Here is a 113,016-nt window from a genome sequence, read left to right as displayed (position 1 = left end):
ACTTCCTGCGCGACCAGGCGATTCCCTTCGCCAATATCATCACGCCCAACCAGTTCGAGTTCGAGCTGCTCACTGGAGCAAAGCTGAGCAGCTTGCAGGAAGCGGTGAAAATTGCCCGGCAACTGCGGGGCCGCGGCCCGGACGTGGTGGTCGTCACCAGCCTGGCGACGCCGGATATTCCTGACGGCGAGTTGGGCACCCTGGCTGTGAACGGAGAGGGCGCCTGGCTGGTAACCACGCCGCACCTGGCGCGGCACCCACTGCCCAACGGCATGGGGGATGTGTTCTCGGCGACCTTGCTGGGGCGTCTGTTGGCCGGGCAGGCGTTGCCGCAAGCGCTGGCGCTGGCCACGGCAACGCTCTACGCGCTGGTCGAGCAGACCCCTGAAGGTTCGCGCGATCTGCCACTGGTGGCTGCGCAGGAGCAGATCGTGGCGCCTGCCGAGCGTTTCGTGGCACATCCGGTTCCCATGGCTTAGATCAGGGCTTGCGCTGCCGATCCCGGTCTCGGGTTTTGCCAGGCTGGCGCGTGGACACCCCTTAGCTGTGCTGGTGTGCTTCTCAGGGGCTTGGAATGGCCTGCATTTTCAATGTTTCTTTGAAACTCCTAGCGACTTTGCCCGCTTTTTTAGTGCAGGCGCATGCTGCAGACTAGCCAGCATTTTTTCGTTATCCCTCGATCAGGAGAGTGTTCATGAGCCCCGCTTCCTTTGCCCGTCAGCGTTACACCACCAAGGCGTACGATGCGAGTCGCCAGGTTGATCAGGCGATTATCGACGAGCTGTTGGAATTGCTGCGTCTGTCGCCGTCTTCGGTCAATTCGCAGCCCTGGCACTTCGTCGTGGCGAGCACCGCCGAAGGCAAGGCTCGCCTGGCCAAGGGCGCTCAGGCTGGCTTTGCCTACAACCAGCCGAAGATCCTCAATGCCTCGCATGTGATCCTCATCTGCGCCCGCCGCGATCTCGACGATGCTCACCTGGCCAATGTGCTGCAGCAGGAAGCTGACGATGGGCGCTTTCGCGATGACGCGGCGCGCACCACCCAGCACAACACTCGCAGCAGCTACGTCGAACTGCACCGCGGCTTAGGTGACATTCCGCACTGGGCGGAGAAACAGGCGTATCTGGCGTTGGGCACCTTGCTCCTGGGCGCTGCGGCCAAAGGCGTGGACGCCACGCCGATGGAAGGCATCGACCGCGAGGCGCTGGATGAGGAGCTTGGGCTGGCCGTTCAGGGGCTGAGCAGCATGGTGGCGGTGGCGCTGGGTTATCGCAGCGACAGCGATTTCAACGCCGCGCTGCCCAAATCCCGTTTGCCGGCCGAGCGGGTATTCACCCACCTCTGAGTGCTCTGCCTCTCTGTGCCGATGCGCAGAGGGGCCAGGTTGTCGTTCATTCCGGCAGCCTGGCGATCACCTTGATCTCGAAGTCGAAGCCGGACAGCCAGGTCACGCCAATGGCGGTCACCGTCGGGTAGGGTGCCTCGCCCCAATAATCGGCTGCCACTTCCCAGATGGTTTCGAATTTCGCGTGCGGATCGACCATGAAGATCGTGGTGTCGACCACGTCTTCGAAGCTGCAGCCAGCCTCGGCGAGGATCGCATTGAGGTTGGCGAAGGCCAGGCGCACCTGATCTTTCAGGTCGGGTTCGGGCGAACCATCCTTGCGACTGCCGACCTGGCCGGATACGAACAGAAAGCCATTGGAACGAAGCGCTGGCGAATAGCGGTGCCGTTCGTACAGGTCATGGCGCTCGGCCGGGAAAACCACATCTCGTTTGTTTGTCATCGTTGCCTCCGTCGAGGGCCAATGCGGCCCGCTGTTGTCGATGAGGCCACTCTAGAAGTGCGACCGAACTGGATAAACGAGCAACTCTGGTCATGACTGTTTGTAGAATCCAAACAATCAACGGCTAAGAGTGATGCGAGATGGACCGTTTCGACGCGATGCAGGCCTTCGCCCGGGTGGTGGAAACCGGCAGTTTCACCAAGGCGGCTGCGACCTTGCACATGAGCAAGACCAGCGTGACGCAACTGGTCCAGCAACTGGAGGCGCGCCTGCGCGTGCGTCTGCTCAACCGCACCACGCGCAAGGTCAACGTTACGGCCGATGGCGCCGCCTACTACGAGCGCGTGGTGCGTCTACTGGCCGATGTCGATGACGCGGAGACCAGCCTGTCCAGTGCTGCGCTGGCGCCGCGCGGCCGCTTGCGGGTGGATGTGCCCAGCCCCTTCGCGCGCATGCTGCTGATTCCGGCGCTGCCCGGCTTCTATGCGCGCTATCCAGAGATCCAGCTGACTCTGGGCGTCAGTGATCGCATCGTCGACATCATTGGCGAGAACGTCGATTGCGTGGTGCGTGGCGGCGCGATCACCGATCAATCGCTGGTGGCGCGCCATATTGGCGATCTGCAACTTGGTATCTACGCCACGCCGGGGTATCTGCAGCGTGCCGGAACGCCGGCACACCCACGCGAGCTGCAGGCAGCAGGCCACAGCACGGTGGGCTTTCTCTGGTCACGCATGGCATAGGGCCTTGCCCTATGCCATGCAGCGGGGAGAGGAGCGCATCGAAGCGCAGGGGCGTCCGGTGCTTGTCGTCGACGATGGCAACGCCTACCTGGCCGCAGGGCTGGCGGGGCTTGGCATGCTCTGGCTCCCGCACTACATGGCCAAGCCGCACCTGGCCGGCGGCGAGTTGGTGCGCCTGTTCGAGGATTGGTCGATGACGCCGATGCCGATGTACCTGGCTTTCCCGCCGAACCGCCATGTCAGCGCCAAGCTGCGGGTGTTCATCGATTGGGTGGTGGAGCTGATGGCCGAGCATGCGCCAGTGTTGGCGCGGCGCTGAGCTGTTTTCAGCCTGCAAGGTGTATCTGCAGAGCAGGGCGCCGCGCCCCATGGATCAATGCTGTCACGCCCGCGCACTCGGGCTTCTGAAGCGTTGGCAGGTTCTACTGATCTACCGCTCGCCTTCGCTTTATGAGAAATCGATTGACCAAAGAGAATGATCGTTCTACTTTATTGAGAACGATCATTCTCTTTGGTTTGAACCATGCTCGAAGACGCCTCTATCCAGCAGCGCTTGCTGCAAGCCACCGAACGCCTGATCTATGCCGGCGGCATCAACGCCACGGGTATGGACGCCATCGTCAAGGCGTCGGGGGTATCGCGCAAAAGCATTTATCGCCTGTATCCGACCAAGGAGGCGCTGGTCGTCGCCGCACTGCGTGAACGTGATGAGCGTTGGATGCAGTGGTTCATCGCGGGCACGTCGACAGGCTCGCCGAGCGAGCGATTGCTGGCGGTGTTTCCACTGCTGCGCAGTTGGTTTTCGGCGCCTGACTTCCACGGCTGCGCCTTTATCAATGCCGCCGGTGAGATCGGCGACCTTGAGAGTGAGATCCGCGCTGTTGCGCTGTTGCACAAGCAGCGTTTGCTGGCCTATGTCAACGAACTGACCACTGCTTGCGGCTTTGCCGAGCCCGAGGAAATGGCCAGACAGTTTCTCCTGCTCATCGATGGCGCTACCGCTGTCGCCATGGTCACCGGCCAGGCGGATGCCGCCGACAGTGCCGGCCGCGCCGCGCAACTGCTCCTGCACACCCTGTCGCCCAGCAATGGGCTCAATCCCCCGCAAGCCTGAGGTACCGTCATGTCATCAAATACTGAAGTTCGCCCGCCGCTGCCGCCGTTCACCCGCGAGAGTGCCATCGAGAAGGTCCGCCTGGCCGAGGATGGCTGGAACAGCCGGGATGCCGCCAAGGTCGCGCTGGCCTACAGCCTCGATACCCGTTGGCGTAACCGTGCCGAATTCATCAATGGCCGCGACCAGGCGCGTGCCTTCCTCGAGCGCAAATGGGCCAAGGAGCTCGACTACCGTCTGATCAAGGAACTCTGGGCATTCACCGAGAACCGTATCGCCGTGCGCTATGCCTACGAATGGCGCGACGATTCGGGTAACTGGTTTCGCTCCTATGGCAACGAGAACTGGGAGTTCGGCGCTGACGGGCTGATGGTCAATCGCTACGCCTGCATCAACGACCTGCCGATTCAGGAGTCCGAGCGCAAGTTCCGCTGGCCGCTGGGGCGCCGTCCTGACGATCATCCGGGCTTGTCCGATCTTGGGCTTTGATAGCGCGCCGGTGATTCGCCCTTGAGCTGGTCACCCCGGATCTGTCCATGGCCTGGAGCGGGGTGACCGACAATGACCCGGCCGAGCGCTGGCTGAGGAGCAAGATCGTCCAGTTCATGGGCGAGCCAGACGCCTGAGCAGCGCTCAGTCGCGATAGAAGACCTGGATCAGGTGATAGCCGAACTGGGTCTTCACCGGGCCGTGCACCTCGCGCAGTGGCTTCTTGAAGATCACCTGATCCACTGCACGCACCATCTGCCCAGGACGTACTTCACCGAGGTCGCCGCCCTTCTTGCCGGAGGGGCAGGTGGAGTGCTTGCGCGCCAGCACGTCGAAGGCCTCGCCAGCAGCGATGCGCTTCTTCAGCGCGGCAGCCTCCGCTTCGGTCTTGACCAGGATGTGGCGGGCCATTGCCTTTGCCATTGATGGGGTCCTCAAATCTGTCAGGGCGCTATTGTGCCAGCATTCGTTGCGCCAGCAGAATGGCGTCAATTTTGTCGGTCGTGTGCTGTCCGCGCTGCGGGCGAACTTGGCCTATGGTATTTCAATCGCGCTCACGGAAACGCCGCCATGGATCTCCACGCAATGCTGAAAGTCCTGTCCAGTCAGGATGGCTCCGATCTGTATCTGTCCACGGGGGCGCCACCCTGCGCCAAGTTCAACGGCGTGCTCAAGGCGTTGAGTCAGGAGCCGATGAAGGCGGGCGATGTGGCGGCCATTGCCGACGCGATCATGGACGGCGCCCAGCGTGAGGAGTTCGAACGCGAGCTGGAGATGAACCTGGCCATATCGCTGGCCGGTGTAGGGCGTTTTCGCATCAACATCTTCAAGCAGCGCAACGAGGTGTCCATCGTCGCGCGCAACATCAAGCTGGACATTCCCCGTTTCGAAGACCTCAAGCTGCCTGAAGTGCTGCTCAGTACGGTGATGGAAAAGCGCGGCCTGGTGCTGTTCGTCGGTGGCACCGGTTCGGGCAAGTCGACCTCGCTGGCGGCACTGATCGACTACCGCAACCGCAACAGTGGCGGCCATATCATCACCATCGAAGACCCGGTGGAGTACGTGCACCGGCACAAGAAGTCGATCATCAACCAGCGTGAGGTGGGCGTGGACACCCGCAGCTTCCATGCGGCGTTGAAGAACACCCTGCGTCAGGCACCGGACGTCATTCTGATCGGCGAGATCCGCGACCGCGAAACCATGGAGCACGCCCTGGCCTTCGCCGACACCGGGCACCTGGCGATTTCCACCCTGCACGCCAACAACGCCAACCAGGCGTTGGACCGTATCATCAACTTTTTCCCCGAAGATCGCCGCCCGCAATTGCTCAACGATCTGGGCAACAACCTCAAGGCGTTCGTTTCCCAGCGCCTGGTCAAGACCTTGGACGGCAAGCGCCGCGCGGCGGTGGAGGTGATGCTGGGTACGCCGACGGTGCGCGACCTGATCAAGCGCAACGAATTCTCCGAGCTCAAGGAAATCATGGAGAAATCCAAGAACCTTGGCATGCAGACCTTCGATCAGGCGTTGATCGACCTGGTGCACGAAGGCGCCATCGATGAAGAGGAGGCGGTGAAGAACGCCGATTCGGCGAACAACGTGCGCCTGAAGCTCAAGCTCCATCGCGACAACCCGGCCAATGCCCGGCCTGCTCCGGTTGCTGCAGCGCCGGTGGCAGCCCCCGTTGCGCCACCGAAAGCCGCCTCGGCAGGCGACTGGGGACTGGAGCTAAAGCTCGAGGATATCGAAGAGGAGCTGCCGCCAGAGGATCCGGGGCGGCAGGGAATCTAGACCCTATGGGTCGGGCTGCAGCGGCAGGTAAGCCTGACGCAACAGCAGGCTGACGCCGTCCTGTTCCAGTTCGCTGATGGCCTTGCGCAGTTGCTCGACCAGTTGCGCATCGCAATCCTTCGAGCAGGCGAGATACAGGCCGGTGCTGGCCAGGGTCGGGCTTCTGCGCAGGTTCTGTTCTCGATAGGGCGAGTTCTCCCAGATATACAGGGCCTCCGGTACGCCGGTGAACCAGGCATCGATGCGGCCAAGGATGAGCAGATGGGCCGGGTTTTCGCCCAGCTGGAGCTGCACGATCTGCTCGTCGTTGAAACCTGCGCGCTGCAGGATGCCAACCTGCGCCGTACCCATTCCGACACCGATCCGCTGGTAGCGCTGGCGCGCCTGCGCGAAGCTGGTGACTGGCTCATCGAGGCTGAAGAACGCGCGCTCCAGCTCCATGACCGAGGCAATCCAGGTGTACATCTGCTCGCGCTCGGGGGTGCGTGACAGAGGAATGATCAGCAGGTCCTTGCCCTTGGCGACCCGCATCTGAGAGCGAGACCATGGCTCGGCGACGATGTCGGTGAGCTTGCCGATCTTCGCCAGCGCGGTCAGTACCACGTCGCCCACCATGCCGTGGCCACCCTGGTAATGGTGCAGGGTCAGCGGGGGCGCGTCCGGCATGTACAGCTTGACCGGCTCGTTTGCTGATGCAGTTCCAGTGGCCAGCAAGGCAGCGAGCAGCCAGAAGGGGTTGGGCACGACGAACATCCTGTTGGTCTGGTCAAAGCAGTATAGGGCTGCTGTGGTGCGGCGATTTGCCAGGCAGTGCTCAGCTCATCGCTGTAACTCTGCCAGGTTGCGATACAGTTCCAGCGCCTGGGGATTGGCAAGGGCATCGGTGTTCTTCACCGGGCGGCCGTGGACGACGTTGCGCACCGCCAGTTCGACGATCTTGCCGCTGAGGGTGCGGGGGATATCTGCGACCTGGACGATCCGCGCCGGTACATGGCGCGGCGTGGTGTTGGCGCGAATCATCTGGCGAATTTCCTCGCGCAGGGCATCGTCCAGCGTCATGCCATCGCGCAGGCGGATGAACAGCACCACGCGCACATCGCCGTCCCATTCCTGGCCGATGGCGATGGACTCCAGTACCTGTGGCACCTTCTCCACCTGGCGGTAGATTTCCGCGGTGCCGATGCGCACGCCGCCAGGGTTGAGCACGGCATCGGAGCGGCCGTGGATGAGCAAACCGCTGTGCTCGGTTTCCTCGGCGTAGTCGCCGTGAGCCCAGACGCCGGGGAAGGTGGAGAAATAGGCAGCGTGGAATTTCTCGCCGCCTGCATCATTCCAGAAGCCCACCGGCATCGACGGAAAATGTCGGGTACAGACCAGCTCGCCTTTTTCTCCCGTCACTGCCTGGCCATTGTCGTTCCACACCTGCACGTCCATGCCCAGGCCCTTGCACTGCAGTTCGCCGCGCCAGACCGGCAGGGTCGGGTTACCGAGGGCAAAGCAGGAGACGATGTCGGTGCCGCCGGAGATCGACGACAGGCAAAGGTCGCGTTTCACCTCGCGGTAGACGTACTCGAAGCTCTCGTGGGCCAGCGGCGAGCCGGTGGAGAGAATGGCCTTGAGGCTGCTCAGCTTGTGGCTTTGTCGCGGTTTGACGCCGGCTTTCTCCAGGGCTGCGATGAACTTGGCGCTGGTGCCGAAGATGGAAATGTCCTCTGCGTCGATCAGGTCCATCAGTCGCGTCGGTTCGGGGTGAAAGGGCGAACCGTCGTAGAGCACCAGGGTGGCGCCCTGGGCCAGGCCCGAGACCAGCCAGTTCCACATCATCCAGCCGCAGGTGGTGTAGTAGAACAGGGTGTCGCTGGTGCCCAGATCGCTGTGCAGGCCATGCTCCTTGACGTGCTGCAGCAAGGTACCGCCCGCGCCGTGGACGATGCACTTGGGCACGCCGGTGGTGCCGCTGGAGTAGAGGATGTACAGCGGCTGGTCGAAGGCCGTCGGGGTGAACTGCGGCGCGCCGCCGGGCTGGTAAAAATCCTGCCAGAGGCTGACGGCGGCGGCGGTTTTGCAATCCGTCGTGTCGGTATCGACCTTGGCGTAAGGCACCAGCACCAGCTGTTGTAGAGAAGGCAGTTGCCCGAGGATTTCGTTGAGCTTGCCGCTCAGATCGATGTTCTTGCCGGCGTAGCGGTAGCCTGCGGCGGCGATCAGCACCTTGGGTTCGATCTGGCCGAAGCGGTCGATCACGCCCTGGGTGCCGAAATCCGGCGAGCAACTCGACCAAGTAGCGCCGAGGCTGGCAGTGGCAAGCATGCCCACCACGGTCTGCCAGGTATTGGGCATGAAGGCGGCGACGCGGTCGCCGAGGACTACGCCGGCCTCGCGCAGGGCTCGCTGCAGGCCGGCGACATGGGCCGCCAGTTGGGCATGGCTAAGCTGCTCGCGGCTGCCATCCTCGCCGATGGCCACCAGCGCCGGATGGCCGTCGCGGCGGCGCAGCAGGTGTTCGGCGAAGTTCAGCGTGGCACCGGGAAACCACTGCGCATCGAGCATCGTCGGGCCTTCGCGCAGCACGCATTCGGCAGGGCTGTTAAAGCGAATATCGAAGAAGTCGACGATGGCCTGCCAGAAGGCTGCGCGCTGCTCAACGCTCCAGGCGTGCAGGGCAGGGTAATCGGCCAGCTGCAAACCCTGGCGCTCGTTGACGAAGCGGCGGAAGGCATCCATCCGGCTGGCGCTGATGCGCTCGGGCGACGGCGTCCACAGCGGTTGCGACATGGCGAGTCCTCGTCGTACTCGATCTTATGCTTCAGCTTAGTGCGTTCGCGGCATTTGACCTTTAACTCAGGCGACCTTTGCTGCTGTCGCACCGACCTTTCACTTGGCCGGATGGGGTGTCTCTTGATGCGTAAAACGGTGGAACGATTAAGCCGCACATACTTGTAGGAGCGGATTCATCCGCGATTTTCGCGGCTAAAGCCGCTCCTACAGATGGCAGGTTGGCGCTCAGCGATTCGCCATCCGAGCCCGCGCCACTCGCGAGCCGTTAGCCTTGCCGAGCACCTCGCAGATGCGTTGGCCGGCCGCGATCAGCTTGTCCATGTCCACGCCAGTTTCGATGCCCAGGCCCTGCAGCAGGTACAGCACGTCCTCGCTGGCGACGTTGCCGGTGGCGCCCTTGGCATAGGGGCAGCCGCCGAGACCGGCGACCGAGCTGTCGAACACATGGATGCCTTCGAGCAGGCTGGCGTAGATATTGGCCAGCGCCTGGCCATAGGTGTCGTGGAAGTGCCCGGCTAGCCTCTCACGGGGGATGTCGCGGCCAACCTGCTCGAACAGCGCGCGGGTTTTGCCAGCGGTGCCGGTGCCGATGGTGTCGCCCAGCGACACCTCGTAGCAGCCCATGGCATATAGCTCGCGGGCGACACTGGCGACCTGCTCCGGCGCGATCTCGCCATCGTAGGGGCAGCCCAGCACGCAGGAGACGTAGCCGCGCACGCGAGCGTTCGCGGCCTTGGCCGTCTCCATCAGCGGCACGAAGCGTTGCAGGCTGTCGGCGATGGAGCAGTTGATGTTCTTTTGCGAGAAGGTTTCGCTGGCGGCGGCGAATACCGCCACTTCCTCTACCTTGGCTTCGAGTGCGGCCTCGAAGCCTTTCAGGTTGGGCGTCAGGGCGGCGTAGGTGATGCCAGGTTTGCGCTGGATGGCGGCGAACACCTCGGCAGAGCCGGCCATTTGTGGCACCCATTTGGGCGAGACGAAGCTGCCCACCTCGACATAGCTCAGCCCGGCTGCCGTCAGATCATCGACCAGACGCACCTTGTCGGCCACGCTGATCGGTTGCTTCTCGTTCTGCAGGCCATCGCGCGGGCCGACTTCCACCAGTCGTACGGAGTTGGGCAGGCTCATCGGTTGTCCTCGTTTCATCCTAGGGTGCGCCGTGCGCACCGTCTGCGGCAAGGCGTAGTAGGGCGAGTTGAATCGGTGGGCTGAAGCCCACCCTACGCGACTATTTATATCCGTGGCGTAGGGTGGACATCGCTTTTCATGTCCACCTTAGTCAAGGCGAATGCGGTGGATCGGTGAAGCGTGATCCACCCTACGGCTCTAGCTCGACCAGCACCGCACCTTCGCTGACCATTTCCCCTTCACGGCAATACAGCGCCTTGACCGTGCCGGCTTCGGGGGCGCGGATGCTGTGCTCCATCTTCATCGCCTCCAACACTACCAGCGCGGTGCCGGCCTCGACCGCCTGGCCAGGCTCGACCAGCACCCGGACGATGCTGCCGTTCATCGGGGCACTGAGGCCGCCTTGCTGGGTGTGGCTGGCTTCGGCGGCGGCGATGGGGTCGAAGCGGGTGATGGCGTGCAGTTCGCCGTGCCATTGCAGGTAGAGGGTTTCACCTTGGCGAATGGCGCGCAGGCGCTGGCGTGTATCGTCGATGTCCACAAGCAGTTCTTCGCCGTGCAAGCAGGCTGTGTTAGTCGCGCGCACCTTGCGGTTTTCACCTTGGCAGCTCAGATGCAATTCGATTTCTGCGGCACTGCCGGAGCGCCAGCCGCTGTGGGCGGCCCAGGGTGAATGCGGGTCGTCGTCGCGCTCTAGCGGCGTCTCGCTCTGCGCCCAGGCATCGGCCGCCAGTTGCCAGAAGGTTTCCGGCAACTCGCTGGGTGCAGGCAGCAACTGCTGCTGATGACGCGGGATAAAGCCGGTATCCAGCTGGCAGGCGGCGAAGGCCGGGTGGGCGAGGATGCGGCGCAGGAACGTCAGGTTGGTTTTCACGCCACCGACCAGGGTGTCGTCGAGCATCGCCAGCAGACGCAGGCGCGCCTGCTCGCGGTTCTCGCCCCAGGCGATCAGCTTGCCCAGCATCGGGTCGTAGAAGGGCGACACGCTGTCGCCCTCGGCCACGCCGCTGTCGATACGCCGGCCATCGCCGCTGACGGCCTCGCGGTACAGCGCCAGGGTGCCGGTGGAAGGGAGAAAATCGTGATCCGGGTCTTCGGCGTACAGCCGCACCTCGATGGCGTGGCCGTTGAGCGGCACCCGTTGTTGGGCGATCGGCAGCGCCTCGCCACGGGCGACGCGAATCTGCCAGGCCACCAGATCGAGCCCGGTGATGGCTTCGGTAACCGGGTGTTCGACTTGCAGGCGGGTATTCATCTCCATGAAGAAGAAGTCGCCGCGCTCGTCGAGCAGAAACTCCACGGTACCGGCACCGACATAGCCGATGGCCTGCGCGGCCTTGACCGCCGCTTCGCCCATGGCGCGGCGCAGCTCGGGGCTGAGGCCCGGCGCCGGTGCTTCTTCCACCACCTTCTGGTGGCGACGCTGGATCGAGCAGTCGCGCTCGTTGAGGTACAGGCAGTTACCGTGCTGGTCGGCGAATACCTGGATCTCCACGTGGCGCGGCTTGAGCACGTACTTTTCCACCAGCATGCGCGAGTCGCCGAAGGCCGACTGCGCTTCACGCTGCGCCGATTCCAGGGTCTCGGCGAGTTGCGCTTCGGATTCTGCGACCTTCATGCCCTTGCCACCGCCGCCCGCGGCGGCCTTGAGCAGCACCGGGTAGCCGATGCGCGCAGCGGCCTCGCGGAAGGTGTCGAGATCCTGCTTGTCACCGTGATAGCCCGGCACCAGCGGCACGCCGGCGGCTTCCATCAGCGACTTGGCCGCCGACTTGCTGCCCATGGCATCGATGGCCGAGGCCGGCGGGCCGAGAAAGATCAGTCCGGCCTGCTCGATGGCGCGGGCGAAACCGGCGTTCTCCGAGAGAAAACCGTAGCCCGGGTGGATGGCCTGCGCGCCGCTGGCCTTGGCGGCGGCGATGATCTTGTCGATCAGCAGGTAGCTTTCGCCAGGCTTGGCACCGCCGAGGTTTACCGCCACGTCTGCTTCACGCACATGCCGTGCATGGGCGTCGATGGCGCTGTGCACGGCGACAGTGCGAATGCCCATGGCCTTGGCCGTACGCATCACGCGGCAAGCGATTTCGCCGCGGTTGGCGACCAGCAGGGTATCGATCATGGTCATTGCTCCTGCCAGGACGGTTGGCGTTTTTCCAGGAATGCGCGCAGGCCTTCCTGGCCCTCGGCGCTGACGCGCAGGCGGGCGATGGCGTTCTCGGTGTAGCGGCGCAGGGCCGGGGTCAGCTCGCCGCTGCCGACTTCGCGCAGCAGATCCTTGCTGGCGCGCATGGCTTGCGGGCTGTTGTGCAGCAGGTTGGCGACCCAGGCTTCGACCTGAGCATCCAACTCGGCAAGCGGGAAGCACTCGGCAAGCAGGCCCAGTTCGCGGGCGCGCTTGCCATCGAAGCGCTCGGCGGTGAGCGCGTAGCGCTTGGCGGCGCGCTCGCCGATGGCCTGCACGACGAAGGGGCTGATCACCGCCGGGGCCAGGCCGATACGCACTTCCGACAGCGAGAACAGCGCGTCTTCGCTGCCGATGGCCATGTCGCAGCAACTGGCCAGGCCTACCGCGCCACCGAAGGCCGCGCCCTGGACGACGGCCAGGGTGGGGATCTTCAGACCGTGCAGGTTGTACATCAGCTCGGCCAGCTCGCGGGCGTCATTCAAATTGGCGTTGTAGTCGAGGGTGGCGGCGTGCTGCATCCAGGCCAGGTCGGCGCCAGCGGAAAAGTGCTTGCCACGGCCGCGCAGCAGGAGGAAACGCAGGCTCTTGTCTTCGCCCACAGCGTCGAGGGCGAGGATCAGCTCGCGGATCATCTCGGCATTGAAGGCGTTGTTCTTTTCCGGGCGGTTCAGCCACAGGGTGGCGAAGCCGCGCGGATCTTTCTCAAGCTGTACGGTGGTGAAGTCGGTCATGATTAATTCCGGAATCTGCTTTTTGCTCCCTCTCCCATTCATGGGAGAGGGCTGGGGAGAGGGCGCTTTGAGCGTTTAACCCTCTCCCCCGGCCCCTCTCCCGCAAGCGGGAGAGGGGAGTTGGTCATCACATACGGAACACCCCGAAACGGGTCGGCTCGATGGGGGCGTTGAGGCTGGCGGACAGGGCCAGGGCCAGCACCTCGCGGGTCTGCGCCGGGTCGATCACGCCGTCGTCCCACAGCCGAGCACTGGAATAGAAGGCGTGCGCTTGCTGCTCGTACTGCTCGACGATGGGCTGTTTGAGGCGTTGTTCCTCGTCGTCGCTGAACGGCTGGCCGGCGCGTGCGGCCTGTTCGCGCTTGACCTGCACCAGTACGCCGGCCGCCTGCTGCGCGCCCATCACGCCGATGCGCGCGTTGGGCCACATCCACAGAAAGCGCGGGTCGTAGGCGCGGCCGCACATGCCGTAGTTGCCGGCGCCGAAGCTGCCGCCGATGATCAGGGTGAACTTCGGCACCTGGGCGCAGGCCACGGCGGTGACCAGCTTGGCGCCGTGCTTGGCGATGCCGCCTTCCTCGTACTTCTTGCCCACCATGAAGCCGGTGATGTTCTGCAGGAACAGCAGTGGAATGCCGCGCTGGCAGGCCAGTTCGACGAAGTGCGCGCCTTTCTGCGCCGCTTCGGCAAAGAGGATGCCGTTGTTGGCCAGGATCGCCACCGGGTAGCCATTGATGCGGGCGAAACCGCAGACCAGGGTAGTGCCGAACAGCGCCTTGAATTCATCCAGTTGCGAGTCGTCGACGATCCGCGCGATCACCTCGCGTACATCGAAGGGCTGCTTGGCGTCAGCCGGGATCACCCCATACAGCTCCTCGGCGGCGTAGCGCGGAGCGATGGGCGCACGGCTGTCGAGCTGGCCGAGCTTGCGCCAGTTCAAATTGCTGATGCAGCGGCGAGCCAGGGCCAGGGCGTGTTCGTCGTCCTCGGCGTAGTGGTCGGCGACGCCGCTGGTCTTGCAGTGTACGTCGGCGCCGCCGAGTTCCTCGGCTGTCACCACTTCGCCGGTGGCGGCCTTCACCAGCGGCGGGCCGGCGAGGAAGATGGTCGCCTGCTCGCGCACCATGATGGTTTCGTCGCTCATGGCCGGCACGTAGGCGCCGCCGGCGGTGCAGGAGCCCATCACCACGGCGATCTGCGGAATGCCCATGGCGCTCATGTTGGCCTGGTTGAAGAAGATCCGGCCGAAGTGCTCGCGATCCGGGAACACCTCGTCCTGGCGCGGCAGGTTGGCGCCGCCGGAGTCCACCAGGTAGATGCACGGTAGGCGATTCTCGCGGGCGATGGCCTGGGCGCGCAGGTGCTTCTTCACCGTCAGCGGGTAGTAGGAGCCGCCTTTAACCGTGGCGTCGTTGGCCACGATCATGCATTCCACGCCTTCGACGCGGCCGATACCGGCGATCACCCCGGCGGCGGGCACGTCCTCGCCGTAGACCTCATGTGCGGCGAGCTGGCCGATCTCGAGGAAGGGCGAGCCGGCATCGAGCAAGCGGTTGATGCGCTCGCGCGGCAGCAATTTGCCGCGCGAGGTGTGGCGCTCCTGCGCCTTGGCGCCGCCGCCTTCATGGATGCGGGCGAGCAGGGCGCGCAGCTCGTCCACCTGAGCGAGCATGGCCGCCTGGTTGGCGGCGAACTCTGGCGAGCGGGTGTTGATCTGGGTGTGCAGGATGGCCATTTGGCACGCTCCGATTTTGATTTATCTCCCCTCTGCCCGCTTGCGGGAGAGGGGCCGGGGGAGAGGGCGGTGTAGGCGACCCAGAGCCCCTCTCCCTAACCCTCTCCCACACGTGGGAGAGGGGGATAGACCGTGCTTCACTTGGTCTCGTTGAACAGCTCGCGGCCGATCAGCATGCGGCGGATCTCGCTGGTGCCGGCGCCGATCTCGTAGAGCTTGGCGTCGCGCAGCAGGCGGCCGGCCGGGTATTCGTTGGTGTAGCCGTTGCCGCCCAGTAGCTGGATGGTGTCCAGGGCCATCTTGGTGGCCATCTCGGCGGTGTAGAGGATTACCGCAGCGGCATCCTTGCGTGATTCCTCGCCGCGATCACAGGCTTTGGCGACGTTGTACAGGTAGGACTTGGAGGCGTTCATGCCGGCGTACATGTCGGCCAGCTTGCCTTGCACCAACTGGAATTCGCCGATCGACTGCTTGAACTGCTGGCGCTCGTGCACGTAGGGCAGCACTACGTCCATGCAGGCGCTCATGATCCCGGTCGGGCCGCCGGAGAGCACGGTGCGCTCGTAGTCGAGGCCGCTCATCAGCACGCGCACGCCGCCACCCTCGACGCCTAAGATGTTCTCTTCCGGCACTTCGCAGTCTTCGAACAGCAGTTCGCAGGTGTTGGAGCCGCGCATGCCCAGCTTGTCCAGCTTCTGGTGGCGGGAGAAACCCTTGAAGTCGCGCTCGACGATAAAGGCGGTCATGCCGCGCGAGCCGGCGTTGATGTCGGTCTTGGCGTAGATCACGTAGGTGTGGGCGTCCGGGCCGTTGGTGATCCACATCTTGTTGCCGTTGAGCACGTAGCGGTCGCCGCGCTTTTCCGCACGCAGCTTCATCGACACCACGTCGGAGCCAGCGTTGGGCTCGCTCATGGCCAGAGCGCCGATATGCTCGCCGGAACACAGCTTGGGCAAATATTTCTGCTTCTGCGCCTCGCTGCCGTTCTTGTGGATCTGGTTGACGCAGAGGTTGGAGTGCGCACCGTAGGACAGGCCCACCGAGGCCGAGGCGCGGCTGATTTCCTCCATGGCCAGCACATGCGCCAGATAGCCCATGTCGGTGCCGCCGTACTCTTCCTTGACCGTTATGCCGAGCAGGCCCATGTCGCCGAACTTGCGCCACATGTCCATGGGGAACTCGTTGTCGCGGTCGATCTGCGCGGCGCGCGGCGCCAGCTCGTTCTGGGCGAACTGGTGCACCGCGTCGCGCAGCATGTCGAGGGTTTCGCCGAGGCCGAAGTTGAGGGTGGGGTAGCTCATGGGTCACCTGCGATTGTTCTTGTAGTGGGGCGATTAGGCGGTGGTTTCGGCGAGGGCTGCGAGGCAGCGTTCCTCGGCTGTATCCAGTTCCAGTTGCATCTGCTGGATGTCCAGCAACTGTTGTTCAAGTTGCTGGCGGCGTTCGGCGATCTTGGTGAGGAAGGTATTGAGCTGCTTGTGGTTGCCGCTGCTGGGGTCGTAGAGATCAATCAGCTCCTTGCATTCGGCCAGGGAGAAACCGATGCGCTTGCCGCGCAGAATGAGCTTCAGGGTCACCAGATCCTTGGGGTGATAGATGCGCTCCTGGCCACGGCGCTCGGGGGCGAGCATGCCTTGTTCCTCGTAGAAGCGGATGGCGCGAGGGGTCACGTCCAGTTCACGAGCCAGGTCGGAGATGCTGTAGGTGGTGGGCATGGCGATGTTCTTGTTGTTTACCTTTACGTAAACGTTAAGTTAGCTTTTTCAGGCTGTCAACGTCGCTGCCGCCGGCAGCGAGCAGCTCGGCTGGACAAGCGCTACGGCAAAGCCTCTAGAATGCCGCTCTTGTCGGCAGCCACGAACAAGGGAACTCATGGCAGGCGCGTCCGCTGAAAAAGGCACGATCTCCATACGACTGGTGCTTGAGGCGCTATGCGAGCTGCGCCAGCAAGGCGTCGACGACACCGCATTGCTGGTCGAGGCCGGTATCGACGGCGATCTGCTGGCGCAGCCCGAAGGGCGGGTGTCGTCCGAGGCCTATGCCCGGCTCTGGTTGGCCATCGCCCGGCAGATGGACGATGAATTCTTCGGCATGAACCAACGCCGCATGAAGGTGGGTAGTTTCGCCTTCATGGCTCGTGCTGCAGCGAAGGAGCTGACCCTGGGCGCGGCCTTGCAAGGCGCGCTGCGCTTTCTGCACCTGGTCTTTGATGATTTCAGTCCGAGGCTGGAGGTGCGCGATGGCCTGGCCGCCATCGTCATCGACGAGGCGCCTGGGCAGGCCTGCCGCGCCTTTGGCTATTTCACCCTGTGGCTGATCATCCATGGTCTGGGCTGTTGGCTGGCCGGGCGGCGTATCGATGTGCTGGGCATCCAGCTGCGCTGCCCGCAACCGGATTACATCGAGGACTACCAGGTGATGTTCACCCGCAACCTGCAGTTCGCGCGGGGACAGAGCCGCCTGCTGTTCAACGCCGACAGCCTGCAGACGCCGATCCGACGCAGCGCTGACGACCTCAAGCGCTTTCTCGCCGATGCGCCGGGCAATATTCTGGTGCGCTACCGCGACCCACAGAGCCTGAGCGCGCGGATCAAGAACCATCTGCGCAGCCTGGCGCCTGAGCAGTGGCCGGATGTGGAGGCCCTGGCCGCGCATTTCCACATGGCGCCCTCGACCCTGCGGCGCAAGCTCTCGCTGCAGGGGCAGCCTTACCAGGGGCTCAAGGATCAGGTGCGGCGTGACCTGGCCATTGCCTGCTTGGACAGCGATGACGGCAACGTTCGTGACCTGGCTTTCGAACTGGGCTTCGCCGACAGCAGCGCCTTCTACAAGGCATTCAAGAAATGGACAGGCTCGACGCCAGGCCAGTACCGCGCGTTGATGCACCCCGAGCGCCATTGACCGAGGCGGGGGCTGTCATTTCCGCTCAGGAAGGTTGAGACCTTTCGACATTGCCGCGCCGCCGGCCCGAGGTAACTATCGCGACATCCAATAAGAACAATCCGGGAGATCACCCCGATGCGCGATTACTTCACAGCCGCCCGCGAGTTCGATTTCGAGGCGACCGTTGCCGATACCCTGGCCGGCCGGCTGGATGCCCTCAATGCCTGTGTGGAGTGCTGTGACCGGCATGTCGGCGCCGGCCGCACGGCGCTGATCTGGGAGGGGCGCAATGGCGAGCGCGCCACCTGGACGTTCGAGCAGTTGCAGGCAGCCTCGGCGCGCTTCGCCAATCTGTTGGCCAGCCGGGGCATCGGCGCTGGTGATTGCGTGTCGGGCATCCTGCCGCGCACGCCGGAGCTGCTGATCACCATTCTCGGCACCTGGCGCGCCGGCGCCGTCTACCAGCCACTGTTCACCGCCTTCGGCCCCAAGGCCATCGAGCACCGGGTGCACACGGCCGGTTCCAAGCTGGTGGTCACCGATAGCCTCAATCGGGGCAAGCTCGACGAGGTGGAGCAGGCGCCGCCCACGCTGGTGGTCGGCGAAGATTTCTGGGCTGAGCTGGAGCGTCAGGCGGATCGCTTCGAGCCGGTGATGCGCCGCGCTGACGATCCCTTTCTGCTGATGTTCACCTCGGGCACCACCGGCCTGGCCAAGCCCTTGCAGGTGCCGCTCAAAGCCATCCTCGCCTTCGTCAGCTACATGCGCGAGGCGGTGGATCTGCGCCCGGAGGATCGCTTCTGGAACCTGGCCGACCCCGGCTGGGCCTATGGCCTGTACTACGCCGTCACCGGCCCGTTGGCGCTGGGGCATGCCACCACCTTCTACGAGGGCGCGTTCAGCGTCGAGAGCACCTGCCGGGTGATCCGCGAATACGGCATCACCAACCTGGCGGGCTCGCCTACGGCCTTCCGTCTGCTGCTGGCCGCGCGTGACGAGGTGGAGACGACGATCAAGGGGCGGCTGCGTGTGGTGAGCAGTGCCGGCGAGCCGCTGACACCAGAGGTGATCCGCTGGTTTGCCGAGGGCCTGGGCTGCACCATCCACGACCATTACGGGCAGACCGAGCTGGGCATGGTGCTGTGCAATCACCATGCGCTGCAGCATCCGGTGCGCCTGGGCGCGGCCGGTTTCGCCATGCCCGGCCATCGCGTGGTGGTGCTGGACGAGCAGCAGCGCGAACTGCCGTCTGGCCAGCCCGGCATCCTCGCGCTGGACATGGCGCGCTCGCCGCTGTTCTGGTTCCCCGGCTATCGCGGCATGGCGACCAAAGCCTTCGTCGGCGACTACTACCTCAGTGGCGATACGGTGGAGCTCAACGACGACGGCAGTATCAGCTTCGTCGGTCGTGCCGACGACGTGATCACCACCAGCGGCTACCGCGTCGGCCCTTTTGATGTGGAGAGCGCGCTGATCGAACATCCCGCGGTGATCGAGGCGGCGGTGATCGGCAAGCCCGACCCGGAGCGTACCGAGCGGGTCAAGGCCTTCGTCGTGCTGCACGCTGGCCACGCAGCCGACGAGGCCCTGGCCGAGGCCCTGCAGCAGTACGTGCGCAAGCGCCTGTCGGCGCATGCCTACCCGCGCGAGATCGAGTTCGTCGACGAGCTGCCCAAGACCCCGAGCGGCAAGATCCAGCGTTTTCTCCTGCGCAATCAGGAAATCGCCAAGGCCCAGGCGGCCTTCAGCCACTGATTCAAGGAATCTTCATCATGCAAATCGAACACAGCGTATTCCTGATCAGCGGCGGCGCCTCTGGTCTTGGGCTAGCCACGGCCCGTGAGCTGGTCGGGCAGGGTGGCCAGGTGCTGCTGCTGGATATCAACGAGCAGGCAGGCCTGCAGGCCCTCGCTGAACTGGGCGCCAGTGCCCGCTTCGTGCGCGCCGACATCACCCGCGAAGAGGATGGTCACGCCGCCGTGGCGCAAGCGTTGGCAGCATTCGGCGCCCTGCACGGGCTGGTCAACTGCGCCGGTATCGCGCCGGCCGAGAAGGTGCTGGGGCGCAACGGTGCCCATGCTCTGGACAGTTTCCGGCGCACCGTCGAGGTCAACCTGATCGGCAGTTTCAACCTGCTGCGTCTGGCGGCCGAGGCCATGGCGCAGAACACACCGAACGCAGGCGGCGAACGCGGGGTCATTATCAATACCGCCTCGGTGGCGGCGTTCGACGGGCAGATGGGGCAGGCCGCCTATGCTGCCTCCAAGGGCGGTGTCGCCGCGCTGACCCTGCCGGCGGCGCGAGATCTGGCGCGCTCCGGCATTCGGGTGATGTGCGTCGCGCCCGGTGTGTTCGAGACACCGATGATGGCCGGCATGCCGCAGGAGGTGCGCGATTCGCTGGCGGCCAACGTGCCGTTTCCGCCACGCCTGGGGCGACCCGATGAGTACGCGGCCCTGGTGCGGCATATCGTCGAGAACCCGATGCTCAATGGCGAGGTGATCCGCCTCGACGGCGCGCTGCGCATGGCGGCGAAATAGAACGTTTTAGCTTTTGTAGGAGCGGTTGGGCGGCATTCCGCTTTAGCCGCGAATCGCCTCGTCATGATCGCGGCTGAAGCCGCTCCTACGCTCATATACACCGGTGCACGCAGAGCAATCTTCCCGGATTGCATCCGGGCTACGAAATTGAAGGTGAAACTCATGAACCAGCAACTCGATCCCGTCGTTATCGTCAGCGCAGTGCGCACGCCCATGGGCGGCTTTCTTGGCGATCTGTCCGGCCTTACTGCGGCCGAGCTGGGCGCAGCGGCGATCCGTTCGACCCTGGAGCGTGCCGGGCTCGCGGCCGAGTCGGTAGACACGGTACTGATGGGCTGCGTGCTGCAGGCTGGCCAGGGCCAGGCACCGGCGCGCCAGGCGGCATTGGCTGCCGGGCTGAGTCAGGCGGTGCAGTGCACCACGCTGAACAAGATGTGTGGCTCGGGCATGCAGGCGCTGATGCTGGGCCATGACCAGTTGCTGGCCGGCAGCAGCGAGTTGCTGGTGGCCGGCGGTATGGAGAGCATGTCCAATGCGCCGTACCTCTTGGCTCGTGCCCGCAGCGGCTATCGCATGGGCCATGGCCAGGTGCTCGATCACATGTTCCTCGACGGTCTGGAAGACGCCTACGAGCGTGGCCGGTTGATGGGCACCTTCGCCGAGGATTGCGCGCAGCAGTATCGTTTCAGTCGCGAGGAGCAGGACGCCTATGCGCTGGAATCACTGCGGCGCGCCCAGCAGGCGATAACGGAAGGTCGGTTCGCCAGCGAGATCGTTGCCGTGGCGGCGCCACAGGGGCGTGAGCGGCGCCAGGTCGATACTGATGAACAGCCGCCCAAGGCGCGGCCGGACAAGATCCCCGGTCTGAAGCCGGCGTTTCGCGAGGGCGGCACGGTGACGGCGGCCAATGCCAGTTCGATCTCCGATGGCGCCGCCGCGTTGCTGCTCATGCGCCTGTCCGAGGCGCAGGAACGAGGCCTCGCGCCGCTGGCGCGAATCCTCGGCCATGCTGGGCATGCCCAGGCGCCGAATCTGTTCACCACGGCCCCGGTGGCGGCGATTCGGCGTCTGCTGGCGCGTATCGAGTGGCAGCAGGAGTCGGTCGATCTGTTCGAGATCAACGAGGCCTTCGCCGTGGTGCCGATGGTGGCCATGCGCGAGCTGGGCATCGACCACGGCAAACTCAACGTAAACGGTGGCGCCTGTGCCCTGGGCCATCCCATCGGCGCGTCCGGCGCGCGCATCCTGGTGACCCTGCTGGCGGCACTGCAGCAGCGCGGTCTCAAGCGTGGCGTGGCCTCCGTGTGCATCGGTGGCGGCGAGGCCACGGCCGTGGCCATCGAGTTGTATTGACGCAGCGCAAATGACGTGTGGGAGGGGCTTAAGCCGCGACAGTCGCCGCTGAAGCGCCTCCCACGGATTGATCGAACCGCATCACCGGAGCCAGCCATGCTGCCCACAGAAGAAGAAATCCTCATCCGTGACATGGCCCGCCAGTTCGCCCAGGAGCGGCTGAAACCCTTCGCCGCCGACTGGGATCGCGAGCATCGTTTCCCGGCCGAGGCGATCGCCGAGATGGGCCAGCTGGGCTTTATGGGCATGCTGGTGCCCGAGCAGTGGGGCGGCGCCGAGACCGGTCACCTGGCGTACGCCATGGCGTTGGAGGAGATCGCCGCTGGTGATGGCGCCTGTTCCACCATCATGAGCGTGCATAACTCGGTGGGCTGCATGCCGATCCTGAAGTACGGCAGCGAGGCGCAGAAACAGCACTTTCTCCGTCCGCTGGCCGAGGGCAGCATGCTTGGCGCCTTCGCCCTGACCGAGCCGCAGGCCGGCTCCGATGCCAGCGACTTGCGCACCCGAGCCCGGCGCGACGGCGACCACTATGTGCTCGATGGTGCCAAGCAGTTCATCACTTCCGGTAGCCATGCCGGCATGGTCATCGTCTTCGCCGTCAGCGACCCGCAGGCGGGCAAGAAGGGCATCAGCGCTTTTATCGTGCCCACCGATACCCCCGGATTCTCGGTGGTGCGCGTGGAGGACAAGCTCGGCCAGCATGCCTCCGACACCTGCCAGATCCAGCTCGACGGCGTGCGTATCCCGGCTGAGCTGCGTCTGGGCGAGGAGGGCGAGGGCTATCGCATCGCCCTGGCCAATCTGGAAGGTGGACGCATCGGTATCGCCGCGCAGTCTGTGGGTATGGCGCGGGCCGCGCTCGATGCGGCGCGTGATTACGCCCATGAGCGAGTGACGTTCGGCAAGCCGATCATCGAACACCAGGCGGTGGCCTTCCGCCTGGCCGATATGGCGACGCAGATCGCCGTGGCGCGGCAGATGGTGCATCACGCCGCCAGCCTGCGTGAAGCCGGCCAGCCGTGCCTGACCGAGGCCTCGATGGCCAAACTGTTCGCCTCGGAGATGGCCGAACGGGTGTGTTCTGCGGCGATCCAGACCCTGGGCGGCTACGGCTACCTCAAGGACTTTCCGGTCGAGCGCATCTACCGCGACGTGCGCGTATGCCAGATCTACGAAGGCACCAGCGACGTGCAGCGCATGGTGATTGCGCGCAGTCTGTAAGGGCGTGCAACCGTAGGGTGCAGCGTGCGCACCCGAGCTGGCACCATCATCGGAGGGGAGTCAGCCCTCTCCCCCAGCCCCTCTCCCACAAGTGGGAGAGGGGAGCTCGTTCGTTGTCAGCTTTAATCGAACTGGTACTGCACACCCGCGCCGACGTACCAGGCGCGCTCCGGGCCGGGTTCGTAATAGCGGCCGTTGCCATCGCCGACGATCACCGAGCCGATGTACTGGCGATCCAGCAAGTTGTCGATACGCAGCACCTGGTTGAAGGTCAGCGCGCCGGCCTTCTGTTCGAAGCGCGCCTGCCAGTTGAACAGCGCGTAGCTGGGCGCCGCCTTGGCGGTGTTGCTGTCCTCGACGTAGAGCTTGCTGCGATAGAGGCCTTCGACGCTGCTGCTGAACCATTCCAGCGGTTGCCAGGCCAGCTCACCATAGAGCGTGCGCGCGGGAATGCCCGGCAGGTGGTTGCCCGACTCGATCAGCCGGCCGTTGCTGGTGAAGTCCTGGCTGTAGACGGCATCGATCTGGGTGTAGGCGAGATTGGCGCGCAGGGTTTCGCTCAGTCGGCTTTCCAGGGCCAGCTCGACGCCGCGACGGCGGGTCTGGGCGGCATTCTGGAAGCGTGAGCGACCGCCACTGGCTGATTCGACCACCAGTTCGTCGTCGGTATCGATCTGAAACAGCGCCAGTTGCAGGCTGGTCGCCTCGCCCAGACGCGCCTTGAGGCCGACTTCCACCTGCTCGCTGGTGGCCGGTTTCAGATCGAAACCGAAGCTGCTGTCAGGCCCTGAATAGGACAGCTCGTTAAGCGTCGGCGTCTCCACGCCCTTGCCCCAGCTGGCGTAGACACTCAGGTCTGGCGACAAGGCGTAGCTGGCGCCCAGGGTTGGCGTCAGCTCGCGGTAGGTGACCGAGCCGCTGTCATCGCCATTACTCAGGAAGCGGTCGTCCACCTCGAATTCCACCTGATTGTGGCGCAGACCAGCCTGCAGGTCGAGCTTGCCCAGCTGCCAGGCAGCCTGGACATAGGGCGACAGGCTGGTGATCTCGTTACGCTCGTCGCGGCGCAGATTGCCTTTGACGCCCAGGGTGCTGCCGACGAAGTTCTCATAGCCCTGGCGATCATCGCGTGAATGGTCGTAATCCAGGCCGGTGGTGACGGTCAGCAGGCTGCTGCCGAGGTTGAACGACTGGATCCAGCGGTTGCCGATACCGTGAAAGCGACGTTCAAAATCGATCACGCCGCCGGACTGTGAGGCCGGTGTCTGTACGGCCACGGGAATCGATTGGTACTGGATCACCCGTCGTGTACCGCTGTAGACCGTGCTCTGCCAGGTGCCGGCGGCGAAGCTGCGCTCGTAGTTAAGGGCGAACTGGCGATGGTCGACGGTCTTGCGCGTGTTGAACAGCAGGGCGCTGGGGGCGGCGGCGCGGCGGTTGTTCTGTACCTGCGCCCAGGTCAGACCCTGCGGATCCCGGGTGTCATTCTGATCCAGTTCACTGGCGCTCAGGCTGAGCTTGCTCGCGTCATCCGGGTACAGGGTCAGCTTGGCGAAGGTCTTGTCGAGGATGGCGCCGCTGTGGTCGCGGTAGCCATCGGTCTCGAAGTGCGAGCGATTGATGATGAAGCCGGCCTTGTCGTTGCCGCCCTCGGCGGCGACGCGGGTACGGCTGGTGCCGTAGGCAGCCTGAGAGGTGTCGACGGAGACCTTGGGCGGGCCTTCGCCATCGCGTGAAAACAGCTGGATGACGCCGCCAGAGTTGCTGCCGTAGACGCTGGCGAAGGGGCCGCGTAGCACCTCTATGCGCTCCAGGGTATCGAGATCGAAGGTCGCCGCCTGGCCCTGACCGTCGGGGTTGGACAGCGGCACGCCGTCGGCCAATAGCTTGATGCCGCGAATGCCAAAGGCCGAGCGCGCGCCAAAGCCACGCGAGGAAATCTGCAGGTCCTGCGCATAGTTCTGGCGGTTCTGCGCCACCACCCCCGGCACGCTGCCAAGGGCTTCGGACAGGTTGACGCCTGGTTTGCCCAGCGTCGCCTGCTCGGCATCGATGCGGTTGACGGAGAAGGGCAACTGCCAGCCGCTGGCTTGGTAGCGGCTGCCGGTGACTACCAGCGGATCGGCCTGGTACGCGGGGGTTTCGGCCTGCGCAGCCAGCGGCAACAACAGCGTGGGCAGCCAGGCGCAGCGTTTCAGCCGGTGCATTGGCGAAATGTCTCCTTCTTTGCAGGTAGGCGATCTTGAGCGTGTCCGCCGGTTGCGGGCCAGCGCTGTGTGTTGCTGATCAGGGGAAATGCTCTACGAAATGTTGCCAGGGGAGGGTTGTCGAACGTTTTGGATAGCGCTAACATTCGGCTCAAACAATGAGCGGCACCACCTCGGATGGTGCCCATGGAGTTCCTATGCAACAGCAGCCTTCCGCATTGCCGGCCCGTACCACGCTCGTGGTCATGGGTGTCAGTGGCTCCGGCAAGAGCGAGATCAGCCAGGCGGTCGCCACCGCCCTCGGCTGGCGTCATATCGAAGCCGATCATTTCCATCCTTCCGAAAATGTAGAGCGCATGCGTGCGGGTATCGCGCTGAGCGACGAAGACCGTCGCCACTGGCTGGATGCGCTGTGCGAGCAGATGCTGGCGGCGCAGGCGGCCGGTGAATGCTTCGTGCTGGCCTGCTCGGCGCTCAAACGTGCCTATCGCGAGCGTCTGCGCCAGGCGATTCCGGGGCTGCAGTTCGTGCACCTGGACATCGCGCACGCCACCGCTGTAAAGCGCGTGGGTGCTCGGCCGGGACATTTCATGCCGATTTCGCTGGTCGACAGCCAGTTCTCTACCCTCGAAAGTCCGGCGGGCGAGCCGCATGTGTTGGTCGTCGATGCGCAGCAGCCGGTTGATGTCCTGCTGTCCGATATCCAGGCCTGGGTTCGTCGTGATGCCGTGGAGGCGGCCTCGAGCGACGCGCAGGATGCTCTCGATGGTGAGTTTGATAGCGCTAACCAAGAGGTGCAACTGGGCGCCGAGCCGATCTACGAAGGGCGTATCGCACGTGGTTTCGACCGCCTGACGGATGGCCTGATGGCGCTGCTGATGACCTTCATGGTGGTGGCGGTGTTCACCAATGTAGTGCTGCGCTATGCATTCGGCACGGGGTGGCCCGGCGCAGAAGAGTTGTCACGCCTGGCCTTCGTCTGGCTGATCTTCGTTGGAGTGGCCTCCGGCATGCGTCGGGGCGAGTTGATGACCTTTCGCATGATTCGCGACCGTTTTCCGCAGTTGGTGCAACGGCTGGTGGATTCGCTGAGCTGGATCCTGGTCGCCGGGGCCAGTCTGCTCTCGGCCTGGGGGGCCTGGAACCAGGTGCAGTTCGGTTGGGGCAACGTCAGTACCGTGGTCGGTTATCCGGTCGTACTGGCCATGCTGCCAGTGCTGGTGAGCATGCTGGTGCTGGCGATTCTCGCCGTGGTGCAACTGGTCAAGCTCTGGCGCCACGCACCGCAGAGCGGGCTGACCGAGGCGCACGTCGAATGATGTCGACCCCATTGCAACAAGACGGGCACTGCCCACCGAGGACCTGCCGATGACTGTCGCGGTATTTCTTTCGTCCCTGCTGGGGTTCATGGCATTCGGCATGCCCATTGCGTTCGCCTTGATCCTCACTGCAGCCGTGCTGATGTGGTATCTGGATTTCTGGGACGTACAGCTGCTGGCGCAGAACCTGCTCGCCGGCGCCGACAGCTTCCCGCTGCTGGCCGTGCCGTTCTTCATCCTGGCCGGCGAGCTGATGAACGCCGGCGGTATTTCCCGGCGCATCATCGCCATGGCCCAGGCCTACTTCGGCCACCTGCGCGGCGGCCTCGGCTACGTTGCCATCGCCGCTGCGGTGCTGCTGGCCAGCATGTCCGGTTCGGCTCTGGCCGACACCGCAGCATTGGCCACCTTGCTCCTGCCGATGATGCGCCAGCGCGGTTACCCGGTGCATTCATCGGCTGGCCTGGTGGCTGCCGGCGGCATCATCGCGCCGATCATTCCACCGTCGATGCCGTTCGTGATCTACGGCGTGGTCACCAACACCTCCATCAGCCAACTGTTCATGGCCGGCCTGGTGCCGGGGCTGATCATGGGCGCAGGCCTGATCATCGCCTGGACCCTGATCGCCCGTGGTTTCACCGAGCCAACGCCGCCCAAAGCCAGTGCTGCCGAGCGCCGCCGGGTGCTGGTCGACGGTGCGGCGGCGCTGATGTTGCCGGTGATCATCGTCGGCGGTCTGCGCTTTGGCATCTTCACGCCGACCGAGGCCGCCGTGGTCGCGGCGGTGTATGCGCTGGCCGTGTCCACCTTGCTCTACCGCGAGCTGAGCTGGAGCGACCTGATGGAAACCCTGACCCGCGCCAGCCGCACCACCGCATCGGTGATGTTCCTCTGCGCTGCCGCCACGGTATCGGCCTACATGATCACCCTGGCGCAGTTGCCGGACGAGATCGGCGCCATGCTTGGGCCATTGGCCGAACATCCGCGGCTTCTGGTGCTGGCGATCATGCTGCTGATGATTGCCGTGGGCATGGTGCTGGACCTGACCCCGACCATCCTGATTCTGGCGCCGGTGCTGGCGCCCATCGCGATCAAGGCTGGCGTCGATCCGGTGTACTTCGGCGTGATGTTCGTGCTGATCGGCTCCATCGGCCTGATCACCCCGCCGGTCGGCACCGTGCTCAACGTCGTTGGCGGTATCGGCAAGTTGCGCATGGAGGTGCTGGTGCGCGGCGTGATGCCGTTCTTCCTGATCTATCTGGCCATCGTCGTGTTGCTGGTGGCTTTCCCTGCCGTGGTTACCGTGCCACTGGCCTGGTTGCGCTGAGTTGACCTGCCGGCGTTGGCGCGTCGGCATCATTCACAACAATAAGAGGTAGTCCCGATGAAACGTCCGCTGCTCGCCATCCTCACCGCTGCCATGCTGTGCAGCCCGCTCGCCAGCTTCACTGTCCATGCCGACGAGGTGCGCTCGCGCATGATCCGCTTCGGCTATGGCCTCAACGAGAACAGCAACCAGGGCCGTGCGGCCAAGCTGTTCGCCGAGGAAGTGGCCAAGGCCTCCGCTGGCAAACTCAAGGTGCGCACCTTCGGCGCTGCCAGCCTGGGTTCCGATGATCAGATGCAGAGCGCACTGATCGGCGGGGCGCAGGAGATGATGGTCGGCTCCACTGCCACCCTGGTCGGCATCACCAAGGAAATGGCGGTGTGGGACACACCGTTCCTGTTCAGCAGTGCCGAGCAGGCCGACGCCGTGCTCGACGGTCCAGTCGGCCGCCAGGTCATGGACAAGCTCGAAGAGAAGGGCCTGGTCGGCCTGGTGTACTGGGAGAACGGCTTTCGCAACCTGACCAACAACAGCCGTCCGATCGACAAGCTGGAAGACTTCTCCGGCATCAAGCTGCGGGTCATGCCTAACCCGGTGTTCCTCGATACCTTCAAACTGATGGGCGCCAATGCGGTGCCACTGCCATTCTCCGAACTGTTCACCGCGCTGGAAACCAAGGCGGTCGACGGTCAGGAAAATCCGTTCAACACCATTCTGTCTTCGAAGTTCTACGAGGTGCAGAAGTACCTCACCGTGACCAACCACGTGTACAGCCCGTGGATCGTCACCGTGTCCAAACGCTGGTGGGACGGCCTGTCGCAGACCGAGCAGAACATCCTGCTGGAAGCGGCCAAGAAGGCGCGTGACTTCGAGCGCAAGGACACCCGCGAAGAGGCCGCTCGTGCGCTGGCCGAGCTGAAAGACAAGGGTATGCAGATCAACGAGGTGGAGCCGGCCCAGGTGCAGCGTATGCGTGAGAAGGCCACGCCAGCGATCCAGAAGGTCGTCGACACGGTCGGCCAGCAACTGTTCGATCAGGTTCAGGCCGAGGCTGAGAAGGCCGCTTTGTAAGGACTTGCCCAGGTTCAGGTGCGATTAGCGCGCAGCCGATCCTGGGCAGGTTCGCAGTTTCGCGGGGCACGCAGGTGGTAACGCTCCTTGCATGGTGGCGTTACCCCGGGCGGCGTGTCCCGCGCTTTATTCACCGGCAGGGCTGTTAGAATCGGCCGCTGGTAACCAATGGAGGCGCTATGACTCAACGCCGTCGCCGCTCTGCCGAACGCGTCACCCTGTCCGATGTGGCCAAGGCTGCAGGCTGTTCGCTGATGTCTGCCTCGCGTGCACTGTCGCAGCCGGGGCGAGTGTCCGATGCACTGCGCGAGCAGGTGATGCGCGCGGCCCAGGCGCTGGGCTATGTGCCTAACCCGGCCGCGCGGGCGTTGGCCAGTTCGCGTTCCAACCTGGTGGCAGTGGTGATTCCGTCATTGTCGAACTCGGTGTTCGTCGACACCGTCGAAGCCATCCAGCGCGTGCTGATGCCGGCCGGCTTCGAGATGATGATTGGCGTCAGCCACTACCGGGTCGAGGAAGACGAGCGTCTGCTGCGCTCCTACCTGGCGCACCAGCCCGCTGGTCTGCTGGTCACGGGCTTCGAGCGCAGCGATGCCGCGCGCGAAATCCTCGGTGCCAGCAGTTGCCCGCTGGTGACGCTGATGGAGCTGAGCGAGGAGCCGGAAGACTATTGCGTCGGCTTTTCGCAGATCGAGGCCGGTGCCGCCATGACCCGCGCCCTGGTGCAGCGCGGCTATCGCCATATCGCCTTCGCCGCGGCGCAGCTCGACCCGCGCACCTTGCAGCGCGCCGAGGGCTATCGCCAGGTGATGCATTACCTCAATCGCCATGATCCGGCGCTGGAGCTGCTGACGCCGCAGCTGTCGTCCATCGGCCTCGGCGCCGAGCTGCTCGATCGTCTGCTGGCGCAGCAGCCACAGATCGATGCGGTGTTCTTCAACAACGACGACCTGGCCATGGGCGCGCTGTTCCGTGCGCGGCAACTGGGGTTGGAGGTGCCAGGGCGCCTGGCCATCGCCGGCTTCAACGACCTGCCCGCTGCGGCCTGGATGCATCCGGCGCTGAGCACCGTGCGTACTACGCGGGGTCAGATAGGTGAGTTGGCGGCGAACATGCTGCTGGCGCTGATGCGCGGCGAAACCCCCGAGCAGCATTGCATCGACGTGGGCTTCGAACTGGTGATGCGCGACAGCACCTGAGGCTACTGCTTCTTGCTGGCGGCCGCCAATTGCTCGGCGGCGTCCAGGCGCAGGCGCTCACGTTCATCGAAGCGTTCGGCGGCCAGCGCGTCGATAGCCGCGCGCTTGTCACCCGTGCTGAGGCCTTCGCTGGCTTCTATTCGCGCTTTCGCCGCGAGATAGTCGTCCAGGCGTTTCTGCCAGTTCTGCCGCTGGCTATCGAGCGCCTCCAGGCGTGTGGTAGCTTCGGCGCCTACCAGTTGCTGACGCATCTGGCGGACCTGCGCCGCGCTGGCGCCTTCGGCCTGCAGGCGCGCCGTGTTCTGCCGCAGCTCCTGCTGCAGTTGCGGCAGTACCGCGTCCTGCAACTCCTCAGGCAGGGAGGCGCGCAGCCGGTCGACGGCCGCGCCTTTCTCTTGCGCGCTCATTCTGTCGTCGTGCTGGATGGCCAGGCGCTCCAGGGTGAAGCGGTTGTAGCCTTCCTCGCGGGCGAAGAAGGCCTGGTGCGTCTCGTTGTCGAACAGCCGTGCGCGCAAGGCTTGTACAGCGCTTTCGCGCTGGCGCATGGCATCGAGATTGCCCATCTGCGGCAGGTCGCGCTCCAGCAGCACCAGCTCACGCTTGTAGCTCAGGTATTGCTCCAGCAGTGCCTGCGCACGGGCCCGTGCCGGTTCCTGAAGCTGGCTGTCGATGTAGGTGCGCAGACGCGAAACGCTGGCGTCCAGGCTTTCTTCGCCGATGCTGGCGAGGAAGTAATCGAAGATCCGCCGGATATCCTCGCTGATGATCAGGTTACCGGCAGCATCCACGCGAAAGCTGCCGTCGACTTCGGTGCCGACGAAGGAGCCGGGCAGGGCGAGCTTGGCGGATTGCTTCTGCGCTTTACCTGCAGTCGCCGCCATGGCCTGGACAGTGGGCTCCGTCACTCGCTGTGCAGGCGTCGTAGCGACAGGCGTGCTGAGCGGGGTGGGGCGATGTCCGGGTTCCAGGTACAGCATCAACGCCAGACCAGCAGCGATCAGGATGGGCAGGGCGAACAGGGTTTTCTTCACGGCAGATTCCAGTAAGGCGTCGGATCGGGATTGCTCCCGACCCAAACCGGGCTCAGAGCCAACGCTTCGTAGGGTGCACGATGCGCACCCTACGAGAGGTTATGTGCTTACAGCCCGGCGTTCTTCAGGCGGTTGGCATGTTGCCGGTAGACGGTCACCGGATCGGTCTCGAACAGGCTGGTCAGGCCCAGGGTCTGGTTGACCTCGTCGAGGTGATTCATCCGGTAGTTGTCGCGAATCACCTGGCCCATGTGCGAGCTGCAGCGGCCGACCAGACCGTCGTTGGCTTCGTTGCCGAAGGTCAGCGAGGCGGCGCCCAGCAGCAGGTCGCTCGGGTCGAGCATGTTGGTCAGCGGGCTGGTGCCGCTCCAGGAGTAGTAACGCACGCCATTGACGCTGTAAGCGCCTTCACCGCAGGCGGTGGTGGGCAGGCCCTGCGGGAACTTGGTGTTGAAGCGCGCCGCGCCCTCGCTGTTGAGCGATTCCAGCGAACCCAGGGCGTTCTGTGGCGTGGTGCTGGAGCTGTCGGAGAGGAAGTTGATCAGCGTCCCGAGGCCGTTGACGATCCCTACCAGCAGTGGGGTGGCGACCGGGCCGGCCGGACCATCGCTGATGCCCTTGAGGAAGTCGGCAGCGGCCGAGCCCTTGTGCGGAGCGCCGACGCTGGTGACGGATGCGACCAGGTCCGGGCGCACGGCAGCGACATAGCGTGTAGTCGGGCCGCCATGGCTGTGGCCGACCAGGTTGACCTTGCCCTTGCCGCTGATGGCAACGATGTCCTCGACCTGCTGCAGCAATTGCTCGCCACGTGCTTCGGAGGTGTCCAGCTGGCTGACTTCGGTGACGTAGACACTGGCGCCATCGCGGCGCAAGGCGGCCGGGACGCCGTACCAGTAGTCGACGCCGAGGATGCTGTCGAAACCGAGCATGCCGTGGCCTAGGACGATGGGGTATTTGGTCTGGGTATAGCCGGATGAACCGAACCAGAAAGCCTGGGTCTGGCCGCTGGCGAGCAGGCCGGCGCCGAGGCAGAGGGCGAGCAGGGTCTTATTGTTCTTCATGGGCGCTCTCGATGGTTGTTGTTTTGAGGCAGTCAGCTGCTTCCAGCAACACGGATCACGCCCATCCCTTGGCATGTACGGCGCAAGAACGATGGCAGGAAACATGCCATCCTCTGGGAATCGCCAGGGAACCCTCTAAATCGGTACTTTTGCTGAACTTGGTGCGATTTGGCAGCAATATCGCTGGCTAAGTTCTGTTACGCGTCGACACGTCACATCATGCAAAAGACCGCAGATTGAGTGGCTGGATGCGTGCATCGAAGCCCGAGGGCGGAGCGTTTTGCTGCCTCGCGAGTGGCCAAGTGGGCGTCGGCCAATCGAAGGTTGGGTGCGCCTTGACAGTAAGCCGTCAGCTTCTCTAGGATGCTGCCTGCGCCGATTTAAACAGCTACTTGCGGGGCGCCACAGGGTGTTGTCATCAATGCCTGAAATTCCGCTAAAGCGCTGGTTCGGTGTCGCCTCTCACCGCTGCCCAGCGGGATTCTCGAGGCGGAGACTCGACCATGATCTGTCCCCAACCCCTTATTCGTCTGGCGCCCATCACCTCGGGCCTGCTGCTGCGCAATCCACGCGTGCTGCTTGGCGGAAGCCACCAACCCACCTTGCTGCGTTATCTCGAAGGCTGGCCCAAGCGCTGGGCCGGGTCGCGTGCGTTTCGCATCCAGTTCGTGCAGAACGGCGAGTCGTTGAACCGCTTCGCCCGCGACAGTTTCGACCTGGCGGTGATCCAGGCTCCCAGCGCCGGGGATCTGGCACAAACAGTCGGCGAGCTGGTGCGAGTGGCGCGCCAGGGTTTGATCACTCGGCGCTGAGAGCACAGACATGCAACTGCCGCCTTTCTCAGACCTGCCACAAGACGCTCATCTTTACATTAAAGAGTTCGACGTCCCTCTGGCGCAGATTTCGGGACTCGGTTGGGTGAATTACTTTGGCGGTCGCCCGCGAACGTTTGACCCAATTTGGCTCAAGCCGGGTAACCACTGGGCTGCCGAATCGCGAGAGGAGTGGATGGCGGTGGTGCGAAACTCGATGAGTTAGCGAACCTGCTGGGCGTCATAGGTAATCAATCTCGACGATGTAGCAGGTCTTCTCGCCACTGGGGCTGTGTACCCGAACCTCGGCATCCAGTTCCTTGCCGACCAGGGCGCGGGCCAGCGGTGAGTCGATGCTGATCAGGCCCAACTTCAGGTCCAGTTCGTCAGGGCCGACGATACGGTAGCGCGACTGCTCGCCGTCCTCGTCCTCGATGGTGACCCAGGCACCGAAGTACACCTTGTTCGGATCGGACGGTTTTTCGCTGACGACCTTGAGCTTTTCCAGGCGTTTGGTGAGAAAGCGCACGCGGCTGTCGATCTCGCGCAGCATCTTCTTGCCGTAGGTGTACTCGGCGTTTTCCGAGCGATCGCCCTGGGCTGCCGCCTCGCTGACCGATTGCGTCACCTGTGGCCGGCGCACGTGCCACAGCTCGTGCAGCTCGGCGCGCAGGCGCGCTTCGCCCTCGGGCGTGATCAATGGCGTACCGGCTGGGCGAGGGGGGCGATAGCGGCTCATGGTGTCTCGGGTCCTGAGAGGGGCGCCAAGTCTAGCAAACCCCTCTCAAGGTTCTCAGCCTTCGCGTAGCACGCTCAAGGGGCTGGCATTGAGTGCGCGGCGGGTGCCGAGTACGCCGGCCAGACCGATCAGCAGGGCACCGATCAGCGGCAGCAGGAGCAGCCAGGGGTGCGGTTGCCAGCTCATGTCGAAGGCATAACGGTAGAGCAGGAAACTCACCAGCTCACAACCGACGGCCGCGAGCAGACCGGCAGCCGCGCCGAGCAGACCGAACTCGGCGCGCCGGGCGCTGACCAGCAGCTTGCGTTCGGCGCCCAGCGCGCGCAGCAGCGCACCCTGACGAATGCGCTCGTCCAGCGTCGCCTGCAGCCCGGCGAGCAGCACGGTGACGCCGGCTGCGAGCACGAACAGCAGCACGTACTCGATGGCCAGGGTGACCTGGGCGAGGATGCTGCGCAGTTGTGCCAGCAGCGCATCGACCTGCAGCAGTGTCACGCTGGGGAAGGCGCGGCTGAGCGCGACCAGTTCCGAGTCGTGGCCCGGCGGCAGGTAGAAGCTGGTCAGGTAGGTGGCGGGAAGATCCTGCAGGGTCTGTGGCTCGAAGATCATGTAGAAATTGGGCTGGAAACTGTCCCAATCCACCTGGCGCAGGCTGCTGACCTGGGCTTCGCGCTCGATACCTCCGACGTTGAAGCGCAGGCGATCGCCGAGCTTCAGGTGCAGGCTTTCGGCCAACTCGGCCTCGACGGAAACCCCAGGCAAGCCGCTGGCGTGCTCGGCGCTCCACCAACTGCCGGCGATGATCTGGTTGTCAGGCGGCAACTGCTCGGCCCAGGTCAGGCTCAGGTCGCGCTGGATGGCGCGCTCGCCACGGCTTTCCTTGGTCACCAGTTGGCGCACCGGCTCGTCGTTGATCATGATCAGCCGGCCCGGTACCACCGGATACAGCGGCGCCGGATGTGGCGACAGTTCGGCCAGGCGCACGGCGAAGGCATCGCGCTCGGCCGGCAGCACGTTGAGGGCGAAATGGTTGGGGGCATCTTCCGGCAACTGGTCCTGCCAGGTGTCGAGCAATTCGCCGCGCAGCAGGGCGATCAGCGCCATGGCCAGCAGGATCAGGCCGAAGGCCAGGGACTGCCCCGCAGCAGCGAGCGGGTGCCGCAGCAGTTGGCCCAGTCCCAGACGCCAGGGCAGGGAAGCGCGTTGCAGCAGGCGGCGCAGGCTTTGCAGACCGAGCAGCAGCAAACCGCCGAGCAGCAGTGCAGCGAGCAGTCCGCCGCCCAGCAGTGCCAGCGTCAGTTTCAGATCCAGGCTCAGACGCCACATGATCAGGCCCAGCGCAACCAGCGCCGCGCCGTAGAACAGCCAGGAGCTCGCCGGTACCGGCAGCATGTCGCGGCGTAGCACGCGCAGCGGCGGTACCCGGCCCAGCGCGGCCAGTGGCGGCAGGGCGAAACCGGCCAGCGCCACCAGCCCAGTGGCCATGCCGGCCAACGCCGGCCACAGGCTGGCCGGTGGCAGGTCATCGGGGATCAGTCCGCGCAGCAGATAGAACAGCACATGCTGGCCTGCCCAGCCCAGCAGCGCGCCGATCACGCAGGCAATCAGCCCGAGTAGCGCCAGTTGCAGGCCGAACAGGACCAGCGCTTCGCGGCGTGACAGCCCCAGGCAACGCAGTAACGCACTGGCATCGAAGCGCCTTGCCGCGAAGCGTGCCGCCGACAGCGCCACCGCGACGCCAGCGAGCAGCACGGCTGCCAGGCTGGCCAGGTTCAGGTAGCGCTCGGCGCGGCCGAGTGCGCCGCCGACCTGGCGGTTGCCATCGCGGGCATCGTCCAGACGCTGATTGGGTTCCAGGCCGGCTTCGACGGCCTGGCGGTAAGCGGCGAGGGCATCAGCATCACCGCGCCAGAGCTCACGAAAGCGCACGCGGCTGCCCGGTTGAACCACCTCGGTGGCGGCGAGATCATCGAGATTCATCAGCACGCGCGGCGTCAGGCTGTAGAAGTCGCCAGCGGTGTCCGGGTCATAGGTCAGGACGCGGCTCAAGCGCAGGGTCTTGGACCCTATCTCCAGCTCATCGCCAATCTTAAGGTTCAGCGCCACCATCAGGCGCGCCTCGGCCCAGGCTTCTCCGGGGCGTGGCCCGGAGCCCACTTCCTCGGGCGCGTAGGGCTCGGCGGCGCTTCTCAGTTCGCCGCGCAACGGGTAGCGACTGCTGGTGGCCTTGACGCTGGCCAGCTGGATGCCGTTCCCGGCGGCCACGACGCTGGAAAATTCCACCGCCTGAGCGTGATCGAGGCCCAGTTTGAGCCCCGCGTCGATTTGTTCCTGACTGGCTGGCGTGCTGCCGCTCAGGCGCAGATCAGCCGCCAGAAACTCGCTGGCGCGCAGCAGCATGGCGTCGTTCAGCCGAGCGCTGAAATAGCCAATGGCGCTGCTGGCCGCCACCGCGACCAGCAGGGCGAAGAACAGCACTCGCAACTCGCCGGCGCGAGCATCGCGCAGCAGTTGGCGGGCGGCGAGCGAAAACAGGCGAGTGAAGGGCACGCGCTTCATCAGGGCTCCACGCGGTCGATCAGGTGTCCGCCTTCCAGGCGGATCAGGCGCTGGCAGCGATGCGCCAGGCGCTCGTCATGGGTGACCAGTACCAGAGTGGTGCCGCGTTCCTGGTTGAGCTGAAAGAGCAGGTCGCTGATGCGTTCACCGGTATGGCTGTCGAGATTGCCGGTGGGTTCGTCGGCGAACAGCACGTCAGGTTCGGCGGCGAAGGCTCGCGCGATGGCCACACGCTGTTGTTCGCCACCGGAGAGCTGGCGCGGATAGTGGGTCAGGCGCTGGCCCAAACCGACGCGTTCGAGCAGGGCGCGGGCACGCTGACGGGCATCGGCATGGCCTTCCAGCTCCAGCGGCAGCATGACGTTCTCCAGCGCGTTGAGGCTGTCGAGCAACTGGAATGACTGGAACACGAAGCCGACATGCTCGGCGCGCAGTCGTGCACGCTGGTCTTCATCGAGTTCGCTGAGATTCTTGCCAGCCAGCAGCACGGCGCCGCCGCTGGGCAGGTCGAGCCCGGCGAGCAGGCCGAGCAGGGTGGATTTGCCAGAGCCGGAACTGCCGACGATGGCCAGGCTGTCGCCTTTGTTCAGGTCCAGGTCGAGGTCATGGAGGATCGTCAGCTCGCCTTCCGTGCTGCTGACCACTTTGTTAAGGTTCCGCGCAGCGAGAATGCTCGAAGTCATGGAGATTCCAAATGCGTGCATGGTGGCTGAGTGGTGCCTTGGCCCTGATGTTCTGGGCTCAGGGAGCGGTTGCAGGCACCCTGCTTGTGGTCGGCGATAGTATCAGCGCGGCTTTTGGCCTGGATAGCCGCGTGGGATGGGTCGCTCTGCTGGAAAAACGCCTCGAGAAGGAGGGTTTCGAGCAGTCGGTGGTCAATGCGTCGATCAGCGGCGATACCAGTGCAGGCGGCGCCGCGCGGCTCTCTGCGCTGATCGCCGAGCACAAGCCGGAGCTGGTCATCATCGAGCTGGGGGGCAACGACGGTCTGCGTGGGCAGCCTCCCGCGCAATTGCAACAGAATCTTGCGTCGATGGTCGAGAAGTCACAACAGGCAGGGGCCAAGGTGCTCATTTTGGGGATGCGCCTGCCGCCCAATTATGGCGCTCGCTACACCAAGGCGTTTGCCCAGGTCTTCGCGGATGTGGCGGAGCAGAAGAAGGTGCCGCTGGTGCCGTTTTTCCTCGAGGGTGTCGGTGGCGTGCCAGGGATGATGCAGGCCGATGGCATTCATCCGACCGAGCCCGCTCAGGCCGTGTTGCTGGACAACGTCTGGCCGGCGTTGAAACCCATGCTCTGAGCGCGTGTTGCTGGCGGAAAACTGAGTAGGCAGAGGCTTTTCCGCCTCGAGCCTTTCGGCTAATGTGGCCGACCTGTCACGGAGCTCCAGATGCCGCGTCCCGCCTGGTCCCTATATGCCTATCAACTGATCGAACCGGATGAGCAGCTGGATCTGTTCGCCTGTCGTGAGGTGCGTGTGCACCTGGTGGCTCGCCAGTTGCGCCTGGGTGGGCACGCTGATCGAACGCTGTGCGGCGGCTTGTTGCCGGCGCAGCCGCGTTGGCGTGCGCTGGAAAAGGTCTGGCTGCGTGATCGTCGACTCTGTCCTGCCTGTCTGGCGACCTTCGAGGCGCAGCGCCAGGGCTTGTGCTCGAACTGGGCGGACGGCTGAGGTCTGCCAGGCTTTCTAGCGGCGGTGTACAATCGCCGCAATATCATTCAACTCTTCAAGGGACATCCCGGATGTTGTCGCGCTTTTCTGCGGTCAACCGCTGCCTGACTCTGGTCGCACTGTGCTCCAGTGCCGCAGTGCAGGCTCTCGAATTTCCGCTGCCGCCGCCAGGCGAGGACGTGGTAGGTCAGGTACAGGTGATCAAGGCCAAGTACGAGGACACCTTCGCCGACCTGGGAGCGGCAAATGACCTCGGTTATCTGGAAATGGTCGCGGCCAACCCGGGCGTGGATCCCTGGCTGCCGGGCGAGGGCACCGAGGTCATTCTGCCGACGCGCTACGTGCTGCCGCCTGGCCCGCGTGAAGGCATCGTGATCAACCTGGCGGAGTACCGCCTGTACTACTTCCCGAAAGGGCAGAATGTGGTTCACACCTTCCCGCTGGGGATCGGTCGTGAGGGCTGGGGGTCGCCATTGGGTGTCGGTCACGTCACTGTGAAGACACCGAACCCGGCCTGGTATCCGCCCAAGTCGATTCGTGAGGAACACGCAGCCGAGGGTGACTTCCTGCCCACCGTGGTTCCGCCAGGGCCGGACAACCCGCTGGGCCCGTACAAGCTGACGCTGTCGTTCCCGGGCTACCTGATCCATGGTTCGAACAAGAAGTTCGGCATTGGCATGCGCGTCAGCCATGGCTGCTTCCGCATGCTCAACCACAACGTGCTGGAGTTGGCTGGGTTGGTGCCGGTCGGTACGCCGGTGCGGATTCTCAACGAGCCGTACAAGTTCGGGGTGAGTGGTGGCAAGGTCTATCTCGAAGCACATGCTCCGCTGGATGACGAAGGTGACCCGTCTGTCGTCGACAAGCACACGGCGGTGATCAACGCGCTGCTCAAGCGTGACGAACTCAGCGGCCTGCGTCTCGATTGGGATATGGTTCGTGAGGTAGTGGCTGCCGAAGACGGCTTGCCGGTGCCTATCGCAGCGCAAACCGACAGCGTAGCGGTGAGCAGCGAAGGTACGTTCTGACCTGACCGGTTGCCAAGAGGCCCGTCTGCATTCGTGTCGGCGGGCTTTTTTATTGCCTGAAGATCAGTGGCCTTGGTAGCAGGCAATAAAAAAGCCGCACCAGTTGCCTGGGGCGGCTTTCGAAAAAACGAGTCGCAATTACTTGCGGCTGGCTTTTTCCAGCATGCGCAGAGCACGCTCGTTAGCTTCGTCAGCGGTCTGCTGAGCTTTCTGAGCGGCGGCCAGAGCTTCATCAGCCTTGCGATAGGCTTCGTCGGCACGGGCTTGGGCGCGAGCTGCTGCGTCTTCGGTAGCAGTCAGACGAGCTTCGGTTTCTTTGGACATGCTGCTGCAACCGGTAGCCAGAACTGCGGCCAGAGCCAGAGCAGAGAATTTCAGAACGTTGTTCATCGTGTTCCCCTTGAGGTGGAGTTTTCCATAAAGAGCAATTCCCCTAGTGTGGGAAATTGGCCGGCGTACATACTACCTATTACTTTTAGTAAGTAAACGGAGTCAGGGCAAGAGTTGCAGTTTTTTTTCTTCGGCCCAGACGCTGAAGGGTAGAGCGTATGGGGGTTGGCTAAAAAACAGTCAGTTACGTAATCGCTACAGTGTCGCGGTTGTACGAACTGTTATAACTGTCCTGATTTCTGAACTAAAACAATAAAGAGGGAACGCAGATGCTTGGCAATTTGGGACTCTTGTTCGGCTTGGCGCTACTTATTTTCATGGCGTTGCGTGGGGTGAACATATTCATCGCAGCATTGCTTTGTTCGATCCTGGTGGCGCTTACCAATGGCGTTGCCGTACCGAAGGCGCTGCTCGAGCACTTTCCGTTCGGCCCCCTTGGGGCATTCACCTTCGCTGGTAAGTTCTTCGTGCTGTTTCTCTGTGGCGCGATCTTCGGCAAGGTCATGGCCGCCAGCCAGGCTGCCAGCAGCATCGCTCAGGCCATCACCCTTGGGTTGGGCACGCAGCGCACGCTGTGGGTGGCGATGCTGGTTTGCGCGGTGCTGACCTATGGCGGGGTGGTGGTGTTCGTGGTGATCTTCACCATGTATCCACTGGGGATCACTCTGATGCGCGAGGCTAATCTGCCCAAGCGCCTGTTCTGCGCCGCGACTGCCCTGGGCGCAGGCACCTTCACCATGACGGCCTTGCCCGGTTCTCCTTCGATTCACAACGTGATCGCGGCCAGTGCGTTGGGCACCGACCTGTTCGCCGGCGCCTGGATTGGCCTGTTCGCATCGCTGGTGATGATCGTTTTGGGCATGGCTTATCTGCAGCGCGAATGGCGTCTGGCGCGCGAACGAGGCGAGGGCTTCGAGCCCAACGCGCAGGATGAGCGCATGCAGCAACTGGCCGGTGTCCCGGGTAGCGGGCCGCACTGGGGCTTGGCTCTGGTGCCGATTGTGGTGGTGTTGGGGATCATCCTGCTGCCGCGCCTGCTGGCGCTGTCGGGCATGGTTGTGTCGGGCGAAGGTTCCTTGGGTGGACTGCTGGCCTTCAGTCAGGCGCAACCGATTCTCTGGCCCAGCCTCGCCCTGGTGATCGCCACCGGCGTGGCGGTGCTGATGTTTCCGGCCTTGCGCCGCAACACCGTCGGCTTGCTCGGGCAGGGCGCCGACGATGCGATCATGCCGCTGCTCAACACCGCCGCGGTGATCGGTTTTGGTGGTGTCGTGATCCAGACGGCGGGTTTCGCTCAGTTCGCTCAGTGGGTTCTGGGTGTGAACCTGCCGCCGCTACTGTCGGTGTTCGCTTCGGTCAGTGTGGTATCGGGCATCGTCGGCTCCTCGTCTGGCGGCTTGCAGATCTTCATGCAGACGCTGGCGCCGCGTTATCTGGAGATGGGTGTCGATCCTGAGGTGCTGCATCGTATCGCCACCATCACGGCGGGCGGGCTGGATTCGCTGCCGCATTGTGGCGCGGTGATCGCGATGCTGATGATCATGGGCTTGACCCACAAGCAGGCATACAAGGACATCTTCGTCATCACGGTGTTGGTGCCGGTGATCGCGGCCTTGCTCTGCATTGCCCTGCTGAGCTTCTGATTGCGCGTGGCTGGGCGCTTCTGCGGCTGATAAGCTTGTCCAGTTGCCTGGATCGAAGTGCGGGGCGAATTTGTTCTTTCGTCAACGCGTCGGTATGGGGTAAAAATAGATGCGCCGCTAACGGTTTGCGGCTAGAGGAGTGAAGATGAGCGAGGTGTTGTCCATCCAGCATGACCAGACGAGTCACCAGTTCGTGACCACCGTCGATGGTGATCGTGCCTATCTGGCCTACATGGATCTGGGCAAGCAGACGCTGGATATCTATCGCACCTTCGTGCCCAATGCCCTGCGCGGTCGTGGCATTGCTGCAGCGCTTACCGAGCACGCGCTGCAATACGCCGAAGGCAGAGGCTATACGGTGATTCCTTCGTGCTCCTACGTCGAGCGCTACATGGAGCGTCGCGCGCGCCATCAGTGAGCAGGTCGCTCGCGACGGGGCAAAACGACCCCGCGAGTTGAACGCGGATGCGAAAACGCCGGGCAATGCCCGGCGTTTTCTTTTGCTGCAGTACCCTCAGCTGCGAGGGCGCTTGGGCAGTACATCCTTGAGCTTGGTATGCATGCTGCGCAGGCTCTTTTCGGTGGTATCCCAGTCGATGCAGGCATCGGTGATGGATACGCCGTACTTGAGGTCGCACAGGTTCTTCGGAATCGACTGGCTGCCCCAGCCCAGGTGGCTCTCGACCATCAGGCCGACGATGGAGTTGTTGCCTTCGAGAATCTGGTTGGCCACGTTCTCCAGCACCAGCGGCTGCAGGGCCGGATCCTTGTTGGAGTTGGCGTGGCTGCAATCGACCATGATGTTCGGGCGTATGCCGGCTTTTGTCAGTTCCTGCTCACAAATGGCCACACTCACAGAGTCGTAGTTGGGCTTGCCGTTACCGCCGCGCAGTACCACATGACCGTAGGCATTGCCCTTGGTGGTGACGATGGATACGCCGCCTTCCTGGTTGATGCCGAGGAAGCGGTGCGGGCTGGAAACCGACTGCAGGGCATTGATGGCGACGGTCAGGCCGCCATCGGTGCCGTTCTTGAAGCCGACGGCCGAGGACAGACCAGAGGCCATTTCACGGTGCGTCTGGGATTCGGTGGTGCGGGCGCCGATGGCCGACCAGCTGATCAGGTCCTGCAGGTATTGCGGGGAAATCGGGTCGAGCGCTTCGGTGGCAGTGGGCAGGCCCATTTCCGCCAGGTCACGCAGCAGTTTGCGACCGATGTGCAGGCCATCCTGGATCTTGAACGAGTCATCCAGATAGGGATCGTTGATCAGACCTTTCCAGCCGACGGTGGTACGCGGCTTCTCGAAGTACACACGCATGACCAGAAACAGGCTGTCGGACAGCTCGGCGGCCAGCACCTTGAGGCGCTCGGCATACTCGTGAGCGGCCTTGATGTCGTGGATGGAGCAGGGGCCGACGACCACGAACAGGCGGTGATCCTTGCCGTCGAGGATGTCGCGTACCACCTGGCGGCCCTGGACAACGGTCTCCAGTGCAGCTGCGGTCAGGGGGATTTCGCGTTTGAGCTGATCGGGGGTGATCAGGGTTTCGTTGGAAGCGACGTTGAGGTCGTCGATCGGTAAATCAGCCATCGTGCTATTCATCGGGTCAGGTCGTCAGGTCACGGGTGCCGGCCGCCAGCGATCCCCTATGGCGGTGCACAGCTAGTTGGCGCAGGGGGAGCCGAACCTTAGCGCGTACAGGGCTGCACGACAATGGGCGTTAAGCCCAATGAGCCTCATAGATTGGCCGTATGAGGCGGCGTTTTTCCCTGGCCGGGGAGTGACTGGCGCTGCTTTCAGGCGAGATAGGGAAATTGTGCAGCATGCTTGGCGATCCAGTCCTGAGCGCATTGCTCGATGGCCATTGGCTGTCCCGACTCGTGTTCGAGCTGTTGTCGATAATGCTGAATCTGGCAGATCTGCTCGACCATGCGTGCGCGAAACAGGGTGTCTTCATCGATGAAGGCGATGCCCACCAGATAATCGTCCTCCAGGCGCCGACACCAGGCCACCACGCCGGGATAGTGAGCCTGGTCGCCCAGCAGCGGAATGCGCAGCTCGACCGAGGTGCCACGGCGAAAACCGCGTGGCGAGTTGCATGCAACCCCGCCCAGGCTGATATTGTTCAGCCGTTGTCGGGGGATGGGGGCTTGTCTACGTAGCACCAGTTCCACCGGCATGTCGCTTGGATGACGCAGAAACTTACGCATGAACACCGACCTCGAATGCAGGCAAACTGATATCAGTGAGTGCAGTATAGCGACGCAACTGGAATTGACCGATCTGGATGCTGATCGCCGCCTGCTCGATCTTCCCGGAACATCGCTGCTGGTGTTCACTAGCACGGGTTGTGCCAGCTGCCGTTGGGCGCGCCAGGCACTGCCTGGCATGGCGCTTCCACTCGAGCGCTTGTGTTGGATCGATGCCGGGCACAACGCCGGATTGGTGACGCGCTACGAGGTCTTCCATCTTCCGGCGTTGTTTCTGGTCAAGGACGGTCATTTCTTTGGCGCGTTGCATACGCGCCTAACCCATTCCGATCTGGTTACTGCCATGGACGAAGCCATGCTTCGCCCGGCTGAGGAGCTTCCCTGATGTCTCAAACCTCCATGCTGCGTATCGGCATCATCGGCACCGGTGCCATTGGTGGTTTCTACGGCATGATGCTGGCGCGCGCCGGCCATGACGTGCACTTTCTGTTGCGCAGCGAATATGGCGCGGTGGTCGAGCGTGGCCTGCAATTGAACAGCGCTGTACATGGGGCAGTGAATCTGGCGCCGGTGCAGGCCTATCAGCAGGTCGACGATATGCCGCCGTGCGACTGGCTGCTGGTCGGGGCCAAGACCACGGCCAATGCCGAACTGGCGCCGCTGATCGACAAAGCTGCAGCGTCTGGCGCCAAGGTGGTCCTGCTGCAAAATGGCCTGGCAGTGGAGGACGAGTTGCGTCCATTGTTGCGCGACGACCTGCATTTGCTGGGCGGGCTCTGCTACATCTGCGTTCATCGCAGCGCTCCCGGGGTGATCGAGCACCAGGCGCTGGGCACGATCAATCTGGCCTACCACTCCGGGCCGCTGATCGACGACGAGGCGCGCCTGGCATTGGCCGAGGAGGGCGCCAGCCTGCTGCGCAGCACCGGCCTGGATTCGCTGGCGATGCGCAATCTGGCGCAGACGCGTTGGCAGAAGCTGGTGTGGAACATCCCCTATAACGGTCTGTCGGTGTTGCTCGACGCCGACACGCAGCGCCTGATGGGCAATCCCGACAGCCGTGCGTTGATCGCGGGCATGATGCAGGAGGTGGTCATGGCCGCTCAGGCGTTGGGTCACGGCATGCCGGACAACTACGCAGACAAGCTGCTGGCTGCCACGCAGCGCATGCCCGACTACCTGCCGAGCATGTATCACGATTTCGCTCAGGGCCGACCGGCGGAACTGCATGCCATCTATGAGGCGCCACTGGCCGCTGCGGACGCGGTCGGGTTCGATATGCCCAAGGTACGCGCCCTGCATCAGGCGCTTCGCTTCATTCAGGCTCGCAGGGAGGCCTAGGCATGGGTAAGGGGCTGGGGGACAAGTTGGTGCTGGCGATCTCTTCGCGGGCACTGTTCGATCTGAGCGAGAGTCACCAGATCTATGAAAGCGAAGGCGTGGAAGCCTATCGCCGCTATCAGATCGAGCACGAAGACGAAGTGTTGATGCCGGGCGACGCTTTCCCATTGGTGGAGAAGTTGCTGGGGCTCAACGAGCGTCTTAGCGAGCAGCGTGTGGAAGTGATCCTGGTGTCGCGCAACAGCGCCGATACCGGCTTGCGTGCCTTCAACTCGATCCAGCACTACGGCCTCGGTATCTCCCGCGCAGCCTTCGTCGGCGGGCGCAGTCCCGATCCTTACCTGGCGGCCTTCGGCTGCCACCTGTTTCTGTCTACCCATGCCGAGGACGTGCGCAATGCACTGAAGGCCGGTTTTGGCGCGGCCACGCTGCTTTCCGGTGGTGCGCGGCGAGCCAATAGCAACGAGCTGCGGATCGCCTTCGATGGCGATGCCGTGGTGTTTTCCGATGACTCCGAGCGGGTCTACCAGAGTGGCGGCCTCAACGCCTTTCAGGATCATGAGCGTGAAGCCGCTCGGCAAGCCTTGCCAGGCGGGCCTTTCAAACCATTTCTGGCGGCGTTGCACCGGCTGCAGCAGGAGTTTCCCGAAGCCGAGTGCCCGATTCGTACCGCGTTGGTCACTGCGCGTTCGGCACCAGCTCACGAACGGGTGATTCGCACCCTGCGTGAGTGGAACATCCGTCTGGACGAATCCTTCTTCCTCGGTGGCTTGGACAAGTCAGCGGTGCTCGAAGCCTTCGCCGCCGATGTGTTCTTCGATGACCAGACCGGGCACTGCGAAAAGGCCCGCCAGGTGGTGGCTACCGGTCATGTGCCACATGGTGTGAGCAACGAGCTGCTGCCGTGAGCCTGGACGACCGCATATAGCCATTCGTCCTAAATAACCTCGCGGACCTTGCTTTGTCTGATGCGCTGCTAAGCTCAATCATGGGCCTGCGCCAGCAGTCGAGGAGGCCGTGTGATCCGTTCGATTCTCTATGCTACCGATCTGGGGCTTTACGCCTCCTATGTGCTGCAGCACGCCCTCGCAATGAGTCGTAGCTTCAAGGCCGATCTCTACGTGGTGCACGCCGTGGAGCCTATGGGGCTGTTCGCCGAATCCGTCCTGCAGACCTATCTGGATGAGGAAATCCTGGGGGAGCTTCGCCGCAATGGGCTGAGTACGGTCATGGGCAGCATCGAGCAGCGCGTACTGGAGGGCTTTCGCGACGAGTTGGGTGATGGTCTGCAGGACCTGCAGCTGATACGTGCGGTGCGGGTGCTGCAGGGGGATCCACCCGCGGTGATTCTCGAGGAAGCGCAGAAACTTGGAGTGGATCTGCTGGTCGTAGGCAGTCATAGCCATGGTGCGGAGCTGGCTGTGCCGCTGGGACGAACGGCAGCGCGCATCGTGCAGCTGTCGGAGGTGCCGGTGTACCTGGTGCCGATGCTGCAGCATCGGGGGCATGGGGATTTGTAACGGAGGGCTAATAAAAAGTTCTAGTCTGTCAGATTAAACCAATAATATGGTTATATACGGCATTGGCGGTTGTTGGCCTGCCTTACTGCTCTGAGGGAAACATATGAAGCTTCAGCAATTGCGCTACATCTGGGAAGTTGCGCACCACGACCTCAACGTATCGGCTACCGCTCAGAGCCTGTACACCTCGCAACCAGGGATCAGCAAGCAGATTCGCTTGCTCGAGGATGAGCTGGGCGTGGAAGTCTTCGCTCGCAGTGGCAAGCACCTGACCCGCGTGACCCCGGCTGGAGAACGCATCATCACCACCGCCGGCGAGATTCTGCGCAAGGTCGAAAGCATCAAGCAGATCGCCCAGGAGTTCTCCAACGAGAAGAAGGGCACGCTATCCATCGCCACCACGCACACCCAGGCGCGCTACGCCTTGCCGCCGGTGATCAGTGCCTTCATCAAGCAATACCCGGACGTGGCCTTGCACATGCATCAGGGCACGCCGACCCAGATCGCCGAGATGGCGGCCGACGGCAGCGTGGATTTCGCCATCGCCACCGAAGGTCTTGAGCTGTTCAACGACCTGATCATGATGCCCTGCTACCGCTGGAACCGCTGCGTTGTCGTGCCGCAGGGCCATCCGTTGACCAAGCTGCCGAAACTGACCCTGGAGGCGCTGGCCGAATACCCCATCGTCACTTACGTATTCGGTTTCACCGGGCGCTCGAAGCTGGATGAGGCCTTCAGTCATCGCGGCCTGACGCCCAAGGTGGTGTTCACCGCGGCCGATGCCGACGTGATCAAGACCTATGTGCGCCTGAACCTGGGCGTTGGCATCGTGGCCAAGATGGCGGTTGACGCCAAGCTTGATCCTGATCTGGTGGTGCTCGACGCCGATGACCTGTTCGAGCCCAGCGTGACCCGGATCGGCTTCCGGCGTGGCACCTTCCTGCGCGGCTTCATGTGCGATTTCATCGAGCGTTTCGCGCCGCACCTGACCCGTGACATGTTGGCCAAGGCCGTGCAGTGCCACAACAAGTCCGAGCTGGAAGAACTGTTCAGCGGCGTCGAGCTGCCGATGCACTGAAAAACTGACCGAAACGAAAATGGCGCCCTTGGGCGCTATTTTCGTTTCGCACGGGAGCGATCAGTGGCTCAGGTGCAGACCGCACTCGCGATTGTCTTCGCCCTTGGTCGGGTCGAAGTAATCGAACTCGTTCGGCAGGTCATGGGCGACCAGGTACTGGTAGAGGTCCTTGGAGCTCCAGTGCAGCAGGGGCGCGACCTTGATCAGGCCGTCCGGGTTGATGCTGATCGGATCCATCTGCGCACGTACGGCAGTGTCGGTCGCGCGCAGGGCGGTGAACCAGACGCTGGGTGCGGTCTCGCGCAGGGCGCGGGCGAAGGGCTCGAGCTTCACCTCTTCGGTGAACGCCGCGTGACGCGGATCGTCCAGAGCGGGCACCGGACCGTCGATGGCTTCGCGATGGGCACGCGAGCGCTTGGGCAGGTAGGTGATGAGGTTGAGATTGAGCTTGCGCGCTACCTCATCGGCGAAGCGATAGGTGGCTTCGGTGTTGTAGCCGCTGTCCATCCAGACCACCGGGATGTCCGGCTTGACCTGGCTGACCATATGCAGGATCACCGCTTCGAACGGGCGGAAGTTGGTGGTGCAGATGGCCGGTTTGCCCAGCCCGATAGCCCACTGAACCAGCTTTTCAGGCTGGTTGCCGAATTCGGCGTTGAGCGCGTCCAGGTCGAGTTCCATGTTGAGGGCTCCAGATCAAGTGCGTGAGGGCGCGATGGTAGCAAAGGCCAGTTATACAGCTAAATAACTAAGGCTATTGTTGACCTGTCTTATGGTTATAAGCAGGTTGCATTGCGCCACTCAGGTTCAGCGGCTAGAGTGCCGGCTCCTTTTTGGCTCAACCGAGGAGTGGCCTGTGGAAATCGCGTGTCTCGACCTGGAAGGCGTACTGGTCCCGGAAATCTGGATCGCCTTTGCGGAAAAAACCGGCATCGAGTCGCTCAAGGCGACTACCCGCGACATCCCCGATTACGACGTGCTGATGCAGCAGCGCCTGCGTATTCTCGATGAGCACGGCCTGAAGTTGAAGGATATCCAGGACGTGATTGCCACACTGAAGCCCCTCGATGGCGCAGTGGAATTCGTCGATTGGCTGCGTGAGCGCTTCCAGGTGGTGATCCTCTCTGACACCTTCTACGAGTTCTCCCAGCCGCTGATGCGCCAGCTCGGCTTCCCGACCCTGCTGTGCCATCGCCTGATCACCGACGAGAATGATCGCGTGGTCAGCTACCAACTGCGTCAGAAAGACCCCAAGCGTCAGTCGGTAATCGCTTTCAAGAGTCTGTATTACCGCGTGATCGCCGCTGGCGACTCGTACAACGACACCACCATGCTCAGCGAGGCCCATGCCGGCATCCTGTTCCATGCACCGGACAACGTGATTCGCGAGTTTCCGCAGTTCCCGGCGGTGCACACTTATGAAGACCTCAAGCAAGAGTTCCTCAAGGCGTCGAATCGCAAGCTGAGCCTGTAACGCCGAACCATGAAAAACGCCGCGAATCGCGGCGTTTTTCGTTTGGAGCCCCTACTGGTCCGGTGCCGGCAAGCGCTCCAGCGTCTCCAGCAGCACCTTCACCTTGGTGATGGACTCCTGGTACTCGGCCTGCCAGTTGGAGTCGGCGACGATGCCGCCACCTCCCCAGCAACTGACCTTGCCGTCCTTGACCAGCAGACTGCGAATGGCGATGGAGCTGTCCATTTCGCCGCGCACGTCGAGATACAGCAGGGAGCCGCAGTACAGCCCGCGTCGGGTTGGCTCCAACTCATCGATGATCTGCATGGCGCGGATCTTCGGTGCGCCGGTGATGGAGCCACCTGGGAAGCTGCCAGCGATGAGGTCCAGCGCATCCTTGTCAGGCGCCAGCTCGGCGGTCACGCAGCTGACCAGATGATGCACGTTGGGATAGCTCTCCAGGGCGAACAGCTCCGGCACTTTCACCGAGCCGATTCGGCAGCTGCGACCGAGATCGTTGCGCAGTAGGTCGACGATCATCAGGTTTTCGGCGCGATCCTTGCGGCTCGCCAGTAGCTCTTGGGCCTGCGCCTGATCATCGTCGGCATCATGGCCACGGCGTCGCGTGCCTTTGATCGGGCGGGTTTCCACCTGGCCCTGGCTGACCTTGAGAAAACGCTCGGGCGAGAGGCTGAGAATGGCGTCGCCATTGCCCAGGTTCTGAAAACCGGAGAAGGGCGTAGGGCAGGCCTGGCGCAGTGCCAGATAGGCGGCCCAGGGGTCACCCTCGCAGGGCGCCTGAAAACGCTGGGCGAAGTTCACCTGATAACAATCGCCGGCAAGGATGTAGCCCTGGATGCGTTCGATGGCCTGGCGATAGCGGTGCTGATCGATATCGGCCTGGAATGGCTGAGTCAGGTAGAAGGAGGCGCCTTGATCCTCAGGTGCTGCTGCGAACAGCGTTTGCAGGCGCTGCCGCTCGGCCTCCGGCAGGGTCGGATGAAACATCAGGACGCTGCTGCCCAGCTGGTGATCGCTGATCAGTGCCCAGGCATAGAGGCCGAAGCGCGCATCCTGCAGATGCAGATCATCGATGCTCTGCTCGGGCAGCGCCTCGAGGCGACGACCGAAGTCATAAGACAGATAGCCGATCAAACCACCGACGAATGGCAATGGTTGTTGCGCCGGTGCATCGGCGTGGCCAAGGCTCTGCAATGCGCCTCGCAGGCGTTGCAGGAAGTCGTTGGCCGATTCGTCGCTCGCTGGCGCCAGTTCTGCCAATGGCCAGGCACTCATAAGGTCATAGCGTCCACGCTCGGCCCCCGGGTGTCCGGCGTCCAGCAGTACGGCGCCGGGTGCCTGGCGGATGCGCTGGAAGTGGTCGCTGGGATCTTTCCGGTAAGCAATCGGGTGCAGAGAGCAGCTTGGCATGCGTGGCATTCGGGAGTGTGGGAGGGGCGATTGTAGTCTGCCGCTAACATTCATCCTAGAGCTTGTGCCGGGTTTGCTACGGTGCGTTCAGCTGATTAGTATTGAGCCGTGCCAGGACGTTGAACTGTCGTACCAGAACAATAATTAACGAAGGGATCCAGGCCATGGATGAAGTTATAGGTCCAGCCGCTGGAAGCCTGCTGCGTTCGAAACTGTCGCCGCCCCAGGCATCTGCGGACTATTTGGCAAGACCCCAGGTCGAAGCCGCGTTATCGGCCCATCCCCACGCTCGTCTTGTGCTGTTTTGCGCACCTGCTGGCTTTGGCAAGACCACCGCGCTGGCGATGCTGGTGGAGCGTCGTCTTCAGGCCGGTAGTGCCGTTGCCTGGTTGTCGCTGGGGTCGGACGATGATGAGCCGGTACGTTTCTACCAGCAACTGATCGAAGCATTGGGCCGCGCATTGCCTGGCTTCGGTGACGACGCATCGGCCTACCTGCGCAACACCATGCGCGTGCCCGTCGAGGCGGTGATGGAAAGCCTGTTGGTAGACCTGTCGCTGCGCTGCGAACCGCTCCTGCTGGTGCTCGACGATCTGCATCTGATCCAGGATGGCGAGCTGCTCGCGGCGCTCAACCGACTGGTCAAGCTAGCGCCGCCGAATTTCACCTTGGCCATCGGCAGCCGTTCGCAACCGGCACTGAGCCTGGCCACATTGCGCGCCAAGGGGTTGCTGCTGGAGCTAGGAAGCGAGGAACTCAGGCTCAATGCCGAGGAAACGCGCGGTTATCTGGAGCGCAGCGGTCTGCAGCTCGATGCCGAGGAGTTTGGTGCGCTGTATAGCCACACCGAGGGTTGGATGGTCGGGGTGCACCTGGCCAGCCTGTGGCTGCGCAACCACCCGCAACCGACCGAGCGCATGGCGGAGCTGGGCGCCGACAAGAACGCCGTGGGTGACTACCTGCTGCGCTCGGTATTCGAGCAGTTACCGGCCGAGCGTCAGGAGCAACTGCTGGCACTCGGCGTGGCACAACAGCTCAGCGGTGATCTGGCCAGTACGCTGACCGGACGCCATGACGGCCAGCAGCTGCTGGAAGACCTGGAGGTCATGCAGCTGTTTCTCCTGCCCATGGATCGCGAACGCCAGTGGTATCGCTTCCATAACCTGTTCGCCGAATTTCTCCGTGCGCGCCTCAAGGAGCGCGATCCGGAGCGTTTCAAGCAGCTGCATTTCAATGCCAGCCTGTGGTTCACCAATCACCACATGCAGAACCTGGCCATCGAGCACGCCCGTCATGCCGAAGATGCCGAGATGCTCGCTGCGCTGCTCGACGGCTGCGGCCTGGAGCTGATCAACCGTGGCCAACTCAACCTTATCTACAAATGGCGCCAGCACGTGCCGGACGAGATCGCTGCGCGTTTTCCCGTGCTGGTGCTGGCCGATGTCTGGACCCGTGCGGCCGAGCTGGGGCTGAGCGAGGCCAATCGCATGCTCGATGAGCTGCTGGAGCGCTGGGGCGAGTCACGCACGAACGGGCCGCTGAGTGACAAGGTATTGGCGACGCTGGCGATCAAGGCGGTGATCGCCCTGCAGAAAGACGACCTGGATACCTGCGTCGTTCTGGCGCGGCGCATCGAGGCGCAACTGGGCCAGCACACGGCCTTCCTTGAGGTGGCGATTCTCACCGTCGGCGCTTTGGCCAGCGTCATGCTCGGCCATGGCGACCATGCGCGCAAGCTGCTGGCGCTGGCGCAGCAGCGCAACCATTTCCTCGAAGGTCGTTATCTGGACATGCAGCTGGCCAATGTGGAAATCCTGCTGTGTCTGGAACAGGGAAGAGTGAAGCAGGCACAGCTGTTGTTCGAACAGTTGCGCGCGCGCGTGATGCCCTGGTTCGGCGAAAAGTCCCGCGCGCTGGTTCTACCCACCATCAGCGAGGCGCTGATCGCCTATCAGCAAGGCCGCCTGGAAGGCCTGCAGGATCGGCTGCGCTGGGCTCTGGCGACGGTCGACGTGATCAACCCGATCGACCTCTATGCTCAGGCGATGCTCTGTCTGGCGCGTTTGCAGCGTCAGCAGGATGCTCCGAAGGAGGCCGTCGCGACCCTGGTGCTGATGCAGAATCTGGCAGCCCGTCACCACTCCTGGCGCTTCTACGTGCAGGCTGTGGGCGAGGAGATTGCCTGGACGCTTCAGGAACCGCTGGCCGATCGCAGCAAGCGCGCAGAACAGCGCCTGAAGTCGGTGGACTGGAACAAGCTGGCAGGTCATTACAAACAGCGCAGTTTCAACCCGGTGTCCTGGGTGCTGGGGCTGACCCGCATTCGCCTGCAGCAGGCGCGCGGGCATTACAGCGAAGCGCTGCATGAGATCACCCAGCTGCGCGGTCAGTTGCAGGAAGGCTGGCACGGGCTATATGGCCTGCGCCTGGATCTACTCGCGGCGTTGAGCTATCAGCGTCTGGGCTATCAGGAGCGCGCACAAAGCCTGCTGGTGCAGTGCCTGATCGGGGCCGAGCGAGAAGAGGTTCGCAGCCTGTTCATCGAGGAAGGCGAGGCGATCCGCCAGATGCTGCAGCAGCTGGAGTCCGCCGAGCGCCAGCCGGCATTGCAGGTATTCATTCGCAGCCTGTTGAGCGCCTGGCCCGGCCAGGAGTCACGGCAGGCGCTGGATGTGCTGGAGGAAGGGCTGACCGAGCGTGAGCGCGAAGTGGTCTGCCTGGCCGCCAAGGGCATGTCCAACGAAGAGATCGGCCAGCAGCTGTCGCTGGCCCTGGGGACCGTCAAATGGCACCTGCACAACATCTACGAAAAGCTCAAGGTGCGTAACCGCACCCAAGCCATCCGTCGTGCCCGCGAGCTGAGCCTACTCGAATCATGAACAGTCAGAATCCGACCTGCCAAGCTGCTGCTCCGCTGTTGCGTACCAAGCTGTATCCCGCCCACGCCGAGGGCGCTCCGCTGTTGGAGCGTTCGGCCTTGATCGAGCGTTTGCTGGAGGCGCGTGAGCAACGCCTGATGGTTCTCAGTGCGCCCGCCGGCTTCGGCAAGAGCACCGTCCTCAGCCAGTTGCGCAGTCGCTTGCAGGCGCAAGGTGCGCGCGTCGCCTGGTTGTCGTGCGATGAGAGCGACAGTGAACCGGCAAGGCTGCTGCAGTACCTGGTGGCGGCCGTCGCCGCCGTCTGCCCGGGGTTCGGGAGCAGTGCCACGGCGCTGCTTCAGGGCGAGATCAGCTGGCCCCTGGAGGCAGCGATAGATGCGTTTATCGATGACCTGAAAGGGCTGCCGCAAGACCTCTACCTGATGCTCGACGACTTCCACCGTATTCGCCATCCCACGCTTGGTCAGAGCTCGCGCTATCTGATCGAGCGCCTGCCCAAACAGGTACGACTGGTGGCCAGTACCCGTCATCAGCCACGCTTTCTCGATGAGTCGCCCGCGTTCGCTGGCTGGGCGTTCTGGCTCAAGGCCGAGGACCTGCGTCTGACCCGGGCGGAGACGGCCGCTTACTTGCGCGACATCAAGCGTCTGGCTCTGGATGACCATGAGCTCGATCTGCTGCATGCGCGTACCGAGGGCTGGATCACGGCCCTGCATCTGGCGGCGCTGGCCTTGCCGCGCCAGCACGATCGCGCCGCGTTTCTCGCCGGCTTGTCAGGCGCCGAACGCAATATCGCCGACTACCTGGCCGAGGATGTGGTGGCCAGCTTGCCGGAAGCGATGCAGCTGTTTCTCGACCAGACCTCGGTGCTCGATGAATTCAACGCCGGCCTGTGTGACGCCCTTACCGGTCATCAGGACGGTGGTGACATGCTGCATCGCCTGCAGGGTGAGCAGCTGTTCGTGATCCCACTGGACGAGCAGGGCGAATGGTTTCGCTATCACCATCTGTTCGCCGAGTTCCTGCAGGGACGCCTGGCCAAACGTGGCGACCCGGCGCACCTGTTGCACGCAGCGGCACGTTGGTGCGAAAGCCACGACCTCGCCGACAAGGCGATCAAGTACGCCTTGCGGGCCCGCGATTACGCGTTCGCCGCCGAACTGCTGGAGCGCCAGGGCGCGCGCCTGATCGCCGGCAATCGGGTGTACGGCATCCTCGCCATTCTCAAGGATATTCCGCCGGTGGAGATCACCGAGCAGCCGGTGTTCCAGATCTTCTATGCCTGGCAACTGGCGTTCGAGCAGAAGTTCGCCGAATCCGAGGCGTTGATCGAAGAGGTGAGCACGCGCCTGACGCAAGGGCGCGGCAAGGGTATGCACTTCGGGCTGATCGAGCTGCTGGCCGCTGCTCAGGTGCTCAAGGCGCTGGTCATGCTGTATCAGGACAAGCTCGAAGCCTGCCTCAAGGTCGCCAGTCAGTGGCTGGCGCTGGTGCCGCAGAACCAGCCGGTGTTCCGTGCCAGCCTGGCGTGCGTGCAAGCGGCGGCGTTTGCGCTGCTCGGCGAGTTCGGTGAGGCGGCCAAGGCGATTACCGTGGCGCGGGAGAACCTGCGCCAGTGCGAGAGCGAGTACCTGCACGTGATGGCCAGCCTGATCGAAGCCCTGATCTGCAAGGAATACGGCGAACTGGAGCGTGGCCGCTCCCTGGCCGAGGCTGCGCGGGCGAGGGTGGAGCAGGTTTTTGGTCGACGCAGCCGGGTTGGCGGTCCACTTGCGTTGGCCTATGCCGACCTGCTTTACGAGCAGGACCGGCACGGTGCAATCCTCGCCGAATTGCCGTTGGCGACCACCTGGCGTGATGTCGCCACCCCGGTCGAGTTGATCAGTCGCGGCAAGCTGGTGATGGCGCGGGCGCGCTTCTTCGCCGGAGCGGGCGAGCAGGGGCTGGAGGAGCTCGACGAGTGGCTGGCCGGTTTGCAGGGGCTGGGCTACGAGCGTGTATTCGCCATTGGCATGGGCTGCAAGGTGCAGTTCCTGCTGTGGCTGCGCAGGCCCAACGAGGCGCAGCGCATTTATCAGCAACTGGAGCGCCATATCGCCGCGCTGCCCATCGAGCGCTATGGCGATGCGCATACGGTACTGGCGCTGAGCCAGGCGCGCCTGGCATTGAGCGAACGACGGGTGGACAAGGCCCAGGCGTGCCTGGAGGCCTGCCTGGCGAAGCAGGGCGCCAAGCACCAGCGAGATCGGCGCCTGCGTCTGAGCCTGTTACTTTCTGTGGCGTATTGGCGCAAAGGTAACAGCGAAAAAGCCTTCGCCTTGTTGCGCTCGACGCTGGCGGAAGCCTGGCAATGCGGTTATCGCCGGCTGTTCCAGGACGACGCGCTATGGCTGTTGCCGCTCTGGGATGCCTGGCGCAGTGCCGACTCCAGGCGTGCCAACGCCTGGCAGGGGGTGGCGGAAATGCTCCGTGAACAGTGTCGCAGGCTGGCTATCGATCCTGAAAGTTTCGAGGAAAATCAGGATGTTAGCCATCGCGAGCGAGAAATATTGCGGCTCGTTGCGGCCGGGCTTTCCAATCGCGATATCGCCCAGGCAGTGCACCTGTCCGAAGCAACCATCAAATGGCATCTGCACAACCTGTTCTCCAAGCTTGGGGTACGTAGCCGCACTCAAGCGGTGCTCAAGGGCAAGAGTCTGGGGCTGTTGAGCGAGGCGTGACGGGGAGGGCGGTAAAAGAGCCGTGCTCCATCCCTTGGATGGGCTGGCAGTTGAATGGCGGGTTAGTAGCTTGTAGCCATCTCGAAGCGCAGCGCGTTTCGCGACTCCAAACCTGGCGTACCTAAGGAAGCCGCGACAGGTCTGGTGATCGGCATGAGCCGGTCAGGCTGCTCGTGACAGGACGTCACCGGCAGAGCCCGGGGACCCCCCATTTGAACTGTGGAGATAACAACAATGATGACCCTGAAGAAAATCGCTCTCGCCGCCGCCGTCATGGCAGTCCCGTTCATGGCCCAGGCCGACCTGAAGTCGCTGGATGACACTGCCCTGGCAGGCGTTACTGGTCAGGCCGGTATCAGCATCGCCGGTAACTTCGATGCCACCATCGGTTCGATCGTCTACACCGATACCGAAACCGGCGTCAGCGATGGCAGCAACAGCCTGAGCCTGAACACCGTCACCCTGTCTGGCTTCAACATCGACGAAGCCAATCCGCTGACCATCGACGTGGTCGACAACAAGCTGGAAATCGGCCTGCCGGGCATCAACGGCGGGGTAGCCGTGGATGCAGTGAAGATCGGCAACGGCACCATCGGTGGCGTCGCCATCAACGGCCTCGACATGGCCGGTTCCACCGTCAAGATCTGGGGTCATTGATCCTCGCTTGAGCTGATCCACAGGAGCTCTGCCGCTTTCGTGGCCGGGCTCCTGCCTCGTTGTACGCAGTAGCGGATTGACCAATGATCGAAATTCTCGTGGGCAGCCTGATAGGTTTGTACGGTTTTACCGAGGCTGTCGACATCAAACCGCAGCCCGCCGGCACCGTGAACATCACCCAGCCGCTGCTGCCCAATGGCCCGCTGCGCGAGTCGGTGGTGCTGGAGCCGATGAGCCAGTTGCAGTTTCGCAACGTGATTCGCCAGGCCTATGACTACAGCTGTGGCTCCGCGGCGCTGACAAGCCTTTTGGACTACTACCTCGGGCGCAACCTGCAGGAACGCCAGGTGATGGAAGGGCTGCTGCATTTCGGCGAGGCGGAAAAGATCGTCGAGCGCCGCGGTTTCTCCCTGCTCGACATGAAGCGTTTCGTCACTGCCCTGGGCTACAAGAGTGGTGGGTTTCGCGCCGCTTTCGACGACCTGGCGCAGCTCGAGCACCCGGCCATCGTGCCCATCGAGTACGCCGGCTTCAAACATTTCGTGGTGGTGCGTGACGTCTACAACGAGCACGTATTCGTTGCCGATCCGGCGCTGGGCAACATCAGTTTCACGCGCGTGCGCTTCGAGGAGATCTGGGATCAGAACGTACTGTTCGTGATCTTCCCCAGCGGCAACGAGCCGGCCAACGCCATGGCGCTGACCGACCGCGACCTGCGCATCATCGATGACCGCACCATCAGCATGCTGGCCTTTCGCGAATTTCCGCAGATGGCCAAGTTCACCACGAATCAGGCCGACCAACTGGGGTCGGGAGGCGACATCCAATACATTCGCCGCAAGTGATTCACCCGGCATAACAATAACGATCTGGGGATAGCGCCATGGGAGTTTCGGGGTATGCATGGCTGGTCATGCTGACGCTGGTTGCGGTGCAGCCGCTGATGGCCGACGACACCACGGTCGACGATGCTCGCGATGCGTTGACCAAGAAAGACGATGACGCCGACAGCGCCAAGGCGCTGGAAGAGGTGTTCCAGGCCGCCGAGAAGAGCTACACCCTGCTCAAGAAGGGTGAGCGCACCCTGACCTACGGCTTCGACTACTCGTTGTTGCGCGATACGCAGATCCAGACCGTGCGTACCGGGCAGAACGTCTTCAGCGTGATCGGCCAAAGCGAGGCGCAGCATACCTTCACCAACTCCTTCACCTTCGATTACGGGGTGTGGGACAACCTCACCTTCAGCATGCGCGTGCCGTTTCTGGCCAAGTACGACACCGAGCGTGACCTGAGCACGTACAGCCTGGGGGATATTTCCGCCAGTTTCCGCTGGCAGCCCTGGTCGTCGGTGCGTGGCCGTCCGGTCACCACGCTGTTCGCCACCCTGGGTCTGCCAACTGGCGACAGCCCTTACGACGTCAGTCTGGATGATGGCCTGGCCACCGGCAGCGGTTACTACAGTCTGGGAGTCGGGGCCAACCTGTCCTACGTGATCGACCCGGTGGTGCTGTTCGGCTCGCTTGGCTACACCTACAACCTGCCGATCCGCAATGCCGATCAGGTACGCGGCGGCCGTCTGCTGGAGAGGGTCGACCCGGGCTCGAGCCTGTCGCTGAGCATGGGCTTCGCCTACGCCCTGTCCTATGACGTGTCGCTGGCTACCTCATTGCAGATGGCGCACAACCTGGCGCCGAAGTTCACCTTCAGTGACGTCACGCTCGAGGGTAACGAACAGACCAGTGCGGTGATGAACTTCTCGCTGGGTCTGCGCACCTCACCGAACACCATCGTCAACGTCAACGCCGGTTTCGGCATGACCGAGGATTCGCCCGATGTCCTGCTCGGGATTTCCATGCCCCTGGATATCAAGGGCCTCAAGGCCGAATAAGCAGCGAGCGAACCAGACATGACTCATCTTGCCAAGCTGCAGGCGCTGCTGCTGGGGTTGGGCGCGGCCTGCGTTCTGCCTGCCCAGGCGCAACTGGCCACCAACCTGACCATCGGCAACCCCAAGGCCATGGCCATGGGCAACGCCGTGACTGCCGACGTCACCGGTATCGATGCCGTGCATTACAACCCGGCTGCGTTGAGCAAGCTCAAGGGGCGGCAGACCACGGTCAAGCTGCTCAGTGGTGTGATGGATATCCGCGCCAAGTTCGCGGCCAGGGAAGGGTATGGCTTCATGGGTTACGACGATGACCCGTTCAAGAACTCCAGCAGCCGCACGTTGACGCCGACCATGTATCTGCCAGGTGTTGGTGGCATGACCGAGCTGCCGGTGCTGGTGGCGCCACTGGCTGGCCTGTCGATCAACCCGCCGGGTTCGAAGTTCACCTTCGCCACTAACGTCTACGCGCCGATGGCGCTGGGTTATTCGCGCGATTCCGATGACGACCCAGGGCGGTTCCAGGGGCGCCAGGTCTCGTTGCAACGCATCACCTATTTCTCGCCGTCGCTGGCCTATCAGGTCAATGACGAGCTGTCGGTCGGACTGTCCATCGGCTTCTCCCACCAGGCCGTGGCGCTCAATCAGGACTTTCGTAACCCCGGCATGCTGACTGGCCTGACTCGCATCCTTAACGAGGCACTGTGCCTGCCTGGGCTGGATGAAATCCTGGGACCATTCATCAACGTCTGCGGTGGCAAGATCGGTCCGTTCGATTCCTTGGCCAACCTCGATCTGGATTTGCAGGAGAGTCTGTCGCCCTCCTACAACCTGGGCATACTTTGGGAGCCGACGGACTGGTTCTCATGGGGCGCGACCTACCAGAGCGAGTCGCGGATGAATCTCAAGGGAAAGTACCGTGTGGATTACAGCGAAGACTGGGCAGGGTTCTGGCAAGGCTTCCAGTCGGCCCTGGCTGGGCAGATTCTCAGCCCGCTGTTTCCCTATGGTGCGGAGGAGGAGAGTGGCAACGCCTCGCTGAAGCTGACCTATCCGGATGCCTTCAGCACCGGTATCAAGGTGCGCCCGTTCGACAAGTGGCAGTTCAATCTGGATCTGCGCTGGGTTGGTTACAGCGACTGGAACAACTTCGAGATCGAGTTCGATCGAGAGCTGGATCTGTTGCGTATCGCCAAGACCTTCGGTGGCGGTAATGCCACCGACCGCAGCATCATTCTCGACCGCGGCTATCGCGACACCTGGAGCTGGGGCGTTGGCGTACAGTACGACGTCAATGATCGTCTGGCGCTGCGCGCAGGCTACGAATATCGCCCTTCAGCCATCCCGAAGAACAAGGCAGACGTCCTGGCACCGGTGGGCGACGCCGATCTCTACGGCCTTGGCCTGGGCTATCGCTGGGACAAGGACACCACCATCGACGTCGGCTTCAACTACTTCGTCTCCAAACAGAGCATACCTGCCGGCAGCAGCTGCAACGTCAGCTGCGAAGGCTTGGACAATCTGGTCTACAACCCGTACGCCGGGCTCAATATCGAAACCACGGTCAAGGCCTATATCTTCGCCATGACCTACACCTCGAGGTTCTGAGACGATGCGCAGCCTGTTGTGGATGTTGATGGTCTTGCCGCTGATGCAGGCCAGCGCCAGCAGTCGCTACCTGACCTGGGTCGATGATCTCGGCAGGGTGCATAACACCTTCGTCGACGGCCGTTTCGCCGAGCAACAGCTAAAGGCTCAGCGGCGCGCCGAGCAGAGTGACCAGGCCCGGCTCGGCGATGGCGGTGCCTGGCCGGGCAGTGCGCCAAGTACCGGGGAGAGCAAGCGGCGTTATTTCACCTGGATCGACGGTAGTGGTCAGCTGCAGAACAGCTTTTACGCCGGTGCACAGGTTGCCGGCAGCTCGGGGCGTGATCAGGTGCTGGCCAGCGGTGAGCGGGCTGGTGACTACATCGACTCGGCTGTGCTCGAGGGGCGTGGCTTCCAGCGCGACAGCAACGACAGTCCCTATTACACCTGGGTCGATGAACAGGGGCGGATGCACAACGCGCCGGTGCCTGGCAGATCCGTCGAGGCTCAGCCACGCGCTGGCGTTTCAACGGTTCGTTACAGCGAGGGGCGACAGATCGAGTTCGAGCGCAGCAAACCATCCTTGCCGACGCTCGATGGCCAGCCCACCAGTGCCATGCAGGCCTTGCTCGAAGGTAGCCAGGCGCGTGGTGCAAGCCTGTATGGCGAGCTGTCGACTCGCTGTTGCGGGCAGATGCGTGACAGCGACTTCAGTCTGCTGTCAGCGCAAGAGCCGCGCTATGAGGAACTGGATCGTTTTTCGCCGAGCTTCGAATTCCCCATGGGGCGCAGCTATTACGCGGCGTTGAAGTTACCCGTCTCACGGCAGAGCTACGGCCTGCGCGTGCGCAGTTTCGCCAACCGTGAGGTGGTCTATCCATCGCTGCTGTTTCTTGACGAGGCCAAGCGTCCGACGCGGCTGGTCAGTGATGCGGTATATCAGCTGCATCCGGAAACCTGGTACCGCTACGCCTTCATCGAAGGCACGGTGCAGGTGCGTGCAGAGCAGGGCGAGCGCTATGTGCTGCTGATTACCACCGACGAAGACCGCAGCCTGCAAACGCTCGACAACAAGCCGTTCAAGCGACCCTTGCAGGCATTGGCGGTAGATGAGGCGGGCATGCAGCGGCATGCGCATGCGGATGAAGGGGCGTTCGAGCTGGCGATAGTGCGTTGAGTGAGCCGCAGGTCGCGCCAGGTCTGGGTGACCTGGCGCAACTGGTACTCAGACTTCCTTGCCGATGATATGGCCGAACAGTTCCTGAGAGAACCGCACGCGCTCTTCGGCGTCTTCCTGAATGCCCTTGGCCTTCAGCTCTTCCAGGCGTGCTTCCACCGCATGGGCGCGGTGGGTCAGGCCACAGTCGTTGGCGATCTGGATGTTCAGGCCGGGGCGCGCGTTGAGTTCGAGAATCAACGGGCCCTTGTCCTGGTCCAGAACCATGTCCACACCGATGTAACCCAGGCCGCACAGCTCGTAGCAGCCGGCGGCGAGCTTCATGAAACCATCCCAGTTCGGCAGTTGCACGCCGTCCACCGCGTTGGTGGTGTCCGGATGCTTGCTGATCTTGTTGTTCAGCCAGGTGCCGCGCAGGGTGACGCCAGTGGCCAGGTCCACGCCGACACCGATGGCACCCTGGTGCAGGTTGGCCTTGCCGTTGGACTGGCGGGTCGGCAGGCGCAGCATGGCCATCACCGGATAGCCCATCAGCACGATGATGCGGATGTCCGGCACGCCCTCGTAGCTGATGCTCTTGAAGATGGTGTCCGGGGTTACCCGGTACTCGATCAGCGCGCGGTCACGGTGACCGCCGAGCGAGTACAGGCCGGACAGGATGCTGGAAATCTGCTGCTCCAGCTCCTCATGACTGACGATCTTGCCGGATACCGTCTTGAAACGATCTTCGAAACGGTCGGCGATGACCATGATGCCATCACCACCGGCACCCTGGGCCGGCTTGATGACGAAATCGTTGCGCCCGGCGATGATCTCGTCGAGCTTCTCGATTCCCTTCTCGGTTTCGATGACGCCATACATCTCCGGCACGTCGATGCCGGCCTCGATGGCCCGCTCCTTGGTGATGATCTTGTCGTCGACGATGGGGTACAGGTGCCGTTTGTTGTACTTCAGCACGTAATCCGCATTGCGTCGGTTGATGCCCATGATGCCTTTGGCTTCAAGGGCCTTCCACGTCTTGATCAGGCCGAACATGGTGTTAGTCCTTGAGGAAGGCTTTGAAACGGAACAGTTCGGTCAGGCGGTAGCCACGGTAGCGACCCATCGCCAGCATGAAACCCACCAGGATCAGCAGGATCGCCGGGAAGGTGAACACGAAGTACACCAGCTCAGGCACGCTCATCAGCAGGTGCGCGACAGTCGCGGCGAACAGGGTACCGATGGCGACCTTGAAGGCGTGACCACCACCGCGCTCTTCCCAGGTGATCGACAGACGTTCGATGGTCATGGTCAGAATCACCATCGGGAACAGCGCCACGGACAGGCCGCGCTCCAGCCCCAGCTTGTGGCTGAACAGGCTGATAGTGGCGATCAGCACCACGACGAACGTGAGCACTACCGACAGGCGTGGCAGCATCTGCAGCTTCAGATGTTCCAGATAGGAGCGCAGCGATAGACCGAGCGCCGTGATCACGGTGAACAGGAAGATACCGAAGCCCAGTTGCGTCTCGCGGAAGGCGAGGGCGATCAGTACCGGAGTGAAGGTGCCCAGGGTCTGCAGGCCACCGAGGTTGCGCAGGATCAGGATCACCAGCACGCCGATTGGAATCATGACCATGATCATGAAGGTCTGCTGGGTCTGCAGCGGTAGGCCATACAGGGAATATTCGAGGAACGACGCATCGGTGTTTTCGTCGGTCAGCTTGGCCAGACGGATGGCGTTCATCTCGCTGTTGTTCAGGCTGAAGCTGATCTGCGCTTGTTTGCCGCCTTCGAGGCTGACCAGATCACCATCGCCAGTCCACCAGACCAGACGGTCGACAGGCAGGCCCTGTTCGCCGGATTCCGGGTTGAAGTACAACCACTTCTGGCCGTTGAAGCTGCGCAGCCACAGCTCGGGCGACTGGGCGACCTCGGCCTGCAGGCGAATGGTGTGCACGCGCTCCATCGGTACATGGGCGATGGACAGCAACAGCTCGACCACCTTGGCTTTGTTGGCGGTAGAGGCATCGCCACCGAGCAGCAGCTTGACGTTGTCGTCATTGGCGTTGCTGATGCGCTTGATGGTTTCGCTGATGAAGGTCTCGACATCCGCCGAGTGCTGGCGAATCGGCGCGAGCAAGGCCTCGGCAGCGATCTTCTCAGGGCCTTCGACCGGGATGCTGTCGCGGAAGATCGGGCCTTTGGCTGGCGTCTGCTCGCCGCTGTAACGCTTGGTCAGCACCAGGCGGTAGTACAGGGTCTGCTTGCCGCTGGCGCGACGGGCCGACCAGGTGACACGGCGGTTGCCGTCGACACGGTTGACGCTGACGCCGTAGTTGTTGGAGATGAAGCTCTCGTTGAGGCTCACGTAATCCTGGTTCAGCGGCGGTACGAACATCTGCAGCTTCACCGGCTCACGCGGGGTTGCCTGGAATTCGACCTTGGCATCGATGTTCCACAGATCGTCGGTCTCGTCCTCGGTCACCGGAATGCCGAGAATGAAGATTTGGTATGCCGTAATCAGAACGCCCAGGGTCACCAGCAGGGTGATCAGGACTTTCAGATGCAGGTTCAGAGAGCGCATGGGAATTACTCGCCAGGGGTTGCGTCATTGGTGCAGTTGGGTTTGCCAGCTGCATATTTAAGGCTTGGATCGACCATGGCTTCGAAGTGTTTGAGCGCTTCGGAGCCGATCAGAAGCGGGTATTGGAATGCGCTTCGGTCGGTCAAGTTCACTTCGATCGTGCGCAGGGTCTTTCCCATGCACAGTTCCAGGTCGATTACCGGGCGTGCTGTGTAGGTCTTTTCTTCCTCTGGATCGAAGTCACCTGCACGTCGCTTGATCTTGCTGATGCGCGCCAATGGGCGCTCGATGGTGCGTTCGTGGGCGTCGTCTATGGCCAGCACGAAACGCACCCAGGTTTCCCCGTCACGCTTGAAACGTTTGATATCGCGAGCGCTGAGAGACGCGGTCTTGGCGCCGGTGTCGAGCTTGGCAGCCACCTGAAGATCCAGCTCTTCGATATGGATGTATTCGTTCAGACCATAGATCGACTTGCCCATGGCCAGAGCCGGGCAGGACAAGGTCAGCAGACAGAGCAACAAGGAGAAGGGTTTCAGTCTCATGAGTCCTTGAGAGGTATTGCCAGGGGCGGTTGAGCGACAGCGTCTGGCGGCATCCTGCCATACAACTGCCTGCGGTGAATTCTAGCAGGCATGGCAAAAGGCAATGGCCGGGCGTGAATGCGCGGATTCTAACATGGGGATTTTCCGTGCTGACAGAAGCTTATGTAGCTTTCTGCAAGTAAGGTCGCGGATCGCTCGTCATGCCCTGTCAGGAATATTGTCGACAATACTTTGGTCTGCTTTGACTGAAATGGCCTTTAGGCGTAGTTTTGTAGCCATTGAATTTGAAGGTGTCGACAATGATGTTGCTAGAGTCTGAAGTCTCTACAGCGCCGCAGGTGGATTCGGAAACGCTCTCCGAGCATGTTTTCCGTTTGATACAGGCCGCCATCGTCAAGGGCGAGATCGCTCCGGGCAGCAAGATCTCCGAGCCTGAACTGGCGCGCACCTACGGTATCAGCCGTGGCCCGCTGCGCGAGGCGATCCATCGCCTGGAAGGGCAGAAGCTGCTGGTGCGTGTTCCTCATGTGGGCGCCCGGGTGGTGGCGCTCAGTCATGCCGAGCTGATCGAACTGTACGAGATCCGCGAGTCCCTCGAAGGCATGGCCTGTCGCCTGGCCGCCGAGCGTATGACCCAGCAGGAGATCGATGAACTGCGCCGTGTGCTGGAACTGCACGAGCAGGATGCCGCCTTCAAGGCCGGCGTCGGTTACTACCAGCAGGAGGGCGACTTCGACTTCCACTACCGGATCATCCAGGGCAGCGGCAACCGCACTCTGGCCAAGTTGCTGTGCGACGAGCTGTACCAGCTGGTGCGCATGTATCGCCTGCAGTTCTCGGCCACGCCTAACCGGCCGCACCAGGCCTTCGCCGAGCACCACCGCATTCTCGATGCCATTGCCGAACGTGACGGCGAACTGGCCGAACTGCTGATGCGCCGTCACATCGGCGCCTCCAAACGCAATATCGAGCGCCACTACAAGGAAGCGCTTGCCACTTCATCCAAGACCCGAGGTGATTCATGACCCAGCTTTCCGCCGGCCAGCGCTTTCGCAAGGCCCTCGCCGAAGAGCACCCGCTGCAGGTGATCGGCGCGATCAACGCCAACCATGCATTGCTGGCCAAGCGCGCCGGCTTTCGCGCTATCTACCTGTCCGGTGGTGGTGTGGCGGCTGGCTCCCTGGGTCTGCCGGATCTGGGCATCAACACCCTGGACGACGTGCTCACCGACGTGCGCCGCATTACCGATGTCTGCGATCTGCCGCTGCTGGTGGACATCGATACCGGCTTCGGCCCCTCGGCCTTCAATATCGAGCGCACCGTCAAGAACCTGATCAAGGCCGGCGCCGCCGCTGCACACATCGAGGATCAGGTCGGTGCCAAGCGTTGTGGCCACCGTCCGGGCAAGGAGATCGTCTCCTGCGCGGAAATGGTCGACCGCGTGCGCGCCGCCGCAGACGCCAAGACCGACCCCGATTTCTTTCTCATCGCCCGCACCGACGCCATCCAGGCCGAAGGCGTGGATGCCGCCATCGAGCGCTGCCAGGCCTACGTCGAGGCCGGTGCCGACGGCATCTTCGCCGAAGCCGCTTATGACCTGCCCACCTACCAGCGTTTCGTCGAGGCGCTAGAGGTGCCGGTGCTGGCCAATATCACCGAATTCGGTGCCACGCCGCTGTTCACCCGCGACGAGCTGGCCTCGGTTGGTGTCGCCATCCAGCTCTACCCACTGTCGGCCTTCCGTGCGGCGAACAAGGCGGCGGAAACTGTCTACACCTCGATCCGCGAGAACGGCCACCAGAAGGACGTGATCGAGTTGATGCAGACCCGTGTCGAGCTCTACGACCGCATTGGCTACCACGCCTTCGAGCAGAAGCTCGACGCGCTGTTCGCCGCCAGCAAGAAATAAGGCTGTAGCCCGGATGCAATCCGGGAATGGTTATCGTGGTGCCGGATCGCATCCGGACCGCGTACGCAGAACAAGAGATAAGGAGATGACCATGAGCTCGACTGAAACCACCCCTGGCTTCAAGCCGAAGAAATCCGTCGCCCTGAGCGGTACCACCGCCGGCAACACCGCACTGTGCACCGTTGGCCGCACCGGCAACGACCTGCATTACCGCGGCTATGACGTGCTCGATTTCGCCAACCGCTGCGAGTTCGAGGAAATCGCTCACCTGCTGGTACACGGCAAGCTGCCCAACGTCGCCGAACTGGCCGGCTACAAGGCCAAGCTCAAGGCCCTGCGCGGCCTGCCGGCCGGGGTCAAAGCGGCGCTGGAGCAACTGCCACCCTCGGCGCACCCGATGGACGTGATGCGTACCGCGGTATCCGTACTCGGCTGCCTGGCGCCGGAGAAGGACGACCACAACCATCCGGGCGCCCGCGACATCGCCGACAAGCTGATGGCCTCCCTCGGCTCGGCGCTGCTGTACTGGTATCACTACAGCCATAACGGCAAACGCATCGAGGTGGAGACCGACGACGATTCCATCGGCGGCCACTTCCTGCATCTGCTGCACGGTGAGAAGCCGCGCGAATCCTGGGTGCGTGCCATGCACACCTCGCTCAACCTGTATGCCGAGCACGAATTCAATGCTTCCACGTTCACCTCGCGGGTGATCGCCGGTACCGGCTCCGACCTGTTCTCCTGCATCGCCGGCGCCATCGGCGCGCTGCGCGGGCCGAAGCATGGCGGGGCCAACGAGGTGGCCTTCGAGGTGCAGAAGCGCTACGACACTCCCGATGAGGCCGAGGCTGACATCCGTGCCCGTGTCGAGAGGAAGGAAGTGGTGATCGGCTTCGGTCACCCGGTCTACACCGTCAGCGATCCGCGTAACAAGGTGATCAAGGAAGTGGCCCGCGAACTCTCCGTGGAGCAGGGCAACACCAAGATGTACGACATCGCCGAACGCCTGGAGAGCGTGATGTGGGAGATCAAGAAGATGTTCCCCAACCTCGACTGGTTCAGCGCCGTGAGCTACCACATGATGGGCGTGCCCACCGCCATGTTCACTCCGCTGTTCGTCATCGCCCGCACCGCCGGCTGGTCGGCGCATGTCATTGAACAGCGCATCGACGGCAAGATCATCCGCCCGAGCGCCAACTACACAGGCCCCGAAGACCTGAAGTTCGTGCCGCTCGAGGAGCGTAAATAACCATGACTGACACCGTGAATAGCCAATACCGCAAGCGCCTGCCTGGCACTGTGCTGGACTACTTCGACGCCCCCGAGGCGGTCGAGGCGATCCAGGTCGGCGCCTGGAACAGGCTGCCTTACACCTCGCGCGTACTCGCCGAGCAACTGGTGCGCCGTTGCGATCCACAAGACCTGACCGCCGCTCTGGAGCAACTGGTCTACCGCAAGCGCGATCTGGACTTTCCCTGGTACCCGGCGCGCGTGGTCTGCCACGACATTCTCGGCCAGACCGCATTGGTCGATCTGGCTGGTTTGCGCGACGCCATCGCCGAAAAGGGTGGTGACCCGGCCAAGGTCAACCCGGTGGTACCGACTCAGTTGATCGTCGACCACTCGCTGGCTGTGGAAGCACCGGGCTTCGACCCGGATGCCTTCGAGAAGAACCGCGCCATCGAGGATCGCCGCAACGAGGATCGCTTCCACTTCATCGACTGGACCAAGACCGCGTTCAAGAACGTCGACGTGATCCCGGCCGGCAACGGCATCATGCATCAGATCAACCTGGAGAAGATGAGCCCGGTGGTTCAGGCGCGCGGCGGCATCGCCTTCCCTGATACCTGCGTCGGCACCGACTCGCACACCCCGCACGTCGATGCCCTGGGCGTGATCGCCATCGGCGTCGGCGGCCTGGAAGCCGAGACCGTGATGCTTGGCCATCCGTCGATGATGCGCCTGCCGGATATCGTCGGCGTCGAGCTGACTGGCAAGCGCCAGCCGGGCATCACCGCCACCGACATCGTTCTGGCGCTGACCGAGTTCCTGCGCAAGGAGCGCGTGGTGGGTGCCTGGGTCGAGTTCTTCGGCGAGGGGGCGGACAGCCTGTCCATCGGCGACCGTGCCACCATCTCCAATATGTGCCCGGAATACGGCGCTACCGCCTCGATGTTCTATATCGACGGCCAGACTATCGACTACCTCAAGCTCACTGGCCGCGAGCCGGAGCAGGTGGCGCTGGTGGAAAACTACGCCAAGACCCTCGGTCTGTGGAGCGACGCGCTGACCAGCGCCGAGTACGAGCGCGTGCTGCGCTTCGACCTGGGTAGCGTGGTGCGCAACATGGCCGGCCCGAGCAACCCGCATCGCCGCCTGCCGACTTCGGCGCTGGCCGAGCGTGGCATCGCCGACGAAACCAAGCTGCAGGCCGGCAAGGGCGAAGAAGCCCAGGGCCTGATGCCCGATGGCGCGGTGATCATCGCCGCCATCACCAGTTGCACCAACACCTCCAACCCGCGCAACGTCATCGCCGCCGGCCTGGTGGCGAAGAAGGCCAACGCGCTGGGGCTGGTGCGCAAGCCCTGGGTCAAGACCTCCTTCGCACCGGGCTCCAAGGTTGCCAAGCTGTATCTGCAAGAAGCCGGTCTGCTGGCGGAACTGGAGAAGCTCGGCTTTGGCATCGTCGCCTACGCCTGCACCACCTGTAACGGCATGTCCGGCGCGCTGGAGCCTGCGATCCAGAAGGAGATCATCGACCGCGACCTGTACGCCACTGCGGTGCTCTCGGGTAACCGCAACTTCGACGGGCGCATCCATCCCTACGCCAAGCAGGCCTTCCTCGCTTCGCCGCCGCTGGTGGTGGCCTACGCCATCGCCGGCACCGTGCGCTTCGATATCGAGCAGGACGCGCTGGGTACAGATGCCAACGGCAATCCGGTCACCCTCAAGGATCTGTGGCCGAGCGACGAGGAAATCGACGCCATAGTCGCTGCCAGCGTGAAGCCGGAGCAGTTCCGCCAGATCTACATTCCGATGTTCGACCTGGGCAGCGTGCAGGAGGCGGAAAGTCCTCTGTACGACTGGCGGCCGATGTCCACCTACATTCGTCGTCCACCATACTGGGAGGGCGCGCTGGCCGGTGAGCGCACACTCAAGGGCATGCGCCCGCTGGCGATCCTGCCGGACAACATCACCACCGATCACCTGTCGCCGTCCAACGCCATCCTGGCGGACTCGGCTGCTGGTGAGTACCTGGCGAAAATGGGCCTGCCGGAGGAGGACTTCAACTCCTACGCCACCCACCGTGGCGATCACCTGACCGCGCAGCGCGCCACCTTCGCCAACCCGCAGCTGGTCAATGAAATGGCCGTGGTCGACGGGCAGGTGAAGAAGGGGTCGCTGGCTCGCGTCGAGCCGGAAGGGCAGGTGATGCGCATGTGGGAAGCCATTGAGACCTACATGAACCGCAAGCAGAACCTGATCATCGTCGCCGGTGCCGACTACGGCCAGGGCTCGTCCCGCGACTGGGCGGCCAAGGGCGTGCGTCTTGCGGGCGTCGAGGTGATAGTCGCCGAAGGCTTCGAGCGCATCCACCGCACCAATCTGGTGGGCATGGGCGTGCTGCCGGTGGAATTCAAGCCGGGCACCACACGCCTGACCCTGGGCCTGGATGGCACTGAAACCTATGACATCGAGGGTGATATCTCGCCGCGCTGCGACCTGACCCTGGTGATCAATCGCCGTAACGGCGAGACGGTCAAGGTGCCAGTGACCTGCCGCCTGGATACCGCTGCCGATGTCAGCGTGTACAACGCAGGTGGTGTGCTGCAGCGTTTCGCCAAGGACTTCCTCGAAGGCGCGGTGGCGTGACCTGACGTGACATGCCGGCCCGTCAATGGGCCGGCATAACTCCCAAAGGTGCACGTAGCCCGGATGCAATCCGGGGAGAACGGCGCCGTCATTCCCGGATTGCATCCGGGCTACTTTTTCAGGGCTGCGTGTATGTCCCATTTACCGCAAGTGAAAATCCCCGCCACCTATATGCGTGGCGGCACCAGTAAAGGCGTGTTCTTCCGTCTGCAGGATCTGCCCGAGCGCTGCCAGGTGCCGGGCGCGGCCCGCGACAAGCTGTTCATGCGCGTGATCGGCAGCCCCGATCCGTACGCTGCGCAGATCGACGGTATGGGCGGCGCCACCTCGAGCACCTCCAAGTGCGTGATCCTGTCGAAGAGCAGCCTGCCCGAGCACGATGCCGACTACCTCTACGGGCAGGTCTCCATCGACAAGGCCTTCGTCGACTGGAGTGGCAACTGCGGCAACCTGTCCACTGCCGCCGGTGCCTTCGCCATTCATGCTGGTCTGATCGACCCTACGCGGATTCCCGAGAACGGCACCTGCGTGGTACGTATCTGGCAGGCCAATATCCAGAAAACCATCATCGCCCACGTACCGGTCACGGGGGGGCAGGTGCAGGAAACCGGCGACTTCGAGCTGGATGGCGTGACCTTCCCGGCGGCGGAGATCGTGCTGGAGTTCCTCGATCCGTCCGATGACAGCGAGGAGGGCGGTTCGATGTTTCCCACCGGCAACCTGGTGGACGACCTCGAAGTGCCCGCTGGTGTTGTAGAAGGGGGCACCTTGAAGGCGACCATGATCTCTGCGGGTATTCCGACCATCTTCGTCAACGCCGAAGACATCGGCTACCAAGGCACTGAGTTGCGCGACGCTATCAACGGTGACCCGGCGCAACTGGCGCGCTTCGAGCAGATTCGCATTGCCGGTGCGCTGCGCATGGGTCTGATCAAGACGGCCGAGGAGGCTGCGACACGTCAGCACACCCCGAAGATCGCCTTCGTCAGTCCGCCCAAGGATTACCGCACTTCCAGCGGCAAGGAGGTCAAGGCCAGTGAGGTCGACCTGTTGGTGCGCGCGCTGTCCATGGGCAAGCTGCACCACGCCATGATGGGCACCTGCGCGGTGGCCATTGGCACGGCTGCGGCGATTCCGGGAACCCTGGTGAACTTGGCGGCTGGCGGAGGCGAGCGCGAGGCGGTGCGTTTCGGTCACCCGTCCGGCACCTTGCGGGTTGGTGCCCAGGCAAAAATGATCGACGGTCAGTGGACGGTGACCAAGGCGGTGATGAGTCGCAGCGCCCGGATCCTGATGGAGGGCTCGGTGCGGGTGCCGGGTGAAAGCTTCTGAGGATCTAAGCTAGAAAAGACTCGAAGTTTAGAGTCTTTTCTCTTTTATAACAGATAGTTACGAGGATTATTTAAGGCGTCTCTCAACACCTTTCTCCACCAGGATCTTGGCGGAAATCTCCTCCACCGAAAAATGTGTGGAGTTGATGAAGGCGATGTTTTCTCGGCGGAACAGGCCCTCGACTTCGCGCACCTCGAACTCGCATTGGGCGTAGCTGGCATAGCGGCTGTTGGGCTTGCGCTCGTGGCGGATGGCGGTGAGGCGATCCGGGTCGATGGTCAGGCCGAACAGCTTGTCGCGGTATTTCTTCAGCGACTCGGGTAGCTGCAGGCGCTCCATGTCGTCCTCGGTCAGCGGGTAGTTGGCCGCGCGGATGCCGTATTGCATGGCCATATAAAGGCAGGTGGGCGTTTTGCCGCAGCGCGACACGCCGACCAGAATCAGATCCGCCTTGTCGTAATAGTGCGTGCGCGCGCCATCGTCGTTGTCCAGGGCGAAGTTGACCGCTTCGATGCGCTCCATGTAGTTGGAGTTCTGGCCGATGGAGTGCGATTTGCCGACGGAGTAGGAGGAGTGCGAGCTCAGCTCTTGTTCCAGTGGCGAGAGGAAGGTGGAAAAGATGTCGATCATGAAACCATTTGCGGTGTCGAGGATCGCACGAATATCGCGATTGACGATGGTGTCGAAGATGATCGGGCGGATGCCGTCCCTTTCTGCGGCAGCATCGATTTGTTGTACCATGGCGCGCGCTTTATCGACGCTGTCGATATAAGGACGCGTGAGTTTCGTGAATTGAATATTCTCGAACTGCGCGAGCAAGCTCTGACCCAGAGTCTCGGCCGTGATGCCGGTGCCGTCGGAGATGAAGAAAGCGGTTCGTTTCATTTGCGCCAAAGGCCTTAAGCTGAGTTCGATTCTTGGCTATGATAGGCCGCGTTTTTCGCCGGCCCCACGGGGTTTCGGCATTGTTACTTATTCAAGGGTAAGGCGACAATCTGGCGGCAGCGTGTCTCCAGAACATCCAGCCCCCCAAGAATTTGTGTAAAGGCTTGCGAGCAAGAGGCATGCAAGGCGCATGGCTTTACGCAGATTCTGAGCTTTTCCAACATATTAGTGGAGAGATCACCTTGGTAGAGTACGTAGTTTCCCTCGATAAGCTCGGCAATCACGATGTTGAGCATGTGGGGGGCAAGAACGCATCCCTCGGCGAGATGATCAGTAATCTGGCTGGCGCCGGCGTCTCGGTTCCCGGCGGTTTCGCCACTACGGCTCAGGCTTACCGCGACTTCCTCGAGCAAAGCGGCCTGAACGCGCAGATTCACGCTGCCCTCGACGCCCTCGACGTCGACGACGTCAACGCCCTGGCCAAGACCGGCGCGCAGATTCGCCAGTGGGTGATGGACGCCGAGTTCCCCGCCGAGCTGGACAAACAGATCCGCGCAGCCTTCGCCACCATGAGTGCTGGCAACGACAACATGGCCGTGGCCGTGCGTTCCTCCGCCACCGCCGAAGACCTGCCGGACGCATCCTTCGCCGGCCAACAGGAAACCTTCCTCAACATCCGCGGTGTGGACAACGTGATCCGCGCTGCCAAGGAAGTATTCGCCTCGCTGTTCAACGACCGCGCCATTGCCTACCGCGTGCACCAGGGCTTCGACCACAAGCTGGTCGCTCTGTCTGCTGGCGTGCAGCGCATGGTGCGCTCGGAAACCGGTACCGCCGGCGTGATGTTCACCCTGGATACCGAGTCGGGCTTCCGTGACGTGGTGTTCATCACCGGCGCCTATGGCCTCGGTGAAACCGTGGTGCAAGGTGCGGTCAACCCCGACGAATTCTACGTGCACAAGCCAACCCTGGAAGCGGGCCGCCCGGCGATCCTGCGGCGCAACCTGGGCAGCAAGGCGATCAAGATGATCTACGGCGACGAGGCCAAGGCCGGTCGTTCGGTCAAGACCGTCGAAGTCGACCGCGCCGAGCGCGCACGCTTCTGCATCACCGACGCCGAGGTCAGCGAGCTGGCCAAGCAGGCGCTGATCATCGAGAAGCACTACGGCCGCCCGATGGACATCGAGTGGGCCAAGGACGGTGACGACGGCAAGCTGTACATCGTGCAGGCCCGCCCGGAAACCGTGAAGAGCCGTTCCAGCGCCACCGTGATGGAGCGCTACTTGCTGAAAGAGAAGGGCACCGTACTGGTCGAAGGTCGCGCCATCGGTCAGCGTATCGGCGCCGGCAAGGTCCGCGTGATCCATGATGTGTCCGAGATGGACAAAGTGCAGCCAGGCGACGTGCTGGTCTCCGACATGACCGACCCGGACTGGGAGCCGGTGATGAAGCGCGCCAGCGCCATCGTCACCAACCGTGGCGGCCGTACCTGCCACGCCGCGATCATCGCCCGTGAGCTGGGTATTCCGGCCGTGGTCGGCTGCGGCAACGCCACCAGCGTGCTGAAGGATGGCCAGGGCGTCACGGTATCCTGCGCCGAAGGCGACACCGGCTTCATCTTCGAAGGCGAGCTGGGCTTCGACATTCGCAAGAACTCGGTCGATGCCATGCCGGACCTGCCGTTCAAGATCATGATGAACGTCGGCAACCCGGACCGCGCCTTCGACTTCGCCCAGCTGCCGAACGAAGGTGTGGGCCTGGCCCGTCTGGAGTTCATCATCAACCGCATGATCGGTGTGCACCCGAAAGCGCTGCTGAACTTCGCCGGCCTGCCGCCGGAGATCAAGGACAGCGTCGAGAAGCGCATCGCCGGCTACGGCGACCCGGTCGACTTCTACGTCGAGAAACTGGTTGAAGGCATCAGCACCCTGGCCGCGGCCTTCTGGCCGAAGAAGGTCATCGTGCGTCTGTCGGACTTCAAGTCCAACGAATACGCCAACCTGATCGGCGGAAAGCTGTACGAGCCGGAAGAAGAGAACCCGATGCTGGGCTTCCGTGGTGCTTCGCGCTACATCAGCGAATCCTTCCGCGATTGCTTCGAGCTGGAATGCCGTGCGCTGAAGAAAGTGCGCAACGAGATGGGCCTGACCAACGTCGAGATCATGGTGCCCTTCGTGCGCACTCTGGGTGAGGCCTCGCAAGTGGTCGAGCTGCTGGCCAGCAATGGCCTGGCCCGTGGTCAGGATGGCCTGAAGGTCATCATGATGTGCGAGCTGCCGTCCAACGCCATCCTGGCCGAGGAATTCCTCGAATTCTTCGACGGTTTCTCCATTGGTTCCAACGACCTGACCCAGCTGACCCTGGGCCTGGACCGTGACTCCGGCATCGTCGCCCATCTGTTCGATGAGCGTAATCCGGCCGTGAAGAAGCTGCTGGCCAATGCCATTGCCGCCTGCAACAACGCCGGCAAGTACATCGGCATCTGCGGTCAGGGCCCGTCGGACCATCCGGATCTGGCCAAGTGGTTGATGGAGCAGGGTATCGAGAGTGTCTCGTTGAACCCGGACTCGGTACTCGACACCTGGTTCTTCCTGGCTGAAACTCAGCCTGCCTGAGGTCGATGACCGATCCGAAACAGGGCGGGTTGATCCCGCCCTTTTTGCTGGCCATCGCGTTTAGCCAGCCACCCCAAGCCGTCGCCAGCGATATGCACGTCGCTCCCGGCGGTTTTTTGTGCGTGTCGTTATTCTTTTGTGGCATCTCGCCAGTGCGGTCCCCCGATCCATGCAAAGCAGTAGTGAGCTTTTTCCCGTCTCCCTGATGAGTGCCGAGTTGCGCGGCGATCTCAGTGAGGACGTCTATCTCCTCAAGCCCAACAACAGCCCTGACTCGAGCGTCGAGCTGGCCCTGACCCGGCTCGGTCGCGCAGGTTCAGAAGGCGAACGTGGCGTGCCCGTGGTATTGCTGCATGGCAGTTTTTCCAATCGGCGCTTCTGGTACTCGCCCAAGGGCATTGGTCTGGGGGCTTACCTGGCGCGCGCCGGGTTCGATGTGTGGATCGCCGAGATGCGCGGCCACGGGCTGTCACCGCGCAACGAAAGCTATCGAAACAATAGCGTTGCGCAGTATGTGCGTTACGACCTGCCGGCGATCGGCGATTTCATCTTCGAGCAGACGGGCCAGGCTGCGCACTGGATCGGCCACTCGCTGGGTGGAGTGATTCTGGCGGCGGCGCTAGGCGGCGAATACCTCACGCAATCGCATGCGCGCTCGGCGGCGCTGTTTGGCAGCCAGGTCAGCCGCGTCTACTGGCCGTTGAAGCTGCCGCCGGTGGAGTGGGGCGGTCGCCTGTTGTTGCGCGCCTTTCCCTATCTGTCCGGGCGGCGTCTCAAGCGTGGCCCTGAAGACGAACCGATCGGGCTGGCGCTGGAGACCTTGCGCTGGCTCAGGTTATTCGGACGTTTCGCGGATGCTGAGCGCGACTGGTGGGCTGGTCTGACCCAGGTGCGTATGCCCATTCTCGCCGTGGGGGCGGCCGCCGATCACCAGGACCCTGTCTGGGCCTGTCGCAAGCTGCTGGAGCAGTGCAGTGCGGCGCCGGCCCAATTTCTCTTGCTGGGCAAGGACAACGGCTTCTCCAGTGACTTCGGCCATGTCGAAATGCTGGTGAGCAAGGAGGCGCAGCGCGAGGTGTGGCCACTGGCCGAGTACTGGTTGCAGCATCTGCAATTGCCTGTCGGTTTTGCCGAGAATGCCTCTGTGGCGGGAGCCTGAGGCTGTCACAAGCGTTCCTTCGCGGGGTGCTTACCGGTAACATGTGACGCATCGTGCTCAGGTAGTCATTTACCGATCTACTGGCCGCTTGCGGTTCATTGCCAGCGAGTCCTGCTGCTGAATTGTCCCGCGCCGGCCAGGTCCATTGAGGTGGCTGCTTGCTCATTCATCGTCGAAAGGAGTTCTGTCATGCACTACATCACCCCCGATCTGTGCGATGCCTACCCGGAGCTGGTTCAGGTTGTCGAGCCGATGTTCGCCAACTACGGTGGTCGCGATTCCTTTGGTGGTCAGATCGTCACCATCAAGTGCCATGAAGACAACTCGCTGGTGAAGGAGCAGGTCGATCTGCCAGGGCAGGGCAAGGTGCTGGTCGTGGATGGCGGCGGCTCGCTGCGGCGCGCACTGCTCGGCGACATGCTGGCGGAAAAGGCGGCCAAGAATGGCTGGGAAGGCATCGTGGTCTACGGCTGTATTCGTGACGTCGACGTCATCGCTCAGACCGACCTCGGCGTACAGGCTCTGGCCAGTCATCCGATGAAGACCGATAAGCGCGGTATCGGCGACCTGAATGTCCCCGTCACCTTCGGCGGCGTGACCTTCAAGCCGGGCGATTACCTGTACGCCGACAACAATGGTGTCATCGTCTCTCCACAAGCTCTGAACATGCCGGAATAAGCCGATGCAGGATCAGGATTCGGCGCTGCTGCATGCCTTCGTGCTCGATGGCCATGGTGGCGCACGCAGCATCAGCCGTGAACAATTGGACAGACTGCAGCTAGCCGAGCAGGAAAGCCTCTGGCTGCACTGGGACCGTGGACGGATGCAATCGCAGCACTGGTTGCGTGAGTACAGTGGCCTGGATGAGTTCAGCTGTGATCTGCTGCTGGAAGAGAACACCCGGCCGCGGCTGCTGCCGTTGCCCGACAACGAGTTGCTGATCTTCCTGCGTGGGGTCAACCGCAACCCGGGCGCCGAGCCAGAAGACATGGTGTCGGTGCGCATCTTCGCCGATGCCAAGCGCATCATCTCCCTGCGTCTGCGCCCGCTGCTGGCGACCGAGGTCCTGATCGCCGATCTGCGGGCCGGCAAGGGCCCCAAAACGTCCTCCGAGCTGCTGCTGGAGCTGGCGCGTCACCTGACCAGTCGAGTCGACGACCTGGTGACCGAGCTGAGCGAGCAACTCGACGACGAGGAAGATCGTCTTGACGAAGACGAGTGCTACCGTCCGGATCACGGCCTGATGCTGCAGGTGCGTCGACGCGCTGCCAGCCTGCGCCGATTCCTGGCGCCGCAACGTGATCTCTATGCGCAGCTGGCACGTAACAAGCAGCCATGGTTCGTCGAGGACGATGATGACTACTGGAACGAGCTCAACAACAGGCTGACGCGCTATCTCGAAGAGCTGGAGCTGATTCGCGAACGGGTCAGCCTGGTGCTCGAGGCCGAAAGCAGCCGGCTTGGCGAGCGCATGAATCGGATCATGTACAGGTTCACCGTGATTACCGGCCTGTTCCTGCCGCTGAGCTTCCTGACCGGGCTGCTGGGCATCAACGTCGGCGGCATTCCGGGGGCAGACAACCCCACTGGTTTCTTCGTCGCTTGCGGCCTCATGATGCTTCTGGCGGTGGGGCAACTGCTGCTTTTTCGCCGTTGGCGTTGGCTGTGATGTGTGACTCATCCGTCGGCTACTTCGTCTAGCCGTGACATCCCGTGAGGTGCGCATGCACGATCCATTCGAAGAGTCTCTACGCGATTTGCTCAAGTCCTCGCCGTCCACCCATGACGACGATGCTTGCCTGCACCGGGTTCTCAAGACCGCCAACCGCCAGGTCGGTGCTGGCGATCTGTTCAGCCTGATGGGGCACTGGGCCCAGGCGCTGATGATCGCCCTGAACAACGGTTCGGCGCATGTGGCGCCGGTTTCGCGCCGTAACCAATCCTCTGCTTCTGCTGACAAGGCTGACTGAAATGGAACTCGATCCCTGGACCCAAAGCCTGATCTCCGCGATGACTGCCCTGTGGACCAAGGTTGCCGGCTTCATCCCCAACCTGTTCGTCGCGCTGGTACTGGTGCTGCTCGGCTTCGTCGTCGCCAAGCTGCTCGACACCTTGCTGTCCAAGCTACTGGGCAAGGTCGGCCTGGATCGCCTGATGATGGGTACCGGTCTGACCAAGCTGCTGGCACGCGTTGGCATCCACGCCTCGGTCTCGACCCTGATCGGCAAAATCGTCTACTGGTTCGTGCTGCTGATCTTTCTGGTTTCCGCAGCTGAATCGCTGGGCCTGCAGCGCGTCTCCGCCACTCTCGACGTATTGGCCCTGTATCTGCCCAAGGTCTTCGGTGCCGCGCTGGTGTTGCTGGCCGGTGTGCTGCTGGCGCAGTTGGTCAGCAGTCTGGTGCGTGGCGCCGCCGAGGGCGTTGGTCTGGAATACGCCCACGGCCTGGGCCGGGTGGCGCAGGGCCTGGTGATCATCATCAGCATCTCGGTGGCAATCGGCCAGCTGGAGGTCAAGACCGATCTGCTCAACAACGTGATCGCCATCGTGCTGATCTCCGTTGGCCTGGCGGTCGCATTGGCGCTGGGTCTGGGTAGCCGCGACATCGCCAGTCAGATCCTCGCAGGCATCTACGTGCGCGAACTGTATGAAGTCGGGCAACAAGTGCAGGTTGGTGATGTCGAAGGGCAGATCGAAGAGATCGGCACAGTGAAAACCACCCTGTTGACCGATACTGGTGAGCTGGTATCGGTGGCAAATCGAGTGATGCTCGAGCAACGCGTGAACAGTCGCTGACGCCAATCTGTTATTTTATGCAGCTGCCCGACAGGTGTGACCTGCCGGGCACTTTTCGTCCTGACCGTCGGCCCGACTCGTTTTGAACAAAGCTCAAGCCCTGCCCACGCGCTACGACCCCCGCGAGCTCACCGATGAAGAGCTGGTGGCGCGCGCCCACGACGAGTTGTTTCACATCACTCGTGCGTATGAAGAGCTGATGCGTCGCTACCAGCGAACATTATTTAACGTTTGTGCGCGTTATTTAGGGAACGAAAGGGATGCTGATGATGTCTGTCAGGAGGTCATGCTCAAAGTTCTTTATGGCCTCAAGAACTTTGAGGGTAAGTCCAAGTTCAAAACCTGGCTATACAGCATCACCTACAACGAATGCATTACTCAATATCGAAAAGAGCGGCGTAAGCGTCGGTTGATCGACGCTTTAAGTTTGGATCCGCTCGAAGAAGCTTCCGACGACAAGACACCCAAAGTCGAGGAGCGCGGCGGTCTGGATCGCTGGTTGGTACACGTCAACCCGATCGACCGCGAGATTCTGGTGTTGCGTTTTGTCGCCGAACTCGAGTTTCAAGAGATTGCCGACATCATGCACATGGGCTTGAGCGCAACCAAAATGCGCTACAAGCGAGCATTGGATCGGTTGCGGGATAAATTTTCGGACACTTCCGAAACTTAGTTCAGCTTTCCGACCACTAAGGGAGTGGCGATACCTGATAAAATCGCCAGCAAGTTGCCGACTGAAGTTAACGGCGACTTATTAACCACCAAGATGGGGATTTAACGGATGAAAGTAAAAAACACCTTGGGCGTAGTCATTGGCTCTCTCGTCGCCGCAACCTCTTTCGGCGCGCTGGCGCAAGGCCAAGGCGCTGTCGAGGTGGAGGGCTTCGTCAATCGCTACTTCACCGACGTTCAGCGTGATTACGCGCACAACGAAGGCAATCTGTTCGGTGGCAGCATCGGCTACTACCTGACTGACGACGTCGAGCTGGCACTGTCCTACGGCGAATACCACGATCTGCGTGGCGAAGGTTCGCAAGGCAGCAAGAACATCAAGGGCAACCTGACCGACCTGAAGGCTATCTACCACTTCGGTCAGCCGGGTGTTGGTCTGCGTCCGTACGTTTCTGCTGGTTTCGGCCATCAGAGCATCGGCGACGCCAACAGCGGTGGTCGTAACCATTCCACCCTGGCCATCGCTGGCGCTGGCGCCAAGTACTACTTCACCGAAATGTTCTACGCCCGTGCTGGCGTCGACGCTCTGTACAACATCGACCAGGGCGACACCGAGTGGCAAGCCGGCGTGGGTGTTGGTCTGAACTTCGGTGGCGGCAGCAAGCCTGCTCCTGCTCCGGTCGTAGCGGCTGCACCCGAGCCGATGCCTGAGCCTGCTCCGGAGCCGGCAATGGAAGCTGTTCGCGTTGAGCTGGACGTCAAGTTCGACTTCGACAAAGACCGCGTGAAAGAAGAAAGCTACGGTGACATCAAGAACCTGGCTGACTTCATGAACCAGTACCCGCAGACCACCACCACTGTTGAAGGTCACACCGACTCCGTTGGTAGCGACGCTTACAACCAGAAACTGTCCGAGCGCCGTGCTAAAGCCGTGCGTGAAGTTCTGGTCAACCAGTATGGTGTTGACGGTAGCCGCGTGAACACTGCCGGTTACGGTGAGACCCGTCCGGTTGCTGACAACGCCACTGCCGATGGCCGTGCCATCAACCGTCGCGTTGAAGCAGAAGTAGAAGCTCAGGTTCAGCAGTAATCGATCTGGTGCTTTAAGAAAACCCGGCTCCGGCCGGGTTTTTCTTTGCCTGTAGAAAATCCGCCTCAGGCCTGCCGCGACAGCGGAAGGTCGGCCTGTAGACCTGTCGCGGCCACGGCACCTATCACCAGGATGGCAGGGCTCTTGAGGGCGAAGGCGACGGCGTCGGCTTGCATCCTTAGCAGGCTGCTACGGAACTCCCGCTGCTCAGGCAGAGAGGCGCTCTCGATCATCGCCACCGGCATGTCAGGCGCCATGCCGCCAGCTAGTAAGCCGGCCTGTATGTCTGCCAGCTTGGCCACTCCCATATAGATCACCAGCGTCGTGCCGCTTTGCGCCAGCGCCTGCCAGTTCAGCGTGCTGTCGTCCTGCGTATGCGCCGTGACCAGGGTTACGCCACGCGCCACGCCTCTGAGGGTCAGAGGAATGCCGCAGTTGGTGGCGCCGGCCAGACCTGCAGTGATGCCATTGACCATCTCCACTTCGATGCCGTGCGCGCCGAGCCAGTCGGCTTCTTCACTGCCGCGGCCGAAGATGCAGGGGTCGCCGCCTTTCAGCCTGACCACGCACTTGCCCTGGCGCGCATAGCGCAGCATCAGGCGATGAATGAAAGCCTGCGGCGTTGAGCGACAGCCGCCGCGCTTGCCTACCGAGACGATACGAGCGCCAGGACAGTGTTCCAATACGTCTGGGTTGACCAGGTCGTCGATCATCACGACGTCGGCCTGGCTTAGCGCCTTGACCGCCTTGAGGGTCAGCAGCTCGGGATCACCTGGGCCCGCGCCCACCAGCCAGACTTTTGCGTTCATATCGCGTTCCTCTAGGCGTTGACTGCAAGCGGGCGGATAGCCAGCAGGCGTTTGATTTCGGGGACACAGGAGCCACAACTGGTGCCACACTTGAGCTCCTGCTTGAGGCCGTCGAGATCCAGGCCGCGTGCAATGCCGGCGCACACCGCGCTTTCGCTGACGTTCAGGCAGTTGCACAGGGTCTTGCCGTGGCTGCTGGTGGCTGCATTGCCTGGCGGTGCTGAGACCGGGGCGAGCAGCCAGCGGCGCAAGTCGGCGTCGGCCTGGCCGTCCAGCCACAGGCTTCTGAGCCATTCGCTGGCGGCGGTTTCACCGGCCAGGCGAATGCTGACGATGCGGCCGTCCTCGATGCGCACGCGTTTGCCCACGGCACGGCGCGGATCGTCATAGGCCAGCACTGGCCCTTCATGCAGACGCAGCAGGCGGTCGATCTGCTCCAGCAGTTCTGGCTGCGGCGCCAAGGCGCTGGCGGCGCGGATCAGCAGAGCGGGGCGTTCGCGCCCGGTGGGGGTGAGGCTGGCGTAGGCGAAGTCCTCGAACAGCGGACGCAGGGCCTCGAAGCGGCTCTGCACCTCACCCTCGACCAGGGCGAACAGTTGCCAGGGCAGCGCGACCTTGTCCACCTCGACCCCGGCATGTTTGAGTTCCGGCTGCTTGGACAGCGGATCGAAGGCCGGCTGGGTCAGCACGTTGGTGCCCAGGCCCTTGAGGAAGCGGTCGCCCCAGTGCATGGGCAGCCAGGCCTGGCCGGGACGCACTGAGTCATCGGCCTGCACCGGCAGGATCAGGCTGCCGCGGCGGCTACGCAGCTTGATCAGGTCGCCGTCGTGCAGGCGACGGCGGCGCAACTCGTCCGGATGCAGGCCGAGCACGGCGGCCTCGACATGGCCGAACAGGCGCGCGGCGGTGCCGGTGCGGCTCATGCCGTGCCACTGGTCGCGCAGGCGGCCGGTATTGAGGGTGAGCGAATAGCGCGCCTCGCGCTTTTCCTTCGGTGCGCGGTACGGGTCGGCATGGAACTGCGCGCGTCCGCTTGGGGTGGGGAAGTGGCCGTCGCTGTAGAGTCGCTCGGTGCCTTGGCGGGCTCCGGACGGGAACGGCCATTGCTGGGGACCTTGGTCATCAAGCAGCGCGTAGCTCAGCCCCGACAGATCGAGGTCGCGCTGGGCGGTCAGGTGCTTGTATTGCTCGAACAGCGCTTCGGCGCTGGCGAAGTCGAACAGGCTGGGCAGGCCGGGGCGGAGCAGTTGTTCCAGGCGACGAGCGAAGTCGCAGGTGATCGACCAATCGGGCCGCGCATCGAAGGGCGCTGGCACGGCGCGGCGTACATGACTGACGCGGCGCTCGGAGTTGGTCACCGTGCCTTCCTTCTCTCCCCAACTGGCGGCAGGCAGCAGCAGGTCGGCGTAGCGGCAGGTCTCGGTGGTGAAGAAGGCTTCCTGCACCACGACGAAGGGGCAGGCGGCCAGGGCTTCGTGCACCTTGTTCTGGTTCGGCAGTGACTGCGCCGGGTTGGTGCAGGCGATCCACAGCGCCTTGATGCGTCCGTCGTGTACGGCATCGAACAGTTCGATGGCGGACAGGCCCGGCGTCTCTGGCAGGGCATCGACGCCCCAGTAGGCAGCGACTTCAGCGCGATGCTCGGCGTTGCTGGCCTCGCGATGGCCGGGTAGCAGATTGCTCAAGCTCCCAGTTTCGCGGCCGCCCATGGCATTGGGTTGGCCGGTCAGCGAGAAGGGACCGGCGCCAGGCTTGCCGATCTGCCCAGTGGCGAGGTGCAGGTTAATCAGCGCGCTGTTCTTCGCACTGCCGGAGCTGGACTGATTGAGCCCCATGCACCACAGCGAGAGGAAGGACGGCGCTTTGCCGATCAGTTCGGCGCAACACTGCAACGCGTCCAGGCTGATGCCACAGATATCGGCGGTGGCGGCCGGGCTATAGTCGCGCACCAGGTTCTTCAGCGCTTCGAAGCCCTCGGTGTGGGCGTCGATATAGTTGCGGTCGACCCAGCCTTCCCACAGCAGGATATGCAGGATGCCGTGGAACAGCGCGACATCGGTGCCAGGCAGGATCGCCAGGTGCAGGTCGGCCAGTTCGCAGGTGTCGGTGCGCCGCGGATCGACGACGATGATCTGCATCTGCGGACGGCGGGCCTTGGCTTCTTCCAGCCGGCGGAACAGCACCGGGTGGGCGTAAGCCATGTTGGAGCCGGCGATCAGCAGGCAGTCGCTCTGCTCGATGTCCTCATAGCTGCAAGGCGGGGCGTCGGCGCCGAGGCTGCGTTTGTAGCCGACCACGGCAGAGCTCATGCACAGGCGCGAGTTGGAGTCGATGTTATTGGTGCCGACCAGGGCTCGAGCCAGCTTGTTGAAGGCGTAGTAGTCCTCGGTCAGCAACTGGCCGGAGATGTAGAAGGCAACGCTGTCCGGGCCATGCTCGCGGATGGTCTGGGCGAACACCGCCGCAGCGTGGTCGAGGGCGCTGTCCCAGTCCGTGCGGGTGCGGGCCAGGCCCTTGCCCAGGCGCAGCTCGGGGTAAAGGGCGCGGGCGTCGAGGTCGCCGGTCAGGTGCAGGGTCGAACCCTTGCTGCACAGCTTGCCGAAGTTGGCCGGGTGGCTGGGATCGCCGGCGACGCCGAGGATCTGCTCGCCGTCGTGCTCGATCAGTACGCCGCAGCCCACGCCGCAGTAGCAGCAGGTGGAGACGGTGATTTGAGTGGGGCTGGCCATGGTTCGGGCTCCTACAGGCGTAGGGTGGACAACGCTGTGCTTGTCCACTCATGCGCGGGGTTACCGGTGGAAAACGCTTCGCGGTTTTCCACCCTACGGCTTACGCACATTTCTCGGCGGTATTCAGGGCCAGCAACACCCGGCCGCTCTCCACCTTGGCGTGGTGCCGGTGTGCGCAGCCTACGTCCGGTGCCACGGCCTCGCCGGACTCCAGCTCGATCTGCCAGTTATGCAGCGGGCAGGCCACGCGCTTGCCGTAGATCAAGCCCTGGGACAACGGACCGCCCTTGTGCGGGCAGCGGTCGTCGAGGGCGAAGACCTCGTCGGCCGCGGTTCGGAAGATGGCGATGTCGCCTTTGGGGCCGGTGACGATGCGCGAGCCGAGCACGTTGATTTCGTCCAGGGCGCAGATATCCAGCCAGTTCATACGGAGGCCTCCTCGAGTTGCGCAACCTTGATGGTGTCGAACTCTTTCTTCAGTTGCGGCGTTTCGATGCGCTCTTTCCAGGGGTCCTGCTCGAACGACAGGGCGTAGTGCAGGCGCGCGGCCAGTGACTTGCGATTGGTGTCGTCTTCCAGCACCGCCTTCTTGATGTGTTCCATGCCGACGCGCTGCATGTAATGCACGGTGCGCTCGAGGTAGAAGGCCTCCTCGCGGTACAACTGGAGGAAGGCCGCGTTGTATTCGCGCACCTCCTCGGCGGTCTTGACCTTGACGAAGAACTCAGCGACTTCGGTCTTGATTCCGCCGTTGCCGCCGATGTAGATCTCGAACCCTGAGTCCACGCCGATGATGCCGACGTCCTTGATGCCGGCCTCGGCGCAGTTGCGCGGGCAACCGGAGACCGCCAGTTTGACCTTGTGCGGCGACCACATATTGAACAGATCGTGTTCCAGGTCGATGCCCAGCTGGGTCGAGTTCTGCGTGCCGAAACGGCAGAACTCACTGCCGACGCAGGTCTTCACGGTGCGGATGGACTTGCCGTAGGCGTGGCCGGAGGGCATGTCCAGCTCCTTCCACACAGCCGGCAAATCATCCTTCTTGATGCCCAGCAGGTCGATACGCTGGCCACCAGTGACCTTGACCATGGGCACGTTGTACTTGTCGGCGACGTCGGCGATACGGCGCAGCTCGGCAGGGTTGGTCACGCCGCCCCACATGCGTGGCACCACCGAATAGGTACCATCCTTCTGGATATTGGCGTGGGCGCGCTCGTTGATCAGGCGCGACTGCGGATCGTCCTTGGCCTCGCCCGGCCAGGTGGAGATCAGGTAGTAATTCAGCGCCGGGCGGCAGGTGGCGCAGCCGTTGGGCGTGCTCCAGTTGAGGAACTCCATGGCCTGCGCCATGGATGTCAGGTGCTGCTCGCGGATCGCCTTGCGGATCTGCCCATGGTTGAGGTCGCTGCAGCCGCAGATGGCTTTCTCGCTCTTGGGCTTGACGTCGGCGGCGCCGCCGACGGTGCTGATCAGGATCTGCTCGACCAGACCGGCGCAGGAGCCGCAGGAGCTGGCAGCCTTGGTGTGCTTCTTGACCTCGTCGACGGAGAACAGACCGTTCTCCTGGATAGCCTTGACGATGGTGCCCTTGCACACGCCGTTACAGCCGCACACTTCCATGCTGTCGGGCATGTTGGCGGTCTTGTCGGCGCCCTGGTGGCCGACGTCGCCGATGGCGCCTTCGCCAAACATCAGGTGGTCGCGGATCTCGCTGACGTTGTGCAGCTCGCGGATCTGGCGGAAGTACCAGCCGCCGTCGGCGGTGTCGCCGTACAGGCACGCGCCGACCAGCACGTCGTCCTTGATTACCAGCTTCTTGTAGACGCCGCCGATGGGGTCGGAAAGGGTGATCGTCTCGGTGCCTTCACCGCCCATGAATTCGCCGGCGGAGAACAGGTCGATGCCGGTAACCTTGAGCTTGGTCGAGGTCACCGAGCCCTGGTAGCGGGCGAAGCCGAGCTGGGCGAGGTGGTTGGCGCAGACCTTGGCTTGCTCGAACAGCGGCGCCACCAGGCCGTAGGCGATGCCGCGGTGGCTGGCGCATTCACCGATGGCGTAAACCCGCGGGTCAAAGGTTTGCATGGTGTCGTTGACCAGAATGCCGCGGTTGCAGGCAAGCCCGGCGCTCTCGGCCAACTCGCTGTTGGGGCGGATACCGGCGGCCATCACCACCAGGTCGGCGGGAATCACCTCACCGTCCTTGAACTTCACCGCACAGACACGGCCCTCGCCGTTGTCCAGCAGCTCGGCGGTCTGCTTGGGCAGGAAGAATTTCAGGCCACGATCCTCCAGGGACTTCTGCAGCAGCTCGCCAGCGGTGCGGTCGAGCTGACGCTCCAGCAGCGAGCAGCCGATGTGCACCACGGTGACGTCCATGCCGCGCAGCTTGAGGCCGTTGGCGGCCTCCAGGCCGAGCAGGCCGCCGCCGATGACCACCGCGTGCTTATGAGTCTTGGCCGTTTCCATCATCATCTGGGTGTCGGCAATGTCGCGATAGCCGATCACGCCCTGCAGGTCCTTGCCCGGGATCGGCAGGATGAAAGGGTTGGAGCCGGTGGCGATGAGCAGGCGGTCGTATTCGGCCTCGCTACCATCGTCGGCAATTACCAGGCGCTTCTTGCGGTCGATCTTGACCACCTTGCGTCCTAGCAGCAGCTTGATGTGGTTTTCCGCGTACCAGTTCAGATCGTTGAGTACGATCTCTTCGAAGGTCTGTTCGCCGGCCAGCACGGGGGAGAGCAGGATACGGTTGTAGTTGGGGTGCGGCTCGGCGCCGAACACGGTGATGTCGTAGAGGTCGGGGGCGAGCTTGAGCAGTTCTTCGAGGGTGCGTACACCCGCCATGCCGTTGCCGATCATCACCAGCTTGAGTTTTTGCATGCCGGCTATCTCCTGAGTCAATAGTCACGGAAAGCTGGCCGCCAGAAATGGCAGGCCAGAAAAACAAAAAAGGCGTCCCGCTAGTCACCTAGCGAGGACGCCTTTGTCCAGGTCCCGTTCTATCGGGAAATGCAGCCTTCGTCGTTGAAGGTCGTGCTTATGTAGTTCGTGATCGTTGTGAATGCAGCCCTTGTGCCAACTCGATCAAGCCACTGATTTCCAGGCTTTCCAGCCATTTTGCTGCATCAGCCGAGTTCATCTGCGCACCTTTGCGATGCGCTGCGCGCTGCCTTGGTGCGTAATCGGCTATTTGAGCAGCAGAAATGCCAGCAACAGGTTGAGCAGCAGCGACATCAGCGCCACGGTGCGCCACACCAGTAATGGCTCGCGCTCCAGCAGTGGCCGTGGGTGATTGCTCAGCGACTGGCGCTCGCTGCCTTCCAAGGCCAGCAGCCACTGTTCGGCGGTCTCGAAGCGCTGCGCCGGATCAGCGGCAACTGCGCGCTTGAGCACCTCGTCGAGCCAGGCCGGCAGGTCCGGACGATAGCGGCTGGCCGGTGTCGGCTGGCCGAAGCGCGGGTGCTGGAAGGCCTCGACTTCGCCATGGGGATAGTGGCCGGTGAGCAGGTGATAGAGCGTTACGCCCGCGGCGTAGAGGTCCTGTTGCGCGCTGGGCGGGCTGCCAGCGAAGGCTTCCGGGGCGATATAGCTGGGGGTGCCGGGCAAGCTATGGGCCTCGTCGCGGGACAGGCCCGGGCAGTAGGCCAGGCCGAAGTCGAGCACGCGCAGTTCGCCGTCGTCGCCGAGTAACAGGTTTTCCGGCTTGATGTCGCGGTGGATGATATTGCGCCTGTGCAACAGGCCGAGCGCCTTGATCAGACGCGGCGCCAGGTCCTGCCAGTCGGCCAGGCTCAGCGGGCCATGCTGGCGCAGGCGCGCGGCGAGGGTCTGACCGGCATAAGCGCGCTGCACGTAATACAGGTGCTGGCGCTGCGGCAGGGCATGCAGCTCGGGGAAGTGGCGCCCGGCAACGCGACGCAGGAACCATTCCTCCTGCAGCAGCGCCGGGCCGGCCTGCTCCTCGCCAGTGCGACTGGTGGGCAGGGTCTTGAGCAGCCAGGGTTGGTGGTCGGCATCGTGCACCCGGTAGATCAGCGACTGGCGCGATTCGCCGAGCAACCGCTCGACCTGCCAGCCTTCGAACGCCTGACCATCACGCAGGCGCGGCGGCAACGGCCAGTGCTCGAGCTGGGCCAGGGTGTCGGCCAGTGCGGCTTCGGGGAGCTGCTCGACGTGCACCAGCAGGGCGCTGGCATTGTCCTGGCTGCCAGCGCGGTGGGCCTCGTATACCAGCGCTTGGCAGATCGCCTCGGCTGCATCGTCGCGTTGCAGCAGCTCACCGATGCGTTTGTCGCTGAGGCAGGCCCAGACGCCGTCGCTGACCAGCAGGAAACGGTCGCCGGCCTGCAGCTCGCCGTCGCGGTAGTCCACCACCAGGTGTTGATCCAGGCCCATGGCACGCTTGAGCACGTGCTGCATGCCCGGCTGTTCCCAGACATGGTCTTCGGTCAGGCGCTGCAGTTGATCATCGCGCCACAGGTAGGCGCGGCTGTCGCCGATATGCGCCAGGGTGTAGCGACGGCCGCGCAGCACCAGAGCAGTGAGGGTGGTCAGCAGTGGCTGGCCGCCGCCGTTGGCCTGCAGCCAGCGGTTATGTGCGATCAGCAGACGGTCCAGACTGTGCTGTACTGGCCAGGTTTCGGGCGTGGAGTAGTAGTCCAGTGCCAGTGCCTGCAGGGTCGCGCGGGCCGCCAGGCCGCCGTCAGCGCACTGGCTGACGCCATCAGCGAGGCCAAGCAGGTAGCCCTTGCTGGCCGCCAGTGCCGGTGCCGGGGTAACCACACGCAAGGCATCCTGATTCTCGCTGCGCGGGCCGGTGGCGCTGGTTTCGCCGATGCTCAGTCGCAGTGTCATGGGGCGGTTCCCGTAGAACGGTTATTAGGGGCAGGGTTCAGGCAAAGGCAGGGCCCCAGGCCCGTGACACGAGTGCGTCGTTGTCGACTGCACCCGCTTTACCTGACTAGTGCAATGCGGTCCCGCCTTTGCCGCAAACCTTCATTTTGAGCCTAGGGTGGATCACGCTTTAGCGATCCAGCGGTGCCATCAGGTGGATGAAAAAGCGTCATCCACCCTACGACACCGGGCAACTGGGTGGATCGTCGAGGCGCGACCCGCCCATTCGCTCATACCCGGGCAGCGGTCACCGCCGCGCTGCCCCAGGTGGTGCGCCAGCGCTGCTTGACGCCGTGCAGGCCGACCCAGGCCAGCAGACCGAGGCTGGCGAACAGCCACAGGCCCAGCTGGTAGTCGCCGGTGTGCTGCTTGATGGTGCCCAAGCCCGCGGCGAGGAAGAAACCGCCGATGCCGCCGGCCATGCCGATCAGCCCGGTCATTACGCCGATTTCTCTGCGAAAACGCTGCGGTACCAGCTGGAATACCGCGCCATTGCCGGCACCAAGGCCGAGCATGGCCGCGACGAAGAAGGCCAGGGCAGCGCTCGCGCTGGGCAGGTTGAAGCCAACCACCGCGATGCAAAGCGAGGCGATGGTGTACATCATCAGCAAGGTACGAATACCGCCGATGCGGTCGGCCAGGGCGCCGCCCAGCGGCCGCAGCAGGCTGCCGGCGAACACGCAGGCGGCTGTGTAGTAGCCGGCGGTTACCGGGCTCAGCCCGTACTGATCGCTGAAGTAGCCGGGCAGGGCGCTGGCCAGGCCGATGAAGCCGCCAAAGGTGACGCTGTAAAAGAACATGAACCACCAGCTGTCGCGGTCGCCGAGTGCCTTGAGGTAGTCGCCGAAGGCTTTGGCCTTGGGTCGCTCCGGCGCATTCCTGGCCGTCAGGGCGAAGATCACCAGGGTCGCCAGCAATGGGATAAGCGCCCAGCCAAACACGTTCTGCCAGCCGGACAGCGCCGCCAGGCCGGGAGCGAACAGCGCCGCCAGTACGGTGCCGGAGTTACCGGCGCCGGCAATGCCCATGGCCTTGCCCTGGTGCTGCGGCGGGTACCACTGCGAGGCCAGCGGCAGGGCGACGGCGAAGGCGGCACCGGCGAAACCGAGGAACAGGCCGAGCAGCAGCGCCTGTTCGTAGCTGCCGATGCCGATCTGCCAGGCGCAGAACAGCGCGGTGATCACCACCACCTGGCCGAGCAGGCCGGCAGTCTTCGGCGACAGACGGTCAGCGAGAAAGCCCATCAACAGGCGCAGAACGGCACCGGCGAGAATCGGTGTGGCCACCATCAGGCCCCGTTGCTGGGCGTTGAGGTCAAGGTCGGTGGCGATCTGTACCGCCAGTGGGCCGAGCAGGTACCAGACCATGAAACTCAGGTCGAAATAGAGGAAGGCGGCAAACAGGGTGGGGGCATGGCCGGCTTTCCAGAAACTTGTATTCATCGATCACCTCATCAGCGAGAAGGAGCCCGGCCAGGCGCGGCGAACCGTGGTCGTGGACACGGCGGCCGCGTCTGCCGGGAAGGCCTTGCACTTGTGGTGCAGAGCCCTGCGGCCAAAGCCACAGCAGGTTTGAGCGATTGCGCTGCAGGCTCGGATCGCGATGCCTGCACCGGCCCCGGTCACTGGGGCGAACACGAAAAAAAACGCCGCACCACCACAGCCCATTTAGGCGAGGTGAAGCGACGTCTTTGTCATGAGGGAGGTAGCCGCCGTTGGCTGCCTGATATAAGGGAAAAGCAAGAACTGGGCCAGTCGAGCAGAGGCCCTGGGATCAGGTGCTACCCAGGTTCGGCACACCTGGTACTGCCGTAAAACGAGGCGTTTACGCCGGTTATGCCCCGGAATGGGGCGAGCATTGCGCTCAGCTGCGCTGGGTGCTGAGAGTGGCCTGAGATTGGACGCTGGAGAGTTGAACAGCGCTGGTTGCATGAGTGGGGAGTGGCAGAGTCAGCAAGGTGAGTGCCAGCAGATTGCTCAGCAGCCCCGCCTGACGGGCGCGGCGGTAAGTGTCGGTCATCCTCGATCCCCCTTTTTTTCTGTTATGAACCTAGGCGTAGCAGACGAATGCCAATGTGTCACGGTATTGGCAGCAATAACTGTGCAAGTTTTTGCCAGACACCTGCTCTCCTGCAGCCCTTGAGCATTGGGATCGCTGAGTCAGTCGAGCCGATTGACCTTGGGGAACTTGGCGCTGAAGGACTCAGGCATCGGCACCACCTTCGACTGCAGGTAGTCGAAGAACACGAAGCCGGATTTGGCCATCGCCACCAGCGCGCCGTCAGCCGGGCGGGTGATACGGAAGGTGATGTCACCGCCGTACTTGTTGAAGTCCATTACACCCACTTCGAACAGCAACTGGTCGCGCGCATGGGCTTCGGCCCGGTAGGTGGTGGCCAGGTCAGTGACGATGATGCCAGTGCCTTTGCCATCGGTTTCGCGGATGCCGAACTCGAAGAGAAAACGGGCGCGCGCCTCGGAAATCATCGAGATCATCGAGTCGTTGCCCAGATGGTTGGCGCCATTGATGTCGGTGACACGCACGGTCAGGTGGGTGCTGTAGTAATACTGGTCTTCGGGAAAGTCGAGGGTCAGGCGTGCCATGATGCGGCCATTGTCCGTAAAAACCGCAATTGTAAGCCGCAGCCTGCCTCAGCGGTGCAAGCTGTTGAGGTGATAGAAGGTGACTCGGCCGCCTTCATTGTCCGGCCCGTAATTGTCCTGAATGTAGGCGCCTGCCTTGAAGTACAGGTGCTGAGTGCTCCAGGCGCTGCTCAACTGACGGTAATAGCTGCCGTCGTCGCCATCCGCGCTGGCCACACTGATGCCGATACGTCCACTGGGCGTCACCCGCAGGTCGTAACCGAAACGCTCGCCAAGCTGAACGTTTTCCGCCAGCAGGATGTTCTGCACCTCGCTGTCGCCTGGGTGTGCGCGCAGCAGCAGCTCTACGCGACCAACGCCGCGGCGGTAGTGGTATTGCAGCTTGATCAACGGGTCATTCTGGCTGCCCGGCACATCGGTGCTGTGGATCTGGCCGATCACCACCTTGTTACGACTGGGCACCTGGTCGACCTGCAACACTGCACTGAGGTAGCTGTCCGCACTCGGATGCAGCCAGTTGTCCAGGTTACCGTCGCGCTGGGTTTCGCGCAGCTCGCTGCGTGGGTAGCGGGCATCGGCTGTGGTCGAGCCGGTGACCGGCACCCAGAAGGTCACACTGCCGTCGGCATTGCGGCGAAAGTAACGGCTCTGATAGCCGTTGTTCAGGCGCTGAGTGGTGATGGTAGTGGGCGTCGGTTCAGTGGGAATCGACAGATTCCAGGTGGTGAGGTCGAGCACGGGCTTCTCTGCTTGTCGGTTGAATGCTCTAGTTCGTCCGTGTCCGAGGCCAGAGGTTCAACCGCCCCAGCCATCGAGCCAGAGCGGTTGCTTTAGATCAGGCAGCAGGACGCTGCTGACGTTGGTAGAGAAACTCCAGCACGGCGGCTCGGTAGGCGTGGTACTGGCTTTCGTGTGCCAGCGCCATACGCTCACGCGGGCGCTCCAGCTCGACTTTGAGAATATCGCCGATGGTAGCTGCCGGACCGTTGCTCATCATCACGATGCGGTCGGAGAGCAGCACCGCTTCGTCGACATCGTGGGTGATCATGATCACCGTGTTGCCCAGCTCCGCGTGGATCTCCATCAGTGAGTCCTGAAGGTGGGCGCGGGTCAGGGCATCAAGGGCGCCGAACGGCTCGTCCATCAGCAGTACCTTGGGTTGCATGGCCAGCGCGCGGGCGATGCCGATGCGCTGCTTCATGCCGCCGGAAATCTCGCCGGGGCGCTTGTCGCGGGCATGCGTCATCTGCACCAGAGCCAGGTTGTGGTCGATCCAGTCGCGCATCTCCTGACGTGACTTGCTGCCCTTGAATACCTGGCGCACGGCCAGCTCGACATTCTCATAGCAGCTCAGCCAGGGCAGCAGGCTGTGGTTCTGAAACACCACGGCGCGCTCCGGACCGGGCTCGGTGACCTCACGGCCATCGAGGATCACACCGCCGGCGGTGGCCTGATGAAGCCCCGCGACGATATTCAGCACTGTCGACTTGCCGCAGCCGGAATGGCCGATCAGTGAGACGAATTCGCCCTTGTCGATTTTCAGATTGACGTTCTGCAGCGCGCAGAACAGGCCCTTTTCGGTGGGAAAGTCGATGCCGACATTGGTCAGTTCGAGATGCGGATGGCTCATGACGGGGCTCCTGGATCAGCGCAATACAGCGTTCTTGTCCCAGCTGAACAGCCGCTGCAGGACAAGCATTAGACGGTCGAGGGCGAAGCCGATCAGGCCGATGACGATCACCGCCACCATGATCCGGCCAAGGGAGTTGGAGCTGCCGTTCTGGAACTCGTCCCAGATGAATTTGCCCAGACCCGGGTTCTGCGCCAGCATCTCCGCGGCGATCAGCACCATCCAGCCGGTGGCCAGGGACAGGCGCAGACCGGTGAAGATCATCGGCAGTGCGGCTGGCAGCACGATGCGCCGTACGTGGCTCAGTGGTGAAAGGCGCAGTACCTTGCTGACGTTATTGAGGTCCTTGTCGATGCCGGCCACGCCCACCGTGGTGTTGATCACCGTGGGCCACAGGCAGCACAGCGCCACGGTGAAGGCCGAGGTGAGGAAGGACTTGGCGAACAGCGGGTCGTCACTGACGTACAGAGCACTGACCAGCATGGTCACCAGCGGTAGCCAGGCCAGCGGTGAGACGGGCTTGAACACCTGTATCAGTGGGTTGAGCGCGCTGTACAGCGACTTGCTCAGGCCGCAGACGATACCCAGCGGAATGGCCAGCAATGACGCGATCACGAAGCCGGCCGCCACGGTATAGAGGCTGGTGAATATCTGCTGGATGAAGGTCGGCTTGCCGGTATAAGGGCGGATCTTCACCTCGGCGGCCGGGTTCTTGGCCAGCAGGGCGGCGTTACGCGTCTCCTGGCGCTCATAAAAGGCGGCGGCCTTGTCCTGCTCGCGCTGGTGGGCTGCCATCAGTCCGGCGAACTGCTCACTGACCTGCAGCGGCCCGGGGAATTGGCCGAGACTGGTCTGGATATGATTGGCCAGGCCCTGCCAGCACAGCAGGAATACGGCTATGCCGAGCGCCGGCAGAATCAGGCTGCTGGCCAGGCGTTTGATCAGGGCGCTGTGACGCGCCGTCTTGAGAGTCTGCTGGATCGGGGTGGCGACGTTGGGATTGCTCATCGTCCTGTCCTCTGGTCGGTTGTGGCGCCGCAGAGCGGCGCTGCCAAGCTGGCTTAGAGCGCGCTGTCGCCCTTCAGACCAATGCTGAACTGCTGCAGATAGGCGTTGGGCTGGTGGCCGTCGTAGACGACGCCGTCGATGGTGTCGGCGAGCGGCTCGCGGAAGCCGTCCTCATCGGCCGCAGGGAAGTCGTCCGGCGAGGCCAGGCCTTCGCTGATCAGCTCGGCGGCCGCCTCGCGGTAGATATCCGGCAGGAAAACGCGCTTGGCGGTTTGCAGATACCAGCTGTCCGGCTTGGCTTCGCTAATCTGCCCCCAGCGGCGCATCTGGGTCAGGTACCAGATGGCATCGGAGTAGTAGGGGTAGGTGGCGTGGTAGCGGAAGAACACGTTGAAATCCGGCACCTCGCGCTTGTCGCCTTTCTCGAACTCGAAGGTGCCGGTCATGGAATTGGCGATCACCTTGGCGTCGGCGCCGACGTATTCAGGGCGCGAGAGAATTTCCACGGCTTCGGCGCGGTTGGCGTTGTCGTTCTCGTCAAGCCATTTGCCGGCGCGGATCAGAGCCTTGACCAGCCGCTTATGGGTTTCCGGGTTGGCCTCGGCCCAGCTACGCGAGACGCCGAAAACCTTCTCCGACATATTCTTGCGTATCTCGTAGTCAGCCACGACGGGCACGCCGATCCCCTTGAACACGGCCGCCTGGTTCCACGGCTCGCCGACGCTGTAGCCACTGATGGTGCCGGCCTCCAGAGTGGCCGGCATTTGTGGCGGTGGGGTCACCGAGAGCAGCGCCTGGGCGTCGATCTGGCCGCTGATGTCACCTTTCTCGGGAGCATAGTAGCCGGGGTTGATGCCGCCGGCGGCGAGCCAGTAGCGCAGCTCGTAGTTGTGCGTCGACACCGGGAACACCATGCCCAGGTTGAACGGCTTGCCGGCGGCGGCGTATTGCTCGATCACCGGCTTGAGCGCGTCGGCCTTGATTGGGTGCAGGGGCTTGCCGTCTGCCATGGGTACGTGTGGCTTCATCGCCTTCCAGACGTCGTTGGAAACGGTGATGGCGTTGCCGTTGAGATCCATGGTGAAGGCAGTGACCACATCGGCCTTGGTGCCGAAGCCAATGGTGGCGCCCAGCGGCTGGCCGGAGAGCATGTGTGCGCCATCCAGCTCACCGTCGATCACGCGGTCTAGCAGCACTTTCCAGTTGGCCTGTGCCTCGAGGGTCACGTACAACCCTTCATCCTCGAAGAAACCCTTCTCATAGGCGATGGCCAGCGGCGCCATGTCGGTGAGCTTGATGAAGCCCAGTTTCAGTTCGGCCTTTTCCGGCTCGGCAGCGTGTAGCAGAGGTGCAGTCAGCAAACTGAGGGTCAAACCCAGCACAGAAAGGCGGCGATTGGGGGATAGGCGATGGCGCATGGCAATTCCTCGACTTGCAGAAACGAAAAAAGACGTCGCAGACAACCTGAAGCCGATGGCAACAAGGTGTCTTTGACGTCTTTGTCTGTGTGTCCGAATCACCGCCGTTGGCGATCAGGAGCGTTGTTGGGTTTCCCTTAGCAAGGCTTTTGCCAGATCGCTGGACCGCAGAGCTAATGCGTCGGCATCACCATATTTTTCAATGAGATACAGAAAGCCAGATGGCTCTTGAGAAGAGCCGCGTGCCTGTATGAACTGCCCAAATACTGTGCAGCAGCCATGCGGCTGGCCAATTTCGGAGCGTGCAGTGCTGCTCAGCTGCAGGAGTGCTGCTGCTTGAGTTCGACGAAGTCACGTAACCAGTGCAGTACCTCGACGGCTTCCCAACGGGTTGGGTCAAACAGGGCATAGGCGAGCCCTTGATAGCCAACCACGTCTAGCTGGCGATGGTAGCCAGCGCGTTGCAGCAGTGCCTCGATTTCGGCGAAGCAGGTATTGAAGTGCTGGCGATTAAAGGGCGTGCGGTTCTCCATGACGATTCCCTCGAGCAACAGCTCATCGACCATGTCGCGCACGCGCTCCAGCGGCATGCGGTTCACTCGGTGTTTCAGCTGCAGTACGTCCAGCATGATGGTGCTCCTGTTTGATCGGTGTTTTACCTGCGGAACAGGGTAATCGAAAAATACTGTACAAATAAACAGTATTGGGTGATAGTGACCTCACTCAGGCGACAACAACCCGTCCACCGCACCGATGTGGGCGCCTTGCAAGGGGGTATTGGCAATGCAACAGATGCTGATGACGATTGTGCTATTGGCCCTGCTCAGTGGCTGCGCGCAACCACAGGTCGAGCGACCACAGGCCAACGGCGCCTATCTGGTCATCGAGGGCGAGCAGGCCTGGGCCGTGCTGGTTTCAGATGGTCATCGAGTCGAGGAGGCGGGTGTCGTACTGGACGTGATTCGTCTGCCCAGCCACCACTCGAACATCGCAGCCAGTTACGTGATCGAGACGCCCAACTGCGGCAAGCTGCAGTGGCTGACCGAGCGACACGGCGCCGCTGAGGGAGAGACTACTCTGCTGCCGGCGTCCTTCAACGAGCAGCTGAGCAGACCTGGCTGTGTGCTGGCTCAAGGTCTGAGCCGCGCCTGGACGGCCCTCGACTATTCCGGCTGACTCACAGCGCGCGCTGTGCGCAGCGATACTCGACAGCAATCAAATGTCTTAAACAAAAAAGCGCCGCGACCTCAACGGAAGCGGCGCTTTTCGTTTGCGCGGTGTTGCGTGCTTACATCAGGTGCTGCTTGTCTAGCTCGATGGCGGCATCGAGGGTTTCCAGCAGCGCCTTGCGCACCTTCAGCTTGGTGTTCTTGTGCGCAGTCATATTGATCTTCTTCATCTGCTGCGCCACGGCTTGTGCGGTGCTCAGCAATTGTTCGGCCGGCACCACCTTGTCTAGGAAGCCGGCCTCCACAGCGCCTGCCGGGTCGAACATCTCGCCATTGATCACCGAGCGGTGGAATGCCGACTTGCGCAAGCGATCACGTGCCAGCTCGATGCCCACGTGATGCATGGTCATGCCGATCTGCACTTCATTCAGCCCGATATTGAAGGGACCTTCGACGCCGATGCGGTAATCGGACGACAGCAGAATGAACGCACCCTTGGCCACCGCATGGCCGGGGCAGGCAACGATGATCGGGTAGGGGTGAGCGAGCATACGGCGCGCCAGGGTGGAGCCGGCAGCGACCAGGTTGATCGCGTTCTGCGGGCCTGAGGTCATCACCTTCAGATCGTAGCCGCCAGAGAGGATGCCCGGTTGCCCAGTCACGATGACGATGGCTCGATCCTGCTCAGCGCGATCGAGCGCGGCATTGAATGCAGCGATCACATCGGGCGAGATGGCGTTTACCTTGCCATTGCTCAGGGTGAGTGTGGCGATGCCGTCTTCGAGTTGATAGCTGATCAGGTCGCTCATGGCAGTTTTCCTTGTTAGAGCCGCGGGGCCGAATGTGGGCAGAAGGTACTCAGCCGAACTGCTCTGGTAAAGCGCCGCGGCTGACTGGTGGGTCAGTGTTTTTGCCTATCGTGGCGATGTCGGATGGCAATTGGCCGAGCGCGAAGCCTGGCCTTTAAGGTGGGCGCGCACCAAAGGAGCAGCCTATGAATACCTTCAACTCCATTCTTTACATGCTGGCCGTGATCGGCCTGCTGCTGGCATCGGTGGTGCTCAGCGAAAGCCTCTACCTGCGCAGCCCGTCCGGGGTGCTGCTGATATTCGGTGTAGGCCTGTTCATGTCCCTGGGTTTCCTGCTATTTGGCCACATTCGCTTCGATGAGCAGCCCGCCGACAAGGACGACGAAAATCCACTACGCACTTAAGCGCATGAATCCTTTAAAAAAAATTTGCCTTCAGGAAAACATTCGACTACATTAGCGCACCTCGACGGGCTGCACAGCCAATCGAGATCCGGTGAAGTGTCCGAGCGGTTGAAGGAGCACGCCTGGAAAGTGTGTATACGGGAAACCGTATCAAGAGTTCGAATCTCTTCTTCACCGCCACTTTCGCAATACCTAAAGCCCTGAAAGCTAACAAGTTTTCGGGGCTTTTTGCTTTCTGGCTTTCGGCAGGTGTCGAAAAAGTGTCGAAGCCATCTTGAGTCATCCTCAAAGGGGTGAAATGCTCGCGAGATCATTAGCATAGGATCAACCGAAGCATGGACGCAGTCCGACTCAGCGAACTGAAAACACAAGCCGCCAGCATCGCCCAGCAAGAGTTCAACGAGAGCAGCTCGGCGGCGACGGAAGCGGTTCTTGCCGTTCTGGCATACGAAGAAACCCTTTATGCGAAGCATGGTCACCGCCAAAAGGCATCGTACACCTGGAAGATGATGCACAAGCATGGCCTGATAAATGCTGTCGAGCGGGTAGTGCAACGTGACGCTGAAACCTTGGGATATCAGGCGCTAAAAGGGATGGGGCTGGGAGATTTTGCCTTTGAGTCAGTGGTCGTGAGGCACCGAGAGGTGTTTACAGAAGCCGCGGTTATGCAGTCATTCCGGCGTCTGCGGGAGCTGAACGCAAGTATTCAGGGGATGCCGAATTTTTGGTGGGTTAACCACAAGCAAACACACGAAGACGAAGTTCGGGAAGGCTACATCTGGTCCCCAACAGCCAACAGAAACGGGGCGAAGAACCAGACCTATATCAATTTGACTCGGGTCCAGCCGGGCGACTACGTCATTTCTTATGCAGATGGCCTCATCCGAGCCATTGGAAGGGCAACCGAAGCCTACCGTGAAGAGAAAATCCCCAAAAATCACTGGGAAGCCGAGGGCTGGGATGCTGACGGCTGGATGGTTCCCATCGCATGGGTGAGACTGCCATCTCCGATCCGCCCCAAGTCTTACATCGCAGATATCGCGCCACACCTTCCAGCTAAGCATTCACCGTTACAGCCTAACGGGAATGGGAACCAGAGCTGTTACCTAGCCTCAGTATCAAAAGAGCTTGGAGCGTTGATTCTGAGTCTTGTAGAAGACAGTGCAACGCTTCAGCTTTCTCTCGTCAGTGTCACGGAGGCGGAGCGGAAGGAGGCAGAGCAGGTACGCGCTATTCAAGAGGCGGAGCTAACTGAAACCGAAAAGGAACAGCTTGGTAAGGCTCGTATAGGGCAGGGGCTTTTCCGGTGGCGTGTATTGCAGGTAGAGCCACGGTGCCGCATCACTGGCGTCCAAGATCCAGCTTTTCTAATTGCAAGCCATATTAAACCTTGGCGCGAGAGCGATAACGTAGAGCGGTTAGATGGTCGTAATGGACTAATGCTTGCGCCCCACGTAGACAAATTGTTCGACCGAGGCTGGATCTCATTTGAGAACAACGGCGAACTGATCGTTACGGAAGGTGCGAGCTCGATTCTGGAAGCCTGGAAGATTGATCCTGCGTTAAACGTAGGGGCGTTCTCCCGGGAGCAAAGCGTGTATCTAGAACACCATAGGAACTTCATTCTGAAGCGGAGCCGCATAGGGGATTGAGCGTCAAAGCATCCTGCAGGTGGTCCGGCGACAGGTGCGCATAACGCATGGTCATTGCCAGCGACGTATGCCCCAGGATCTTCTGCAGCGTCAGGATGTTCCCGCCCCGCATGACGAAGTGACTGGCGAACGTGTGCCGCAGTACGTGCGTGGCCTGGCCGGCAGGGAGCTTGATCGAGGTCTTCTCCAGCACTCGGCTGAAGGTCAGCATGCAGTTGGTGAACAGACCGTGCCGCTTGAAGTAGATCTGCAGGGACTTTGCCAGGGCCTTATCAATCGGAATCGACCGGGTTCGCTTCGACTTGGTGTTGGCAAAGGTCACCATGCCGTTTCGCACTCGTTCAGGTGTCAGCGCCTGGGCTTCTCCCCATCGGGCACCGGTACTCAGACAGACGCGAGCGATCAGGCCAATACCTGGGCTGGTGGTGCGGTTATCCAGGGCCTCGAGCAGTTCGGCTATCTGGCAAGTCGAGAGAAACGAAATAGGGCGCTCCTGCAGGCGTAGCGGGCGGACCTTGGCCAACGGGTTCGGATAGTCGATATCGCCCAGGCGGTGCAGCTCGTTGAACAGGGCTTTCAGGTAGCCGAGCCGGTTGTTGAGCGTCTTGCCTTGAATGCCAGCCTTGAGCAGCTCGCTGCGTGTTTCGCAGAAGGCGTTGCCGGTGAGCTTGACCGCGATGGGGTCGCCCAAGTCTTTCGCCAGGTTCTGCAGGGTGCGGAGGATGGCGGCGCCATCAGCCAGGGCATGGCCATGCAGTTCGTGATACCGGGTGCACAGCTCGGAGAGGCGGCGACGATCTTTCGGCTTGGGCGTCCAGGCTGGCGAGTCGATGCAATTGGCCCTGCAGGTCGCTTCAAAGCGCTGGGCTTCACCCTTGGTCTTGAACGTCTTGCGGAAGCGACGGCCCTTGATGGGTTCAACGTCGACTTTCCAACGACCATCGCTCAGTTGCTCAATTGCCATGATGTCGGCCCTGGCCAAGAGCGTGAACGTCAGCGTGTTTGTCTTGTTTGTGTATTTGGCAAACAAACATCAGACAGCACGCCCCCAACGCACATGCCGTTCTTCAAGGATGCCCTTGATGTGCTTGTACAACCCGTCTTCATCCATGCCTTTCGCGGCATAGTGGTCGCGGATCACCGGCCAGCACTCCCAATCCTTGAGCCGATAGAAAGCCTTTCTAGCGCCCACTCGCTCCCGTGCCAGCAGGCTGACGAAGTTTCCCAGGAATAGCTCGACGTTCTTTCCCGAGAAGCCCCGCGAGGTCTTGTATTGGCGCTTGTACTCGGTTTCGTCCACCAGGGAATCAACGGGCAGATCTACGCGCACGTCGTCACGGATCAGCGTCCAAATCGGTTCGAAGTAGCCAGGGCGAGCCAGCAACTTGAACTGGCGTAGTCCATAGCGCCACAGGCCGTCTAGGTGCGGTGCGAATGCTGCGTAGCTGTTGGTTTCGATGGTCTGGCCGCTCTGCAGGTCGAACGAGCCAGAGGCGAATTGCTGGATCACTGAGTGGTGATAACGCAGCTCGACGCGCCACACGTCTTGCTCGGGGTTGTAGTTGTCCGGGTCGGCTTCGTCGAAGCTGTCGCGACGCTTCCAGACGTTTTCCCAATAATCGAGCTTGTCGATGGAGCGGGCCTGTTCGGTCTTGTTGTAGATACCCAGCTGGACCCCACCAGCCGAGCCGAACAGGTAGGACTGGCCTTTGCCATAGGTGGCAGACTCCAACGTCCACTGGATTTCCTTGATGCCGGAAATATCACGGGCAGCGCGTGCGCGGCAGTGCATACGGGCGACCAGATCGGCGGGCGGTTGCCATCCCTGCAGGTCTAGCGCGAGGTGGACGGCGCATTGGTTGCGTTCAATGTTGGTCAGGACGTGGCTGGCGTAGTAGTCGAGACGTTCCTGCAGGCGCTCGGGGCAAAACTGGTCGATGGCATGGGGTGACACTTCGATTTTCAGGTGTGGGCCAATGTTCTCGATTTTGGCGTTGAAGTTCTTCACCAGCAGGATGATGCCCAGGTCAGCGTTCTGTAGCTTGTACTGGTAACCGGAATCCTTGCTGACGCGACCCGAGTGCCAGCGCTGGCCAGCGAAATCGACGATGGTCCCTGGCTTGTCGAAGAGGCTCATGATTTCCGGGCGGATCAGGCCACGGTACAGCTGGCGGACGGTATCGACGCTACAGGCAAGGATTCGGACGTTGGAAAGGTCAGTTATCCGAGCAGTCATGCTGTCGAAAAACAGCCTACCGGTCGGGGTCTTCTTGAACTCACGATCTACCCGGAGTTGGTCTTTAACTGCCATTTTCTAATGCTCCAAATAGTGCCGAATCGACACGTTTAACCTTGGTTTATCTGACGTGCTACAGGGACGTCACCGGCGCGCGCCCGCGCGGGTCCCGCCCGCAAGCGGGTGCCCTCCCGCGCGGGCGCCTAGCCGGGTGACGTCATGAATTTCACGCAAGCGCAAGCAAGCTCCCCACTCTGGCCTTGGCCAAGGTAGGGACATGCGATTGAAGGCGTTACGGCAGCAGTTGGAAGATGCCGATGACCAGCAGTGCTGCTGCGACGAAGAAGTAGATGGCCAGCCTGAAAGGTGGCCCGGAGTTCTCTCGACGTGAGTCGAGGATTTCCTGAGCTTGCAGGTGGACGTATGAAGGGGGTGTTCGGGGCTTGGCCGGTGAGGGCTTCGGCTGTTCAGGTTGTCGTGGCCGGACCTTGTCCCGAGCGCTGAAATTGTCCCACGAGGCCTTTTGACCTCTACGGCGCAACTCTTCGCGATACCACTCGCGGTCTTCCAGACCCATGGGGACCTCCTATCCATTACCTGGCACCTTGCCAGCTAAGCCTACCTTGGGTGCATCGCAGACGGAATACCCAACGTCGACGCCTTCGAAGCGCAGCGATATGACGCAATCTGAATGGTAGTAGAGCTGGTAGCCCGCCTGGGTAAGGTCCGCGAAGCTGACGGTGGTGATGGGCTGCCCGTTCTGGCTGACACGCATCAGGCCCTTGATCACTTCGTGCCCGTCCCGGTTGCCGTGCATGATGGCCGCGATGTGCAGGCCATAGCCTTGCCAGGGGTGGGAGCGCTTGCCCTTGGCGTGATCTTCCCGCGAGGCCTGGGCGGTCTGCTCAGGTGCAGGCCTTTCATCAGGCACCGGCTGTTCATCGGGGGCTTCGTGGTGCTGTTCCGGGGCCGGCTCTTTTGCTTTGGGGCGAAATGGGTGCTGGAGGTTGGGCACCATGAACACCAGGATCAGCAGGCAGAGAGCGGCACCTTTGAACGTCCAGTGCTTCCAGAGAGGTGTCACGTCGGAAGCGGCCAGCTCTTCGCCGCCACCTTTGGTGTGCGAGCGATACAACTTGAAGTACTTGGGGTCGTAGCGCCGGACGGTTTCGTTGACGACTTCGCCGCGAATGCCGTCCTGTACCTTGCGGATGTAGGCACTGTTGCTACCGAAAGCCGTGGCTTTGCGCACCCGGTAGATCAGTTGCATGTTGTCGACGATGGCTTTGGAAATCTTGCCGTAGCTCTGCGTGATCAGGAGCACGTCAGCCGATTCATGGCGGTGCTCGGCGAACCACTCTTCGACCTGCTGGCTGGTCTTGCCGCGCGGAAAGACCTTGTGGCATTCATCGATGACGTACAGCGGTCCGGTGCCTGTTTCAGGATGTCGCCAGTCGTCACCAAAATGGTCGACGCGGGAGAAGGCGCGGACGTTGCCCTGATCGTGGCGTAGCTCCAGGAGGTCGATGGAGCCCGGGCAGATCGCTTCGAAGTAATCGACGTTCAGCGGCAGGTTGGTGATGACCTTGCGGCCTTTGTTGAGCGCGGGCAGGACGTGGAAGACGCATGCTTCATAGGACTTGCCGCCGCCAGAGGGACCCATCAGGAGGTTCTGCATATCAGGACCCCCAGCGCACGAATGGAATGGTCTGCAGGGCGAAGCGGATTACCAGCGCTGCGACGATGATGGCGATGGCCTGGGGGATTTTGACCAGGCCGAGCATGTTGGCCGCCTCAGCCGGGATCATGGCGTAGTAGGTGCCGGGGTCGAAGGGTATGGCGATGGCGTTCAGAGCGCCGATAGCGATGCCCAACAACGCATCGAAGCCCCAGCAGCCGAGGTCGGTGATGATGTTCCACAGATCAGCAAAGACCTGCTTGAACACAGCCAGCAGCCACTTGGCGAAATTGGCGACCTTTTCCAGGATGGCGGAGAAGAAGCGAAAGATACCGGCCATGTCAGCCCCCGAAGATCAGTGCGCGCGAAGTGAACAAGGCGGTGACCATGAATATGATCCCGATGAACTCGAAGACGTAGCAGGCCACGTCGAAGCCGTGCTGGCCGAAGTTGATGTAGCCAAGGTCGAAACCGAGGCCATAGGCCGGGCAACTGCCGGAGAAGTTGGGCACGAATGACTGGAGAAAGCTGATGAAGGCGCTGGCGTCTATTTCGGCCTTGCGGCTCTGCCAAACTCCCTCTAGACCATCTGGGTATTTTTGTTCGTAGAAGGGTTCGACTTCGGGAAAGTCGGCGTCCTGGAAGTCACCTTGGAACTCTTCTTCGCTGGGCTCTTCGGTGGGTTCTTCGCCTTCAGGCTGGTTATCGGCCGTTTCGGTAACGGTGGTTTCACCGTCCGTTGTGACCTCGGTTCGCGTGGTGGTGCTGTAGTCATAGTAGTTGTCGCCGTAGGTGTAGCTGTAGCTGTTTTGCACGGTGGTCGTGTAGGTAGACGTGGTGCCGTCCGGCTTGGTGGTAGTCGTGGTGCTGCTGATCTTGGGGCCGAGCTGCAGTGCGGGCCCCATGAGCTGGCGACGCTCTACTAGACTGTCATAGCAACCATCGGGATTGTTGGCGCCGTTACAGGAGGCTTTGATCAGATCGCGGAGCCATTCGGTGTTCTGGACAGAGGTCAGAGCGTCCTTTAACAACTGATCATCAGCGGTGGTAAAGGGGGAAGTGGTCGAGGCTTGAGGATCGGCGTAGCAAGTGCCTGCAACTGGATTGATCCCATGTGGGCAGTTCATATAGATACGCCGAATAGCCTGAAAACCGCCGACGAAATTTGGCTGTAAGGCACAAGTAGCTGATGACGTAGTTACGTCATAGGCATTCCAGTTAGACGCAAAGCTTTTGCATGAAAGCTGTGGAGTAGTAAAAAGCTGATTGTCTTTACCTGGCCAAAAGTAACCGGTTGTGGTGATCACTGGCTCTTGAGTACGGACGGGCTCACCTGTCAACGGATCAAACGACGCCCCTGGTATCTGTTCGATTGCCCAAACAACCGCAGCCGTAGCCGCAACGGTTGCCGCAGTAGCTACCCCGCCACGAAGGGCGCCTATAGCTTTAGACGCGATTTTGTCCTTACCCACGACCACTGCAGGTGTGACTTTCACGCCCATCTTTTCCGCACCGTAGTAAGCGCCGGGGCCATAGGGCGTACTGATCGCGCCAGTTTGCGCGGTCTGGCCCGGCAGGATGGCTACACCTGTGCGGGGTGGCCCGGAGGTAAAGCGGTTGCCCGCTGAGTGTGAATCGGCATATTCGGCGCCGTAGAAAGCGGCAGAGCCTGCAGGTGTGCTGATGGCTCCGGTGGTGGCGGTCTGGCCGTTGATGATGTCGCGAGCGGACTGGCCGTGTTTGACCGTCTTGCGCGTAGCGGAATAGGCCTCGGTGCTGACGAGGATCAGGCCAGCGATCAGAAGCGTGATTTGAATCCAGCGATTGCGGCCCATGCGCCTAGCACTCCGGCATGGAAGACCAGGGCGTAAACGACTGTGGCCAGGTCTTCGGAGGTGAATACGAGCGGTTCCATAAAGTCGAAGGGAGCCTTGCGGCCCCCTCCCTCCGGCCCTTAGGCCTTTTTCACACCACGTTTGCCGAGGTCGATGCCTTTGAAGGCCATGGCGATGCCGATGATGGCAACGCCAGCAGTGCCGACCCAGGTGGCGACGGTGGAAAAATCAACAGCAGCGAAGATGGCTTCCATCTCGTGTTTCCTCTTTCAGAGTTTTCGGAGTGCGGAGAGCACCGCACCGACTTTCAGCCCCACCATGTAGAACCCCAGGGTCAAGGCGAACCCGGAGCCGTACACGGCGGCGACTGCTTCGGCTGTAACCATTGCTGATCACCTCCAAAGAACGGCCCAACTACTCCGCCAAGCTGGGGTCACGAATGACCTCAGCCATGGCGATGCAGTCGGGGCAGATCACGAGGTCGGGCGCCTTGTTCAGATCGGGCAGCAGGTCGGGCTGGGGGGCGGACTGGTTGTAGAGCTGGCCCATGGGCTGCCCACAGCAGTCGCACAGCACGCGATCAACGATCAGCACGGCGGCGCCCTCCCGTTAGGCCTTGGCCGCGTCCGGCTGGGTGCCGGTCGGCTTGGGCTGTTGTTGGGTGCCTTGCGGGGCAGCAGGCTTGCTGGCCTGAGCGGGCTTGGCGGACTCGACGTGCAGCAGGATGAACTTGCCCGCGTTCTTGGAGCCGCGTTCGATTTCGGCGGTTACGCGGACGTTTTCGAGTACGTCGAAGCCCTTGCAGGCCTCCCACACTTCGTCCAAAACGTCTTCGGCAACATTCATGGACATGAGCGAAACGCCGAGGTCTTTTTCACCATCGGGCTCGTCACCGAAGAACAGTTTGACCAGTTTTACGTTGTCGAATTGAACGCGCTCAGCGCTGATGAATGCCAGTTCCATAGTGGTGCGTGCCATGTTGTGTTTCCTCGCTTGGTTGCGCGGTATTGCGCGGGTTTGCCTTTCAGCAGGCCGAGCGGGTCCACGCGGGCAAACTTCTCGTTTTTGCCCGGGTGGTTTTCTCGACTTGCCGAGGTTTTCAGTTAGCGCCGCTGGTGCAGCGGGTTTGGTTCAACACCAAGGGCTTTGCCCTTGTCATCCCACTCTTGCCGCCGAGGGCTCGGGAGCGCGGGGCGGTGGAGCTGCCCCACACTCACGAGCGGAGGCTATTCAGGGTGGTGGGTGTTCAAGGGTGCGCTCCGCCCGTGCCTCCGTTTGGCCGAACGGTGGAGCGTGTTCGGACAAGCCGGGGGCGCGGCCCTTGACCGACATAGCAACGAGCGCGGCGGTCAGGCCTTTTAAGAAGCCGCGTGTTTCCGCCTGGGTGTTGGCTAGGCGCGGGTCTGCTGGGCGGGCGGTGCGGGCACCGTCCATGCGGCCAAACCAGTAGGCGATGCCGATGCAGTTAATGAGCAGCAGGCCGAGCATGACGATGGATGGAGTATCGAGAACGATCATGCAGTCACCCCTAGAACGGAAACTCGTCCGTTAGCACGGAGGTGGAGCTTTGAAAGGCAACGCTCCAGAACGCTGGCGGTCGGCGCGGTGGCTTGTGTTTCGCGCAGATGGAAGCCGGCTTCACTTGCCAACGTCCGGTCAATAAGTCCCTGGAGACGTGCACGGGGCGGCAATGGCTGCATGGTGTGGACGGGTAGGGCGCGGGTCGAGCCATCGCGCGTCGGGACCAGCACACAGAGCAGTCGCAGTTGTCGGCGTGCGGTTGGCGAACGTACTGGCTCAGGCCTTTCACTGATCGCCTCCAGCGCTTGGCGCTTTTCGAAGTCGGCGCCTTGCCCGAGGGCGAAGTCGTTGCAGCTGGTGCAGCCGCAGAAGTCGCCACCGCAGTCGCAGCGGTAGTCACCGAAGTGGCCGGATTCGCAGTACGGGCGAACCTGCAGGCAGTCCTGGCAGAGCATGAGGTTGTCTGGCTTGCTCATTGGCTTACCCCCGTAAACAGCACCACGCGGGTTTTGCCGAGCTTCACGCTCTCGACTGCGCCGGTTCTGATCCAATACGCGACCTGTTCGACGGGAACACCGGCCAGGGCGGCGAAGGCGGCTTGCGTATAGAAGGGAGGATTCATGCCGTCCACTCCTGTTCCAGCAGCCAAGTGCGGAGCAGGGCGCTATTGACCATGCGGCGTTTGCCTAGCTTTACGGTGGGGAGAACGCCTTTCATTGCCCAGGCACGCGCGGTGCCGTAGGTCAGGCCGTTACGGTCGGCCCAGGACTCGACGGTTTCCACGTCCTGTTGCGGGCCTATCAGCTTCGAAGGTTCCAGCTCTTCCAGTTCCATGCTCGTTCCGTCACTATTCGTGTCATTAAGTGGCTATTGTGTCGAGGCAATATTTACTCCGAGGCAAAGGTTACTCCCTGATGGCGAGGGAGTAAATAGTGCCTCGATTTAAATTATTTATATGGAAGATATAAAAGATAGGGCTGTTCTATTGATTCGTATGGCTGGGCCCAAAGCACTGAGCCTGCTAGGGGAAACGAATCACGAGCGCTGGAAAAACATAAGCAAGGGCGCCATCAGGATGGGTACCGACGAGATTGCTGTGCTGGTGAAGATGTACCCGCAGTACGCCTTGTGGCTGGCCAGTGGGAATATAGCTCCGGAAGTAGGTCAAACGAGCCCTGAGTACGACAAAGCAAATTCAAACTTGCCCGATCAAAGCGCGGGATAGCGATTACAGAAAAAGTGGCCAAGCGCTGGTTTAGGCGTGGTAAGTAGATAGGGATATAAGCAATGGCAAGATTTCTTAACACAAGCGCAACAAACTATTTTCTCGAAGAACTGATCAAGAATGCTAAGGAAAGGCTGGTTCTCATAAGTCCCTTCCTCAAGTTAAATGATCGAATAAAAGAACTTCTCATAGATAAAGATCGATTAAAGATCGATGTGCGCATTGTCTACGGCAAGAGTGAGCTTCAGCCGGAAGAAATACGATGGCTGAATGAGTTGGCTTATGTTCGAACTAGCTTCTGCAAAAACCTGCATGCAAAGTGCTATATGAATGAAGAACTGTGCATTATTAGTAGTCTGAATTTGTATGAATTTAGTCAGGTTAATAATAATGAAATGGGTGTGCTAATAGAGCGCGGCTCAGATGCTGAGTTATATAAGGACGCTTACGAGGAAGCGCAGAGGATAATCCGAATCAGCGAAGAGGTGCGGATCAGCCTTGAGCGAGTCAGCAATGACACTGAGAAGGATGAGGATGGCTCAGACGAAGAAAAGACAACCAAGCTAACCTCCTCGAAGCTAGGTCAGCGATACAAACTAAAGGCCGCAGAGTTTTTAGATAAAATGGTTGAGTTGGGCTATCTAGAGCTCAATAGTGGTAAGCACCAGCTGACAAAGAAAGGCGTGGATGTGGGCGGGGAGCTAAAGGTGAGTCCAAAATTCGGGGCTTATTTCCTATGGCCTGAGGATATTACGCTGTGAATGTATGTGTTCTGCTTTGCCGGAAGCAGGGCAGATAGCACTGAATGCGATCAGGCTAATTCAAATTTGCTCAATCAAAGCGCGGGATAGCGATTACGGCACGAGTTGCTAGAAGTTGGTTCGCTCGAAAGGCTTGATTTAAAGTTGTGCTGCCCTTAGTTGCAAGCTTTGTGAGTTAGGGTTTCGGAGGGAAGTAATTAGATGGCGGATGCTGAAGAGAATCTTAAGGATTATGAGGTTATTGCAAGCTTCTATGAAAATGTCGGGAAAATGTTAACGGCTATTTTTAAGACGCAGCAAAGCTTGTTGGGAGCTAGTGTCGCAGATTGTCTGCAGGAAATTCATAGCTTTGCGTCGGATTACCCTCCGCACGAACTGATAGACTCTCCAAATGCTCTGCAGGTTCTAGATGTTAGTGCATCTATGCTGTTGAAAGATTTGAATGCACTAAAAGACTCGAAGCTTAGGGGGGATACGATTGAATTAAGAGAGGTTTTGGTTAAGACGATACAGTATTCCTTGCGCCCTCTAATAAAAAGAAGAGTAGGTGATATTCCTTTAGCTGAAGCGGAACGAGCCAGGGAAAAGAGAGAAATCGAGCTTTTGACAATAAGAGCTCGTGAGCTTATTCGGCAAATGGCGAGTCAGGTTCTAGAGGTTGAAAGAATTAAGAATACTACTGCGGAGGTTATAAGCAGGACAGATGCGGATGTTAAGAGCCTAATCAGTAGGGTTGACGGAATTGAGTCGCTGGCAGATGAAAAGTTATTGAATATTGATAGTCTCTATGAGGACTCGCTGCGAAACGTTATTGATAAGGAAGAGCAGGTTAATCAGATGCTTGGGCATCTGTCGGGGCGTGCGATATCAGGCGACTTTGAAAATAATGCAGCAGATGAAAAGGGCATGGCGAACAATCTTCGTTATGCATCTGTTTTTTGCATGTTTTTAGTTGTTTCGATTGCGGGATATTCTTTTTTTGAAAGTACTAAAGAAGGCTTCGATTGGGGAAGTCAAATTAGTAGGTTTCTGTTAATGCTCTTAATTACCGTTCCTGCTGCTTATCTTGCTCGAGAGTCAGAAAGACACCGTAGGCAGCACTATAATTATCTCCAGAAATCGCTTGATTTGAAAACTATAACGCCATTCCTTGCTTCTCTTCCTGAAGAAGAACAGCATCGAATTAAGGCGCAAATAGCAGGTAAGCTTTTTGTTTCTACTGAAATAACTGCAAGTCCGCTGGAAACCTTTCCAATTAATACGCAGGAGCTAATTCTTGAGCTGCTAAAGAAAATTGAGTTGACGAGCGCAAAGGCAGCCAAGTAGCAAGTGATTTATAAAGGGCAAGGAAGCAATATGAAAACCGACTGGGACGACGCACCAGACTACCTACGCAGCAAGAAAAAGCCCGGTCTTTGGCGAATGGTGGCCATCCTGGGCGTGGGTTCCGCGATTACCTGGGGCGTGATCGCGCTGTTTGCCAAGCCAATCGTAATCAATGTGGATCAGCTCAAGCAGGCGATCCACGTAGACGGCAAACCCTTGTTTAGCCAGCAACCGGCGCCACAGCCCTACAGCGAGCCGGAACCACTGCCAAGTCTTTCAGAGGCTTTTGAGCCAGGTACTGTGCAGCAGAATTACCAAGCATTGGCACAGCCTCAGCCTTATGCCTCTATGGAGTGGACAGAGGAAGAAAAGGCGAGGGCGGTTGCCAGTGCGCAGAATGTCTTCAATGACAGTAACTACACACCCAAGCAGCCGGCCAGCACCTACACACCGCCCGCAACCCATCGCATAGCCCAAGCACCCCAGCAGACGCAGCAGCGACAGACCAATCGCGTACAACGAGAGCGAGACGGCCACTGGATCGATAAGTGGAGCGGTGGTGCTCGGTATTACGCGGAGTGGGTGATTGTGAATAACTACATTGATGGCGCTAGCGTATGCGCAAATCACCGTCGCGGATCAATCGACTACCGCGAATGCCGTAAGGGTGCTAAACAGTTCTTCAAAGATGAATGCAAAGGCTGGAGCGACCGCTACAGGCGCGACCGTAAAGACTGGAACGACCGCATGAAGCAGCGCTATTGCTCAGCGGCTAGCAACTTTAATCCGATGGGCTGAAATGCCCCTGCTTTACGAGGTCGCATCTGGATTTGATCAGGGTTGCTATCTAGGGCAGTGCTCCAGAAGCTCTTCAATTAGAATATGTACTTCAGTTGTAGGGTTGTCCTCACCAGTTTGAGATGCGTCATCAAGGGCACGCTTTGCATTTTCAATTGCATAAGGCTGCCTTTCCTTTAGAGCTGAGTAAAGGCCGGTAATTCCTTTTTGGTAATCTCTTATATGTATCTTAAGGTCTTTTGCTACCATGTTGGCTACAGAGCTTCTGCCTTGCTGTGTGTAAGAGGCTCTGTGGTATTTAAAGTGTAACACCAGCCAATATTCAAAGCATGGTATGGACCTAATCTGTGCTATGGGGACTCCATTTTTTGAATGCTTCAGTATTTCAGCGCAGGCGCGATGATAGCTTTCATGGTTGTCTCTATCAAAAACACAAAAAACTTTCTCTATTTCCGTGCCTTCAGATTTTAACTTATTAAATAAGCTAACTGCGTGATCTACGACGGATATTGGGGCAGAATGACATTCCCCGCATACCCTAATGGTTATGCTGGAGATACGCTCTACATTGCGCAGTTCATTAAAATAATAAGGCTCGGTTTTTTCGCCTTCACAAACAATCAGATAAAGTGGTGCGGGCTTCCTTGTGGCGGCCTTCCTGTGCAGGCTTTCTTTGTTAGTTCCCCTGCGCTTATGGAAAAGATTATCTGATCCCATCGAAGTGAATGTCCTGAATAAATGGGATTGCGCCAAATCTGCCGGAAAGATAGCCCTTTTCGATAGCCTCGCCATCTCTTACGCTATAATCTGATAGCGGATAAAGAGATGATGCCTGGCTCTTATCCTTGCTGATGAACCATACTTGGTCTCTACGCAGTAGTGAACGCTGGCTGAGTATAGTTGTATCGTGAGTTGTAAAGATGATTTGAGCCTTTGAGCCTGATTTATGAAGAATATCAACTAAGTGGTGCACGATGAGTGGGTGCAAGCTGCTATCTAATTCGTCAACAAAAAGAACTAGATCATTACTAATTACATCAAGCCAAGGGCCGGCAAAAGAGAATAGGCCTTGAGTCCCTTGAGATTCCTCATGAAAGTCAAAGTGAACCGGCTGGCCTTTGTCATCCTTCCTAATAAACTGGATGTCGTGAAACTCTTTATCTTTAAAACTCTTTGAAAATTCTTCCTTGAAGGCATCAGGCATATCGTCAGGGAAAGGAATGTCAGACAGTTTCTTGGTGATGACGTTGATTTCAGTTAAGTGAATGTCGGAGCTTCTGATGAAATCGATTACCTGTTTCTTGACTTCAGGTCTTTTGCATTCGCTTGCAGTGTATTGATGAGAAAGGGTGTCGGGCTTTAACGAAAATAGTCGCTGCTGAAACCAATCAAAGACGGGTTGAAGTTGCTCGCTGTTGTACTGAACAGCAACGGAAAGATATGAGGCATTCTTTCTGGTTTGCTTTTGCCAGTCGGATCGTAGTCTGCCGCCTTCAAATTTGTTAGAGAACTTATAGAAATATTCCTCAGATTGAGAGTCCCAAACGCGATGAAACCACTTCTGAGCTTTCCCAGAAGGATATGCAAATAACCACTCTTCAGTGACCATTTCAGGGTTTACACAAAGCCCATATTCGTACCTGATTTCGTTCTCGATAAAAGAAATCTCAAAGGAGGTATCTTTATTTCTGGAGTCCGCGCAAAGCTTGAATGGGGTTACTTTGATTTTCTCATTACTATTTGATTTTTGTGCGGATTCGGATACGAAATAAGATAGAAATTTAATTGCGTCAATTACGGTGCTTTTGCCAGATGCATTTGGCCCGTAAATTACAATCGATTTCAGGAGTCGAGGAAAGTCATGGATTCCAGTGTCAAAAGTATTTGTTTCTTCCTTGTCTTTAAAATACCTAGAAGCAACCATGCTTAGTTCGCAGGGCTCTTTAATGGATTTGTAATTTTCGACTCTAAAATTTACTAACATTTCATCTCCTGATGGTTTTTTGCGATTTTTCTGCAAAAAACACGGCGAAAAGAGATTAGACAGCATTTTTAGTTAGCGCGCAATCTCGTCTAGCACTGTTTTTGCAGTGACGCAAGGCTTTGAGGAGGTGCAGTGTCGAAAATGTGTCGAAATCATAGTGACGAATAGCGACGAATCGAACAGGCGAGGGGAGCACAAAGCCCGTATTGAGCGGGTTTGGCACGGACTGAAACGCTACCTAAACGGGTTCGAATCTCTTCTTCACCGCCACTTTCGCAATACCTAAAGCCCCGATAGCTGAAAAGCTTTCGGGGCTTTTTGCTTTTCAGCTATCGGCAGGTGTCGAAAGCCCGGTTTACTCGTAGTGCGACCAGAGACGAAGCACTTTGACGGTCTGTTCATCCTGCAGCACCTGTAGTGGCAAAGCCGGATTTACTATGCCGACTAGCTGTGTAAACCCAGTACGTTGTTCAGTGGAAGCGGTGCTCTGCTGATCGGGGGCAGGTATCCGAGGCTGGCGTGCAGTCGGTGCCAGTTGTAGTGATGCAGCCAGGGCAGCAGGTGCGCTGCTCGCTGCTGTGAAGTGTCGTAGCTGCGGGCATAGGCCCATT

Annotated in this window: 107 protein-coding genes, 1 tRNA gene and 2 pseudogenes (1 of these 110 only partly in view); 55 read left to right on the top strand and 55 right to left on the bottom strand. The window is 61.6% G+C overall.

Annotated elements, in window-relative coordinates:
• Both pdxY and nfsB read left to right on the top strand, forming a co-directional pair.
• Positions 1-479, top strand: the 3' portion of a protein-coding gene (gene pdxY / locus ACN8M7_RS21275; RefSeq protein WP_490262091.1) for a pyridoxal kinase PdxY. It extends 400 nt beyond the left edge of the window; only the last 479 of its 879 coding nucleotides appear in the window; the start codon falls outside the window, past its left edge; it ends in the stop codon at positions 477-479.
• Positions 480-694: 215 nt separating this feature from the next.
• The gene (gene nfsB, locus ACN8M7_RS21270) at positions 695-1,345 is read left to right on the top strand and encodes an oxygen-insensitive NAD(P)H nitroreductase (protein WP_490262090.1); all 651 of its coding nucleotides are present in this window, start codon (positions 695-697) and stop codon (positions 1,343-1,345) included.
• Between the two features lie 46 nt (positions 1,346-1,391).
• Here nfsB and ACN8M7_RS21265 read toward each other — a convergent pair whose 3' ends face one another.
• Positions 1,392-1,787: a RidA family protein gene (locus tag ACN8M7_RS21265; protein WP_490262089.1), complete on the bottom strand. Its 396-nt coding sequence runs from the start codon at positions 1,785-1,787 to the stop codon at positions 1,392-1,394.
• A 140-nt stretch (positions 1,788-1,927) separates the two neighbouring features.
• On the opposite strand from ACN8M7_RS21265, the pseudogene ACN8M7_RS21260 reads away from it, so the two are divergent.
• From ACN8M7_RS21260 to ACN8M7_RS21245, 4 genes and pseudogenes are all read left to right on the top strand, one after another.
• Positions 1,928-2,849 (top strand): annotated as a pseudogene (locus tag ACN8M7_RS21260) (LysR family transcriptional regulator).
• A 204-nt stretch (positions 2,850-3,053) separates the two neighbouring features.
• Entirely contained in the window at positions 3,054-3,644 is a 591-nt protein-coding gene (locus ACN8M7_RS21255; RefSeq protein WP_490262088.1) for a TetR/AcrR family transcriptional regulator, read from the top strand.
• A gap of 9 nt (positions 3,645-3,653) precedes the next feature.
• Entirely contained in the window at positions 3,654-4,133 is a 480-nt protein-coding gene (locus ACN8M7_RS21250) for a nuclear transport factor 2 family protein (RefSeq protein ID WP_490262087.1), read from the top strand.
• 38 nt (positions 4,134-4,171) lie between these two features.
• Positions 4,172-4,270, top strand: a pseudogene (locus ACN8M7_RS21245) (LysR family transcriptional regulator); the annotation flags it as partial.
• 7 nt (positions 4,271-4,277) lie between these two features.
• Here the strand turns inward: ACN8M7_RS21245 and ACN8M7_RS21240 are convergent.
• Complete coding sequence (locus ACN8M7_RS21240) at positions 4,278-4,556, bottom strand: peptidylprolyl isomerase (RefSeq protein ID WP_013715799.1); 279 nt, start codon at positions 4,554-4,556, stop codon at positions 4,278-4,280.
• Positions 4,557-4,703: 147 nt separating this feature from the next.
• On the opposite strand from ACN8M7_RS21240, the gene ACN8M7_RS21235 reads away from it, so the two are divergent.
• The gene (locus tag ACN8M7_RS21235) at positions 4,704-5,924 is read left to right on the top strand and encodes a PilT/PilU family type 4a pilus ATPase (RefSeq protein ID WP_490262086.1); all 1,221 of its coding nucleotides are present in this window, start codon (positions 4,704-4,706) and stop codon (positions 5,922-5,924) included.
• A gap of 3 nt (positions 5,925-5,927) precedes the next feature.
• On the opposite strand, the gene ACN8M7_RS21230 is transcribed toward ACN8M7_RS21235, so the two are convergent.
• The 8 genes from ACN8M7_RS21230 to ACN8M7_RS21195 form a co-directional block, all read right to left on the bottom strand.
• On the bottom strand, positions 5,928-6,677 hold the full coding sequence (locus ACN8M7_RS21230; RefSeq protein ID WP_490262085.1) for a substrate-binding periplasmic protein: 750 nt from the start codon (positions 6,675-6,677) through the stop codon (positions 5,928-5,930).
• A 66-nt stretch (positions 6,678-6,743) separates the two neighbouring features.
• On the bottom strand, positions 6,744-8,699 hold the full coding sequence (locus ACN8M7_RS21225; RefSeq protein ID WP_490262084.1) for an acetoacetate--CoA ligase: 1,956 nt from the start codon (positions 8,697-8,699) through the stop codon (positions 6,744-6,746).
• A gap of 228 nt (positions 8,700-8,927) precedes the next feature.
• Positions 8,928-9,830: a hydroxymethylglutaryl-CoA lyase gene (locus ACN8M7_RS21220; RefSeq protein ID WP_490262083.1), complete on the bottom strand. Its 903-nt coding sequence runs from the start codon at positions 9,828-9,830 to the stop codon at positions 8,928-8,930.
• A gap of 190 nt (positions 9,831-10,020) precedes the next feature.
• Complete coding sequence (locus tag ACN8M7_RS21215; protein ID WP_490262082.1) at positions 10,021-11,949, bottom strand: acetyl/propionyl/methylcrotonyl-CoA carboxylase subunit alpha; 1,929 nt, start codon at positions 11,947-11,949, stop codon at positions 10,021-10,023.
• Between the two features lie 2 nt (positions 11,950-11,951).
• Positions 11,952-12,746 carry a gamma-carboxygeranoyl-CoA hydratase gene (locus tag ACN8M7_RS21210; RefSeq protein WP_013715793.1) on the bottom strand — a complete coding sequence of 265 codons (795 nt, stop codon included), beginning with the start codon at positions 12,744-12,746 and terminating at the stop codon, positions 11,952-11,954.
• A gap of 127 nt (positions 12,747-12,873) precedes the next feature.
• Entirely contained in the window at positions 12,874-14,481 is a 1,608-nt protein-coding gene (locus ACN8M7_RS21205; protein ID WP_490262081.1) for a carboxyl transferase domain-containing protein, read from the bottom strand.
• Positions 14,482-14,618: 137 nt separating this feature from the next.
• Positions 14,619-15,782 (bottom strand): isovaleryl-CoA dehydrogenase, encoded by a 1,164-nt coding sequence (locus ACN8M7_RS21200; protein ID WP_489084796.1) that lies wholly within the window; start codon positions 15,780-15,782, stop codon positions 14,619-14,621.
• Positions 15,783-15,815: 33 nt separating this feature from the next.
• On the bottom strand, positions 15,816-16,196 hold the full coding sequence (locus tag ACN8M7_RS21195) for a MerR family transcriptional regulator (RefSeq protein ID WP_489084795.1): 381 nt from the start codon (positions 16,194-16,196) through the stop codon (positions 15,816-15,818).
• A gap of 157 nt (positions 16,197-16,353) precedes the next feature.
• Between ACN8M7_RS21195 and ACN8M7_RS21190 the strand changes: the two genes are divergently transcribed.
• The 5 genes from ACN8M7_RS21190 to ACN8M7_RS21170 all read left to right on the top strand — a co-directional run bounded on the left by ACN8M7_RS21190 (position 16,354) and on the right by ACN8M7_RS21170 (position 22,481).
• A complete protein-coding gene (locus tag ACN8M7_RS21190) occupies positions 16,354-17,382 on the top strand; it encodes an AraC family transcriptional regulator (protein ID WP_490262080.1) in 1,029 nt (342 codons plus the stop codon).
• Positions 17,383-17,499: 117 nt separating this feature from the next.
• Entirely contained in the window at positions 17,500-19,119 is a 1,620-nt protein-coding gene (locus tag ACN8M7_RS21185; protein ID WP_490262079.1) for an acyl-CoA synthetase, read from the top strand.
• A 17-nt stretch (positions 19,120-19,136) separates the two neighbouring features.
• On the top strand, positions 19,137-19,904 hold the full coding sequence (locus tag ACN8M7_RS21180) for a 3-hydroxyacyl-CoA dehydrogenase (protein WP_490262078.1): 768 nt from the start codon (positions 19,137-19,139) through the stop codon (positions 19,902-19,904).
• 162 nt (positions 19,905-20,066) lie between these two features.
• A complete protein-coding gene (locus ACN8M7_RS21175; RefSeq protein ID WP_061237985.1) occupies positions 20,067-21,257 on the top strand; it encodes an acetyl-CoA C-acyltransferase in 1,191 nt (396 codons plus the stop codon).
• A gap of 96 nt (positions 21,258-21,353) precedes the next feature.
• Complete coding sequence (locus tag ACN8M7_RS21170) at positions 21,354-22,481, top strand: acyl-CoA dehydrogenase family protein (RefSeq protein WP_061237986.1); 1,128 nt, start codon at positions 21,354-21,356, stop codon at positions 22,479-22,481.
• Between the two features lie 122 nt (positions 22,482-22,603).
• Here ACN8M7_RS21170 and ACN8M7_RS21165 read toward each other — a convergent pair whose 3' ends face one another.
• Entirely contained in the window at positions 22,604-24,688 is a 2,085-nt protein-coding gene (locus ACN8M7_RS21165) for a TonB-dependent receptor family protein (RefSeq protein WP_490262077.1), read from the bottom strand.
• Positions 24,689-24,885: 197 nt separating this feature from the next.
• Here ACN8M7_RS21165 and ACN8M7_RS21160 point away from each other — a divergent pair, with 197 nt between their 5' ends.
• The 4 genes from ACN8M7_RS21160 (at position 24,886) to gntR (ending at position 29,604) form a co-directional block, all read left to right on the top strand.
• Positions 24,886-26,007, top strand: coding sequence for a gluconokinase, GntK/IdnK-type (locus tag ACN8M7_RS21160; RefSeq protein ID WP_490262076.1), 1,122 nt, complete (start codon positions 24,886-24,888; stop codon positions 26,005-26,007).
• Positions 26,008-26,056: 49 nt separating this feature from the next.
• On the top strand, positions 26,057-27,334 hold the full coding sequence (locus ACN8M7_RS21155) for a TRAP transporter large permease (protein ID WP_490262075.1): 1,278 nt from the start codon (positions 26,057-26,059) through the stop codon (positions 27,332-27,334).
• 57 nt (positions 27,335-27,391) lie between these two features.
• On the top strand, positions 27,392-28,405 hold the full coding sequence (locus ACN8M7_RS21150; protein ID WP_490262074.1) for a TRAP transporter substrate-binding protein: 1,014 nt from the start codon (positions 27,392-27,394) through the stop codon (positions 28,403-28,405).
• A gap of 179 nt (positions 28,406-28,584) precedes the next feature.
• Positions 28,585-29,604, top strand: a complete 1,020-nt coding sequence (gene gntR / locus ACN8M7_RS21145; protein WP_061237991.1) for an HTH-type transcriptional regulator GntR — start codon at positions 28,585-28,587, stop codon at positions 29,602-29,604.
• Positions 29,605-29,606: 2 nt separating this feature from the next.
• Here gntR and ACN8M7_RS21140 read toward each other — a convergent pair whose 3' ends face one another.
• The gene (locus ACN8M7_RS21140) at positions 29,607-30,635 is read right to left on the bottom strand and encodes a lipase secretion chaperone (protein WP_490262073.1); all 1,029 of its coding nucleotides are present in this window, start codon (positions 30,633-30,635) and stop codon (positions 29,607-29,609) included.
• 107 nt (positions 30,636-30,742) lie between these two features.
• Positions 30,743-31,696 (bottom strand): triacylglycerol lipase, encoded by a 954-nt coding sequence (locus ACN8M7_RS21135; protein ID WP_490262072.1) that lies wholly within the window; start codon positions 31,694-31,696, stop codon positions 30,743-30,745.
• A 503-nt stretch (positions 31,697-32,199) separates the two neighbouring features.
• Here ACN8M7_RS21135 and ACN8M7_RS21130 point away from each other — a divergent pair.
• Complete coding sequence (locus ACN8M7_RS21130; protein ID WP_490262071.1) at positions 32,200-32,508, top strand: class I SAM-dependent methyltransferase; 309 nt, start codon at positions 32,200-32,202, stop codon at positions 32,506-32,508.
• 241 nt (positions 32,509-32,749) lie between these two features.
• Here ACN8M7_RS21130 and greB read toward each other — a convergent pair whose 3' ends face one another.
• From greB to ACN8M7_RS21115, 3 genes are read right to left on the bottom strand one after another with little or no spacing between them, the layout of a single operon-like run.
• A complete protein-coding gene (greB, locus tag ACN8M7_RS21125; protein WP_490262070.1) occupies positions 32,750-33,247 on the bottom strand; it encodes a transcription elongation factor GreB in 498 nt (165 codons plus the stop codon).
• A 54-nt stretch (positions 33,248-33,301) separates the two neighbouring features.
• Complete coding sequence (locus tag ACN8M7_RS21120; protein ID WP_490262069.1) at positions 33,302-35,806, bottom strand: ABC transporter permease; 2,505 nt, start codon at positions 35,804-35,806, stop codon at positions 33,302-33,304.
• Entirely contained in the window at positions 35,806-36,489 is a 684-nt protein-coding gene (locus ACN8M7_RS21115; RefSeq protein WP_061237997.1) for an ABC transporter ATP-binding protein, read from the bottom strand. The genes ACN8M7_RS21120 and ACN8M7_RS21115 overlap by 1 nt, the downstream gene beginning before the upstream one ends.
• An 11-nt stretch (positions 36,490-36,500) precedes the next feature.
• Between ACN8M7_RS21115 and ACN8M7_RS21110 the strand changes: the two genes are divergently transcribed.
• The 3 genes from ACN8M7_RS21110 (at position 36,501) to ACN8M7_RS21100 (ending at position 38,506) form a co-directional block, all read left to right on the top strand.
• Positions 36,501-37,106 (top strand): arylesterase, encoded by a 606-nt coding sequence (locus ACN8M7_RS21110; protein WP_490262068.1) that lies wholly within the window; start codon positions 36,501-36,503, stop codon positions 37,104-37,106.
• A 90-nt stretch (positions 37,107-37,196) separates the two neighbouring features.
• Entirely contained in the window at positions 37,197-37,478 is a 282-nt protein-coding gene (locus tag ACN8M7_RS21105) for a hypothetical protein (RefSeq protein ID WP_061237999.1), read from the top strand.
• Between the two features lie 71 nt (positions 37,479-37,549).
• Positions 37,550-38,506 (top strand): L,D-transpeptidase family protein, encoded by a 957-nt coding sequence (locus ACN8M7_RS21100; protein ID WP_061238000.1) that lies wholly within the window; start codon positions 37,550-37,552, stop codon positions 38,504-38,506.
• A 138-nt stretch (positions 38,507-38,644) separates the two neighbouring features.
• On the opposite strand, the gene oprI is transcribed toward ACN8M7_RS21100, so the two are convergent.
• A complete protein-coding gene (gene oprI, locus ACN8M7_RS21095; protein WP_003239826.1) occupies positions 38,645-38,896 on the bottom strand; it encodes an outer membrane lipoprotei OprI in 252 nt (83 codons plus the stop codon).
• Between the two features lie 269 nt (positions 38,897-39,165).
• Here oprI and ACN8M7_RS21090 point away from each other — a divergent pair, with 269 nt between their 5' ends.
• Complete coding sequence (locus ACN8M7_RS21090; RefSeq protein WP_490262067.1) at positions 39,166-40,539, top strand: GntP family permease; 1,374 nt, start codon at positions 39,166-39,168, stop codon at positions 40,537-40,539.
• Positions 40,540-40,684: 145 nt separating this feature from the next.
• Complete coding sequence (locus ACN8M7_RS21085) at positions 40,685-40,957, top strand: GNAT family N-acetyltransferase (protein ID WP_061238002.1); 273 nt, start codon at positions 40,685-40,687, stop codon at positions 40,955-40,957.
• Positions 40,958-41,053: 96 nt separating this feature from the next.
• Here the strand turns inward: ACN8M7_RS21085 and ACN8M7_RS21080 are convergent, their stop codons facing one another.
• The gene (locus ACN8M7_RS21080; RefSeq protein ID WP_490262066.1) at positions 41,054-42,130 is read right to left on the bottom strand and encodes a 3-deoxy-7-phosphoheptulonate synthase; all 1,077 of its coding nucleotides are present in this window, start codon (positions 42,128-42,130) and stop codon (positions 41,054-41,056) included.
• A 206-nt stretch (positions 42,131-42,336) separates the two neighbouring features.
• Positions 42,337-42,750, bottom strand: a complete 414-nt coding sequence (locus ACN8M7_RS21075) for a PilZ domain-containing protein (RefSeq protein ID WP_061238004.1) — start codon at positions 42,748-42,750, stop codon at positions 42,337-42,339.
• Between ACN8M7_RS21075 and ACN8M7_RS21070 the strand changes: the two genes are divergently transcribed.
• The 5 genes from ACN8M7_RS21070 to cysB all read left to right on the top strand — a co-directional run bounded on the left by ACN8M7_RS21070 (position 42,749) and on the right by cysB (position 46,689).
• On the top strand, positions 42,749-43,135 hold the full coding sequence (locus ACN8M7_RS21070; RefSeq protein WP_490262065.1) for a YbbN family protein: 387 nt from the start codon (positions 42,749-42,751) through the stop codon (positions 43,133-43,135). The two genes, ACN8M7_RS21075 and ACN8M7_RS21070, sit on opposite strands and share 2 nt — an antisense overlap.
• Positions 43,135-44,091, top strand: coding sequence for a putative 2-dehydropantoate 2-reductase (locus ACN8M7_RS21065; RefSeq protein ID WP_490262064.1), 957 nt, complete (start codon positions 43,135-43,137; stop codon positions 44,089-44,091). Before ACN8M7_RS21070 ends, ACN8M7_RS21065 begins: the two co-directional genes overlap by 1 nt.
• Positions 44,092-44,093: 2 nt before the next feature.
• Complete coding sequence (locus tag ACN8M7_RS21060; protein ID WP_490262063.1) at positions 44,094-44,999, top strand: 5'-nucleotidase; 906 nt, start codon at positions 44,094-44,096, stop codon at positions 44,997-44,999.
• A gap of 111 nt (positions 45,000-45,110) precedes the next feature.
• Complete coding sequence (locus ACN8M7_RS21055) at positions 45,111-45,611, top strand: universal stress protein (RefSeq protein ID WP_061238008.1); 501 nt, start codon at positions 45,111-45,113, stop codon at positions 45,609-45,611.
• A gap of 103 nt (positions 45,612-45,714) precedes the next feature.
• The gene (gene cysB / locus ACN8M7_RS21050; protein WP_490262062.1) at positions 45,715-46,689 is read left to right on the top strand and encodes an HTH-type transcriptional regulator CysB; all 975 of its coding nucleotides are present in this window, start codon (positions 45,715-45,717) and stop codon (positions 46,687-46,689) included.
• 60 nt (positions 46,690-46,749) lie between these two features.
• On the opposite strand, the gene ACN8M7_RS21045 is transcribed toward cysB, so the two are convergent.
• Positions 46,750-47,370 (bottom strand): phosphoadenosine phosphosulfate reductase domain-containing protein, encoded by a 621-nt coding sequence (locus ACN8M7_RS21045; RefSeq protein WP_179544796.1) that lies wholly within the window; start codon positions 47,368-47,370, stop codon positions 46,750-46,752.
• A gap of 175 nt (positions 47,371-47,545) precedes the next feature.
• Here ACN8M7_RS21045 and thrH point away from each other — a divergent pair, with 175 nt between their 5' ends.
• The gene (thrH, locus tag ACN8M7_RS21040) at positions 47,546-48,163 is read left to right on the top strand and encodes a bifunctional phosphoserine phosphatase/homoserine phosphotransferase ThrH (protein WP_024308402.1); all 618 of its coding nucleotides are present in this window, start codon (positions 47,546-47,548) and stop codon (positions 48,161-48,163) included.
• Positions 48,164-48,214: 51 nt separating this feature from the next.
• Here thrH and pabB read toward each other — a convergent pair whose 3' ends face one another.
• Positions 48,215-49,573 carry an aminodeoxychorismate synthase component I gene (gene pabB / locus ACN8M7_RS21035; RefSeq protein WP_490262061.1) on the bottom strand — a complete coding sequence of 453 codons (1,359 nt, stop codon included), beginning with the start codon at positions 49,571-49,573 and terminating at the stop codon, positions 48,215-48,217.
• Between the two features lie 164 nt (positions 49,574-49,737).
• On the opposite strand from pabB, the gene ACN8M7_RS21030 reads away from it, so the two are divergent.
• The 7 genes from ACN8M7_RS21030 to ACN8M7_RS21000 all read left to right on the top strand — a co-directional run bounded on the left by ACN8M7_RS21030 (position 49,738) and on the right by ACN8M7_RS21000 (position 60,478).
• Positions 49,738-52,452, top strand: coding sequence for a winged helix-turn-helix domain-containing protein (locus tag ACN8M7_RS21030; RefSeq protein WP_490262060.1), 2,715 nt, complete (start codon positions 49,738-49,740; stop codon positions 52,450-52,452).
• Positions 52,449-55,172 carry a helix-turn-helix transcriptional regulator gene (locus tag ACN8M7_RS21025; protein WP_490262059.1) on the top strand — a complete coding sequence of 908 codons (2,724 nt, stop codon included), beginning with the start codon at positions 52,449-52,451 and terminating at the stop codon, positions 55,170-55,172. Before ACN8M7_RS21030 ends, ACN8M7_RS21025 begins: the two co-directional genes overlap by 4 nt.
• Before the next feature lie 234 nt (positions 55,173-55,406).
• The gene (locus tag ACN8M7_RS21020; protein WP_061238014.1) at positions 55,407-55,829 is read left to right on the top strand and encodes a DUF6160 family protein; all 423 of its coding nucleotides are present in this window, start codon (positions 55,407-55,409) and stop codon (positions 55,827-55,829) included.
• 83 nt (positions 55,830-55,912) lie between these two features.
• The gene (locus ACN8M7_RS21015; protein ID WP_061238015.1) at positions 55,913-56,674 is read left to right on the top strand and encodes a C39 family peptidase; all 762 of its coding nucleotides are present in this window, start codon (positions 55,913-55,915) and stop codon (positions 56,672-56,674) included.
• Positions 56,675-56,712: 38 nt separating this feature from the next.
• Positions 56,713-57,717: a transporter gene (locus ACN8M7_RS21010; protein ID WP_082768012.1), complete on the top strand. Its 1,005-nt coding sequence runs from the start codon at positions 56,713-56,715 to the stop codon at positions 57,715-57,717.
• 18 nt (positions 57,718-57,735) lie between these two features.
• Positions 57,736-59,322 (top strand): outer membrane protein transport protein, encoded by a 1,587-nt coding sequence (locus ACN8M7_RS21005; protein WP_061238017.1) that lies wholly within the window; start codon positions 57,736-57,738, stop codon positions 59,320-59,322.
• Positions 59,323-59,326: 4 nt separating this feature from the next.
• Positions 59,327-60,478: a MalM family protein gene (locus ACN8M7_RS21000; RefSeq protein ID WP_490262058.1), complete on the top strand. Its 1,152-nt coding sequence runs from the start codon at positions 59,327-59,329 to the stop codon at positions 60,476-60,478.
• A 48-nt stretch (positions 60,479-60,526) separates the two neighbouring features.
• Here ACN8M7_RS21000 and ACN8M7_RS20995 read toward each other — a convergent pair whose 3' ends face one another.
• Genes ACN8M7_RS20995 through rloA form a run of 3 tightly spaced genes read right to left on the bottom strand, consistent with a single transcriptional unit; the run spans position 60,527 to position 63,586 of the window.
• Positions 60,527-61,513 (bottom strand): alpha-L-glutamate ligase-like protein, encoded by a 987-nt coding sequence (locus ACN8M7_RS20995; protein WP_061238019.1) that lies wholly within the window; start codon positions 61,511-61,513, stop codon positions 60,527-60,529.
• 4 nt (positions 61,514-61,517) lie between these two features.
• Entirely contained in the window at positions 61,518-63,044 is a 1,527-nt protein-coding gene (gene rloB, locus ACN8M7_RS20990) for an osmotic stress tolerance membrane protein RloB (protein WP_061238020.1), read from the bottom strand.
• A gap of 5 nt (positions 63,045-63,049) precedes the next feature.
• Complete coding sequence (gene rloA, locus ACN8M7_RS20985; protein WP_061238021.1) at positions 63,050-63,586, bottom strand: retropepsin-like aspartic peptidase RloA; 537 nt, start codon at positions 63,584-63,586, stop codon at positions 63,050-63,052.
• Positions 63,587-63,888: 302 nt separating this feature from the next.
• Here rloA and ACN8M7_RS20980 point away from each other — a divergent pair, with 302 nt between their 5' ends.
• The 5 genes from ACN8M7_RS20980 (at position 63,889) to prpF (ending at position 70,700) form a co-directional block, all read left to right on the top strand.
• Positions 63,889-64,611, top strand: a complete 723-nt coding sequence (locus ACN8M7_RS20980) for a GntR family transcriptional regulator (RefSeq protein WP_061238025.1) — start codon at positions 63,889-63,891, stop codon at positions 64,609-64,611.
• Positions 64,608-65,495 (top strand): methylisocitrate lyase, encoded by an 888-nt coding sequence (gene prpB / locus ACN8M7_RS20975; RefSeq protein WP_490262057.1) that lies wholly within the window; start codon positions 64,608-64,610, stop codon positions 65,493-65,495. Before ACN8M7_RS20980 ends, prpB begins: the two co-directional genes overlap by 4 nt.
• Before the next feature lie 91 nt (positions 65,496-65,586).
• Positions 65,587-66,744 carry a bifunctional 2-methylcitrate synthase/citrate synthase gene (gene prpC / locus ACN8M7_RS20970; RefSeq protein WP_490262056.1) on the top strand — a complete coding sequence of 386 codons (1,158 nt, stop codon included), beginning with the start codon at positions 65,587-65,589 and terminating at the stop codon, positions 66,742-66,744.
• Positions 66,745-66,758: 14 nt separating this feature from the next.
• Positions 66,759-69,368, top strand: a complete 2,610-nt coding sequence (acnD, locus tag ACN8M7_RS20965) for a Fe/S-dependent 2-methylisocitrate dehydratase AcnD (RefSeq protein WP_490262106.1) — start codon at positions 66,759-66,761, stop codon at positions 69,366-69,368.
• A 132-nt stretch (positions 69,369-69,500) separates the two neighbouring features.
• A complete protein-coding gene (gene prpF, locus ACN8M7_RS20960) occupies positions 69,501-70,700 on the top strand; it encodes a 2-methylaconitate cis-trans isomerase PrpF (protein ID WP_490262055.1) in 1,200 nt (399 codons plus the stop codon).
• Between the two features lie 66 nt (positions 70,701-70,766).
• Here prpF and ppsR read toward each other — a convergent pair whose 3' ends face one another.
• Together ppsR and ACN8M7_RS20950 are read right to left on the bottom strand one after the other, a co-directional pair.
• Entirely contained in the window at positions 70,767-71,585 is an 819-nt protein-coding gene (gene ppsR / locus ACN8M7_RS20955; RefSeq protein WP_061237602.1) for a posphoenolpyruvate synthetase regulatory kinase/phosphorylase PpsR, read from the bottom strand.
• Between the two features lie 83 nt (positions 71,586-71,668).
• A complete protein-coding gene (locus ACN8M7_RS20950) occupies positions 71,669-71,881 on the bottom strand; it encodes a hypothetical protein (protein ID WP_490262054.1) in 213 nt (70 codons plus the stop codon).
• Here ACN8M7_RS20950 and ppsA point away from each other — a divergent pair.
• The 8 genes from ppsA (at position 71,828) to ACN8M7_RS20910 (ending at position 79,917) form a co-directional block, all read left to right on the top strand.
• Positions 71,828-74,200 carry a phosphoenolpyruvate synthase gene (ppsA, locus tag ACN8M7_RS20945; protein ID WP_490262053.1) on the top strand — a complete coding sequence of 791 codons (2,373 nt, stop codon included), beginning with the start codon at positions 71,828-71,830 and terminating at the stop codon, positions 74,198-74,200. The two genes, ACN8M7_RS20950 and ppsA, sit on opposite strands and share 54 nt — an antisense overlap.
• Positions 74,201-74,369: 169 nt before the next feature.
• Positions 74,370-75,359, top strand: coding sequence for an alpha/beta fold hydrolase (locus tag ACN8M7_RS20940; protein ID WP_490262052.1), 990 nt, complete (start codon positions 74,370-74,372; stop codon positions 75,357-75,359).
• 189 nt (positions 75,360-75,548) lie between these two features.
• A complete protein-coding gene (gene rraA / locus ACN8M7_RS20935) occupies positions 75,549-76,037 on the top strand; it encodes a ribonuclease E activity regulator RraA (RefSeq protein ID WP_061237605.1) in 489 nt (162 codons plus the stop codon).
• A gap of 4 nt (positions 76,038-76,041) precedes the next feature.
• Positions 76,042-77,028: a zinc transporter ZntB gene (locus ACN8M7_RS20930; protein WP_490262051.1), complete on the top strand. Its 987-nt coding sequence runs from the start codon at positions 76,042-76,044 to the stop codon at positions 77,026-77,028.
• Positions 77,029-77,077: 49 nt separating this feature from the next.
• A complete protein-coding gene (locus ACN8M7_RS20925; RefSeq protein ID WP_197432127.1) occupies positions 77,078-77,329 on the top strand; it encodes a CrfX protein in 252 nt (83 codons plus the stop codon).
• Between the two features lies 1 nt (position 77,330).
• Entirely contained in the window at positions 77,331-78,155 is an 825-nt protein-coding gene (locus ACN8M7_RS20920; RefSeq protein WP_061237608.1) for a mechanosensitive ion channel family protein, read from the top strand.
• A gap of 82 nt (positions 78,156-78,237) precedes the next feature.
• The gene (gene sigX / locus ACN8M7_RS20915) at positions 78,238-78,828 is read left to right on the top strand and encodes an RNA polymerase sigma factor SigX (protein WP_036999656.1); all 591 of its coding nucleotides are present in this window, start codon (positions 78,238-78,240) and stop codon (positions 78,826-78,828) included.
• A 108-nt stretch (positions 78,829-78,936) separates the two neighbouring features.
• On the top strand, positions 78,937-79,917 hold the full coding sequence (locus tag ACN8M7_RS20910) for an OmpA family protein (protein ID WP_061237609.1): 981 nt from the start codon (positions 78,937-78,939) through the stop codon (positions 79,915-79,917).
• Between the two features lie 65 nt (positions 79,918-79,982).
• Here ACN8M7_RS20910 and cobA read toward each other — a convergent pair whose 3' ends face one another.
• From cobA to ACN8M7_RS20850, 12 genes are all read right to left on the bottom strand, one after another.
• A complete protein-coding gene (gene cobA / locus ACN8M7_RS20905; protein WP_490262050.1) occupies positions 79,983-80,726 on the bottom strand; it encodes a uroporphyrinogen-III C-methyltransferase in 744 nt (247 codons plus the stop codon).
• 11 nt (positions 80,727-80,737) lie between these two features.
• On the bottom strand, positions 80,738-83,455 hold the full coding sequence (locus ACN8M7_RS20900; RefSeq protein WP_490262049.1) for a nitrate reductase: 2,718 nt from the start codon (positions 83,453-83,455) through the stop codon (positions 80,738-80,740).
• A 100-nt stretch (positions 83,456-83,555) separates the two neighbouring features.
• Positions 83,556-83,882 carry a nitrite reductase small subunit NirD gene (gene nirD, locus ACN8M7_RS20895; protein ID WP_490262048.1) on the bottom strand — a complete coding sequence of 109 codons (327 nt, stop codon included), beginning with the start codon at positions 83,880-83,882 and terminating at the stop codon, positions 83,556-83,558.
• A complete protein-coding gene (gene nirB / locus ACN8M7_RS20890) occupies positions 83,879-86,335 on the bottom strand; it encodes a nitrite reductase large subunit NirB (RefSeq protein ID WP_490262047.1) in 2,457 nt (818 codons plus the stop codon). The genes nirD and nirB overlap by 4 nt, the downstream gene beginning before the upstream one ends.
• A gap of 306 nt (positions 86,336-86,641) precedes the next feature.
• The gene (locus ACN8M7_RS20885; protein WP_490262046.1) at positions 86,642-88,309 is read right to left on the bottom strand and encodes a bifunctional protein-serine/threonine kinase/phosphatase; all 1,668 of its coding nucleotides are present in this window, start codon (positions 88,307-88,309) and stop codon (positions 86,642-86,644) included.
• 269 nt (positions 88,310-88,578) lie between these two features.
• Positions 88,579-89,790, bottom strand: coding sequence for a nitrate/nitrite transporter (locus ACN8M7_RS20880; protein ID WP_490262045.1), 1,212 nt, complete (start codon positions 89,788-89,790; stop codon positions 88,579-88,581).
• Between the two features lie 717 nt (positions 89,791-90,507).
• A complete protein-coding gene (locus tag ACN8M7_RS20875; RefSeq protein WP_490262044.1) occupies positions 90,508-90,951 on the bottom strand; it encodes a thioesterase family protein in 444 nt (147 codons plus the stop codon).
• A gap of 48 nt (positions 90,952-90,999) precedes the next feature.
• The gene (locus tag ACN8M7_RS20870) at positions 91,000-91,689 is read right to left on the bottom strand and encodes a polysaccharide lyase family 7 protein (RefSeq protein WP_490262043.1); all 690 of its coding nucleotides are present in this window, start codon (positions 91,687-91,689) and stop codon (positions 91,000-91,002) included.
• Positions 91,690-91,786: 97 nt separating this feature from the next.
• Positions 91,787-92,581: an ABC transporter ATP-binding protein gene (locus tag ACN8M7_RS20865; protein WP_490262042.1), complete on the bottom strand. Its 795-nt coding sequence runs from the start codon at positions 92,579-92,581 to the stop codon at positions 91,787-91,789.
• A gap of 15 nt (positions 92,582-92,596) precedes the next feature.
• Positions 92,597-93,589 (bottom strand): ABC transporter permease, encoded by a 993-nt coding sequence (locus ACN8M7_RS20860; RefSeq protein WP_490262041.1) that lies wholly within the window; start codon positions 93,587-93,589, stop codon positions 92,597-92,599.
• Positions 93,590-93,642: 53 nt separating this feature from the next.
• Positions 93,643-95,007 (bottom strand): CmpA/NrtA family ABC transporter substrate-binding protein, encoded by a 1,365-nt coding sequence (locus ACN8M7_RS20855; protein ID WP_490262040.1) that lies wholly within the window; start codon positions 95,005-95,007, stop codon positions 93,643-93,645.
• A 314-nt stretch (positions 95,008-95,321) separates the two neighbouring features.
• Positions 95,322-95,636: a hypothetical protein gene (locus tag ACN8M7_RS20850; RefSeq protein WP_061237621.1), complete on the bottom strand. Its 315-nt coding sequence runs from the start codon at positions 95,634-95,636 to the stop codon at positions 95,322-95,324.
• A gap of 154 nt (positions 95,637-95,790) precedes the next feature.
• Here ACN8M7_RS20850 and ACN8M7_RS20845 point away from each other — a divergent pair, with 154 nt between their 5' ends.
• Positions 95,791-96,183, top strand: coding sequence for a hypothetical protein (locus ACN8M7_RS20845; RefSeq protein ID WP_490262039.1), 393 nt, complete (start codon positions 95,791-95,793; stop codon positions 96,181-96,183).
• Between the two features lie 112 nt (positions 96,184-96,295).
• Here ACN8M7_RS20845 and ACN8M7_RS20840 read toward each other — a convergent pair whose 3' ends face one another.
• On the bottom strand, positions 96,296-96,985 hold the full coding sequence (locus tag ACN8M7_RS20840; protein ID WP_061237623.1) for a crotonase/enoyl-CoA hydratase family protein: 690 nt from the start codon (positions 96,983-96,985) through the stop codon (positions 96,296-96,298).
• A gap of 185 nt (positions 96,986-97,170) precedes the next feature.
• On the opposite strand from ACN8M7_RS20840, the gene ACN8M7_RS20835 reads away from it, so the two are divergent.
• The 3 genes from ACN8M7_RS20835 (at position 97,171) to ACN8M7_RS20825 (ending at position 99,041) form a co-directional block, all read left to right on the top strand.
• Complete coding sequence (locus tag ACN8M7_RS20835; protein WP_490262038.1) at positions 97,171-97,389, top strand: hypothetical protein; 219 nt, start codon at positions 97,171-97,173, stop codon at positions 97,387-97,389.
• Positions 97,390-97,479: 90 nt separating this feature from the next.
• Positions 97,480-97,569 (top strand) — tRNA-Ser (locus tag ACN8M7_RS20830).
• A 155-nt stretch (positions 97,570-97,724) separates the two neighbouring features.
• Positions 97,725-99,041 carry an HNH endonuclease gene (locus ACN8M7_RS20825; protein WP_490262037.1) on the top strand — a complete coding sequence of 439 codons (1,317 nt, stop codon included), beginning with the start codon at positions 97,725-97,727 and terminating at the stop codon, positions 99,039-99,041.
• Here ACN8M7_RS20825 and ACN8M7_RS20820 read toward each other — a convergent pair.
• The 13 genes from ACN8M7_RS20820 to ACN8M7_RS20760 form a co-directional block, all read right to left on the bottom strand.
• Positions 99,010-100,005, bottom strand: coding sequence for a phage integrase (locus ACN8M7_RS20820; RefSeq protein ID WP_490262105.1), 996 nt, complete (start codon positions 100,003-100,005; stop codon positions 99,010-99,012). The genes ACN8M7_RS20825 and ACN8M7_RS20820 overlap by 32 nt on opposite strands.
• Positions 100,006-100,074: 69 nt before the next feature.
• The gene (locus tag ACN8M7_RS20815) at positions 100,075-101,352 is read right to left on the bottom strand and encodes a hypothetical protein (RefSeq protein WP_490262036.1); all 1,278 of its coding nucleotides are present in this window, start codon (positions 101,350-101,352) and stop codon (positions 100,075-100,077) included.
• Positions 101,353-101,569: 217 nt separating this feature from the next.
• Positions 101,570-101,854 (bottom strand): hypothetical protein, encoded by a 285-nt coding sequence (locus tag ACN8M7_RS20810; RefSeq protein WP_490262035.1) that lies wholly within the window; start codon positions 101,852-101,854, stop codon positions 101,570-101,572.
• Positions 101,855-101,863: 9 nt separating this feature from the next.
• On the bottom strand, positions 101,864-102,955 hold the full coding sequence (locus tag ACN8M7_RS20805; protein ID WP_490262034.1) for a zonular occludens toxin domain-containing protein: 1,092 nt from the start codon (positions 102,953-102,955) through the stop codon (positions 101,864-101,866).
• Position 102,956: 1 nt separating this feature from the next.
• Positions 102,957-103,295, bottom strand: coding sequence for a DUF2523 family protein (locus tag ACN8M7_RS20800; RefSeq protein ID WP_490262033.1), 339 nt, complete (start codon positions 103,293-103,295; stop codon positions 102,957-102,959).
• A gap of 1 nt (position 103,296) precedes the next feature.
• Positions 103,297-104,790, bottom strand: coding sequence for a hypothetical protein (locus ACN8M7_RS20795; protein ID WP_490262032.1), 1,494 nt, complete (start codon positions 104,788-104,790; stop codon positions 103,297-103,299).
• A gap of 119 nt (positions 104,791-104,909) precedes the next feature.
• On the bottom strand, positions 104,910-105,044 hold the full coding sequence (locus ACN8M7_RS20790) for a membrane protein (protein ID WP_017361248.1): 135 nt from the start codon (positions 105,042-105,044) through the stop codon (positions 104,910-104,912).
• A 160-nt stretch (positions 105,045-105,204) separates the two neighbouring features.
• The gene (locus tag ACN8M7_RS20785; RefSeq protein WP_074678296.1) at positions 105,205-105,384 is read right to left on the bottom strand and encodes a hypothetical protein; all 180 of its coding nucleotides are present in this window, start codon (positions 105,382-105,384) and stop codon (positions 105,205-105,207) included.
• 15 nt (positions 105,385-105,399) lie between these two features.
• Positions 105,400-105,768: a hypothetical protein gene (locus tag ACN8M7_RS20780; protein ID WP_490262031.1), complete on the bottom strand. Its 369-nt coding sequence runs from the start codon at positions 105,766-105,768 to the stop codon at positions 105,400-105,402.
• 252 nt (positions 105,769-106,020) lie between these two features.
• Positions 106,021-106,308 (bottom strand): hypothetical protein, encoded by a 288-nt coding sequence (locus ACN8M7_RS20775; protein WP_490262030.1) that lies wholly within the window; start codon positions 106,306-106,308, stop codon positions 106,021-106,023.
• Positions 106,309-106,318: 10 nt separating this feature from the next.
• Positions 106,319-106,600, bottom strand: a complete 282-nt coding sequence (pflM, locus tag ACN8M7_RS20770; protein ID WP_490262029.1) for a lysogeny maintenance protein PflM — start codon at positions 106,598-106,600, stop codon at positions 106,319-106,321.
• A 183-nt stretch (positions 106,601-106,783) separates the two neighbouring features.
• Positions 106,784-106,933, bottom strand: coding sequence for a hypothetical protein (locus ACN8M7_RS20765; protein WP_490262028.1), 150 nt, complete (start codon positions 106,931-106,933; stop codon positions 106,784-106,786).
• Positions 106,930-107,145 (bottom strand): hypothetical protein, encoded by a 216-nt coding sequence (locus ACN8M7_RS20760; RefSeq protein WP_013715705.1) that lies wholly within the window; start codon positions 107,143-107,145, stop codon positions 106,930-106,932. The genes ACN8M7_RS20765 and ACN8M7_RS20760 overlap by 4 nt, the downstream gene beginning before the upstream one ends.
• Before the next feature lie 453 nt (positions 107,146-107,598).
• Here ACN8M7_RS20760 and ACN8M7_RS20755 point away from each other — a divergent pair, with 453 nt between their 5' ends.
• The 3 genes from ACN8M7_RS20755 (at position 107,599) to ACN8M7_RS20745 (ending at position 110,421) form a co-directional block, all read left to right on the top strand.
• Entirely contained in the window at positions 107,599-108,297 is a 699-nt protein-coding gene (locus tag ACN8M7_RS20755; protein WP_490262027.1) for a phospholipase D family protein, read from the top strand.
• Positions 108,298-108,498: 201 nt separating this feature from the next.
• On the top strand, positions 108,499-109,623 hold the full coding sequence (locus ACN8M7_RS20750; RefSeq protein ID WP_490262026.1) for a hypothetical protein: 1,125 nt from the start codon (positions 108,499-108,501) through the stop codon (positions 109,621-109,623).
• A 30-nt stretch (positions 109,624-109,653) separates the two neighbouring features.
• Positions 109,654-110,421 carry a hypothetical protein gene (locus ACN8M7_RS20745; protein ID WP_490262025.1) on the top strand — a complete coding sequence of 256 codons (768 nt, stop codon included), beginning with the start codon at positions 109,654-109,656 and terminating at the stop codon, positions 110,419-110,421.
• A 45-nt stretch (positions 110,422-110,466) separates the two neighbouring features.
• On the opposite strand, the gene ACN8M7_RS20740 is transcribed toward ACN8M7_RS20745, so the two are convergent.
• From ACN8M7_RS20740 to ACN8M7_RS20730, 3 genes are all read right to left on the bottom strand, one after another.
• The gene (locus ACN8M7_RS20740) at positions 110,467-111,138 is read right to left on the bottom strand and encodes an RloB family protein (RefSeq protein ID WP_490262024.1); all 672 of its coding nucleotides are present in this window, start codon (positions 111,136-111,138) and stop codon (positions 110,467-110,469) included.
• The gene (locus ACN8M7_RS20735; RefSeq protein ID WP_490262023.1) at positions 111,125-112,405 is read right to left on the bottom strand and encodes an AAA family ATPase; all 1,281 of its coding nucleotides are present in this window, start codon (positions 112,403-112,405) and stop codon (positions 111,125-111,127) included. The genes ACN8M7_RS20740 and ACN8M7_RS20735 overlap by 14 nt, the downstream gene beginning before the upstream one ends.
• A gap of 444 nt (positions 112,406-112,849) precedes the next feature.
• Positions 112,850-113,016 (bottom strand): integrase core domain-containing protein (locus ACN8M7_RS20730; protein WP_490260286.1); only part of this gene is annotated, 167 nt, incomplete at its 5' end.

The organism is Pseudomonas spartinae (assembly GCF_965197125.1).
Taxonomy (GTDB): Bacteria; Pseudomonadota; Gammaproteobacteria; order Pseudomonadales; family Pseudomonadaceae; genus Aquipseudomonas; species Aquipseudomonas composti_A.
This window is presented reverse-complemented; position numbering and strand designations above follow the sequence as displayed.

Coding starts and splice junctions, on each gene's coding strand:
- ACN8M7_RS21030 (WP_490262060.1), top strand. CDS start 49,738: ATGGATGAAGTTATAGGTCCAGCCGCTGGAAGCCTGCTGCGTTCGAAA.
- ACN8M7_RS21225 (WP_490262084.1), bottom strand. CDS start 8,699: ATGTCGCAACCGCTGTGGACGCCGTCGCCCGAGCGCATCAGCGCCAGC.
- ACN8M7_RS20885 (WP_490262046.1), bottom strand. CDS start 88,309: ATGACACTGCGACTGAGCATCGGCGAAACCAGCGCCACCGGCCCGCGC.
- ACN8M7_RS20995 (WP_061238019.1), bottom strand. CDS start 61,513: ATGTTCGGCCTGATCAAGACGTGGAAGGCCCTTGAAGCCAAAGGCATC.
- ACN8M7_RS21135 (WP_490262072.1), bottom strand. CDS start 31,696: ATGAAGAACAATAAGACCCTGCTCGCCCTCTGCCTCGGCGCCGGCCTG.
- rraA (WP_061237605.1), top strand. CDS start 75,549: ATGCACTACATCACCCCCGATCTGTGCGATGCCTACCCGGAGCTGGTT.
- ACN8M7_RS20910 (WP_061237609.1), top strand. CDS start 78,937: ATGAAAGTAAAAAACACCTTGGGCGTAGTCATTGGCTCTCTCGTCGCC.
- ACN8M7_RS21175 (WP_061237985.1), top strand. CDS start 20,067: ATGAACCAGCAACTCGATCCCGTCGTTATCGTCAGCGCAGTGCGCACG.
- ACN8M7_RS21205 (WP_490262081.1), bottom strand. CDS start 14,481: ATGGCCATCCTGCACACCCAGATCAACACCCGCTCGCCAGAGTTCGCC.
- ACN8M7_RS20850 (WP_061237621.1), bottom strand. CDS start 95,636: ATGCTGGACGTACTGCAGCTGAAACACCGAGTGAACCGCATGCCGCTG.
- ACN8M7_RS20795 (WP_490262032.1), bottom strand. CDS start 104,790: ATGGGCCGCAATCGCTGGATTCAAATCACGCTTCTGATCGCTGGCCTG.
- ACN8M7_RS21240 (WP_013715799.1), bottom strand. CDS start 4,556: ATGGCAAAGGCAATGGCCCGCCACATCCTGGTCAAGACCGAAGCGGAG.
- ACN8M7_RS20775 (WP_490262030.1), bottom strand. CDS start 106,308: ATGATCGTTCTCGATACTCCATCCATCGTCATGCTCGGCCTGCTGCTC.
- ACN8M7_RS21250 (WP_490262087.1), top strand. CDS start 3,654: ATGTCATCAAATACTGAAGTTCGCCCGCCGCTGCCGCCGTTCACCCGC.
- ACN8M7_RS20750 (WP_490262026.1), top strand. CDS start 108,499: ATGGCGGATGCTGAAGAGAATCTTAAGGATTATGAGGTTATTGCAAGC.
- ACN8M7_RS21100 (WP_061238000.1), top strand. CDS start 37,550: ATGTTGTCGCGCTTTTCTGCGGTCAACCGCTGCCTGACTCTGGTCGCA.
- ACN8M7_RS20805 (WP_490262034.1), bottom strand. CDS start 102,955: ATGCAGAACCTCCTGATGGGTCCCTCTGGCGGCGGCAAGTCCTATGAA.
- ACN8M7_RS21060 (WP_490262063.1), top strand. CDS start 44,094: ATGGGTAAGGGGCTGGGGGACAAGTTGGTGCTGGCGATCTCTTCGCGG.
- ACN8M7_RS20950 (WP_490262054.1), bottom strand. CDS start 71,881: ATGCTCAACATCGTGATTGCCGAGCTTATCGAGGGAAACTACGTACTC.
- ACN8M7_RS20940 (WP_490262052.1), top strand. CDS start 74,370: ATGCAAAGCAGTAGTGAGCTTTTTCCCGTCTCCCTGATGAGTGCCGAG.
- ACN8M7_RS20845 (WP_490262039.1), top strand. CDS start 95,791: ATGCAACAGATGCTGATGACGATTGTGCTATTGGCCCTGCTCAGTGGC.
- ppsR (WP_061237602.1), bottom strand. CDS start 71,585: ATGAAACGAACCGCTTTCTTCATCTCCGACGGCACCGGCATCACGGCC.
- ACN8M7_RS21265 (WP_490262089.1), bottom strand. CDS start 1,787: ATGACAAACAAACGAGATGTGGTTTTCCCGGCCGAGCGCCATGACCTG.
- ACN8M7_RS21230 (WP_490262085.1), bottom strand. CDS start 6,677: ATGTTCGTCGTGCCCAACCCCTTCTGGCTGCTCGCTGCCTTGCTGGCC.
- ACN8M7_RS21120 (WP_490262069.1), bottom strand. CDS start 35,806: ATGAAGCGCGTGCCCTTCACTCGCCTGTTTTCGCTCGCCGCCCGCCAA.
- prpF (WP_490262055.1), top strand. CDS start 69,501: ATGTCCCATTTACCGCAAGTGAAAATCCCCGCCACCTATATGCGTGGC.
- ACN8M7_RS20860 (WP_490262041.1), bottom strand. CDS start 93,589: ATGAGCAATCCCAACGTCGCCACCCCGATCCAGCAGACTCTCAAGACG.
- ACN8M7_RS21160 (WP_490262076.1), top strand. CDS start 24,886: ATGCAACAGCAGCCTTCCGCATTGCCGGCCCGTACCACGCTCGTGGTC.
- ACN8M7_RS20745 (WP_490262025.1), top strand. CDS start 109,654: ATGAAAACCGACTGGGACGACGCACCAGACTACCTACGCAGCAAGAAA.
- ACN8M7_RS21255 (WP_490262088.1), top strand. CDS start 3,054: ATGCTCGAAGACGCCTCTATCCAGCAGCGCTTGCTGCAAGCCACCGAA.
- ACN8M7_RS20855 (WP_490262040.1), bottom strand. CDS start 95,007: ATGCGCCATCGCCTATCCCCCAATCGCCGCCTTTCTGTGCTGGGTTTG.
- ACN8M7_RS20920 (WP_061237608.1), top strand. CDS start 77,331: ATGGAACTCGATCCCTGGACCCAAAGCCTGATCTCCGCGATGACTGCC.
- ACN8M7_RS20875 (WP_490262044.1), bottom strand. CDS start 90,951: ATGGCACGCCTGACCCTCGACTTTCCCGAAGACCAGTATTACTACAGC.
- ACN8M7_RS21195 (WP_489084795.1), bottom strand. CDS start 16,196: ATGCCCACCACCTACAGCATCTCCGACCTGGCTCGTGAACTGGACGTG.
- ACN8M7_RS21115 (WP_061237997.1), bottom strand. CDS start 36,489: ATGACTTCGAGCATTCTCGCTGCGCGGAACCTTAACAAAGTGGTCAGC.
- ACN8M7_RS21010 (WP_082768012.1), top strand. CDS start 56,713: ATGGGAGTTTCGGGGTATGCATGGCTGGTCATGCTGACGCTGGTTGCG.
- ACN8M7_RS20755 (WP_490262027.1), top strand. CDS start 107,599: ATGGCAAGATTTCTTAACACAAGCGCAACAAACTATTTTCTCGAAGAA.
- ACN8M7_RS20835 (WP_490262038.1), top strand. CDS start 97,171: ATGAATACCTTCAACTCCATTCTTTACATGCTGGCCGTGATCGGCCTG.
- ACN8M7_RS20840 (WP_061237623.1), bottom strand. CDS start 96,985: ATGAGCGACCTGATCAGCTATCAACTCGAAGACGGCATCGCCACACTC.
- prpB (WP_490262057.1), top strand. CDS start 64,608: ATGACCCAGCTTTCCGCCGGCCAGCGCTTTCGCAAGGCCCTCGCCGAA.
- prpC (WP_490262056.1), top strand. CDS start 65,587: ATGAGCTCGACTGAAACCACCCCTGGCTTCAAGCCGAAGAAATCCGTC.
- ACN8M7_RS21190 (WP_490262080.1), top strand. CDS start 16,354: ATGGCAGGCGCGTCCGCTGAAAAAGGCACGATCTCCATACGACTGGTG.
- ACN8M7_RS21200 (WP_489084796.1), bottom strand. CDS start 15,782: ATGAGCTACCCCACCCTCAACTTCGGCCTCGGCGAAACCCTCGACATG.
- ACN8M7_RS21085 (WP_061238002.1), top strand. CDS start 40,685: ATGAGCGAGGTGTTGTCCATCCAGCATGACCAGACGAGTCACCAGTTC.
- nirB (WP_490262047.1), bottom strand. CDS start 86,335: ATGCAAAAACTCAAGCTGGTGATGATCGGCAACGGCATGGCGGGTGTA.
- ACN8M7_RS21180 (WP_490262078.1), top strand. CDS start 19,137: ATGCAAATCGAACACAGCGTATTCCTGATCAGCGGCGGCGCCTCTGGT.
- cobA (WP_490262050.1), bottom strand. CDS start 80,726: ATGAACGCAAAAGTCTGGCTGGTGGGCGCGGGCCCAGGTGATCCCGAG.
- ACN8M7_RS21155 (WP_490262075.1), top strand. CDS start 26,057: ATGACTGTCGCGGTATTTCTTTCGTCCCTGCTGGGGTTCATGGCATTC.
- ACN8M7_RS21000 (WP_490262058.1), top strand. CDS start 59,327: ATGCGCAGCCTGTTGTGGATGTTGATGGTCTTGCCGCTGATGCAGGCC.
- ACN8M7_RS21090 (WP_490262067.1), top strand. CDS start 39,166: ATGCTTGGCAATTTGGGACTCTTGTTCGGCTTGGCGCTACTTATTTTC.
- greB (WP_490262070.1), bottom strand. CDS start 33,247: ATGAGCCGCTATCGCCCCCCTCGCCCAGCCGGTACGCCATTGATCACG.
- cysB (WP_490262062.1), top strand. CDS start 45,715: ATGAAGCTTCAGCAATTGCGCTACATCTGGGAAGTTGCGCACCACGAC.
- ACN8M7_RS20790 (WP_017361248.1), bottom strand. CDS start 105,044: ATGGAAGCCATCTTCGCTGCTGTTGATTTTTCCACCGTCGCCACCTGG.
- ACN8M7_RS21130 (WP_490262071.1), top strand. CDS start 32,200: ATGATCTGTCCCCAACCCCTTATTCGTCTGGCGCCCATCACCTCGGGC.
- pabB (WP_490262061.1), bottom strand. CDS start 49,573: ATGCCAAGCTGCTCTCTGCACCCGATTGCTTACCGGAAAGATCCCAGC.
- ACN8M7_RS20930 (WP_490262051.1), top strand. CDS start 76,042: ATGCAGGATCAGGATTCGGCGCTGCTGCATGCCTTCGTGCTCGATGGC.
- ACN8M7_RS20735 (WP_490262023.1), bottom strand. CDS start 112,405: ATGTTAGTAAATTTTAGAGTCGAAAATTACAAATCCATTAAAGAGCCC.
- ACN8M7_RS21075 (WP_061238004.1), bottom strand. CDS start 42,750: ATGCGTAAGTTTCTGCGTCATCCAAGCGACATGCCGGTGGAACTGGTG.
- ACN8M7_RS21165 (WP_490262077.1), bottom strand. CDS start 24,688: ATGCACCGGCTGAAACGCTGCGCCTGGCTGCCCACGCTGTTGTTGCCG.
- ACN8M7_RS21220 (WP_490262083.1), bottom strand. CDS start 9,830: ATGAGCCTGCCCAACTCCGTACGACTGGTGGAAGTCGGCCCGCGCGAT.
- ACN8M7_RS21185 (WP_490262079.1), top strand. CDS start 17,500: ATGCGCGATTACTTCACAGCCGCCCGCGAGTTCGATTTCGAGGCGACC.
- ACN8M7_RS21005 (WP_061238017.1), top strand. CDS start 57,736: ATGACTCATCTTGCCAAGCTGCAGGCGCTGCTGCTGGGGTTGGGCGCG.
- ACN8M7_RS21110 (WP_490262068.1), top strand. CDS start 36,501: ATGCGTGCATGGTGGCTGAGTGGTGCCTTGGCCCTGATGTTCTGGGCT.
- ACN8M7_RS20815 (WP_490262036.1), bottom strand. CDS start 101,352: ATGGCAGTTAAAGACCAACTCCGGGTAGATCGTGAGTTCAAGAAGACC.
- rloA (WP_061238021.1), bottom strand. CDS start 63,586: ATGAGACTGAAACCCTTCTCCTTGTTGCTCTGTCTGCTGACCTTGTCC.
- ACN8M7_RS21065 (WP_490262064.1), top strand. CDS start 43,135: ATGTCTCAAACCTCCATGCTGCGTATCGGCATCATCGGCACCGGTGCC.
- ACN8M7_RS21045 (WP_179544796.1), bottom strand. CDS start 47,370: ATGGAACTCGACCTGGACGCGCTCAACGCCGAATTCGGCAACCAGCCT.
- nfsB (WP_490262090.1), top strand. CDS start 695: ATGAGCCCCGCTTCCTTTGCCCGTCAGCGTTACACCACCAAGGCGTAC.
- ACN8M7_RS21020 (WP_061238014.1), top strand. CDS start 55,407: ATGATGACCCTGAAGAAAATCGCTCTCGCCGCCGCCGTCATGGCAGTC.
- ACN8M7_RS20865 (WP_490262042.1), bottom strand. CDS start 92,581: ATGAGCCATCCGCATCTCGAACTGACCAATGTCGGCATCGACTTTCCC.
- ACN8M7_RS21210 (WP_013715793.1), bottom strand. CDS start 12,746: ATGACCGACTTCACCACCGTACAGCTTGAGAAAGATCCGCGCGGCTTC.
- ACN8M7_RS21150 (WP_490262074.1), top strand. CDS start 27,392: ATGAAACGTCCGCTGCTCGCCATCCTCACCGCTGCCATGCTGTGCAGC.
- ACN8M7_RS20820 (WP_490262105.1), bottom strand. CDS start 100,005: ATGGCAATTGAGCAACTGAGCGATGGTCGTTGGAAAGTCGACGTTGAA.
- ACN8M7_RS21080 (WP_490262066.1), bottom strand. CDS start 42,130: ATGGCTGATTTACCGATCGACGACCTCAACGTCGCTTCCAACGAAACC.
- ACN8M7_RS21025 (WP_490262059.1), top strand. CDS start 52,449: ATGAACAGTCAGAATCCGACCTGCCAAGCTGCTGCTCCGCTGTTGCGT.
- gntR (WP_061237991.1), top strand. CDS start 28,585: ATGACTCAACGCCGTCGCCGCTCTGCCGAACGCGTCACCCTGTCCGAT.
- ACN8M7_RS20780 (WP_490262031.1), bottom strand. CDS start 105,768: ATGGCACGCACCACTATGGAACTGGCATTCATCAGCGCTGAGCGCGTT.
- ACN8M7_RS20825 (WP_490262037.1), top strand. CDS start 97,725: ATGGACGCAGTCCGACTCAGCGAACTGAAAACACAAGCCGCCAGCATC.
- ACN8M7_RS20760 (WP_013715705.1), bottom strand. CDS start 107,145: ATGGAACTGGAAGAGCTGGAACCTTCGAAGCTGATAGGCCCGCAACAG.
- ACN8M7_RS21215 (WP_490262082.1), bottom strand. CDS start 11,949: ATGATCGATACCCTGCTGGTCGCCAACCGCGGCGAAATCGCTTGCCGC.
- ACN8M7_RS20880 (WP_490262045.1), bottom strand. CDS start 89,790: ATGAATACAAGTTTCTGGAAAGCCGGCCATGCCCCCACCCTGTTTGCC.
- ACN8M7_RS20810 (WP_490262035.1), bottom strand. CDS start 101,854: ATGGGTCTGGAAGACCGCGAGTGGTATCGCGAAGAGTTGCGCCGTAGA.
- ACN8M7_RS21105 (WP_061237999.1), top strand. CDS start 37,197: ATGCCGCGTCCCGCCTGGTCCCTATATGCCTATCAACTGATCGAACCG.
- ACN8M7_RS20765 (WP_490262028.1), bottom strand. CDS start 106,933: ATGAATCCTCCCTTCTATACGCAAGCCGCCTTCGCCGCCCTGGCCGGT.
- ACN8M7_RS20800 (WP_490262033.1), bottom strand. CDS start 103,295: ATGGCCGGTATCTTTCGCTTCTTCTCCGCCATCCTGGAAAAGGTCGCC.
- ACN8M7_RS20900 (WP_490262049.1), bottom strand. CDS start 83,455: ATGGCCAGCCCCACTCAAATCACCGTCTCCACCTGCTGCTACTGCGGC.
- ACN8M7_RS21015 (WP_061238015.1), top strand. CDS start 55,913: ATGATCGAAATTCTCGTGGGCAGCCTGATAGGTTTGTACGGTTTTACC.
- ACN8M7_RS20740 (WP_490262024.1), bottom strand. CDS start 111,138: ATGGGATCAGATAATCTTTTCCATAAGCGCAGGGGAACTAACAAAGAA.
- oprI (WP_003239826.1), bottom strand. CDS start 38,896: ATGAACAACGTTCTGAAATTCTCTGCTCTGGCTCTGGCCGCAGTTCTG.
- nirD (WP_490262048.1), bottom strand. CDS start 83,882: ATGAACTGGCTGGATATCTGCGCCCTGGACGAAATCAACGTGCTCGGC.
- ACN8M7_RS21170 (WP_061237986.1), top strand. CDS start 21,354: ATGCTGCCCACAGAAGAAGAAATCCTCATCCGTGACATGGCCCGCCAG.
- rloB (WP_061238020.1), bottom strand. CDS start 63,044: ATGCGCTCTCTGAACCTGCATCTGAAAGTCCTGATCACCCTGCTGGTG.
- ACN8M7_RS21070 (WP_490262065.1), top strand. CDS start 42,749: ATGAACACCGACCTCGAATGCAGGCAAACTGATATCAGTGAGTGCAGT.
- ACN8M7_RS21235 (WP_490262086.1), top strand. CDS start 4,704: ATGGATCTCCACGCAATGCTGAAAGTCCTGTCCAGTCAGGATGGCTCC.
- ACN8M7_RS20980 (WP_061238025.1), top strand. CDS start 63,889: ATGTTGCTAGAGTCTGAAGTCTCTACAGCGCCGCAGGTGGATTCGGAA.